Genomic DNA, 113,588 nt, shown 5'->3' with positions numbered 1-113,588 from the left:
ATGCCCGTTGGAGACATCGATGCATGCCGGCATGCCGCCGACATGGAAGATCAGATGACCTTCACGATGGGCGTGAATATTGAAAGGGCGGTTCAACTGATAAACCGTCGCCCGGCCGAAGCGGCCGTGGAAGACGGCGAGCGCACGGCTCATGCCTTCCCCTCCCGAATGTTCTTGTCTTTTCGGCCAGCGTTCAACAACGCCGACGAGATTGCAAGAGTGGAGAGCGACCGCGTCAGCAAGTCGCTCTCCGCCTGCGCAGGCGTGATGCGTCAGTACTTCTTACATTCCGGTACTGTGCGGCCCGGCAACCCGATCTTGGAGAACACGGCCGGATCATAGCCGAGCGTCTGGTTCACGTTCAGGATCACCTTCACGACCTTGCTGAACAGCGCGCCTTTGCCGTCATCGACGACTTCGGTGACGAAGTTGGTGCCGATCGCCTGGCGGTTGGAGTCGAGTTTGATCTTGCCGTTCGGCGCATCGAGCTCGATCTTCGCCAGCGCTTCCTTGAACTTCGCCTGGTTGTTGGAAAGGTCGCCGTTGACCTGACGCAGCGCGAGGATCAGCGCCATGGTTGAGCCATAATAGTTGGTCGCGAGCAGCGACGGGCTTGGAAAGCGCTTGTTGGGCGGGAAGGCGTCCTGATAGGCCTTCACGAACTTCTGCCAGCCCGGATCCTCCCAGGTATCGGCCTGGCCGCTCGCGGCGATGGTGCCGATCAGCGCATTCTTGGCGTTGCCCTTCGACGACAGGATGGTCTGGTCGATCATGATGGAACCGCCCATCAGATGTGCCTTGCCGCCGGCCTGCTGGTACTGGTTGAGGAAGTTTACGGCATCCGCGCCGCCAAGCCCGAGATAGATGGCGTCGACGTCGTCGGGCAGGGCGGCGATGACGGAGGCGAAATCCTTCGTTCCGAGCGGCACCCATTGCCGGTTGGTCACCTGTCCGCCCATGCCGCAGAACTCAAGCACCAGCCCGAACACCTGGGTGTAGATAAAGGAGTAGTCCTCGCCGACGGTTGCGATCTTGCGATACTTCTTTTCCTCATAGGCGTATTTGCCGAGGCCGACCTGCCACTGCGCGCCGTCCATGTTGTAGCGGAAGAAGTTCGGGGCCGGATCGACATAGGTCGTTTCCTGGGCGCCGGAGGCCGCATTGATGAAGGTCAGCTCGGGGTGGGTCTTCGCAAAATTCTTCACCGCGATGCCCTCGTCGCCGGAGAGCGGTGAGAGCAGGATCTGCACCTTGTCTTGCTCGATCAGCTTGCGCACGGCGCGCACGGCGGAGTCCGGCGTTGCGTCGGTCGAGGCGACGATGAATTCGAGTTCCTTGTCGCCGACCTTCTTGCCGAGCACGTTGAGGGCGGTCTGATGGCCGCGCATGCCGTCCTCGCCGAGCACCGTGTACGTGCCTTCGAGCGTTGCGGTCACCCCCACCTTGATCTTTTCCTGCGCGATCGCGGCGCCTGAAAGAAACAGGCTGCTCAGCGCCAGCAGCCCCACACTGCATTTCGACATTGTGCTCCTCCCTGTGTCGTCGATTTGTCGCCACGCCGGACCGGCGCTGCGCCCGCAGCTCGAAGGGCTCGCGGATTTGACGGGGAGGCTAGCCGAAGTCGCATGCGGTGCATGCGCGGACGCCTCGTTCGGCTTGACGGGCAGTCTCATTTTGGATGTTGCGGCGCAAATAGTTTCGCGGTGCAACAGGTCGCGGGTGCAGGTTCATCCCGCGAGGAATCCTCCGTCCACCGCGACCACTGTGCCGGTCGCATATTGTGAAGCCGGCATGCACAGGAAGGCGACGGCTCCGGCGATATCCTCCGGCTGTCCCCAGCGCTTGAACGCGGTCCGGTCGGCAATGCGCTGATAATGGGCACGGTCGGTGCGGCCGGCGGCATTGATCGCCGTTTCGATATAGCCGGGCGCCACCGCATTGACGCGGATGCCTTCGTCGGCCCACTTCAAAGCCAGCGCCTTGGTCAGCATCACGACGCCGCCCTTGCTGGCGCAATAGGCGGGAATCCGCGGCAGCGCCAGCGTCGCATTCATCGAGGCGATGTTGACGATCGAGCCCTTCGTCTCCGCGAGCTGGGGGTGGAACGCCATGCAGGTCCGGAACGTGCCGGTAAGATTGACGTCGAGCACCTTCATGAAGGTCTCGATCTCGAATTCCTTGTCGCGTGCGAGAATGCCGGCGCAGTTGACCAGCGCGTCGACGCGCGTGTGCTGCCGCGCGAAGGACGTGACGGCGGCATCATCGGTGACATCCAGCGTCGCGAGCGTGAGCCTGGTGCGTGGCTTGAGCAGGGTGCGGGCAAGATCGGCCTCGTTCGCGCCCGTTGCAGTCACCGACGCGCCGAGGTCGCAAAACTGGTTGCTGATCGCCGCGCCAATGTCGCCGGCGCCGCCGATCACGACGGCATGAAAGCCGGTTGCGAGGGAGAAATTCGAATTCATCGGGACTGTCTCACTTCAGGGATTTCGGAGGCGGAGCCGTCGATTCGCGGACCACCAGCGAGAAGTCGATCTCGCGATGCATGATGGTCTGCTCGCCGGCGAGGCTGCGCACCAGATATTCTCCGGCGCGCTGCCAGGTTTCTGCGGTCGGGACGTGGATCGTGGTCAGGCTCGGCCGCAAATGGCGACTCCAGTCGAGGTCGTCGAAGCCAACCACCGAAAGATCGCGCGGCACGGAGAACCCGTCGCGCTCCGCCTCGAGCAACACGCCATAGGCGATGACGTCGTTGCCGCACACCACGGCCGTCGGACGGTCTTTGAGGTTGAGGAGATAGCGCGCCGCCTCGCGTGCGTCGTCCAGCGTGTAGGGCACCTCGACATGCCATTGCGGCGGCAGCTCGATCCCGTTTTCGGCCAGCGCACGACGAAAGCCGGCGACGCGGGCACTGGCGCGATCGTTGTTGCGCTGGAGGGCCGAGACGATCCCGATGCGGCGATGGCCGAGTTCGATGACATGCGCGGCGGCGCGATGGGCGGCTGCCTCATTGTCCGTGCCGACGCAGGGGTAGGGCCGGTCGGGCTGGTAGATGCCGACATTGATGAACGGCACCGCGTTGTCGGCCAGCAGCTTGCGCAATCCGTCGTGATGGCAATCGCCGCGCAGCACGAGGCCGTCGACGCCGCGGCTGATCAGGTTGCGCGCCTGTTGCAATTCGACATCGAGATCATATCCGCTCGTGGTGAGAAACAGCATGTACCCGACCGAGGAGAGATACTGCTGGAGCGAGGCGATGCCGCGCGCGAACATCGTGTTGTCGATCGTCGGCACGATCGCGCCGAGGGTGCGCGAGCGCCGCGACGACAGGATGCGCGCCGGCGCATGCGGGATGTAACCGAGCGCGTCGATGGCCTGTTCGATGCGCGCACGCAGGGATGGGCTCACCGCATCGGGATTGTTGAGAGCGCGCGAGACCGACGCCGTCGACACGCCGGCGCGGGCCGCCACGGCGCGGATGCCCTGTTTCACGGACTTGGCGTTGGTCAGTCTCATGAATGTAACGTTACATCCTGCGTGGTGAGCCGTGAAGTCACGAAGATGATGCAAATCTGCCGCAGATTGTGACGCCTGTCCATCGCTTGACACCGTGGATGTGAGGTCTAGATTGTAACCGTTTTCAAGTGGTGCTCAAACGTGTTCAAAAAGGTCCGCCAGCTTAAGGCGGCCAGCCGGGAGGAGAGTTCGATGAAGGCTAGGATGCTCGCGACCCATGTCGCGTTGCCCGTTCTCGCGATTGCGGCGGCCAGTGCGCAGGCGCACGCGGCCGATTTCGACTGGATGAAGTTCAAGGGCAAGACCGTCACCTTTCTCGCCAACAACAATCCGGTCGCGCAGGCGCTGCTGACCTACAAGGCCGATTTCGAGAAGCTGACCGGCATGACCCTGAGGGTCGACGGCTATCAGGAGCAGCAGATGCGCCAGCGCCTGGTCACCGTCATGAATGCGAACAGCGACGAGGTCGATGCGTTCATGACGCTGCCCTCGCGCGAGGGCGAGCAGTTCGCCGCCGCAGGCTGGTACGGCGATCTCACCGCGATGGCCAAGAACGAGGTGGCCAAGGAATACGATCCGGCAGGGCTGAGCCAGGCGCTGCTGAAGGCCGCGACGTTCGGCGGCAAGCTGACCAGCATGCCGATGAACATCGAGGGTCCGATCTTCTATTACCGCACCGACATCTTCAAGAAGTGCGGCCTTGAGGCGCCGAAGACCATCAAGGAGGTCGAAGCAGCCGCCGCGAAGATCAAGACCTGCGACAGTGCGGTGACGCCGTTCGTCTCGCGCGGTCTCAAGCCCGCGGTCGCCTACACCTTCAGCAACATGCTGCACAATATCGGCGGCAGCTACATTGCCGGCGGCAAGTCGAACCTCTGCTCGGCCAAGGGCAAGGAGGCGCTCGACACCTATAGCCGGCTGCTGCGCGATTTCGGACCGCCCGGCGTCGTCAACTACAGCTTCCAGCAGATTTCGGCGCTCTACCGCGGCGGCCGCGCCGCGATGGCGTTCGAATCCTCGAATGAATTGCGCACGGTGATGGAAGGCGGTGCGCGGTTGAAGGACACCGGCCTGTTGCCGTTCCCGGCGGGCGAGGCCGGCCAGGTGCCGACCACGATCGGCTGGGGCATGGCGGTGTCCTCGCACAGCAAGCAGCCGGAGGCGGCCTGGTACTTCGTGCAATGGGCGACGAGCCCCGAGGTGCAGAAGAAGATGGCGCTCCAGGGCATTGCCCCGCCGCGTCCGTCCGTCGCCAAGGATCCCGACTATCGCAAGTGGATCGACGAGGAGCCGGTCCGCAAGGAATGGCAGGCCGCGCTCGACGTGCTCGCCACCAAGGGCTCGTCCGAGGTCGGCTATCCCATCGTTGCGAACCCGGAATCGCGCGAGTTCATCGGTCAGGCGGTGCAGGATCTTATCCTGAAGCAGAAGCCGATCGACCAGGCCTGCGCGGATGCCGACAAGGCGCTGGATGCGCTGATCGCCCAGAAGTAATCGCTTGATGCCGGCAGGCCTGCTGCCTGCCGGCACCTCGTCACTCTCAAGGAAACGCACGCATGTCTGATGCGGCTGCGACACTCACGCAGGACCGGCAAAAGCTGGAAATGTCGGCGCTTTCGGCGCCGGCCGTGATCTTCACGGTCGCGATGATCGCGTTTCCCGTCGTCTATACGGTCTGGCTCGGCTTCCAGAATTTCTCCTCGACCGGCAAGCAGTCCTTCGCGGGCCTCGCCAATTATTCCAAGCTCGTCTCCGACTACGAGTTTTGGCACGGGCTGTGGGTCACGATCGCGCTCTATGTGCTGTCACTGGTGCTGCAGCTCGTCTTCGGCGTGTGGCTCGCACTGGTGTTGTTTCACGCCAAGCGCCTGCCGGGGATCGTGCGCTCGCTGTTCATCTCGCCGTTCATGATGCCGCCGGTGGTGGCGGGCATGATGTGGCTGGTGATCCTCGATCCCTCGCTGGGGGCGGCCAACTACATCCTGCAAGCGTTCGGTCTGCCGCCGTCGGAGTGGTTGGCCTCGCCGTCACTTGTCATTCCGACGGTTGCTCTGATCGACAGCTGGCAGTGGACGCCTTACGTCGCCTTGATCGTGCTGGGTGGATTGCAATCGCTGCCGCCGAGCGTCTACGAGGCCGCGCAGATCGACGGCGCATCCCCGTTCAGGACCTTTCAGCGCATCACGCTGCCGCTGCTGCTGCCCACCATCGTCACCGCGGCGATCCTGCGCAGCGTCGATCTCCTGCGCTTTTTCGACATCATCTACATCACCACCCAGGGCGGTCCGGGGAACGCGTCGAATACGCTCAATATCTACGGCTTCCGGGTCGGCTTCGAATTCTTCAACATCGGCTATGCCAGCGCCTTGATGCTGACGCTGACGGCGATCGTGTTCGGCGCGGTACTCGCCTTCAACCGCCTGCGCGGCGCAGTCGCCTGGTGACGCCATGACGGACGCTGCCAATACCGATCGCTGGATCCGCTGGCTCAACCTGGTGCAGCTCGTGCTGGCCGGGATCATCATCATGGCGCCAACGGTCTGGATGGTGCTGTCTTCATTCAAGCCGTCCTTCGAGGTCACCGCCTATCCGCCGACGCTGATCTTCATGCCGACCTTGGACAACTATGTCGAGCTGACCAAGACCACGCCGTTCCTGAGCTATGCGCTCAACAGCCTTATCGTCACCGTCGGCTCGACCGCGCTTGGGCTGCTGTTCGGAATCCCCGCCGCCTTCGCGGTCTCCTGGACCCGGATTTCGTGGCCGGCGATCCTGACGCTGGCCGCCCGCATGGCGCCCGGCACGCTGTTTCTGCTGCCATGGTATGTCATGTTCCGGCAGGTCGGCATGATCGGCTCCTACACCGCGCTGATCCTCAGCCACGCGGTGATCACGCTGCCGATCGTGATCTGGGTCCTGCTGCCGTCGTTCGACGGCATCCCGCGCAGCGTGTTCGAGGCGGCGCAGGTGGATGGGTGCAGCGTCACGCGTATCCTCTGGCGCATCGCGCTGCCGCTGGTGGCATCCGGCGTCGCCGTCGCGGCGATCCTCGCCTTCGTGTTCTCGTGGAACTATTTCCTGTTTGCGCTGGTGCTCTCCAACGGCGACACCAAGACGCTGATCGCGGCGGCCTTCAACTTCATCGGCGAGGGCTCGACGCAATGGGGCGCGCTGATGGCCGCGGCGACGTTGATCGCGTTGCCGCCGCTGGTGCTGGCAGCTCTCGTGCAGCGCTGGCTGGTGTCCGGACTGACGCTCGGTGCGGTGAAAGGTTAGGTATCTGATGAACTTGTCACCTCGTCCCAATTCGATCATGCAGGCCGCGGTCTTTCACGGCAACGACCGCATCACCATCGAGCGTGTTGCGATGCCCGATGTCGGCACCGGCGAGGTGCTCGTGCGCGTCTCGCGTACCGCGCTGTGCGGCTCGGACTTCAAGCTCTGGCACAAGGGCGCCGAGTTCACCGCGGGCCACGAGATTTTTGGCGTCGTCGAGCAGCCTGGTCATCGCCTGCACGGCCGGCGCTGCGCCGTCTATATCCCCTTGCACTGCGATCACTGCGCGGCCTGCATGCGCGGCGATACCCAGATGTGCCTGGAAGTCTCCAGCCTGATCGGCTGGAACAGGCCGGGCGGCTATGCCGAATATGTGCCGGTGCCGGAAAACTGCCTGCTGCCGGTGCCCGACGATATCGAGGACAGCCTTGCGCCGTTGCTGCTCGACACCATCGGCACGTCCGGCCACGCCGTGCGCTTCGTCGGCCGTGTGGTGCCGCCGGCCGAAGCCGGACCGGTTCTCGTGATGGGGGCAGGGCCCGTCGGCCTCGGCGTCGTGCTGGCGCTCCGCGCACTCGGCTACGACGACGTCTATGTCGCTGATCCCAACGCCGCGCGCCTCAAGATCGCGCAATCCTTCGGCGCGAAGGCGCACGCCGTCGGCGATACCTCCAGGCGCTTTGCCCTCATCATGGAGTGCTCCGGCGCGCATGCGGCGCGCAACCTCGGCATCGAGCTGGTGCTGCCGCGCGGCGCCCTGGTGCTGGTCGGCGAGAACGCCGCGCCCTGGACCATCGAGGAAGGCAAGGTGTTCCGCCGCAAGGATTTCTACATGATCCGGACCTTCTATTTCCCGGTCTCGGATTTCGAGCCGAATGTCGAGCTGCTGCGCAAGTACAAGGACGAATACCGCGTCCTCGTCGATGGCGAGTTCGGCCTGTCGGCTCTGCCCGAGAATTTCGCCCGCTTCGCCAAGGGCGAGCTGATCAAGCCGGTTCTGGCGCTGGACTGAGCGATCATGGCCTCGATCTCGATCCGCAATCTCGTCAAGCGCTACGGCAATTTCACCGTGATCCCCGATCTCAACCTGGAGATCGCGGACCATGAATTCGTCGTCTTCGTCGGCCCGTCGGGCTGCGGCAAGTCGACCTTGCTGCGCATCATCGCCGGGCTCGAGCCGATTTCGTCGGGAGACCTCTACATCGGCGACAAGCGTGTCAACGGCGTGCAGGCCGCGCAGCGCGACATCGCGATGGTGTTCCAGGACTACGCGCTCTATCCGCACATGAAGGTCTACGACAACATGTCGTTTGCGCTGGAGTTGCGTGGCGTGCCGAAGGCGGAGATCGATGCGCGTGTCAAGCGCGCCGCGGCGCTGTTGCACATCGAGCCATATCTCGACCGCAAGCCGAAGGAACTGTCGGGCGGCCAGCGCCAGCGCGTCGCCATGGGCCGCGCCATCGTGCGCAATCCCAAGGCTTTCCTGTTCGACGAGCCGCTGTCCAATCTCGACGCGAAGCTGCGCGGGCAGGTGCGGGCCGAGATCAAGGCACTGTCGCAGGAGTTGAAGACCACCATGGTCTTCGTCACGCACGACCAGATCGAAGCCATGACCATGGCCGACCGGATCGTTGTGCTCCAGAGCGGCACGATCCAGCAATACGACACGCCGGAGACGGTCTACGAGCGGCCCGCCAACCAGTTCGTCGCCGGCTTCATCGGTTCGCCCGCCATGAATTTCTTTCCGGTCGAGTGGCGCCAGGAGCGTGCGCTTCTTTCGCAAGGCGGAACGGCAGTGCCGCTGGACAGCGAGGCCTCAGGCCGCCTGCGTCAGGCCGGCAATGCCGTTCTCGGCATCCGCCCTGAACATTTCACCGTGGCCACGGATGCCGCCGACGGTCTTGCCATCAACGTCAAGCTGGTCGAACCGCTCGGCTCGGATACGCTGATCCATTTCGATCTCGCCGGCGCCTCCGCGATCGCGCGGGTCGATCCATCGCTGCGGCCGAAGGTTGGCGATCGTCTCAGCCTTCGTCCGCTAGCGGGCAAGACGCATTTGTTCGATGCGTCCAACGGACAGGTCCTGCGGTGAGTGCATCCGCGCACATCGGTGATCTCTCGGCGCTGGCGGACGTGGCGTCTAGGGCCAGGTCCGTGCACGTGATCTGCCTGGGTCTGTCGGCGCTCGACCAGGTCTGGCGTGTCGATCGCCTGTTCGCGGGTCAAAGCGAGAAGATCAAGGCCACAGGTTACGGCACGCTTGGCGGCGGCATGGCTGCCAACGCTTCGGTCGCGATAGCAAGGCTCGGCGCGTCCGTCGCGTTCTGGGGGCGGGCAGGGAATGACGCCGCCGGCCATGAGATGAAATCGGCCTTCACGATCGAAGGCGTCGATGTCGAGAATTTTCGGCTGTTTCCCGACGGCCGCTCGTCCGTCTCCGGGATCATCGTCGGCAGTTCCGGTGAGCGGCAGATCGTCAATTTCCGCGGGCTCTTTCCGGAAGCCGCGGATTGGCTTCCGCTCGAAGCCGTCGCGCGCGCATCCTCCGTGCTGGCCGATCCGCGCTGGGTCGAGGGCGCAGCGACGCTGTTCCGCGAAGCCCGCGCGCGCGGCATTCCGACTGTGCTCGACGGCGACATGGCCGACGCCGAGGTGTTCGAGCGGCTGCTGCCGCTGACCGACCACGCGATCTTCTCGGAGCCCGCGCTCACATCTTTTGCCGGCTCGGCCAAGGATGACTCTCTCGCGGCGCTCGCGCGCTTCGGCTGCCGGGTCATCGCCGTCACGCGCGGCGAAGGAGGCGTGAGCTGGTACGAGAACGGCCAGTCGCATCGGCAGCCGGCCTATGCCGTCGAAGTCGTCGACACCACGGGCGCCGGCGACGTCTTTCACGGCGCCTATGCGCTTGCGATCGGCGGCGGCCTCGATGTGCGCGCCGCCATGGCGTTTTCGGCGGCGACAGCCGCTATGAAATGCCGCCACGCCGGCGGCCGCAACGGAATCCCCGATATCAACGAGTGTCTTGCATTCATGAGGACGAAGCCATGAGAACGATCGGAAAGAACCGCGGCCTGGCACGGCTGGCTGACGCGGATGGCCACTTTCGCATGGTCGCGCTGGACCAGCGGCCGCCACTGTTCGACGCCATCGCCAAGGCAAAGGGCATCACGCGGGATCAGGTCGAATATTCCGATGTCACGGCGGCCAAGCGTCTTCTCGTCGAGAACCTCGCGCCGCATTGCAGCTCGATGCTGTTCGACCCGAACTTTGCCGTGCCCGCCGCGATCGATCTCTTGCCGCCGCGCTGCGGCCTGATCATGACTCTCGAGGAGCACCGCGTCGAGGAAACGGCGGGTGGCCGCAAGTCGCGCGCGATTACCAATTGGAGCGTCGAGAAGATCCGCGCCATGGGCGGCGACGCCGTCAAGGTGCTGGCCTGGTACCGGCCGGATGCCGACGCTGCGGTGAACGAGCACCAGAAGCGTTTCGTGCGCGAGATCGGCGAAGACTGCGCCCGTCACGACATTCCCTATGTCCTCGAGCTGCTGGTCTATCCGTTCCTCGGCAGCGCCAATCATACCGCCGACTATGTGGAATCGCCGGGCAAGCTGCCGGGCCTTGTCATCGACAGCGTGCGCGAGTTCGCCAAGCCCGAATATGGCGTCGATCTCCTCAAGCTGGAGAGCCCGCTTGCGGCGGGCAGCCTGCCGGCCCGCGACGGCAGCGCGGAAGCGAAGGCCGCACAGAAGGAGTTCGATGCGATCGGGGATATCTGCCGCGAGCGCAGCATCCCGTGGGTGCTGCTGTCGGGCGGCGCTGCACCGGAAAAGTTCGAGCGAGTCCTCGACTTCGCCTATGCGGCGGGAGCGGGCGGCTTCCTCGCCGGCCGCACCATCTGGCTCGATGCCGTCCTGAAGAACTTTCCGGACCGCGCGGCGGTGTCGGCGAGCCTGCGCAAGGACGGCCTCGGCGTGCTGGAGCGGCTCAACAAGCTGACCACGGCCAAGGGCAGGCCGTGGAAGGCGCGCTTTCCGGTGTTCACTGATATCAAGCAGGAAGGTGACTTCGCGCGCGCCTATTGAGATAGTGGCTCTGCGTGGTTCATCCCGATCGCAGGATCCGCAACATGACTGACAGCTTCACCATCCGCTCGATCGAGGCGTTCTGCTATCGCTATCCGTTGGCGACGCTGGTGGTGACGTCGTTCGGCAAGATGCTCAACCGTCCCGCCGTCTTCGTTCGCGCCGTCGACGAAGACGGCGTCGAGGGATGGGGTGAGGCCTGGTCCAATTTTCCAGCTCCGGGCGCCGAGCATCGCGCCCGGCTCGTCAACGAGGTGCTCGCCCCCGGCCTCGTCGGACGCAAGTTCGACGGTCCTGGCCAGGCCTTCGAGGCGCTGACCAAGGGCACCGAAGTTCTGGCGCTTCAATGCGGTGAACCCGGTCCGTTCGCGCAGGCGATTTCGGGCATCGATCTGGCGCTGTGGGATCTCTCCGCGCGCCGCCGACGCTTGCCGTTGTGGCGGCTCCTCGGCGGTCAGTCACGCAAGATCAAGGTCTATGCCAGCGGCATCAATCCCGGCGGTGCCGTGCAGACGGCGGAGGCCGCGCTCAAGCGCGGCCATCGCGCGCTGAAGCTGAAGGTTGGCTTCGGCGCCGAGACCGACCTCGCCAATTTGGCCGCGCTGCGTGGGATCGTCGGCGCTGGCATGCTTGCCAGCGATGCCAATCAGGGCTGGTCACTCACGCAGGCGATGGAGATGCTGCCGCGGCTTGCCGAGTTCGATCTGCGCTGGCTGGAAGAGCCGATTCGCGCCGATCGGCCGCGCGAGGAATGGCGCAGACTGCGCGCCGCAGGGAAGATGCCGATTGCCGCCGGCGAAAACATTTCGAGCGTCGAAGGCTTCAAGGAGGTGCTGGCCGAAGACGTGCTCGGCGTGGTTCAGCCCGATATTGCGAAATGGGGCGGCCTCAGTGTCTGCGCTCCACTGGCGCGCGACATTCTGAAGGCGGGCAAGACGTTTTGCCCGCACTATCTCGGCGGAGGCCTCGGCTTGCTTGCATCCGCGCATCTTCTCGCCGGCATCGGAGGTGATGGCTGGCTGGAAGTCGACGCCAACGACAATCCATTGCGCGATCTGTTTTGCGGCCCGGTCCTCAACGTGACGGAAGGCATGATTGAATTGGACGAAGGCCCGGGACTCGGAGTGTCGCCTGATCTTTCATCTATCGAGCGTCATCGCACCACTTAGATAAGAGACTCGTATCGTGATGGCCGCGATCATGATCTGGCCTGGTCGAAGATCGGTGCGGATAGGGACGTGAAGTTCGGCAGAAGGGTATAAGGGCATCACGACAGCGGCTGATGCCGTCGCGCGCGTATTTGACCTCGTCATATGTATATGACCAAATAAAACGTCTCGCATTTGGCTGCGGGGCGTAACTTCTCAGCCGTCAGCTCCGTTCGCGTGCGCAATTGGGGGACCGATGCTCTTCGATATGGGTCAGCTTCCGGCGGATATCCGCTACAAGATCCTCACCGCGACCGTTACGCCGCGACCCATCGCGTGGGTGACGACGAGGTCCCGGGATGGGATCGCCAATGCGGCGCCCTTCAGCTTCTTCAACGTTCTCGGGCATGAGCCGCCGACGGTGGTGCTCGGCTTGCTGCGTCATCCGCAGCGAGGTTTGAAGGACACGGCGCAGAATATCGTCGAGATGGGTGAGTTCGCCGTCCACCTGGTGCCGCACCAGATGGCAGAAGCGATGAACGCGACCGCGGTCGATGCTCCCTCCGAGATCGACGAGATTGAGATTGCGGGGCTGGAGACGCTCCCCGCGCAGATGATTTCGCCTCCGCTCATCAAGGGATGCCCGGTTGCGTTCGAATGTCGCTCCCTCTCGGTCCATGAGACCGGGCCCCGGCAAATCGCCGTGATCGGCGAGATCGTCTGCGCTCACGTGGCCGAGCAGTTCGTGATCGACGCGCGCCGAGGCCATATCGATACGGTCAGCCTCGACCTCATTGCCCGCATGCACGGCTCAGGCTGGTATGCGAGGCCTCGTGAGCTCTTCCAGCTGGTGCGGCCGGCGCCGATCGAATAGGGCCGGCCGGCGCGAGGCCTCGGGTTGGGGTCCAGCGCCTGTCGACCCGAGCAGGCGATTGACATCCAAATTATTATATGTCTAAAAATATGCAAATTCATATATTGCAAGACCCGGCCAATGGACGCGCATCCGCTGAGGCTCAAGGTGCAGTCGGTCGCGGCGGAGACGCCGACGATCCGAAGCCTTCTGTTCGGCGTGGAGGGCGGTGCGGTTCCGCGATGGCAGGCGGGTGCGCATATCCGCGTGTCGCTGCCAAGCGGGGGAGACCGGCCTTACTCCTTGATGGCCTTGCCGGGCCTGCCCGAGGGAGTCCTCGCGCTCGGCGTTCTGCGCGAGCGGACGTCGACCGGCGGCTCGGCCTTCATGCATGCGCTCGAGATCGGCGATGTCGTGACGGCTTCGGAGCCCGTCAACAATTTCCCGCTGCATGAGGACGGTGCGCCTGCGCTGCTGTTCGCCGGCGGCATCGGCATCACGCCGATCCTGTCCATGGCGGCCGAGCTCAAGGCGAGGGGCGTTGCCCACCATCTTCACTACGCCGGACGGGCGCCGGGTCTGCTGGCGTTCCTGCCGCAACTGGAGACGGTGTGTGCGAGCATCCTGTCCGTTCATTACGACAACGACGCTTCGTGCCTGGACATCGCCGCCGCGCTGCACGGCGCGCCTGCGAACGCCCATGTCTATGTCTGCGGTCCCGCAGGCATGATCGAAGCGGTGAAGGCAGCGGCTCTCGCCAGCGGCATTGCCGCCAATCGCATCCACGACGAGCGCTTCAAGGCGGAGCCGCCCGGCGCGCCGAACCGTTCGTTCGAGGTGGAGCTCAGATCGACGGGCGAGATCATCACCGTCGCAGCCGATCGCAGCATCATCGAGGCGCTGGAAGCAGCGGGGCACGAGGTTCTCTCCGACTGCCGGCGCGGCGATTGCGGCATCTGCCAGTGCAGCGTGATCGCAGGCGTTCCCGATCACCGCGATGTCATCCTGAGCGACGCCGAGAAGGCGTCCAACAAGGTCATGCAGATCTGTGTGTCGCGCGCAAAATCGGAACGGCTGGTGCTGGATCTCTAGGACGAGGACAGGAACGTCATGGCTGGATACGCTGGAAATGCGCGGTCGATCGCAGCGCTGGTGCGCGAGGCGGAGGTGCATCGCGACGTCTACGTCGATCCTGAGATCTTCGAGCTCGAGATGGCGCATCTGTTTCCCAACAGCTGGGTCTGTGTCGGCCATGCGAGCCAGTTGGCGAAGCCCGGCGATTTCATCACCGCCAATATCGGCCGGCAGCCGGTGATGGCCAGCCGCCATATCGACGGCTCCATTCATGTCTTCTACAACCGTTGTCCGCACAAGGGCGTCAAGATCGCCTCGGAGCCTTGCGGCAATGCCGGAAAGTTCTTTCGTTGTCCCTATCACGCATGGTCGTTCAGGACCGACGGCTCGCTGCTCGCGATCCCCTTGAAGAAGGGCTATGAGAGCACCGGTTTCGGCGACACCCAGGCGAATGAAGGCTTATCAAGAATAAAGAACGTCGCGATCTATCGCGACTTCATCTTCGCGCGGCTGAGCGAGACCGGCGTGTCCTTCGAGGACTATTTCGGCCCAAGCCTTTCGACCATCGACAACATGGTCGACCGCTCGCCACAGGGCAAGCTCGAGGTTCTGGCCGCGCCGATCCGCTATATGCACACCTGCAATTGGAAGATGCTGGTCGAGAACCAGACCGACACCTGTCATCCCATGGTCGCGCACGAGAGCTCGGCGGGTACCGCGGTCAAGGTCTGGAAACGCGAGCAGGGCGATTCCACGGAGACACCGATGGCGGTGCAGCTCTACGGCCCGTTCATGAGCCCGTACGAATTCTACGAGCAGAGCGGCATCAGGATCTGGCCCAACGGCCATGGCCACACCGGCGTTGCCAATTCGATCCATTCCAATTATTCCGACGTCGACGGCTATCTCGAGCAGATGGTCGCGGCCTATGGCGAGACGCGGGCTCACGAGATTCTCGGCGATATCAGGCACAACACCGTCTATTTCCCGAACGTCATGGTCAAAGGCGCCGTCCAGATCCTGCGCAATTTCATCCCGATCGCGGTCGACAGGACGCTCGTCGAGAGCTGGGTTTATCGTCTGGTCGGCGCGCCCGACAAGCTCTACGAGCGTGCCCTGATGTACAACCGCTTCATCAACGCGCCGACCTCGATCGTCGGGCACGACGACCTCGAAATGTACGAGCGGGCGCAGGAAGGCCTGAAGTCCAACGGAAATCAGTGGATCAATCTGCGCCGCCTCTACGAGCCCGACGAACAGCCTGATGTCACCGCCGTCATCAACGGGACGTCCGAGCGGCAGATGCGCAACCAGTTTCACGCCTGGGCCAAATTCATGACCATGGGCATGGACAAGCATGCCGAGGTCGCGGAATGATCGACGAGAAAGCCGTCACGGATTTCATCTATCGCGAGGCCGAGCTGCTCGACACCATGCAGTGGCAGAGCTGGCTCGATCTGTTTCATCCCGAAGGGCGCTATTGGATGCCGCTCGAATGGCAGCAGCAGGATCCAGTACTCCAGCCTTCCCTGATGTACGAGGATCTGCTGCTGCTCAAGGTACGGGTTGAACGCCTTGCCGGGGAACGCACCTTCAGCCAGAAGCCGAAGAGCCGCTGCCACCATCTGCTTCAGGCGCCACGTATCATCGCCTGCGATGCTGCGGCCGGCGTGTTTAGGGCACGCACGTCCTACATCTACACCGAGACGCGCGGCGACCTGCTGGAGCGCTATTCGGGATGGGCATCACACGATCTCGTGCAGGTCGGCGACGGCCTGAAGATCAAGCTCAAGCGCGTCGACCTCGTCAATTTCGACGCGCCGTTCGGCAACATTCAGCTCTTCATGTGAGTGCATCTTGACCGCCGCGACCACAGTCTACGCCCGCTTTCGCGAGACCGCGCTGCGCCGCGGTGAGGCCGGCTTCCTCAACGTGCTGCCGGAGACCGCCGGCATTTACGGCATCGCAGCCGGCGAGCTCTCCTACGGCGCGATGCTCGCGCGGATCGAGGCCCGGCGGCAGGCGTTCACGGACCGCGGCTATGGCGAAGGACACAGGGTCGGGCTTCTGCTCCAGAACCGGCCGGTGTTCATCGAGCTGTGGTTCGCGCTGAACGCGCTTGGCGTCTCCGTGGTGCCGATCAATCCCGATCTGCGCATGAGCGAGCTCGAATACATCATCTCCCATTCCGAGATGAATGCCGCCTTCGTTCTCGCCGAGCGCTGCGCCGAGGTGGCCACGGCGGCGCGCCAGGCGGGCCGGCCGATCCCAGTCGTCACCGACGACAGCGACATTCCCGCGCCTTATGACGGTGCACGGCCGCGGCGTCCGGCCGACGGTTCGACCGAATGCGCGCTGCTCTACACGTCCGGCACGACGGGGCAACCGAAAGGCTGCGTTCTCACCAACGAATATTTCCTGCACAGCGGAAACTGGTATCGCGACGCCGGCGGGCTGATCGACCTGAAGCCAGATGGCGAGCGCATGATCACGCCGCTGCCACTGTTCCACATGAACGCGATGGCGGTCTCGTTGATGGCGATGGTCTCGGTCGGCGGCAGCCTGACCATGCTCGATCGATTTCACCCGCGCAGCTGGTGGGCCTCGGTCAGGGAGAGCCGGGCCACGTGCCTGCACTATCTCGGCGTCATGCCCTCGATGCTGATGAGTGCCGCGCCGTCCGAACAGGACTGGCAGCACAATGTGCGCTTCGGGTTCGGCGCCGGCGTCGACAAGCTGCTCCATGCGCCCTTCGAGGCGCGCTTTGGCTTCCCGCTGATCGAGGCCTGGGCGATGACCGAGACCGGCAGTGGCGGCGTGATCGCCGCCAACCTTGAGCCGCGCAAGGTCGGCACCAGCTGCTTCGGCCGCCCGGCCCCTGAGATCGAGACTCGCATCGTCGATGACCGCGGCGTCGATACGCCAGGGCAAACGCCGGGCGAGCTGCTGGTGCGGCGGGCCGGCGCGGACCCGCGCTATGGCTTCTTCCGGGAATACCTCAAGAACCCCGAGGCCACGGCGGAGGCCTGGGCCGGAGGCTGGCTGCACACCGGCGATGTCGTCTCGCGCGATGCGGATGGCGACCTGCATTTCGTCGACCGCAAGAAAAACGTCATCCGCCGCTCCGGCGAGAACATCGCCGCGGTCGAGGTCGAATCCGTCCTCAATCGTCATCCCGCGATCCGGCAGGCCGCGATTGCGCCAACCCCGGATCAGGTGCGCGGCGACGAGGTCGCGGCCGTCATCATCGCCGAGCAGGCCGGCGCCGACCGCGCGCTTGCCGAGGCCATCGTGCGCTGGAGCCTGGAGCAGATGGCCTATTACAAGGCGCCCGGCTGGATCTGCTTCGTCGAGCGGCTGCCGCTCACCGCAACCGAGAAGATCCAGCGCGGCGGCTTGAAGGATCTCGTCGCCAGGCTGATGCAGGACGGCGCGTTCTTCGATCTCCGCGAGATGAAGCGGCGGCAGGTCTGACCCGAAAAGCCCGTAGGACAGCGATCATGAGCCAGACCCGCACCACACTCATCACCGGCGGAAATTCCGGGATCGGCGAAGCGCTGGCGAGGAGGCTGGTCGACAAGGGGCAGCGCGTCGTCTCGGTGGGGCTGGAGAAGCCGGGCTGGACGCACGATCTGCTCGCGGCCTATTGCGCGGACCTGACGAGCCTTGAGGAGACGCGGGCCATCGCGCAGGAGATCGGCGCCAACCACGCGATCGACTGCCTCGTGCACAATGCCGGCATCATCCTGCCGAACCTCTTGCCCGATGCGAACCCCGAAGACATCCTGGAGCTCGCGCAGCTGCATCTCGGCGCACCGATGCTCCTGACCCAGGCCGCCTTGGAAGGCATGATCTCGCGCCGTTTCGGCCGCATCGTGTTCGTCAGCTCGCGCGCGGCGATGGGCGCCGTGACCCGCTCGGCCTATTCCGCCACCAAGGCCGGCGTGCACGGCATGGCGCGGACATGGGCGCTGGAGCTGGCGTCCAGCGGCATCACGGTCAACGTCGTCGCGCCGGGCCCGATCCTGACCGACAATTTCTGGGGCATCATCCCCAAAGATTCCGAGCGGCAGGAGCGAATGGCGCGTAACGTCCCGGTCGGCCGCCTCGGTGCGCGCGAGGACGTGGCGCACGCGGTCGAATTCTTCCTCGACGAGCGCTCGGATTTCGTGACCGGACAGGTGCTGTATGTCTGCGGCGGCACCAGCCTCGTCGGTCTCGGCCCCTGATGGATCAGATCTGGTTCTGCTTGATGTTTTCGACCATCCTGGCGAGCACCCGCGCGCAGATTTCGATCTCGTCCGGATCGATGCCGGCGGTCAGCCGCTCATAGTTCTTTTCCATGATGGGCCAGATCTTGCGCAGCAGAGCCTCGCCGTCCGGCGTCAACGCCACCACCCGGCGGCGCTGGTCGTCCTCGGCGATCTCGCGCTTGACGAGACCTGAGGACACCATCGACTCGACCATCCTGCTGGCGGTCGACTGCTCGGTCACGGCGAGAACGGCGACCTCGTTGACGGTGAGAGTCTTGTAGATGAACAGGATCGACAGCGTTCGAAACACGACGTTGTTGATACCGTGCTCGCTGAGATCGCGGTTCTGGTCGAGGTTCCAGCGATTTGCCAGCCGATTGAACAGATAAGGGATGTAGGCTTGCAGCTGGTCCCTTGATCGCGGCGGACCGGACTTCCACCTGCTCTTGGATTCTTTCGCCATTATCGCTTGCGACTTTGCTTCTTGCTCTGGGTACGAATTTTTGCCGAAAGAGACCGCAGCACCGACAGCGCGGTATCCAGTTCATCGGCCGAAATGGTCTCGAGCCTTTGGCTGAGATGTCTCTTGTGCATGTCGGCGGCCTTCTGGAACAGGGCTTCGCCCTTCGGCGTGAGGCGGACGATGAAGGACCGGCGATCCTCGCTGGACATTTCCTTGCTGATGAGATCATCGGCCAGGAGACGCTGCACCAAACCCGAGACGTTGCCGCCGGAAACCTTCAGGTTCTGCGACAACTGCCCGAGCGCGAGGCCGTTCCTGTCGCGGTCGAGTTGGGCCAGCACGTCGAACTTCGCCAATGACAAGCCGAACTCCGAGATCAGGAGCGCGTTCAGCGACGCGAAGATGTCACCGTGCAGCGACAGCAGCTGCAGCCAGAGCCGGGTCTCGATCTGCCCGGGGGGGACCATGTTCTCTTTGAGTGCTGCCGGCATTGCGTGACCAGGGGTCCGGGTTCGTCTGACGGAGGTATTCCGAAGGTCGTCGGCCCCGATTAGCGCACCGGGAATCGCAGTCAAGCAGCTCGATTCTGATCCGCGTCAGCTTGGACGGCAATCCGGCGCTAAGGTCAATCTCATGAGGCGAAGCTCTTGATGGTCTGGATCACGCCGTCGAGCTGCTTGCCCGGGCCGTCCTTCAGCGCCGCCTCCCGCAGGCGGCGCGCCCAGTCGGCGGCATCCTCGCGTTGCGCAACCAGCGTGATCGCGGCCAGCGTCCTGTCGAACTTCGACAGGCCGCGGCTGTGGGTATCGGAATAGCCCTTGACCAGCCGGCGGCATTGCAGGATCTCGACGCCGAGCTGGTAATTGGTGCGGACCGCCGCGGTGGCAGCCTTGAGCCATTCATCGCGATGCGCCGTCTCGATGGCGTGACGGCGCGAGCGGCGGCGCAGGCCCCGAAGTCCGCCCACGACATAGAGCGCGAGAAACCAGGGCAGCGAATAGGTCCGCACCCGGCGTCCCTTGTTGACGCGGCGATCGAGCCATCCCATCAGGCGCGGCTTGGTCTCGAGCCAGCGACCAAAGCCCGCGGGGAGCACTCCCATGACCTCTTCCATGCGGGGGTGCATGAATTCGGTGGTCTGCAGCACCTGACCTTGCGTCAGTTCCAGCTCGCCCTCGATCCGCGCGCGGCGCGCCGAGCGTGTCTTGAGGTCGGCAACGCGAATGACATCGTCATAGGTCATGGCATTGGCGAGGTACTTTGCAGCCATCCGTGTGAAGGCAAAGCCTCTGTCCGCGCCACCGGCGCTGCGATCGACGGCGTGCAGCCCACTGAGGATGTCGAGATATTCGGCGCCGTAAGCGATGTCCTGGAAGTCGACCACCTTTTTCAGCCCGGCGTAGGCCAGGTCGCGTGCGGGCTCCGGCAGCTCTTGTTTCAGCCGTTCGAGCAGTTTGGCCAGCCGGGGATCGAAGCGCGCAGGCGAGGGGCTTTGCTTGTTTTTCTCCGGCCGGGGGGCTGCGGCGACATCGGGCGCCCCGATGCGGACACGTTCAAAAGCGGCTTCGAAGGTGCCAACGCTCGCTCCCTTCTCGCCGGCGCGAATTACCGCGAGATAGCTGTCGCGGTCGAACGGCAGCACGCTTGTGGCGGCGAGCGCGCCGAACATCGCAGCGGAAATGACGCTGCCATGTGCGATGGCCAGGGCGTTCATGTCGAAGATGATTTCGGCCTTGGCGGCAACACCGATCGCCCCTCGCACGGCCCCGTCGTCGGCGATGCCGTCGCCCGGCGCGATCTTCTCGCCGATGGCAAAGGACCGGTGATTGGAGGCGATCAAGGTGGTGCGGTCCGGCGTGACCAGGCCGCGCAGGATCGAGCGTCCCGCTTCCATGAATTCGGCGGCCATCACGACGTCGACATCGCCGGGGGTCGGCATCAGCGACAGGATCGGCTTGCGCCCATCGACAGGCGGCATCGCCTCGATGTAATAGATCGTGGCGCCGGTCCGCTGCGCGACGCCGGGCACCGAGGTCGACTGCGCGACCCAGCCATGATTCTCCGCGAGCTGGACGATCCAGTCGGTCAGCACGCCGCCACCCTGGCCGCCCATGGCGAGGATCGCGATCGAGATCGGGCGCTCGGTCGCTTCGCCGGCCGCGGGAAGCGCAAGTCGAACCGTCTCGTCTCTCATGTCAGCGCCTCGAGCGCCGGTCGGCGGCGTTCGCGCCGCCGTTGCAGCCAGCCGATCACCGTCATCGCGATGTTCGACTTGAACCTGTCCCAGCGGGTCGGATTGTGAATGACGTCGGCGCGGTAGAACGAGGGACACAGCACGGCGGCCTCGGCGACTTCGCCGCAATTGCCGCAGCCGACACAGGAATTGTCGATCGCGGCGACCGGATCGTCGCGCAGGGGGTCGTCGAGCTGTTTCACCGAGAGGGATGGGCAGCCCGACAGGCGGATGCAGGCGTGGTCGCCCGTGCAGACGTCTTCATCGACACCGAAGCGCTCTTTGACGATGCGCAGCCCGTCCTTGATCGCCTTGCTCGTCTGCGGCTTCACGCGCCGCTGCTTGTTCAGCATGCATTCGGACGAGGCGACGATGACCTTGGGACCCTCATCCTTCGTCGTCAGCGCCTCCTTCAGCGTGTCGCGCATCCTGCCGACGTCATAGGTGCGGTCAATCTGCCGCACCCATTGGGCACCGATGCCTTTCACGGCCTGCACGATCGAATTGTTGGTCTTGCGCCGCTTGTTGGCTGCGCGGGACGACAGGATGTCCTGGCCGCCGGTTGCCGAGGTGTAAAAATTGTCGACGATGACGAATACACCGTCATGCTTGTTGAAGACGGCGTTGCCGATGCCGCTGGTCAGCCCGTTGTGCCAGAAACCACCGTCGCCCATGACCGCGATCGAGCGCTTATCGGCCTTGACGTTGAATGCGGAGGTCGAGGCCGGACCGAGGCCGAAGCCCATCGTCGTCGCACCGATGTTGAAGGGCGGCAGGATCGAGAACAGATGGCAGCCGATGTCGGCCGAGACGTGGTGCTCGCCGAGTTCTTCTTCCACCAGCTTCATCGCGGCGAAGATCGGCCGTTCCGGGCAGCCGGTGCACAGGCCCGGCGGCCGGGCCGGCACGACCTGCTTGAGCTTCTCGACGGCCGGATGATTGAGCACCGGAACAGCGTCCGGCGCCGGTGGCCTGTTGCCGAGCAATCTCGGCTCCGTCTTCTCGAGGAATTCCCTGACACCGCCGAGCAGGACCTGCGCGGTGTAGTCGCCGCCCATCGGCAGCACGTCCTTGCCGTGGACGCGCGCCTGGATGTCCTTGCGCCGCAGCACGGTATTGATCGCCTGCTCCAGATATTCCGGCTGGCCTTCCTCGACGATCAGGACGGCGTCCTTGTCGAGGCAGAACTCCGCGACTTCCGTGTCGATCACGGGGTAAGTGACGTTCATGACGTAAAGCGGGATCTGCGTATCGCCGTAGGCATCCGAGAGCCCGAGATATTGCAGCGCGCGGATGACATTGTTGTACATGCCGCCCTGCATGATGATGCCGACCTTGCCGCGCTTCGGTCCCATCCATTCGTTTAGCTTGTTGTCGCGGATGAAGCCGATCGCCGCGGGCATGCGCGTCTTGATCTTCTCCTGCTCATGCTCATAGGCCGCCGGCGGCAGCACGATGCGGCCGACGTCGCGCCTGGGATTATTGAGCGCGTCCTTGATGGTGTGCGCCGGCCTGACATTGTCCTTGCAGGCGAAGCTCCCATGCATGTGGCAGGCGCGAACGCGGACCTCCAGCATCACGGGCGTGTTCGAGCATTCCGAGAGCTCAAAACCCTTCTCGATCAGGTTGACGATGCATTCGTGGTCGGGCCGCGGATCGAGCAGCCACATCTGCGATTTCATGGCGAAGGCGTGGGTGCGCTCCTGCATGATGGAGGAGCCTTCGCCGTAATCTTCGCCGACGATGATCATGGTGCCGCCGGTGACGCCGCCGGAGGCGAGATTGGCGAGCGCATCGGAGGCGACATTGGTGCCGACCGTGGACTTCCAGGCGACCGCGCCCCGCAGCGGATACATCACCGATGCGGAGAGCATCGCCGCGGCGGCCGCTTCGTTGGCCGAGCTCTGAAACACGACGCCGAGATCGTCGAGCACGTCCTTGGCGTCGGCCAGCACGTCCATCAGATGCGAGATCGGCGAGCCCTGGTAGCCGCCGACATAGGCCACACCGGATTGCAGCAGCGCCTTGGTGATGGCGAGGATGCCTTCGCCGCGAAAGGTGTCGCCCGCGCCGAGCCGGAGATCTTCGACCTCGCGAGCGAAAGACCGTTCAGCCATTGCGTCCTCCAGAAATATGCATTACCATAATTTTACATATGAAGTAAGTCAACGCTCGGACATGCCGCCATCCCAGTTCGGGCGCGGTCGTGACCAGCGACTGGGTAGGACCGATGCTCAAGCTGCCTCGCGTCAAGGCTGCCGCCATGCAGGCTTCATTTCGGCATCTTAGCGCGAGCGCAATGGCCGACAAGCCGGCGCAAGTCTCGTTGGCCTGCCGTGACGATGTTCCCGGCCATCTCCGTTTGGAACTGGATGGTCGATCCCTGGCCATCAATGGATGGCACGCTTCGATCCAACGAACGCCCTAAGACGCCACGACACAGGACTTGGAGCACAGGACTTGGAGGATGAGATGCGCGACAACGTGATCGGCCGGGCCAATGTCGAGGACACTCCGGAGCTCAAGGCCTACTACAAGGATCTCGAGAAATATGAAGCCGGTGCGTTGTGGACGGTCGCCAACAAGATTGAGCCATGGCAGCCGCAATCGGCGTCCGTTCCCGTGCTCTGGCGTTACGGCGATCTGCGCGAACATGTGCTGCGCTCGGTCGAGCTGGTCTCTCCCGAAAAAGCCGGGCGTCGGGTGATCTATCTCAACAATCCCGGTCGTCGCGACGTATCGGCAGCCGTCGGCTGGCTCTATTCGGGCTTGCAGGTCATGCATCCCGGCGAGGTCGCCTCGGCCCACGCGCACTCGGCTTCGGCCCTGCGCTTCATCATGGAAGGCTCGGGTGCTTACACCGTCGTCGATGGGCACAAGATGACGTTAGGGGCCCGCGATTTCGTGCTCACACCAAACGGCACCTGGCACGAGCATGGGGTCGACGCAGGCGGCTCGGTCTGCATCTGGCAGGACGGGCTCGACATCCCGCTCGTCAACGCGCTCGAAGCCAATTTCTTCGTGGTGCATCCCAACATCCAGCAGGAAGAGTCCGGCTATCCCGTCGACGACATGACCAAGACCTGGGGCAACCCCGGGCTTCGCCCAGTGAACGCGCCGTGGTCGAAGGGCTATTCGCCGATGTTCAAATATGAGTGGGAGCCGACCTACGAAGCCCTGCAGAAATATGCGGCTGCGACCGACGGCTCGCCTTACGACGGCATCCTCATGAACTACGTCAATCCGATCACCGGCGGGCATGTGATGCAGACGATCGGCGCGAGCATGCAAATGCTGCGGCCGGGCGAGAAGACGACATCGCACCGGCATACCGGAAGCTTCATCTACCAGGTCGCCAAGGGCCGCGGCTATTCCGTCATCGCAGGCAAGCGCTTCGAATGGCAGGAGCGCGACACCTTCTGCGTTCCGTCCTGGGCCTGGCACGAGCACGGCAATGCCTCCATGAGCGAGGACGCCTGCCTGTTCTGCTTCAACGACCTGCCTGTGATCGAAGGTCTCGGCCTCTATCGGGAAGAAGCCTATGGCGACAATGCCGGCCATCAGCCGGCAGTCGCCTGACGTCACGTGCTCGCACAGAATTTCAACGGAAAGAGTCGGATCAAGCTTCCATGCGTCTCGTGACCTATACCTTCGGCTCCGGCGGTGCCCGCCTTGGGGCGCTCGTCAACGGGCTGGTCGTCGATGTCGAGCGCCTCGGCGCATCGTCCGGTCTGGCATGGCCGAACGACATGCTGTCGTTCATCGACAACAACGCGACGCTGTTGCCGGCGCTCAGGGGTGGCCTCGAAAGCGCCAATGGGCGCTTGCCGGCCGGCGCTGCCGTTCCCCTCGAGGACGTGAAGCTGCAGGCGCCAATCCCACGGCCGCGCAAGAACATCTTCGGCATCGGGCTGAACTATCGCGCGCATGTCGCGGAGTCCGCCAAGAACCTGGACACCGACAAGGATCTGCCGAAACAGCCGGTCGTCTTCTCCAAGCCGCCGACCTCCGTGATCGGTCCGGGCGCGGCGATCCAGCACAATGCGAAGATGACGCAGCAGCTCGACTGGGAGGTCGAGCTTGCCGTCATCATCGGCAGGACCGCGACCCGCATCACGGCCGAGAAGGCGATGGCCCACGTGTTCGGCTATTCGGTGATGATCGACATTTCCGCGCGCGACAATCGCCGCGCCGGCCAGTGGATCTTTTCCAAGGGCATGGACACTTATGCGCCGTTCGGTCCCTGCATCGTGACGGCGGACGAGATTGCCGATCCACATGACCTGCGGCTGTGGCTGACCAAGAACGGGGTCACGAAGCAGGACTCCAACACCAAGTACATGATCTTCGATGTTCCGGCCCTGATTGCCGACATTTCGTCCGGAATGACGCTGGAGCCGGGCGACATCATCGCGACGGGAACGCCGGAAGGGGTGGGCGCAGGCATGACTCCGCAGGAATGGCTGTGGCCGGGCGACGTGGTGGAGGCCGGGGTCGACGGCGTCGGTATCATCCGGCACCCCGTCGTCGCGATCTGATGACGGCGTTCTCGTTCGACCGCAAGCTGCGGTTCGCGGACTGCGATCCCTCCGGAATCGCCTACTTCCCGTCCTATCTGAACATGCTCAACGGAGTCGTCGAGGATTTCTGGGAGGCGATCGGATTTCCCTGGCCCGGATTGATCACGCTCCGCAAGATCGGCACGCCCACCGTGCATCTGGCTTGCGATTTCTCCCGGCCGTCGATGTTCGGCGACCTCTTGACGTTCAAGCTGCGCATCGGCCGGGTGGGTGGATCATCGCTGCATTTGGCTCATGTCGTCTCGGGCGCGGACGGCCTGCGCTGGCGTGCCCGCCAGATCCTTGCCGCAACCTCGCTCGTGGATCACCACGCCCTTCCGTGGCCCGACGATGTTCGGGCTGCGCTTGTCGCGCATCTGAATGTCGATGAGGAAACTGAAGCAGCGCCATCATGATCTCCTTGTTCATGACATTCGTCGACCCGACGGGCGAACGGCGCGTCGGATCGGACGCACTGGACGCCGCCGCGGCGCTGGTCGGAGCGATCCCGGAGATGACCGAGGGCCTGCTGTTCACGCCGCTGCAGCAATCGGTCGACCATCCCTACAAGGCCGACGGTCCGGGGCCAGCCTTCGCGCTGCAATTGCGGTTTCCGGATCTGTTCGCTTGTGAAGCTGCGCTGGGGCGCGACGGAGCGCTCGCCAGCCTCGCGACTGGCGGCGGACAATCAAGCCTCACCGGATTGGACGTAACCCACCAGGTGATGCTGACACGCTCCTTTCCGGTCGATGTCGCCGCGCATCCCCCCGGCACGGCGAACCCATGCAGCTATCTCGTGCACTATCCCGGGTCGGCGGACGACATCAACGCCTGGCATTTGCACTATCTCGAGCATCACCCCTCGATCATGCGGACCTTCCCGGACGTCCGCCAGATCGAGATCTATACCCGGATCGATTGGGTCGACCGGCTGCCGTCGCGGCGGGTCGAGCACATGCAGCGAAACAAGCTGGTGTTCGACAGCCCGGCGGCGCTCTCGCGCGCGCTAAGCTCCGACGTGATCAATCGCATGCGCGCAGACTTCATCCAGTTTCCGCCGTTCGCAGGCGGCAACAAGCATTTTCCGATGCTGACGCGAACGGTTGCATCTAAATCTTAGAGCCGCGAGCGCACGCAAAGGGGACATCGGCGGACAACGTCAAATAGAGCAGGCAGCTCCGCCCGAGAGGCGGCCGAGATAATCGTCCAAGGCTTCGTCGGCATGAATATCGGCCACGGTGCAACAAGCAGCGGTACGTCCGTCCGCGCGGCCGACGCAAGAACGCGCCACGCTGCGGTAACCTGACGCTTGCTGCGGCTAGAAAGCAAGATGACAACTTGCGGCCATGGTGGCAGAATGGTGGCAGACGTGGTTTGAAGTTAGGCGACCAAGAACAACGAAGAAAAAGCGATCGCCCCGGTCACGTCGTCCAAGGGAGGAGATGGCTCATGAAACGCATGTTTCTGGGGTTAATCGCCGTTGCCCTGATCGCTTCGGCGTTTGTCGTATCCACCACTGCAGTCATGGCGCAGACGAAAGTGTTGAAGATGCAGGCCACATGGCCGGCGTCGCTCACGCTCTATGACAACTTCACCTATTTCGCCGACCGGGTGAACAAGCTGTCGGCTGGCGCGCTGAAGATCGAGGCAATGCCCGCTGGCCAAGTCGTGCCGGCGTTCGAGGTGCTGGACGCAACCCACAAGAGGGTGCTCGACGGAGCGCATGCGTGGGCCGGCTACTGGACCGGCAAGAACAAGGCCGCGATCCTGTTCACCGGCGGTCCCGGCGGCACCTTCGGCATGGACTTCATGGACGTGATGGGTTGGCTCTATCACGGCGGCGGCCTCGACCTATACAATGAGTTCTATCAGAAGGAGCTCAAGCTCAACCTCGTCGTGTTCCCCATCCTGCCTGCAGGGCCGCAGGCGTTCGGCTGGTTCAAGAAGCCGATCCAGACGGTAGAGGACATGAAGGGCATGAAATGCCGCCAGACCGGCATGGCCGGCGAAGTGTGGCAGGCCCTCGGCTTCACGGTGGTCAACATGCCGGGCGGAGAAATCATTCCCTCTGCGCAACGCGGCGTGATCGATTGCGCAGAATGGGTCGGCGGCATCGAGGACCTGCAGCTCGGCTTCCACAACGTCTGGAAGTACCATTATTCGCCTGGCTTGCATGAGAACGTGACGATCGGCGAAATCGTTATCAACGGCGATGTGTGGAAGGAGCTCAGCCCGCAGCATCAGGAGATCATCAAGTCGGCGGCCAACGAGACATTCCTGGTCTGGTGGACCAAGTGGCAGCGCCAGAACGCCGATGCGCTGATCGAGATGCAGCAGAAGCACGGCGTGCAGATCCTGCGCACGCCGACGGAGATCCTGCTGGCCTTCATCAAGAAGTGGGACGAGATCGCGGCGGCCGAGAGCGCCAAGAACCCGTTCTTCAAGAAGGTGCACGACTCGCAGAAGGCTTATGCCAGCGCTGTGGTGCCGTACAAGCGGTCCTATTTCCCGCCGTACTCCTTCATGGCGAACTACTACTTCCCTCTCGAGAAATAGGGCTTCCTCCGAGGGCGGCCGGTCAGGCCGCCCTCCATTGATGCGGCTCATGCGCCCGCTTTGCGTCGCGCCGCAAATGCGCCGCCCGGACAGTCAAGGGAAGGGGCGAGGGATGGCTGAGATAACAGGCAGGCAGCCGCCGGCACTGCTGGCCATAATCAGGATCATCGACGGCTTCACAGACCGGACCGGCACGATCATCTCGTGGCTGTCGGTGCCGCTGGTCCTGGCCGTCGCTTACGAGGTTGGGGCGCGTTACCTGTTCAACGCGCCGACGATCTGGGTCTATGACGCAACCTACATGCTCTACGGCTCGCTGTTCATGCTCGGCGCCGCCTACGCGCTGCACAAGGGCGCTCATATCCGCACCGACTTCTTCTGGGAGAAGTTCTCGATCCGCAGGAAGGGCTGGATCGATACGATCTCCTATGTCGTCTTCTTCTTCCCGAGCCTGATCATGCTGTTCCTGATCAGCTGGAACGAATTCCACTACGCCTGGCTGATCAACGAGACTTCGGACCAGACGCCGTGGCGGCCCGTGCTGTGGCCGTTCAAGTTCATCGTGCCGTTCGCCTGCCTCCTGCTGCTGATCCAGGGCGTGTCCGAACTGATCAAGAGCATCTACATGGCGCGCACCGGCGTCGAGCTCGAGCACAAGGAGAAGGTCGAGATATGACCGCAGAAGCGCTCATCGGCGTCGTCATGCTGCTGGTGCTGCTCGGCGCGATCTTCATCGGTGTGCCGATCTCGTTCACGTTGTTGTTTCTCGCCTTTTCGTTCGGCTACTGGGGCATGGGCGCGACGGTCTTCGAGCTTGGTTACTTCCAGACCATCGGCATGATGAAGGAAGAACTCCTCGCCGCCGTGCCGCTGTTCATCTTCATGGGCTTCATCACCGAGCAGGCGGGACTCATGGAACGCCTTTTTACGGCGTTCCGCATGATGCTTGCGCCGGTGCGCGGCGCACTCTTCCTCGTCGTCATCCTGACCTCGACCGTGTTCGCGATGGCGACAGGCATCGTCGGCGCAGCCGTGACCGTTCTTGGCATCATGGCCTCGCCGATCATGACCAAGGCGGGATATGACGCCAAGCTTTCAGCGGGCACCATCACGGCGGGCGGCACGCTCGGCATTCTCATTCCCCCGTCCGTCATGCTGATCGTGATGGGCCCGGTGCTCGGGGTGTCGGTCGCCGATCTCTATGCTGCAGCCTTCGGGCCGGGCTTCCTGCTGGCCGGCATCTACATCGTCTATCTGATGGGCCGCGCCTTCCTGAATCCCAAACTAGGGCCGCCGGTGCCAAAGGATGAGCGGATCTACTCCGTTGGCTACATTGCGCGCGAGGTGATTGTCGGCACGCTGCCGCTGCTCGGGCTTATTACGGCGACGCTCGGCTCGATCATCGGGGGTCTTGCGACGCCGACGGAGGCCGCTGGCATCGGCAGCGTCGGCGCTCTGGTGCTGGCCATCGCATATGGCAAGTTCTCGTTCGCCGGACTGCAGCGCGCGCTGACCTCGACAATGGCGACGTCGAGCATGGTCCTGCTGCTGGCGGTCACATCGAACATCTTCGGTGCGGTGTTCGCTCGCCTCGGCTCGGCGAACTGGATCACCGAGACGATGCTCGGCCTGCAGTTGCCGCCGAGCTTCATGCTGATTGTCGTGCTCTTTCTCATTTTTCTGCTGGGTTGGCCGTTTGAGTGGCCAGCCATCATCCTGGTGTTCCTGCCCATCTTCTATCCCGTTGTGAAGGGCATGGGCATCGACCTCATATGGTTCGGAGCGTTGGTTGCGGTGGTGCTGCAGACCGCCTTTCTGTCGCCGCCGGTCGCCATGTCGGCGTACTATCTCAAGCAGGTGGTCAAGGGCTGGAGTCTCGCGACGATTTATGCCGGCATGTTCCAGTTCATGATCCTGCAGGTGTTATGCGTTGCGCTTATGATCGCTTTGCCCGGCATTTCGACCTGGTTCCCGCAGACGCTGCACGAGACGTCGCGCAGTCAGGTCATCCCCGAGGAGTACAGGAAAATCCTGGAGCAGCAGAAGCAGGCACCCTCCCTGGAAGACGAGGATTGGTTGACACCAAAAAAGAAGTAGCCGCACGTCTGCGTGCGCTGCGCTACTCAAGGATTACGGATTTATGACGGTGGGGATGTCGATCCATCTCATCCCTCCATCGAATTGAACACTTGGCAGAAGAAAGGGGCCATATCGGTCGGTATCCGAGCGTGGAATACATTTTCTGCCGTGTGTGTACCGTTTCACATCTTGTACGTGAAACGATGCTACCGTTGGCCTGAAAGTCCCGTTTATTTCCGGCCCAACGTCAGCATTTTTTTGGCAATTGTAGTTCTAGGGGCTCGTAAATGAGTAGTCGTGATCGGGTCTGCGACCGCATGGTCATTCTGCACCAACGTGTCTGGTCGCTCAATTCTCAGCTTGCAGAGCTTCGAACCCTTAGCGCTCGGGTGCAAAAGGCGTTGGAAAGAACCAACGGCAAACGTTCAAGAGTCCCACGTGTGGAGGCAGTGCGGCGTCGATCTCGAAGATAACTGCAAGATCGAGAGCCATGAGCCGCAGCTCGGACCATGTGCCGTAACCCGCAGAAGGTGGGCTCTCCGTCAAAGGCCTGCTCTGGGTCAAAAGCATCGTTCTAGCTGCCCGCTAGTCACTTCCGGTCTGCGCCGATCGGCGAACGGTTTTGGAGCCCGGCCATGGGCAGTCTCATGGGGGGTTGATCCTTGGGACGGTCCAATCGCGTACCGCTTCCATGTGTGCTATCTAGTTGGGTAGCAAAATGGTAGCGGGAAAAGCAGATCATGACTGAGGATCAGGTCAATCTCGTCGTTCAGCACCTTTGCGAGCAATTGCACTTGGCGCTCCGATTGAAGGGCAGCGAGGCGCATCCACCAAATGCCAAGGATATTGGATTCGATCCTGCCTTTGTAAGAACTGTACTGCTGACCGGCTTGCGATCGGCAGGTGTCACGATCCATGGCGAGGCAGCCGGGCCGAGCGAAGAGCCGCCGCGGTCCTAAACGCAAGATGCGAGACTAAAGCTCCGCGCCGATGTCTCGGTGGTGTCACGAGCGGCTGTCGAGGTAACAGCGGCCCCGCGTCCCGTTTACCGTCGACAGCCGACATCACAATAGCTTCAGCGTTGTTCGGCTTGGGGTCCAAAGGCGGTCCTAGCTCAAAGGCAAGGAATAAGTCAGCTACGGGCCATAGCCGACACCCGGGATTCTGCCGTTGACCGGCACACGGTGGCCCGACTTCGGAACCTCTGGGGCCAGCGGCTGTTGTAGCGCACGAGGGCCTGATGCATGGACATGGTCACGCGCGCTGACAGTGCGGAAGCCGACCCACCGAGCCGCGCTTCTCCGGTGAACTCACACAACGAGTGGGACCCGCTAGAGGAAGTGATAGTCGGAAGGCTCGAGGGTGCGGTAATCCCCTCCGACCACCCGGTTGTCACCTGCAACATTCCGGGCATGGCTGCGCGGGCCCAGTCGCTGTTCGCAGGCTTCCATTACCCGAAGATCATGATTGAACCCGCGCAGCGCGAACTCGACGATTTTGTCGCTCTGCTACGATCGCTGGGCATCGTAGTAAAGCGGCCGGAAGCGATCGACCACAAGAAGCGCTTCGGCACGCCGGAATGGTCCTCGCAGGGCTTCTGCAATTCCTGCCCGCGCGACAGCATGCTTGTGGTTGGCGGGGAGATCATCGAGACGCCGATGGTTTGGCCATGTCGCTACTTCGAAACGCACTCCTATCGTCCGATCCTGAAGCAATATTTCCGACGTGGCGCGCGCTGGACCGCCGCGCCCAAGCCGCAGCTGACGAACGAGCTGTTCGATCCAGAGTTTCACGTGCCCGAGAAAGGCGAGCCGATTTCATACATACTCACCGAATTTGAGCCGGTTTTTGACGCGGCCGATTTCTTTCGCTGCGGGCGCGACCTGTTCGTTACCCGCAGCAACGTAACCAATGCGTCCGGCATTGAATGGCTGCGTCGGCATCTTGGCGACGGTTATCGCATTCATGAAATCAAGAGCCGCTGTCCCAGTCCGATGCACATCGACACGACCATTTTGCCGCTTGGGCCCGGCAAGATTCTGATCAATCCCGAATACATTGACGCCGACCAACTTCCGGCCATCTTGAAAAAATGGGACATCCTCGTGGCTCCGGAGCCCGAGCCGATAACCGATCCTATGCTCAGGATTACCTCGCTATGTGGGAAATGGCTCAACATGAACGTGCTGATGGTGGACGAGAAGCGCGTTATCGCTGATCCGCATCATACCGCAACGATGCGTGCGTTGGAGAATTGGGGACTCGAGCCCATTCCCTGCAAGTTCTTGCACTATGCCGCATTTGGCGGAGCCTTCCATTGCGCCACCCTCGACATCCGACGGTGCGGCACGTTGCAAGATTATTTTTGAGCGCCGACCCTCAGGTTGACGGTGCAGTCGTGAACTTACGGAATACCCTTCGGCAGCTCCCGTTGCGCAATGACCCGTACGGGTGGGAAGACGACGCAATCCACCACATCGAAAATCACTTCGATACGTCGGTCGAAGGACTTCGCGAAGGCAATGGCGTCCTTGGTCTTTGCATCGGCGATACGTGTGCCGAGTGTACAATGCGGGGTCCAGGCGCATGGCCGATAATGTGGCCGACAATGGGCCGGGTCGATGGCGGCGCTGATTGAAGCGTGCCACCTTCCAATGATCTCGTTTGCTTCGGGCTCGGCCCACAACACAAGTGGTGGGCCTACGAACCATTTAATTCGTCTGAATGCGATAGGCAATTGCACTCCGCCTGCGCTCGCGGACAGCATCGCATTCCACGCTGTCTTCTCTTCGATTTCGGGTGAGTCATAGATCGCGAATGTCAGATGTGGTCGGTACGCCAAGGTACGCATCGACGGCTTGTCCTCAAAGGCAGCAACTTGGTCCCACAGCCGTTCGATTTCGAAAGCGGAAGCGTTATCCGCCCGAAGATTGATTGCGAGTGCCATCGAGCGCCCTGCTAAAGCTGGAAAGTCCATCATCTTGATCGGCGTGTCGAAGATCTGCAACAGATCATTCGCCGGCCTGGGATGTGCCGACGGCAAAGGCCAGCTATAGGCCCAATAACCGACATCAGGCTGGGTGGGCATCCCAAAGGGATCGAACCTTTGCCACGGTACCGGTGGAAATGGCTACGCATTCCTCAAGCTCTACCGACGCACGAATGACCCCATTTGGCTCGATCGCGCGCGCCAGTTCGCTATGACTGCCATCTTCCAGTATCGCGGCGCTCAGATGGTTGCCGGCCGCGGTCGGTATTCGCTTTGGACCGGCGACATCGGTCTTGCAATCTACCTTTGGGATTGCATCACAGGGGATGCTCGGTTCCCGACTATCGATGTGTTCTGAAATGTGGGACGGGGGACGCCATTGGTCAATATCGGCGTTCTGAGCCGGGGCGAGCGGTTGACTTTTCGCCAATCCGACTCGTTGCGATGCGGAGATACATTCGTCAGCGAGGTGACTGCCATGCTTGCGGAAAGTTCATTCTGGTATTGGAGACGCTGAGAAGCCACGCGTCCGATGATAAACCCCTCATCGTGATAAGTACCGCGCCGCATATTCCGATCGCGTTGCCGCGCAGGAAGTAGTCTTGAGGCCGCCCGGTCAGGAGCGGCCTTTTTGCTTATAGGGATGCCGCGCCTTGGGAAGGATGGAACAGACGCGTCCGTAACCGGATTAGTAAAGGCGCCTTTGTCGCCGATCTGTTCGTCGACTTTCGCGATCCGTTACTGGTTCCGTGAGCAAGCTGGAGATCTGGCACATGGGACTCGAGGCCGAGTTGAAATTTCACATTCCACATCGTGGCTTGAAGCAAGTGGAGCATGGACAACTTCCGGGCACGAAGCGGGGATGTCCGGCAGAAGCCGACCTGCTTTCGACGTATTTTGATACGCCAAGACACAAGCTAAAGAAGCATGGTCTCTCTCTTCGCGTTCGCCAGGACAAGGAGACGTACATCCAAACCGTAAAATCGGAAACGGATGGGCAGTTCGGCCGCGGAGAATGGGAAACGTTGCTCGAAAGCGGTACACCCGATCTCACAAAGCTCAATGGTTCTCCGCTTGAGGCGCTTTCCTCAAAAAAGCTGAAACAGAAACTCAAGCCGATCTTCAAGACCTCCGTGCATCGCGTCACTCTGCCTATCGAGAGAAAAGGCAGTGAGATCGAACTCGCGATCGACCGCGGCAAGATCATGGTGGGGCATCGTTCGGAGCCGATCGACGAGGTGGAGATTGAACTCAAGCGCGGCAAGCCGCAGGATCTCTTTCAGACAGCGGATGCGCTGGCGCGAAGGACGGAAGCCGAGCTGTATCTGCGATCAAAGGCCGAACGGGGCTATGACCTCGCTGACGGGCAAGTCAATCCTGTCAGTTTCGCCGCGCCGATCAAGCTGGACAAGCGCATGGACGCAAGCGACGCTTTCCGGATCGTCGCTCGCTCCGCGATCCGGCACTTCGTGGGAAATGCCGATGCCGTGCGGGACCACAATCCCGAAGGCATCCACGAAATGAGAGTTGGATTGCGGCGCTTGCGCGCAGCGATTTCGCTCTTCTCCAAGCTCTTGCCGAAATCGAGCACGGAAAACGTCAAGCGCGAGCTGAAGTGGCTGACGGGCGAGCTTGCTGCGGCCCGCGAGCTCGACGTCTTTCTCAACCAGACAATTCGTCCCGCGGCTCGTGACGTCATTCCACGGCGCGGCATCGCGGCTGTCAAGCAGGAGTTCACGAGGCGACGCGCCGAGGCCTTCGAGCAGGCATCAAGTGCCATCGACTCAAGGCGCTTTCGAACGTTGTTGCTGGACGTGCTGGAATGGGTGGAGATGGCGCATCATGGCTCCAGCGGCCACACTCCGATCCGCAAATTCGCCGCCAAACTTCTTGTTCGCCGCATTCGAAAGATACAGAAGGATGGCAAGCAGCTTGAGGATTTATCGGCTCGCGCGCGGCACAGGCTGCGCATCAGGATCAAGAAGGTCAGATATGCGGCGAGGTTCTTCGAAAGCTTGTTCAATTCCAGGGGGCAGCGCAAGCGGCTTGCGCAACTCGAGAAACATTCGAAGAGGCTCCAGGATGCATTGGGAGCAGTCAATGACTATCTTGCGCACCGAGAGATGGCGCTCGATGCGGCCCTCAATGCACCGCCTCACAACCGACGCGCTCGCGCTTTTGCGTCGGGCGTCCTCGTTGGTCGGGAGGATCAGGCTGCAAGACCGCTCTTGCGGGCAGCCCGAAAAAGGGTGAGCCGGCTGAGGGCGTTGTAGACAGCAGGCGTGCTGCGGCGCCGACGACGGATAGGTTGGTCCAGGGATGAGGTCGCCTCATTGCTCTGGTGGTCGGGGGCGTAACAGCCTAGACTGAATTCGAGTTGGGCCAATCGGAGCCAGCGCATGAGGCCTCGCGGGCTCAACCCGGTTCGAAAGTGGCCGCCCACATGAAGCATTGGATTCATTGGCTGCCAGGGCTGGACACCTTCCGTCAATATAAGGCGGCCCACCTTCCGCACGATATCTTCGCTGGGCTTGTGCTCGCGACGATGCTGGCCCCGGCTGGAATTGCCTACGCGGAGGCATCCGGCTTGCCCGGCGTCTACGGTCTCTACGCAACGATCACGCCGCTGTTGGCCTATGCATTGTTCGGTCCGAGCCGCATTCTCGTCCTGGGACCAGACTCGGCCTTAGCGGCCATCATTCTCGGCGTCGTCGTTCCGTTGTCTGGCGGCGATCCTCTTCGCGCCGTGACCCTGGCCGGGATGATGGCACTCGTTTCGGGAGCCGTATTCATTCTGGCTGGCATCGCGGGCCTGGGTTTTGTGACGGAGCTCCTCTCCAAGCCGATACGCTATGGCTACATGAACGGAATTGCGTTGACCGTGTTGATCAGCCAACTGCCAAAGCTCTTCGGCTTCTCGATCGAGAGCGAAGGGCCCTTGCGGAGCCTATGGGCGATCGGCAGCGCGGTTGTAGAGGGACGGACAAACTGGGTCGCACTTGCCATTGGACTCGGCACGCTGGCGACCATTCTGTTGCTCCAGAAATACAAGCGGCTTCCCAACATTCTGATTGCGGTCGTCGGCGCGACCGCCGCGGTCGGTGTGCTTGACCTTGGAGACCGCTACGCGGTGCAGCTCTTGGGACCTCTTCCAGAAGGTCTGCCGGGGTTCGCCGTTCCCTGGATCGGATACAGCGACCTCGTCCCAGTGCTGATCGGCGGGTGCGCAACCGCGTTGGTGGCGTTTTGCCGATACCAGCGTGCTTTCGCGGACCTATGCCGCAAGATTGGGGACTCACGTCGACCCCAACCAGGAGTTGGTGGGGCTCGGCGCGGCCAACCTCGTAGCCGGCTTTTTCCAAGGTTTTCCGATCAGCAGCAGCGGTTCGCGCACTCCCGTTGCAGAAGCCGCCGGTGCCCGCACCCAACTCACCGGCGTTGTCGGCGCGCTTGCCATCGCCTTCCTTCTGTTGGCCGCGCCGAACCTCCTTCAGCATTTGCCCAACGCTGCCCTAGCCGCCGTCGTTATAGCCGCCGCAATCGGCCTGATTGAGATCACCGACCTCAAACGGATCTATCGCATTCAGCAGTGGGAGTTCTGGCTGTCGATCGTCTGCTTTGGCGGTGTGGCGGTGCTTGGCGTGATCCCGGGGATCGGTCTCGCAATCGCCATCGCCATCGCCGAGTTCTTATGGGACGGTTGGCGCCCGCACTCCGCCGTGCTGGGCCGCGCCCACGGCGTCAAGGGCTACCACGACATCACGAGATATCCGGATGCACGTCGGATTCCCGGGCTGGTTCTGTTTCGGTGGGATGCGCCTCTGTTCTTTGCCAATGCTGAATTCTTCAAGGAGCGCGCTCTGGACGCCGTGGCGAAATCGCCGACGCCCGTACGCTGGTTGGTCGTTGCGGCCGAGCCGGTCACCAGCGTGGACGTCACCGCTGGCGATACCGTCGCCGAGCTCGACGAGATCTTGCACGCCGATGGCATCGAGCTTTGCTTTGCCGAGCTCAAGGACCCCGTAAAGGACAAGCTGAAGAGATTTGGATTGTACGCGCAGCTGGGGGAGAAATACTTCTTTCCGACAATTGGCGCTGCCGTTTCCAGCTATCTGGAGATCAACAGTGACGTCGAGTGGGAGGACTGGGAGGACCGACGGAGCGACGGGCGGTAACACGCTGGATTTGGATAGTACGCCAATCGACTGCCGCTCGTGCCCGTATTTAAGCTCTTGTGTCCTAATGTGAATCCCGCGGAGTCCCAATAAATTCCGCAAGCTACCTTTCGGGCGACAGATCAAGGAATTTGATGCTCGGAACGAGTCCAGAACGCCTTCACATACTTAGCTATCAAAGCACCACGGTGGCTGCTAAGTTCCGGCCCTATGAGGCGCCAAGCCATTATCGTCCCAGCGATCGGATTAGCAATTGTTTTGGCGGCGATCGTGCTGTTGCTTGGCGGGTAAGTCGTCCTCAGTTCTGCCTTAACTCATGTTATGAAGCCGCACCGGGGTTTTACGGGGGAGCTTATGAAAAAGGGCGATGTGACGTGCTCTGAGTGCGGGGCGGGTTTTCGGCGTCTCGAGTTGGCGACCGCGCCTGGCACAAAAGGGGAATATCGTTGCCCTGCTTGCGGCGAGGTTTTAGAGAGGTTTGATGGTAGTGCGCTTGTCGCCTACCGTCTTACAATTCAACCCTCCATTAAGGCGATCCGCGAGTGACGAGAGTGCATTTGCATGACTGTCACACACTACTCTTAGCATGAGATAGCGACGGCCGCCCGTCGCGCTCGCACTCCCCGTCCATTCCAATTCCACGGTGGGCAGGGAGCTTTTTAGGCCGTCTCAGTTGGCGGCATCTCATTTAGATGTCCAGCGGCCCTTACTTGCTGCTCCGAGCTTATACCTTTTGGTTAGGACAGGAACGTTCGCGCAATTGGCGAGTCTTCCCGGTGCCCTTCACCAAGGGCGACCCCGATTGGCCCCAGCTTCAATGCCCCCCAATATCCCCGCGAGCTGGGGCCATTTTTTAGAGGCAGAGGCCTCAGCTCGTCCCATTGCCCGGAGCTGGGGCCTTTTGGTTCGCGCCGTCGGCAATCGCCTCAACATCAACCGGTGGCAGTTCGCCCGTTCGGTCCTTAGATCGGCTGCACGCCATCCGCTCTACCGCCGATAGCCGACATCACAACAAGATCAGCGTGGTTCGGCAGGCCCGCGATGATGACATTGTGCCACTGTTTTGCCCGACGCGTCAATTTCATTTTCGAAAAATCAGAATCTGCTGCGTCAGTCTGCTAAGCCATTGATATCGTGATCACCGGCTACTGTGCATGGGGTTGTTTTTCGACTTTTTGTTGTGCGGCGCCCCAAGAGCTCCGCCGCGCCTGATGCCGGCCGCCGCTAATGTCCGCCGAGATAGGCCGTGATCAGCCGGGGATCGTGGATGAGATCCTTGGCGGGTCCTGACTGCACGATCTCGCCGGTCTCCAGAACGTAGCCGTAGTCGGCCGTCTCCAGTGCGGCGCGGGCGTTCTGCTCGACTAGCAGGATCGACACGCCGAGATCGCGGAGCGATGCGATGGTGCGGAAGATCTCGCGCACGATCAGGGGCGCAAGGCCGAGGCTCGGCTCGTCCAGCATGAGCAGCTTGGGCCTTGCCATCAGCGCGCGTCCGAGTGCGAGCATCTGGCGCTCGCCGCCGGAGAGCGTGCCGGCGGCCTGGCGCTGCCGCTCCTTCAGCCGGGGAAAGCGGTCATAAACCTCGTCGAGCGTCTTCTGGACGCCTGAGCGGTCGCGCAGGCTGTAGGAGCCCAGCAGGAGATTGTCGGCAACCGACATGTCGGAAAACAGCTCGCGCTTCTCCGGTACCAGGCACAATCTGCGTTCGACGCGATCCTCGACCGACATCCTGCCGATATCGCTGCCCTGAAAGACCATGCGGCCTCTCGAGGAGAGCAGTCCGATCGCGGCCATCAGCAGCGTGGTCTTGCCGGCGCCGTTCGGGCCGATGACGGTGACGATTTGTCCTTCCTCGACCGACAGCGAGACGTTGCGGACCGCTTCGACGTTGTCATAGCAGACCGTGACGTCCGACAGGGAAAACATCGAGCTCACGCGATGCCTCCGAGATATGCCTCTTGCACCCTAGCGTCGCTGCGGATTGCAACTGGCGCGCCCTCGCAGAGCTTCGAGCCGAAATCCAGCACGACTATGCGGTCGACCAGCGACATCACGAACTCCATGTCGTGCTCGACGATCAGGATGGTCAGGTGGTCGGCCCGGAGCGAGCGCAGCAGTTCAGCCAGCCTGAGCTTCTCCTGGCGGCGCAGGCCCGCGGCGGGCTCGTCCAGCACCAGGAGGGTCGGGTCTGCGGCAAGCGCGCGCGCGATCTCCAGGATGCGCTGATTTCCGAGTGGCAGATTGCCGGCGAGTTCGAACGGCTTCTCGCCGAGACCGACGCGTTCGAGCTGCATCAGCGCCTCATGACGGGCGCTCGCTTCCTCGCGCCGATTGAGCCGAAAGGCGCCGGCGAGCAGACCCGCGCTGGTGCGGCCATAGGTGCCGAGCATCACGTTCTCCAAAAGGCTCATGCGCGGCCGCAGCTTGACGTGCTGGAACGTGCGCGCGACTCCGGCCTTGGCAATACGCGACTGCTCGTCACGTGTGATCGGGCGTCCGGCAAAGACGATCTCACCCTTGTTGACCTGCAGCGCGCCGGTCAGGCAATTGAACATTGTGCTCTTGCCGGCTCCGTTCGGACCGATCACGGCGAGGATTTCACCCGAGCGTACTTCGAAGCTGACATTGTTGACGGCGACCAGGCCGCCGAACCGGCGCTCGGCGCCGTCCACCTTCAAGAGCAGCTCACCGGGCTTCGGTTGCGAACGGCGGGGCAGGGGCGATGCCGGCCGCGGCCGCTCATGCTGCAGTTTCGGCAGGTAGCGCGCGACGAATGGCACGATGCCCTGTCGGGCCCATTGCAGGAACAGGATGAAGAGAGCCGAGAAGGCGACGATCTCGAGCTGTCCGGAGGCGCCCTTGGCGATCAAGGGCAGATAGTCCTGCACGCTGTTCTTCAGCAGCGTCACGATGGCGGCGCCGACGACGCCGCCGAGAAGGCTGCCGGCACCTCCGACCATCGACATCATCAGGTATTCGATGCCCATGCCGGCATCGAACGGACCCGGGCTGATGAAACGGCTCATATGGGCGTACAGCCATCCCGAGAGCGAGGCCAGGAAGGCCGCGATCACGAAAGTCACGAGCTTGATCCGGAACGCGTTGATGCCGAGGCTTTCGACCAGCGTGTTGCCGCCGCGCAGGGCGCGCATGGCGCGGCCGAGCCGGGAGTCCAGCAGGTTGTAGCCGAGGAAGAGGATGGCGGTCACGATGCCCCAGATCAGGAAATAGATCTGCGCGCTGGAGACGAGGGCGAACGATCCGAAGCTGATCGGCGGGATCGACGAGATGCCGTTGAACCGGCCGAGCCCCTCGACATTGCCGAACAGGAAGCCGATCGCCAGACCCCAGGCCATGGTGCTGAGCGAGAGGAAGTGACCCTGAAGCCGCAGCGTGACGAGACCGAGAATGGTCGCAACGCCGCAGGTCAAGGCCACGCCGAACAGCAGGCCGAGCCAGGGCGAATGGCCATTCAATGCCGAGACCCAGGCGGTGGCATAGGCCGCGACCCCGACGAATGCCGCCTGTCCGAACGACACGATGCCGCCGACGCCGGTGAGGAGCGCGAGCCCGATGGCGACCAGCGAATAGATGCCGATGTAGTTCATTAAGGTGATGCTGAACGGGCCGAGGACGAAGGGAGCCGCAGCGAGGCACAGGACGGCGGCGCCAGCGGCGATCTGAACGTGAAGGCGCGTCATTCCTCGATCTCCTCCTCGGAATGCAGCGATGCGAGGGATCGCCAGATCAGGACCGGGATCAGCAGCGAGAACACGATGACGTCCTTCAGTGCGCTGCTCTCGAAGGATGCGAAGCTTTCGAGGATGCCGACGCCGACGGCGCCGATCGCCGCGCCCGGATAGCTCGTCATGCTACCGATGATGGCGCCGACGAACGCCTTGAGGCCGATCAGGAAGCCGGAATCGTAGAACACCGTGTTGACGGGCGCGATCAGGATGCCGGATACGCCGGCCATGAGAGAGCCGAGCAGATAGGCGATCGTGCCGGCACGTGCCGGTCGTATTCCCATCAGCCGCGATCCGGTCCGGTTCACGGCAGTGGCGCGGAGGGACTTGCCGACCAGCGAGAAGTCGAAGAACAGATAGAGCAGGCCACTGAACACGAGCGCTGCGATGACGATCAGCATGGTCTGGCCCGAGATCAGGACACCGGCGAGCTCCATCGAGAGCGAGGTCAGCGGCTCGGTGCGGACACCTTCGGGGCCGAAGAACAACAGGCCCAGTCCCACCAGCGCAAAATGCAGGGCCACCGACACCGTCAGCAGCAGCAGCACCGTGCCGTCGGCTATCGGGCGGAAGACGATGCGGTCGAGCAGCGGAGAGATCGGCGTGATCAGCATCAGTGCGAGCACGAGCCTGACGGCGAGGGGCGGGTCGAGGCGCATGGCAAGCCAGGCGCTACCGACCACAGCCAAGGGGAGTACGAGATAGAAGAGCAGGGCGCGCGGGGCGAGGCGAAGCTCGCCGGAGCGCGTCAACGAAACGATCTCGATCAAGGTTGCGAGGCAGGCCAGCGCCACGACCAGCGCGCCCGTCCCCGGAAAGCGCTTCGCATCGAGGGCCGCGAGCGTCAGCGCAGTGAACGCCGCGATGTCGCCAAAGGGGACGAAGATGACCCGCGTCACCGTGAATATGAGCACGGTCCCGATCGCCACGAGCGCATAGACCGCGCCGGTGGCGATACCATCGATCGCAAGTATGGCCGCGATATCGCTCGTCATTGAGACGCTATCCCCCTTCCAGTTGTCCGCCCCCTTGATCCTTCTTTACGGCGCGTACTTCCAAGCGCCGCCGGTGAGGCGAACGACGACGAGGGAGCGCTCGTCGACACCAGTCACAGCGCCCGGCTTGAAGTTGTAGACGGCATGCACGCCCGGAAGCTCCTTGGTGCTGAGGATCGCGTCACGTAGGGCAGCGCGGAATTCGGCCGTGCCGGGTTTCTCGGTCTTGAGCGCCCGCTCGGCCGCGTTGGCGAAGATCAGCCAGGCGTCGAAGGAATAGGCCGAGAAACCGTCCGTGGTCGGAATGTTGTGGGTCTTCTGGTAGACGCTGCGGAAATCCAGCGCGATCTTCTTGGCGAAGTGCTCGTCGGGCAGCTGTTCGGCGACGATCACGGGCCCGGCCGAGACTTGAATTCCGTCCGCCGCCTTGCCGCCCACGTTGACGAAGTCCGGATTGACCAGCGCCACCGTGCCGTAGGTGTTGCCCTTGAAGCCACGCTCGGCAAGGCTGAGGAGGGGGAGCGCGCCTTGCGTGCCAGAGCCTCCGATCAGCACGGCGTCGGGCCGCGCAGCCATTACCTTGAGGATCTGCGCGGTGACCGAAGTGTCGGTGCGGGCATAGCGCTCGTTGGTCTGGATCTTGAGGTCGTCGGTCGCCTCGGCAGCCTTGGCGCCGTTGTAGACGAGGTCGCCCCATGCATCCGAGAAGCCGATATAGCCGATATTCTTCTTGCTATCGCGCTTCATGCGATCGGCGATGATCTTGACGAGCAGCGACGCCGGCTGCGGTACCGAGACCACCCACTGCTCCGGCGTATCGGGCAGCTTGACGATCGGCGAGACCGCGATCATCGGCACCTTCAATTCGCTCGCCACTGCCGCCATGGCGATCGTCGATGGCGCGGTTGCGGTGCCGATCAGCAGGTCCACTTTCTCTTCTTCCACCAGCTTGCGCGCGTTGCGCGTCGCCGCCGACGGATCGGAGCCGTCGTCGAGCTGGATCAGGCGAATGGTCTCGCCATTGACCGACTTCCTGTATTCGTAGGCCGCGTTGATGCCGCGCCCGTAGGGGATCCCGATCGAGGAGCCGTTGCCACTCAGCGAGGTGACAAAGCCGATGGTGATGTCGGCCTGCGCGGCCGGTGCGACGACGATTCCAGCCACAAGTGCAAGTAAGCTCACGGTCTTGCGCATTGCCTTCTCCTGCTTCGATGGGAATGTGAGTGACTGGATGCTGCCGGGCCCGAGCCCGAACTTCGAACGAATGGATCGAAAGCGATGCTGCAGCGCCGAATGTCGGCGCGACTGAAAAGACCTTGCCTTGCGGGCAGCACAATCATGCCCGGGCTGGCCGCTGCAGGTTAGCGCTGCCGCGCTCTGCCGTGCGTCGTTCAGGTTCGAAGACTGTCCACACGATCGAGTCTCTCAAGAACGTGCCCTGCAACACTATTGTTACGCCGCCAGCGCCGGGCGGCGAAGTATTACTTAAAGCCTAAAGTATATTCCGCGGAGGCGTCAACAGCATGGGGCGGCTGTCTTCAAAAAAATGCTGTTGCATACAATTCCGGCACCGGCAGCCAAATCTCGCGCTTTCTGTCCGCGCGAAATGGGCGCGCCGGTCGTGGCGCCTCGGGACGCTCACTTCGATGCGCCGCACACATTTGACGCGCCAATTAGTTTATGATTGAAATATTCGCATCGACAGTCCGGCGACCGATCCTCCCATACCCGCTCGAGGAGAAGGACGATGCGCATCTTCTGGCAGAGCTTCGTTGATGCGAGCCTGAACGCGCCGTACATGGCGCTGCTGTCCGAGTATCTCAACAACATCGCCGCGCCGGGCACGACGGTCCATGTCGAGGGCGTCTCGCCGCCGGATCGGGAGTTCGGACGTCTTGCTGAACTGCGCTGCGCCGTGCAGGCGATCGACAATGGCATCGCAGCGGAGGAGCAAGGCTTCGATGCATTTGTCATGGGCCACTTCCAGGATCCCGGTCTGTACGAGCTTCGCGCGACGCTCGATATTCCCGTGATCGGGACCGGTGAGGCGACGCTGCTTGCCGCCTCGCAGCTTGGTCGGCGGCTCGGCCTCGTTACGCTCGATACCGTCTTCGAGGTCTGGCACTACGAGCAGGCCGAGCGTTATGGCCTCGGCGATCGCGTCGTTCACGTGACGGGCCTCGACTACAAGCCCGAGGATTTCGCCGATGCCTTCGCAGGCAATCAGGCCGCGCACGCCCGCATGATCGAGGATTTCGTCGCCTGCGCGCTGCCGCTCGTCGAGCGCGGTGCCGATGTCGTGATTCCCGCCGGCGTGCTGCCGGGCCTGCTGATCGGCCGGGAGCATGGTCTCAAGGTTGGGCACGCCCCGGTGGTCAACTGCGCCGCGGTGGCGCTGAAGAGCGCCGAGATGTGGGTGCAGCTCAGGCGCCTCAATGGTACCGAGCCGAGCCGCGGGCCGAGCTTCAAGCGCGCCAGCGCGCTTGCTCGTGACGATTTCCGCGCGATGCTCGCGCGCAACCGACGTTAGGGCCCGCTGCAGCGTTTGGAGAAGACGACATGATGATGCCTGAGAAGATCCTATACGAAACCGAAGTCACGGCCACCGGAGGCCGCGACGGCAAGGCAGCGAGCTCCGACGGATTGCTATCGGTGTCGCTGTCATTGCCGACAGCGCTGGGCGGTCCCGGAGGCGAGGGCACGAATCCCGAGCAGCTCTTTGCCGCCGGCTATGCCGCGTGCTTTCTTGGCGCGGTCAAGCTCGTGGCGCGGACCAGGAAGGTCGTGCCGGTCGCGGAGCCTTCGGTGACGGCGAAGGTCGCGATGGGGCCCGTGCCGGTTGGTTATGCGCTCGCCGTCGAGCTGAAGGTCAGGCTGCCCGGTGTCGAGACTTCGGTGGCGGAAGCCATCGTTGCGGGCGCGCACGAACGCTGTCCCTACTCGAACGCGACACGCGGCAATATCGATGTGAAGTTGACGGTGGTCTGAGGCGGATGGACAGGACAGGCGGCCGGTGACGAATTCGTTGCGCGTACCCTATGACGGCATCGTGATGGCAGCTCCCGTCACGATACCCTATGTGCGCTACTCCATCGAAAGCGCGCAGTGGTGGATAGGTCGCGCCTTGCGCTCGCTCGTCGTCGAGTCCGGCATCAAGGTCGCCGATATCGATGGTCTGTGCGTCTCCAGTTTCACCATGGGCACGGACAGCGGCATCGGCCTGACCCAGCATTTCGGACTCTGCGTGCGATGGTTGGATACGATTCCGCTCGGTGGCGCCAGCGCCATCGCCGCGCTGCGAAAGGCGGCGCGCGCGGTTCAGGCGCGCGATGCCGACATCGTGGCGTGCATCGCCGGCGACACCAACCACGTCGATTCCTTCCGCTTGACGCTCGAGAATTTCTCCCGCTTCAATCAGGATGCAGTCTATCCTTACGGCGCGGGTGGCGCGAATTCGAGTTTCGCTCTCATTGCGCGCAACTACATGCGGCGTTTCGGAGTCACGCGTGAGGACGTCGGCAGGATTGCGGTCGCCCAACGCGCCAACGCCTTGCGCAATCCGTACGCGCTGATGAAGACGCCATTGTCGATCGAGCAGTATTTGGCGGCGCGCCCCATCTCCGATCCCATTCATCTGTTCGACTGCGTGATGCCTTGCGCCGGCGCCGAGGCCTTCCTCGTGATGCGGGAGGATACGGCCGCCTCGCTGCGGCTGCCGGCGGCAAGGCTGTTGTCGACGATCGAGCGTCACAATGCCTTTGCCGATGATCCGATGCAGGTTCGTGGCGGTTGGGCGATGGATGTCGATGAGCTCTATGCAATGGCTGGCGTCGAGCCCGACGATCTGGACATCGTCCAGACCTACGACGATTATCCCGTCATCTCGATGATGCAGTTCGAGGATCTCGGCTTCTGCGGGAAGGGCGAGGGAGCCGAGTTCGTGCGCCAGCACGATCTCACCATCGACGGGGACTTTCCGCACAACACATCCGGCGGACAACTCTCGGTCGGACAGGCCGGAGCAGCCGGCGCCTATCTCGGTCTCGTCGAAGGGCTGCGGCAGGTTCTGGGAGTTGCGGGCCCGACACAGGTCAGGGATGCAAGCCTCGGCCTGGCCTCGGGCTTCGGTATGATCAACTATGATCGCGGACTTGCCTCCGGCGCCGCGATCTTTGCCGGGTCTTCGCGATGATCGATCCGATCGAACCGCCACGGCGCAAGAATCCGCTGCTGCGGACGCGCCTGCCGACTGCGCCGCCGCGCGCGCGCAGCAGGACGTCGCAGGGCTTCACGCGCGCCGCCGCCGAAGGGCGCTTCATGCTCCAGCGCTGCCAGGGCTGCGGCACCTTCACCTATCCGGCGCGAGAGGCGTGCCCCTCATGCCTGTCGGCTGCGCTCGCTTTCGTCGACGCGCCGGCTCGCGGCTTGCTGCTTGCCGAAACCACTGCGCGCGTGCCGAGCGACGTCTATTTCCGCGAGCAGGCACCCTGGCGCGTCGGCCTCGTCAAGATGGATTGCGGGCCGACCATCGTGGCGCATCTGCATGCCGACTGTATCGAAGGCGCGCCCGTCCGCATGTCGTTCCAGCTCGACAAGAGCGGTCAGGCGGTGGCCTTTGCCCGACCCGAAGGGGAGACCCCCAACATGGCTGACGACAGGCAGTGGCGTGAAATGACCGCCGATCCCAAGTTTCGACGCGTGCTCGTGACCAACGGCCGCAGCGCTATCGGCCGGGAAGCTGCCTTGGCGTTGAAGGGCGCGGGGACGAAGACGGTGTTCGTCGGCATCGCGGAGCCGTGGCGGCCGTTTGCCGGCGAAGAGCTGTTGCGAGGGCAGGACGGCATCGAACTCGTGCCCCTCGACGCCGCTGATGAAAAGTCAGCCGGCGATCTCGCCGCCGACATCGGCGGCAAGGTCGACATTCTCGTGAATACGACGGAGTATGTGAGGCCCGGTGGCCTATTGGACCGCAAGGGCACCAGCATTGCACGCGACGAGATCGACCAGGCCTATCTCGGCTTCATCAATCTCGCGCAGGCCTTCGGGCCCGTCATGCGGATGCGGGGCGCGGACGGCATCAACAACAGCGTCGCCTGGGTCAACATCCTCTCCGTCCATGCGTTGGCGAACTGGCCCGCCTTCGGCGCTTACTCCGCCTCGCAGGCCGCGTGCCTGTCGCTTTCGCATTGTCTTCGCGCCGAACTCCGGCCCGGCGGCGTCAAGTTGATGAACGTCTTCACGGGGCCAGTCGACACCGAGTGGTTTCAGACCGTGCCGCCGCCGAAGGTGGCGCCGCGCGCCGTCGCGCAGGCGGTCGTCGCCGGGCTCAGGGGCGGACTTGAAGAGATGTATGTCGGAGACGTCGCAGAGGAGATCCGGCAGCGCCTTGCGGCCAATCCAAAAGCACTCGAGCGCGAGCTCAACCGCTGAACGGCCAATTCGATCAAGCTGGAGGACGCGACGATGCAAGGCAGGGCTCTTCTTGAACTGGCGGGTGCGATCGCTTCGGACGCGGTGCGCGTCATTGATCTGAGCTTCACGCTCAGCCCCGACTTTCCGGTGATCGTGTTGCCGCCCGAATTCGGCCAGGCGGCACCGGTGCGCATCCAGGAGATTTCACGTTATGATTCGCGCGGTCCGGCCTGGTACTGGAATAATGTGACCTTCGGTGAGCATACCGGCACGCATTTCGACGCGCCGATTCACTGGTTCACCGGCAAGGATCTCGCCAACAATGCGGTCGATACCATGCCGGCCAAGGACATGATCGCGCCCGCCTGCGTCATCGACTGCTCCGCGCAGGCGGCGCAGGATCCGGACTTCGTGCTCACGGTGCCGATCGTCGAGGCCTGGGAGGCCCAGCACGGACGGATCCCTTCCCGGCACTGGGTGCTGCTGCGGACCGACTGGTCGAAGAAGGGGTGGCGCGAATATTCCAACCTCCGGGATGACGGCGCTCACACGCCGGGCCCGAATCCGGCGGTGATGAAATGGCTGGTGGAGGAGCGTGGCATCATCGGATTCGGCACCGAGACGATCGGCACCGATGCAGGACAGGCCGGGCATTTCGAGCCGCCTTATCCCGCGCATCACTTTCTCCACGGCGCGGGCCGCTACGGCCTGCAGTGCCTGTGTAACCTGGATCAGCTCCCCGCCACTGGGGCGATCATCGTGGCCTCTCCGCTGAAGATCAAAAACGGTTCGGGCAGTCCGCTGCGCGTGATCGCGCTGGTCTCCTCGACGTGAAACGCGCATGGCGCCTGCCCGACATCGATACACACGAAACGAAAGACAGGTGCCATGATCTCGATGAAATCACTGCTCGGCTCCGCGCTGCTGCTTTTGGCCGTCCCTCAGGGAGCGCGAGCCGACATCCTCGTCGGCTTCGTCACCGGTCTCAGCGGGCCGGTATCCTCGATCGGCATTCCGAACGCGAAGGGTATCGCCGCGGGAGAGACTTATGTCGGCGAGATCGGCGGCGAGAAGGTGCGTCTCATCCAGCTCGACGACGCCTCCGATGCCACCGCCTCGGCGCGCAACGCCCGCAAGCTCGTCGAGCAGGAGAAGGTCGACATCCTGATGGGGACGTCGGGGGCGCCGCAGACGCTGGCGATGGCCACCGCCGCGATCGAGATGAAAGTGCCGATGATCGCTGTCTCTCCGATCGCATCGGTTCCGGCTGGCGAGGGCGGCCCCTGGGTCGTGCAGACCCCGCAGCCGATGCCGCTCCTGGTCCAGGGCGTCGTTGATCACATGAAGGCGCGCGGCTTGAAGACAGTCGCGTTCATCGGGTTTTCGGATGCGCTCGGCGATCTCCTGTATGACTCGCTGTCGCAGAGCGCCAAGGCAGCCGATATCAAGGTCATTGCCAACGAACGCTACGCCAGATCCGACTCGTCGGTGACCGCGCAGGTGCTGCGCGCGCTTGCGGCCCGCCCCGACGCCATCATGCTCGGCGGCACCGGAACGCCGGGTGCGCTGCCCGCCATCGCCTTGTCCGAGCGCGGATACAAGGGGCCGCTCTACGGCAACAACGGGATGATTAGCGCCGATTTCCTTCGCCTCGCCGGCAAGACCGCCAACGGCATCATCTGCCCCACAGGGCCGGTGATCGCGGCCGAACAGCTTCCGTCGAGCAATCCGATTCAGAAGGTCGCCTTGGCCTACCGGGCGGCTTACGAGAAGGCGAACGGCGAGCAGCCGACCGACGGGTTCTCCTCCTACTCGTTCGATGGCTGGATGGTCTTCGTCGACGCAGCCAAGCGCGCGTTGGCGACCGGTGCCAAGCCGGGCTCGCCGGAATTCCGCAACGCGCTGCGCCAGGCGTTGTTCACCACCAAGGAAGTCGTCGGCACGCAGGCAATCTACAATTTCACGCCGGCGGATCGGCACGGCGTCGATGCACGTTCGCGCGTCCTCGTTCAGATCGAGGACGGGAAGTACAAGCTCCTGCCTTGACGTCGGGCGGGCCTGGTCGAGCCGGATTTGACGGAGCATTGCATGCGGGATGACGCCGCCGGGCGGCAGCAGGAAGGCCCGACCTGGGCGCGTGCGGTCGAGCTGTTTCCACCTTGCGACCGCGTGCTCGCGACCATCCTCGCCCGGCAGGCGGAGCGCTATGGCGATCGCGTTCTGCTGGTTGCGGGGCAGACGCGCTGGACCTATGCGCAAACGGCGGCGATAGCGGCTGCATCGGCGCAGACGTTGATCGAGGCCGGCATCAAACCGGGTGACCGGGTCGCGTTGATGTGCTCGAACCGGCCGGAGTTTCTTCAAGTCTATCTCGGCTGTGCCTGGCTTGGGGCTATCACGGTGCCGATCAACACGGCGCTGCGGGGGCTCCAGCTCGCGCATATCTTCCGCAACTCGCGTCCTGCGCTCCTCGTCGCCGAAGCCGGGTTTCTCGCCGCAATCGAGACCGTTGGCACCGAGGCCGCTCTGCCGCCGGTCGTATGGACAATCGACCAGGTCGCGGAGGCGCCACGGATCGCAGCGGTGCCGTTGCCCGCGCTCGCATCCGCGGCGCCGGCTAGTGCCGTGCGCCCAGGGGACACCGTTGCCATCCTCTACACCTCCGGCACCACGGGGCCGGCCAAGGGCGTGTGCTGCCCGCAAGCGCAGCTGTTCTGGTGGGGCATCTGCTCGGCGCGGGCACTCGGCATTCGCGAGGGCGACGTGCTGTTCACGACCTTGCCGTTGTTCCACACCAACGCGCTCAATGCCTTCTATCAGGCCATGCTGAACGGATGCACTTATGTGCTCGAGCAGAAATTCTCCGCTTCAGGCTTCTGGGCCGCCGCGCGCGCCCACAATGCGAGCGTGGGTTACCTGCTCGGTGCCATGGCATCCATGCTCCTGGCCCAGCCTCGGAGGGAAGACGATACTGCTCATCGCGTTCGCGTCGCTTTGGGTGGGGGCGTGCCGCCGCAGATTCATCGGCCGTTTCTCGAGCGGTTCGGCGTGCCGCTGGTTGACGGCTATGGGTCGACGGAGACGAATTTCGTGTTCGCTGGCGCCATCCCCTCCGACCGTCCGGGGACCATGGGATATCTGGCCGGAGGCTTCGAGGCCCGGATCGTCGACGAAGACGATTCAGAACTGCCTGACGGACAGGCTGGCGAACTCGTCCTGCGCGCCAAGGAGCCGTTTGCGTTCGCCACCGGATATTTCGGCATGCCGGAGAAGACGGTCGAAGCGTGGCGAAATCTCTGGTTTCATTCCGGCGATCGCGTCGTCCGCGATGTGGATGGACATTATCGCTTCGTTGATCGCATGAAGGATTCGATCCGCCGGCGCGGCGAGAACGTGTCCTCCTGGGAGGTCGAGCAGATCATCCTCGCCCATCCGGCGGTCGCGGCATGCGCGATCTACCCGCTGCCGTCCGAACTGGGCGAGGATGAGGTTGCGGCCGCGATCTTGCTGGAGCAGGGGCAGTGGCTGGAGCCCGCCGACATCATCAGGCATTGCGAGGGGCAGATCGCCTATTTCGCAATCCCGCGCTATGTCCGCATCGTGAGCGAGATGCCGCTGACGGAGAACGGCAAGATCAAGAAGGGCGCGCTGCAACAGGCCGGTGTGACGACGGACACTTGGGATCGCGAAGCCGCCGGCATTCGAGTCCGGCGCTGAGCATCACGTCCGCTCGCGATGCTGCAGAGCGTCCCTCACGGCGCTCTTCACGTCGTCGAGCGCGCCGACGAGCCCGTCGAGACGGTCGATCGGGAATTCGGCCAGCAATTCGGCGAGCCAGGTGCCGTGACTCTTCGCCATCCGCCTGAAGGTCTTTCGGCCCTCGACCGTCATGCAGACGATCTGCACGCGCCGGTCCAGATTTGACGGCGTCCGCGTGATATATCCATCCTCGACCAGGCGATCGACGATCGGCGTCAGGTTGCCGGCCGAAACCATCAGGCGCTTGGGCAGTTCCCCCAGCACCAATCCGCTCGGCTCCCGATCGAGTTGAGCGAGAACGTCGAAGCGTGGCATCGTAAAGTCGTATTCTTCGCGAAATCGGCGCCGCAACTCCCCCTCGATCAGGGTCGTGCAGGCCAGCAGCCGGAGCCAGAGCCGCGTCTGAGCCCTGTACTCGGCCTCCGCATCGGCCGCATTCCTGGTGGACGCCGGCGAGGACTCCTTTGCGAGTGCCAAATCGATCTCCTGAGCCTCATGGCGCGTTGAAGGCGAATGCAATTTCATTCGATGCGCAACAGAATAATTCGTGCCAAAACTAAATTCAAGGCAGGGACCGGAAGAGCAGGGCGTCCCCTGATCCGGGGCGAAATTGGTCCGTGTTTCCCGTCAGCGCCGCCAGGCAAGCACCGGAAATCGTCTGTGCGCCGGCGCCTTGACAAGGTCTTCAGGGAGGGAAATAGTTTATGCTTAAAGCAATTCGAGGGCGCCGATTGCATTGCGGATTTGACGCAGGCACGCCACAGAACATGCCGGCCGCCGGCAGGCAACCGACCTTGTGGAGCGACAGATGAGCTCACTGGCAAAGACAATCTCCCGCGACTGGCTGGATTGGCCGTTCTTCGAGCCGCGTCATCGCGCAATTTGCGAGGCGCTCGACCGCTTCGTCACGCAGGGTGGTCTTCAGGCGGCCGACCACAGCGACGTCGATGGCGCCTGCCGCAAGCTCGTTCGCGCGCTCGGCGCGGCGGGACTGCTCGACTGCGCGGTTGCGGCGCCGGACGGTGACGTGGCGAGCATCGATTCCCGCTCGATCTGCCTGTCGCGCGAGACGCTGGCCTATGCCGATGGTCTCGCCGATTTCGCCTTTGCGATGCAAGGCCTCGGATCTGGCGCCATCGCGCTTGCCGGCTCGGCGGAACTGCGAAACGCCGTGCTGCCGAAAGTCCGTTCTGGCGAATGGCTGGCTGCCTTTGCGCTTTCGGAGCAGGCGGCGGGCTCGGATGTGGCGGCCATGACGTGCACGGCGCGCGAGGACGGCGACAGCTACGTTCTGGAAGGCGAGAAGACCTGGATCTCGAATGGCGGGATCGCCGACATCTACACGCTGTTCGCGCGAACCGGGGAGGCGCCTGGCGCGCGCGGCATCTCCGCCTTCGCAGTGTTTCCGGATGATCCCGGCTTCAGCGTGGCCGAGCGCATCGACATCATCGCGCCGCATCCGCTTGCAACGCTGCGTCTGGACAACTGCCGCATTCCGATCAGCCGCCGCATCGGGCCGTCCGGCGGCGGATTCAAGATTGCGATGCAGACCCTCGACATCTTCCGGTCATCGGTTGCCGCAGCGGCACTGGGTTTTGCCAGACGCGCGCTGGAGGAGGCGCGACTGCACGCGCAGACACGGCGCATGTTCGGAACGACGCTGTCGGACCTGCAACTGACCCAGGCCGCACTCGGCGACATGGCCACTGAAACAGATGCCGCGGCGCTACTGACCTATCGTGCCGCGTGGCGCCGCGACGTTCAGAAGCTTCCCACCACGCGTGAAGCGGCAATGGCAAAACTGGCCGCCACCGAAACCGCCCAACGGGTCGTCGACCGCGCGGTGCAGATGTTTGGCGGTCGCGGTGTGCGCAAGGGCGAGATCGTCGAGAGCCTGTATCGCGAGGTCCGCGCGCTTCGCATCTACGAAGGGGCGACCGAGGTTCAGAAGCTGATCGTCGCGCGCGAACTCCTCAAGCCGCGCTAACGGGGGCTCTCAGCGCAGAGCGTGACGGCAGCGGTCACTACGACACATCCAGCGCTCGCTTGCGTTTGGGCGCCGCCGGTCGGTCAGGTCGTCGGGCTGCACGCGTCCTGGAAGGCGCAGCGCCATTGTCCCGCTTGCGCGCGGCACGCGAGGCCCGCGCGCCGGGTGTCTTCTCCCGATGCAAGAGCTTGCGAAGCGTAGAGGGGTCGGCATACCCAACCTTCTCGGCGATGTCATCGAGGCTGAGCCGAGTGGTTTCCAGAAGCTCCATTGCCTTATCGACGCGCAACCTCTGGACAAATCTCACCGGCGAAAGCCCGGTGGCGCGCTCGCATCGGCGCGCAAAGGTGCGCGCACCCAGTCCCGCGGCCTTTGCAAGTTCGGAGATTGAAAAGGTCCGATGCAGTCGCGCCCGCGCCCAGCGCTCCGCGCATGAAATGCGTTCGTCCGCGGCGGTGAGGAAGGATAGCGCCATATAGCGGGATTGCGATTGCCTCCTGTCCAGCAGGAGAAACTGCGCGCAGCTGTCCGCGAGGTCAGGTCCTGCATGACGGGCAATGATCGAAAGCATCAGGTCCAGTTGAGCCATCGCCGCACCGGCCGTTGTTAGGCGCCCGTCGGTCAACACCATCGTATCCGTGTCGAGCGTCACCCTTGGAAACAGCTGCCGAAACAAGGGTGCGAGCCACCAAGTCGTGGTTGCGCGGCGGGCATCCAGCAGCCCGGCGCTCGCAACCAGAAATACGGCCGAGCAGGAGCTGGCGATTTCAGCTCCGGATTGAAAGGCCGCATGTAGAGCCTTCCTTGCCATTTCGGCATCACGTCGCTGCAATCCTTCGCGAACGAGTTGCTCATCCATCCAGGCCAGCCCAGGCACGATCACCACGTCTGCGGGTCTATTGGCGCCTCCCTTCGCGGGCAGCCTTGCGAGCTGCGTTGCCCATCTTGCCCCGGAGCCGGAAATTCTGAAGTCAAAGCAGGGCGGTCGTCCGGCCCTTGCACGAATGCCGTTGGCCACATCGATCAATTCGATGGTGATGGCGACGCTGGCCGCAGAAGCTCCTTCCAGGACCAGAACATCAATAAGCGGCATGGCAAAATAGCCCCGATTAATGTCACTTTTGACACTTGTCGAAATGAATGCCCGGGAAATACCGTTTGCGCAACTTTTTCCGGAGGACAACATGAGCGATGCGCTGCTGAAGCCTGACGATCTATCCGATTTCGAGCAGCGGCTCCTCGCGTTGGAGGGCGCGGCAAAGCCGGTCTACGTTGCGGGCCAAGGACCCGCTGTCATCGTCATGACCGAGATGCCAGGCATTAGCCCGCACGTCGCGCGTTTCGCTCGCTGGGTGCGCGACGCCGGCTTCCGCGTCTACATGCCGTCGCTTTTCGGAAAGGATGGCGATGTTCCCGACGCCGAAACTGCGTCCGGCGTTTTTCGGCGCGCGTGCGTCACCGCTGAATTTCGAGCGCTCGGGGGCGGATCATCGAGCCCTGTATCCAACTGGTTGCGGGCGCTCGCGAGGCTGGCCCACGGCGAGAGTGGCGGGCCGGGCGTCGGTGCTATCGGCATGTGCTTTACCGGCAACTTCGCGCTGAACATGATGCTGGAGCCGGTACTGCTGGCTCCTGTCTTGTCCCAGCCGTCGCTCCCGTTGGACAATCCCGCAGGCATCGAGAGCTCCGCTGACGAACTGGCGCGAGTCCGTTCAAGGCTGGAACGCGAAGATCTGACCGTCCTTGCCTACCGGTTTGCGGGCGATTCATTTTGCCGCGCCGAACGGTTTGCCGCCTACCAGTCCGCGCTCGGCGATCGCTTCATTGGTCGCGTTTTGCCTGACACGGCCGCGAATACCGGGCCCAAGCCACCGTTCTTCGAGCAGTTCGTCAAGACGCCTCATAGCGTCGTCACAGTTCATCTTGTCGATGAGTCGGGTCAGCTCACTCTCGCAGCCCGGGACGAGATTCTCGCATTCTTTCAGAAGCGCCTGAAATCGGTACTCCCCACCATTGGGCATCGATGAACTTGTCCAATGAGAGCGTAGGAATTCAGTCAGCAGGATGCATGAATCTGCGATCACTGATCACGCTTGGGGACCCATTCTTCCGCGATTGAGTCCCAACGGTGGCTGTCGTCGAATTGTTTCCAGAGCGGCTGCCTTGGTTTGCTTTCAGCCTTCCGTCGTGTCGCATTGCGGCCGCTGAGTTGGACGACAAGCATGCCAGCCATCATCACCCATTCGCGAGCCTTATTTCGGGAGTTCCATTTGATTGTCGCGAACATCGGCTGCCTCCTTCAAAGTGAGAAGCCTTCGCCATTCAAGACTCGACCACGGACACAGGGATGTAAAGTACTTCACAGCCGCCAAGATCTTTGACACGAACCCGCGGCCCATAGAGGCGCCGCGAGGTCGGAGTTTCGGCGCTTCGGGCCGAGATCATCCAAACCGCCGAATTGAGACGTAGGGATTGGCAGGCGGGGACGGAAGAAGCTCGCGTCGCCCTTTGCGTCAGAGTCGCATCGGAGCCGCCCGCGATCCAGGACCAATTCGCGGTCCTGAGATTTGTGGTCTCAGAGGCGTACCCCGGTCGTAGCAAACGCTTGCGCGACGGGCTCCTGGACTCGATTCAATATCTCCATCCCCGCAATCGCGATCACCACGGCCGCGACGCAGCCAAGAAGAAAAGCCTTCATCCGCAGCCTCCTTCGATCGAACCGTCAAGCCAATTATACGACACGGCTTGCCGCGAGCAAACTCGTTGATTGCATCAAGGCACAGGCGGCCTACGGGCTCTTGAACATGGGATCGACGGAAAACGCATCACCCATCAAGCCAAGAGACTGAAGTGCGGCACGATTCAGATCGATTTCCAAAATCGCAAGAAGAAGCGCAAGCACGACGGCAATGAGGATCAGGAACGGCGAGGCGTCTCGGGAATCGGAGTATCGCGATCCATCAAGCGCACGCAAAGCGCGCAGTCGCGCCAGCATCTGCAGAAATGGCCGCGTTCGCCCCTGCATGCCGTCATCCTTGACGTGACCAAACAAAGATTAGTGTCCGGACCACCGGCATTCAAGCGGGATGCGCAAGGTTAGCCTGTTGCGACGCGCACTCCGGAACGGAATGCAGTGTCACCCCGTTTAGTACGCGCATCGGAGGATCCGACGTGAAATTGGCGACAGCGATTTTGTGCTTCGCAGCACTTTGCCTCTTCGAGAGTGCCTCCGCCCAACCCGCGCAAACCAACTCATCTGGGGCGCAAACCCGTCCCGAGGAGAAGGGCCAAGCACAGCCGCAAGGTTGGACGGGTCCAATCAATACGGGGTCGGGTGGTGCGCCCGCCGAAAGTCCCCAAGGTCAGAGTCCGCCTGGAATGCAGGCCGCGCCGGAAGGATCGTCCAAGAGCATGAGGGCACCAGCCAAGTAGATCGGTTCGGATATTCATCTCCAGTGGCTCTTCTGGCAATCTTGAGGGCGTGAATGTGACCAGGGCCGGTGAGGGTCAATGAGGTTACCTTTCTGCGCGCGTGGCGCCGCGGCCCTGTGGGCCATTTTCGCGGTATCATCCGTGCACGCCGACATGGTGGGACATGGCGGCCCCGTACGGGCCCTCGCTATTTCCCCCGATGGGAACGGCATCTTGTCCGGAAGCTTCGATACAGCCGCCATTCGCTGGTCTTTGAAGACGGATACGGCAGAGCAAGTGCTGCGGTATCATGCTGACGCCGTCAATGCTGTCGCCTTTCTGAGCGGAGGCCGCTTGGTCACGGCCGGCGCCGATGCACGGATTGCGGTATGGACGGCGGGCCGGCAGCGGCCGGATCGGGTGTTCGAGGGACATGGAGGTCCAATCGTCGCGCTTGCGGTTTCTCCCGATGGTGCGCTTCTCGCATCCGGTTCATGGGATCGGACGGTGCGACTCTGGTCGCTGTCGGACGGCGCGTCGCGCGTGCTCGAAGGTCATTCGCAGAACGTCAACGGTGTCGCTTTCACGCCGGACGGCAGGTCGCTCCTCAGCGTCGGCTACGATCTCACGTTGCGCATCTGGCGTTTGCCGGATGGCCAGCCTGAAGTCGTAACGTTGCCGGCGCCGCTCAACGCGGTGGCTGTGGCGCCGGATGGTGAAATCGTCACGGGCGCGGTCGATGGCACGCTGCGGATGCTAACCACCGACGGCAAGGTCAGCGGCGAAGTTGCGGCCGGTCCCACACCCGTGGTGGCCTTGACGATATCGGGAGACGGCACGTTGATTGCTGCGGCCGCCATCGGCGGCACGGTGGCGATCATCGATCGCAAGTCGCGCAGCCTGCTACGAACGCTGGTCGTGTCCGGCTTGCCGGTATGGTCGGTCGCCTTCCTTCCGGATCGAGAGACACTGATGACGGGTGGCGCGGACGGCAAGATCAGGCGCTGGAATGCGCGCACCGGCGATCCCATTGGTTCGAACCTCTTGGGAACGCCGGCCGATCCGCTCGCCGCCTATGCCGGCGATCCTGGCGCCGATGTATTTCGGGCATGTGTTGCCTGTCACACGCTGTCGGACAAGGAGGTTCAGCGTGCGGGCCCGACGCTTGCGGGATTATACGGCCGCAAGATCGCTTCGCTGCCGGGCTATCGTTTCTCCGAAGCGCTGAAGACGATGGACATCGTCTGGACGCCGGAGACGGTCGCAAAGCTGTTCGAGATCGGGCCGAATGCCTACACCCCCGGCACCAAGATGCCGGAGCAGCGCATCGGCTCGGCCGAGGACCGCCGTGCTTTGACCGACTTCTTGGGCCGCGCAACGTCGCGATAATTGCCGCTTCCGACCCCGCCAAGATATCCGCTTCGTCTAGTCCTTGCCATCGCGCTGGCGGAGATAGTCATCCGTCGTTCGCGGTGGCGTTCGTTCCGGCACGCCCTTGAAGGGATCGAATTGCTGTTCGCTCATGACGATGACGCGGCAGTCAGCGCACATCCGGAGTGCCGCGATCCGCTTGTCACCCGCCGGATACATCCAATGCCGGCCTTCGAGCTTGGCGGCGATGCGGTCGATCGTGCTCTTGACGCCGAAGGCCGTGCCGCAGCGGACGCAGAGTGCGGGCTCCTCTTCCTTGATAATCACGGCGGAGGCACGGGCCGCGCGGAAATCGATCTGCGGCTTGAGGCTGATGACTTTTTCCGGACAGGTGCTCTGGCACAAGCCGCATTGCACGCAGGCGTCCTCGACGAACTTCAGCACTGGCCGCTCGGGATCGTCGCGAAGCGCGCCGGTCGGGCAGGCCGAGACGCAAGAGAGGCATAGGGTACAGCCGCTGGTATCGACGCTGATTGCGCCCACAGGCGCACCCTGCGGCAGGGCGATCACGTCGACCGGTTTCGGCGCCAGGCGATGCAACTCGCTGAGCCCGAACCGCAAAAGGTCGCGCCGCTTGCCGACGGTCTTGAAGGTCGCGGGCGCAGCGACGGCCGCGAGCGTGCCGATAGCAGCCAAATGCTCGCCGAGCGCGTCGGGATCATCCGTTTCGATGGTGGTGACGCGGTGGCCCTCAAAGCCGAGGCCGCCAAGGATCGCTTCAGCCATGGCGATCGTCTGCGACAGTCCGGTCACATCGTGGCGCGGCTTTGCGCGCAGCAGGAACCGTACCGCCGATACGCCATAGGCAAAGGCGCCGACGACCGCCTCCAGCCCGAGCTGCGTGATCTCGTTGACGGCGAAGGGAAGCACGTTCGCCGGCAAGCCGTCGCCATGACGCGCCAGGGCATCGATCAGAGGCGTGCCGTGCGGGCTGTCATGAAAGAGCAACACCGCGTTGGCGCCATCGTTCTCGCGGTAGGTGAGCAGCATGGCACGAATTCTTTGAAGCTGCGTATCGGCGGGCGGCAGTGCATAAGATGCCGCGCCGGTCGGGCAGGCGGCGGCGCATTGGCCGCAGCCCGCGCAGATGTTCGGATCAATTGCGACATGATCGCCGACGGGCGTGATCGCCCCGGTTGGGCAGAGATCGAGGCAGCGATGGCAGCCCGTGCGCTTCGAGCGCGAATGGGCGCAAAGAGCGGGCGTAACGTCGACATATTTCGGCTTGTCGAAGCTGCCGACGAGGTCTCGCGCGGTCAGCACGGCGCGGAGCACGGCGGCGGGATCGTTCGGATCTGCGCGCAGATAGCCGTCGCGTAGCTCGTGGGCAGGAAACAACGGCATCCCGCCGGAAAGGTCGAGCACGATATCGCAGCGCGAGGTGACCCCGCTTCGCGGTGCGTCCAGCACGAAGCGATCACGCGAGGAGGGGCGGGGACGCGCATAATCGTCGATCGCAAGTTCGAAAGCGCCGAAATGTCCCTTTGCGGAGCGGATCGTGCCCTGCACGATCGGGAAGACCGTTGCGGCGGACGGCATCATCTCGTCGAACTGCTTCAGCATCACCGTGACGTCGAGGTGATCGGCAAGCAGGCGGCCGGCTTCGATCGCGGCCTCATCGCGCCCGTAGATCAGGACCACGCCCTCGCTCGACAAGGTGACGAGCGGATAGTCCGGGGCCGGGATGGAGGCGGATGCGAGCAGGGCAGCCATTTTCGCGCCGGCACGCGCGCCGTCGCGAGACCAGCCGGCGGTTTCGCGGATGTTGACGAAGCTGATCGCATCAGGCCGTTCGCCGGCCTCCTCAGTGAATTGCGCGGCCTGCTGCGTGCAGGCGATCGTCAGTGCGCCTCCAGCGGCGGCTGCGCTGCGGAAGTGATCGAGCTCCGCGCCGCAGAGATGGCGAAAGCTTTTGATCTCGCAGCTGGGACATCCACGCTGAATCGCGGCCGAGTCGAGACGCATCGTGTCTTCGCACGAGCAGATCAGGACGGTCTTGGATGGCTGCTCCAGGTTAACCCCTCCGCCAATCCGGTACCGACGACGGACTCGCGCCGGCCCTTCGCTTCCTATAGAACATTATCTATCGGGAAGAAAAGGAAAGCGGAGGACGGCCTGCCGTCGATCCCAGTCAGCCACGTTTCCCTGGTGGAACCGATCCACCTGCCGCCGCCGTTCACATTGGTGCGGCTGCGCGAGAGTGGCGACGCTTTTGCCCACGCATGCCGCATTGCACCGGAGAGCGGCGCCGGAACGCTCGTCTATGTCGGGCGCTTTGATCTGGCGGAGTTCGCCGTGGTGCTGGAGCCAGCCGAGCCCTTCCGTACGGCGCGGCGCGCGTTCTACGCCGGGATGGTCGCGCTCACCGATGCCTTGCGTGCCTACGCACCGCCGAGCAAGCCCATCACGATCGGATGGCCGGATGCCGTCAGGATCGACGGAGGGCTGGTCGGCGGCGGGCGCATGGGTTGGCCTCTCGCGGCCATTGAGGAGGAGCCGCCGCCATGGCTGGTGTTCGGCGCGATGATTCGGACGGTTGCCATGACTGACGAGCCGGGTGTCCACCCGCTCGCCGCGGCGCTCGAGCAGGAAGGCTTTGGCGAGGCTGGCGCGGCGCAGATCACGGAGAGCTTTGCCCGGCACCTGATGCTGGCATTCGATGACTGGCAGGCGGGCGGTTTTGATGGCGTCGCGCGCGAATATCTTTCCCGTATGCCCCGCGAACGGCAGACCGTTCAGCGCATCGACGATCGTGGCGATCTCCTTACGCGCCGGATTGGGGCGGGCGAGATCGAACGTGGCGACCTCGTGCAGGCGCTCGCGACTCCATCCTGGCTCGATCCGGCACTTGGAGGGCCGCGGCTGTGAAGCTCTTGCGTACTATCGCGCTCGATCCCTCCGACACCTTCGTGTTCGATGTGGCAGCGGAGCCGGGTGAATGGGCCGTCTCCGGTGCTTTCCGCTTCTGGGATTGCGATAGTGCGAAGCTCGAGGGCAAGGCGCGCGCGGCGTTTCGCGGCGGGTTCCTCGGCGTGCAATCCTGGGGCTGGTCGACGCTGGTGCAGATCGTTCCGGCGACCGAGGACGATTACCGCAGGCTGATCGATCTCCTTGCCAGGCAGCTCGTCGATCGTTTCGGTGCGCCGGACATGGCGACAGCGATGACGGCCGCGGAAGAGGAGGTGGCGTTCTCGCAGTCGCTGTGCACCCATCCCGTCAGCTCGCTTATTGCAGTGCACCGGGCTTCAAGCGGCGGCGAGGTCCGCGAGTCCTTCCGCCGACTAAAGCTCCGCGAAGGGCAGGGGCATGGCAAGGCGTTCTCGTTCATGGAAGTGGACGACGACGTCCAGCCTGACGGCGAGCTCAGGCTTGCGGATCTGGGCCGGGAGCCGACCGTCAGATGAACGATTTCTGGATCGCCTGCGGCCATCATTTGCTCGATCGCGACGAGGGCGGTGGGCTGTGCGTCACCGACGAATTCCTCAAGGCCTATTTTGCGCGTCCCGAGCTGATGCCGCCGGCCGATGCATGTCCGATCGAACGCCGGCTGCACCGCGAACTGCTCGCTGATCCGCGTCAGGCGGTCGGCGCCGACGAAATTGCCGCAATTTCCGATGCCGACGCCCGAGAGAACTGGCAATTCGTGCTGGCATTCCGCGATCTCCTGTTGCGGCATCCGACGCTCGAAGCCGCCTATCTTGCATCGGTACGATCGGGCGCGAACGACCTGCCGCCACTGTTCGTCAACCAGCTCGTACATGTCATCCTGCGCAACGCGCTCGACGGCTGCGACGATCCGTTCGTGCTGCGCGCGGCCGAGCTGTTCTTCCGGGTCCAGCGGATTCTGCCGCATGAGCAGGCCCTGCTGCTTGGCGACGAGGAGATCGTCGGCGGCCGGAGTCCGACCCCGGTGCTCTCCCTGATGTCGATGCTGGGTGCCACCACCGATGCGGTGCTCGATGTGTTGAGCGAAGAGAATGCCGGGGCCTATTGGCAGCGCAGCGACCAATTCGACATGGCCCTTGACCTCACGGCCGGCGGACGTGGACCAGCTGCGCTGGCGCAGGCGATGACGCGATGGATCTCCCACCTGCTTGGCCTCGACGTCACGATCGAGCCGCTGAGTGCGTTGCAGGAGGCAAAGCTCACCTGGTATGTCGGGCTCGATGCCGACGCCACTGGGGTCGGCGACCGTCTGTGGGACGGCGAGGAACTCGACCAGCGCAGCGCCGACCGGGTGCTCGCACTGTTCCGGCTGACTTTTGCGGATTCAAGCCGCGCGCATGACGATGTCCGGGACGAACCTATCTACCTGATCCTATCAATGACGGCGGATCAGAAGCTCCGGATGAAGCCACAAAATCTGCTGACCGGCCTGCCGGTGAAGCGCCTGGAGATGGTGACATGAGCCCGGCGGCATCGCCACTAGCGTCCATCTCCGTCGGCGTCGTCGTCGAGCGGCGCAAGGCCGACTCGCCCTGGGTTGACTTCGTCTGGCGCGGAATTGCCGTCCTGCCGGACGAGCCGGCGGCACAACCCTGGACCGTGCTCCGCGAGCAGGATGGCACGACCCTGTTCTATGCGGGAAGCGCGACCGTGGATCTCTATCCGTCCGAGACGGCGCGCTATCGTGACAATCTCGCCTCCGGCAGTCCGAGCATCTGGACTGTGCTGTCGCCCTCGGAAGGCGCCTGGCCCTATGCCCTTACTGCGGTTACCGCAGACCCCGCTGAGGGCGAGGGCTTTACCGAAGCCGCCGACAATCTCGTCGAGGCCGTGCCGATGCCGGAGGCGCTGCGCCAAGCAATTGAAAAGTTCGTGGCCGAACACCATGTCGAGCGGGAGTTCGTCAAGCGTCAGCGGCGCCGCGCTGATCCGGAGGCGCTGGCGCGCCGCGACCATGAAGGCGGACAGAAATGAGTGAGGAGGAGTTCCTTGCACGTTGGTCCCGCCGCAAACGCGAAGCGCGAGCGGAGCCGGCGAAGCCTGCCGCGGCGCAGCCCATGCTGCCGCCCGAGGCTAAGGACGATAGCGATTTCGATCTCTCGAGCTTGCCGTCGATCGACGAGATCAATGCTGCGACCGACATCACCGCCTTCCTGAGCAAGGGCATTCCACAGGAGTTGAGCCGTGCGGCTCTTCGCCGCGCCTGGGCGACCGATCCCGCCATTCGCGACTTCATCGGGCTTGCGGAGAATGCATGGGACTTCAACGACCCGACCGCAATGCCGGGTTTTGGGCCGCTGGATTGTTCGTCGGAACAGCTGGCCGCACTCGTCGATCGCATCGTCGGCGGGGTGCGCGAGGTGGTCCAATCGCTCCCCGAGGCGTCGATTGAAACAGCGGATACTTCGGCGGAATTGCGTCAAGCCGACGCGACGGCCGCATCGGATGGTGTCGAGACATCGGAGGCGAGGGAACAGCCGGCAATCTCTGTTGCGGTGCAACCGACAGTCGCGGACAGATCTGCGGATTTCGCTGAGCCCGTCAGGCGCCGTACTCACGGCGGTGCGCTGCCGCGCGAGCAGCACGACTAAAGGCTATAGGCTCAGGCTATGGACGGATGATTGACCATCCCTGGAACCGGGACTACGATCTCCCTAGCGCTTTGTTACCAAAGCAATAATCAAGCAGACGGGACTCGGATGGGAGGTCCACGTGCGTGATGACGGGCTTGATCGCGCAATCGATGCTGCAGGCGGCATTGCTCAGCTTGCGCGCAAAATAGGTATCACCCAACCCTCCGTGTCGAATTGGACCCGCGTGCCAGCACAACGGGTGGTTGCAGTCGAAGCCGCGACCGGCGTTGCACGCAACGATTTGCGGCCCGATCTCTACAGCGAACAAGCCGTATCAGCAGAGCTCGTCGATGCCCTCGATGCTGCGCGCGCGCAGGAATATGTGTTGCTAGCAACGTTGCTGTCCGCGCCGCCGTCGAAACGATTGCTCGAGCAGCTTGCGGCATTGAGTGGCGACGCAACGCCACTCGGCCGCGCGCATGCAGCGCTCGCCGACGTCGCCTCAAGCGCGGTCGCAGCGAAAGTCGAGCGCGAATATTTTGATCTGTTCGTGGGGCTCGGTCGCGGCGAATTGCTGCCTTATGCCTCGTACTATCTCACCGGCTTCCTCAACGAACGGCCGCTGTCGCGCCTGCGAGGAGACTTGACGACGCTCGGCATCGAGCGGCTGACCAACAATTCCGAACCCGAGGATCACGCCGCGATCATTTGCGAGATCATGTCGGGCCTTGCCCGCGGGCACTTCGGTGCCTCGCCAGAGGCACAGCGTGCCTTCTTCGAGAAACACGTATCGCCCTGGATGGGGCGGCTGTTCGCGGACATCGAGAGCGCCGGGAACGCCCATTTCTATCGGGCGGTCGGCGCGCTCGGTCGCACCTTTATCGAGATCGAGATGGAAGCATTCACATTCGCCAACTGACCGGCACGCGCAGGTCCAGGAGAGATGCGATGAGTGAAGACAAGAAGGCCACAGTGGGACGCCGCGACTTCCTGCGCAAGGTCAGCATCGGCACGGTCGGTGTCGGTGCGACACTCGCGACACCGTTGGTCGGGTCGGCGCAGGCCGACAGTGAGACCAACGATGAGAAGCGCAAGGCGCGCTACAAGGAATCCGACCACGTCAAGGCATTTTATCGCGTCAATCGTTATCCGGCCAAGGGAGGCTGACCGTGCTGATCAAGCGAACACACCAGCATTCCCCGCGCCACGGCTCCGTTGTCGAGTCCCTTGCGGGGCAGGCCGGCGGTCTCGACCGCCGCAGCTTCTTGCGCAAATCCGGTCTTGCCGGCGGTGCGCTTGCCGCGCTCGGCGCCCTGCCGGTCGGCAGCGTGCGCAAAGCGGAAGCAGCAATGGCTGGTCCGCTCACCGCAGGTGCGACCATCCGCAAGAACATCTGCACGCATTGCGCCGTCGGCTGCACGGTGACGGCCGAAGTCTTGAACGGCGTTTGGATCGGCCAGGAGCCGAGCTGGGATTCGCCGATCAATCGCGGCTCGCATTGTGCCAAGGGCGCCTCGGTGCGCGAACTCGTACACAGTGAGCGGCGGCTGCGCTATCCGATGAAGCTGGTAAATGGGCAGTGGACCCGCGTCTCCTGGGATTCCGCAATCAACGAGATCGGAGACAAGCTTCAAGCTGTACGTGAGAAGTCGGGCCCCGATTCCGTCTATTGGCTCGGCTCGGCCAAGATGACCAACGAAGGCGCCTACCTGTTCCGCAAGCTCGGTGCGTTCTGGGGGACCAATAACACCGATCATCAGGCTCGCATCTGCCATTCGACCACCGTGACCGGCGTCGCCAATACCTGGGGCTACGGCGCGATGACCAACAGCTACAATGATATCCGCAATGCGAAGACACAGGTCATCTTGGGCGGCAATCCGGCCGAAGCGCACCCGGTCTCGCTGCAACATCTGCTCGAGGGCAAGGAGCTGCAAAAGGCCAACTTTATCGTCATCGATCCGCGCCTGACGCGTACGGCGGCCCACGCGACCGAATATGTGCGGATGCGCCCTGGCACCGACATCCCGGTGCTCTACGGCATGATGTGGCACATTCTCCAGAATGGCTGGGAGGACAAGGAGTTCATCCGGCAGCGCGTTTACGGTTTCGACGACATCAAGAAGGAGGTTGAGAAATGGCCTCCGGAAGAAGTCGAGCGCGTCACAGGCATTCCCGGCGAGCAGCTCAAGCGCGTCGCCAAGATGTTCGCCACCGAGAAGCCGGCAACCCTCATCTGGGCCATGGGCCAGACCCAGAAGACCGTCGGCACCGCCAACGTGCGCGCAAGTTGCATTGCGCTCCTGATGACCGGAAATGTCGGGAAGGCCGGCGCGGGCGCAAACATCTTCCGTGGCCATGACAACGTGCAGGGCGCAACCGATGTCGGGCTCGATATCGTCACGCTGCCGTTCTACTACGGCCTCGCCGAAGGCGCCTGGAAGCATTGGTCGCGGGTTTGGGAGGTCGACTATGACTTCCTGAAGTCCCGCTTCGACTCCAAGCAGATCATGGAAACCCCCGGCATTCCGCTGACCCGCTGGTTCGAGGCAGTGACATTGCCCAAGGATCAGGTCGCGCAGAAAGACAACGTGAAGGCGGTGTTCGTGCAGGGACACGCCTCCAACAGCATCACCCGCATTCCAGAGTCCCTCAAGGGTCTGAAGGCCCTCGAGCTGCTCGTCATTGCCGACCCGCATCCGACGACCTGGGCCTCGCTCTCCGTCGAGGCGGGCCGCAAGGATGGCGTCTACATTCTGCCGGTCGCCACGCAATTCGAATGCAAGGGGTCGCGCGTCGCCTCCAACCGCTCGCTGCAATGGGGCGAGCAGATCGTGAAGCCGATCTTTGAATCGAAGGATGATCTCGAGGTCATCTATCTGATGGCGAAGAAGCTCGGCTTCGGCGACCAAATGTTCAAGAAAATCAAGGTCGAAAACAATCTTCCTGAAGCTGAGGATGTGCTGCGCGAGATGAACCGCGGCAGCTGGTCGACTGGCTATTGCGGGCAATCGCCCGAGCGCCTCAAGGCGCACATGAAGAACCAAGCCAAGTTCGACATGCTGAGCATGCGGGCACCGAAGGACGATCCCGAGGTCGGTGGCGACTATTATGGTCTGCCCTGGCCGTGCTGGGGATCACCTGAGGTCAAGCATCCCGGCACGCCGCTGCTCTACAACACCAATCTGAACGTGATGGACGGCGGCGGTACGTTCCGGCCGCGGTTCGGCATCGAGCGTGAGGAGAAGCTGCCGGACGGCACGACGCGGAAGGTGAGCTTGCTCGCGGACGGCTCGTACTCGTTGGGTTCGGGAATTCAGGACGGCTATCCGGAGTTCACGCTGGCGAGCCTGAAGAAGCTCGGCTGGGACACCGAGCTCACCGAAGCGGAAATGGCCGTGATCAACAAGATCAATCCCGCCAATCCGGACACGGTGTCGTGGGCGCTCGACCTGTCGGGAGGCATCCAGCGTGTGGCGCTGGCGCATGGCTGCGTTCCCTACGGCAACGGCAAGGCGCGCATGAATGCCTTCGGCTTGCCCGATCCTATCCCTGTTCACCGCGAGCCGATCTACACGCCGCGCGTCGACCTCGTCGCCAAATATCCGACGCTGCCCGACGCCAAGCAGTTCCGGATGCCGAATATCGGGTTCTCCGTGCAGAAGGCAGCGGTCGAGAAGGGAATTGCAAAACAGTTCCCGCTCATCCTGTCGTCCGGCCGTCTGGTCGAATATGAGGGCGGCGGCGAGGAGACCCGCACCAACCCGTGGCTTGCCGAATTGCAGCAAGACATGTTCATCGAGATCAATCCTGCCGATGCCGCCGAGCGCGGTGTCAAGGACGGTGGCTGGGTGTGGGTCACGGGTGCAGAGAACAATTCGAGGGCGAAGATGAAAGCGCTCGTCACCGAGCGCGTTGGCAAGGGCGTCGCCTGGATGCCATTCCACTTCGGCGGCTGGTTCGCGGGCAAAGATCTTCGCGGCAATTACCCGAAGGGCACCGACCCGATCGTGCTGGGCGAAAGCGCCAACACGATCACTACGTACGGATACGACCCCGCGACGGGCATGCAGGAGCCCAAGGTCACTCTCTGCCAAATCGCGGCGGCTTAGGAGTAACGACGATGGCACGTATGAAATTTCTCTGCGACGCCGACCGCTGCATCGAGTGCAACGCTTGCGTCACCGCCTGCAAGAACGAGCACGAGGTGCCCTGGGGCATCAACCGGCGTCGCGTTGTGACCATCAATGACGGCAAGCCGGGCGAACGCTCGGTCACGATGGCCTGCATGCATTGCACCGATGCGCCGTGCGCTGCGGTGTGCCCGGTGAACTGCTTCTACACCACCGCTGACGGCGTGGTGCTGCACTCCAAGGATCTCTGCATCGGCTGCGGCTATTGCTTCTACGCCTGTCCGTTCGGCGCGCCGCAATATCCGAAGGTCGGAAATTTCGGCTCCCGCGGCAAGATGGACAAGTGCACCTATTGCGCCGGCGGTCCGGAGGCGGACGGCAGCAAGGAGGAATACGAGAAATACGGCGCGAACCGGCTGGCCGAGGGCAAGCTGCCGCTGTGTGCCGAAATGTGCTCGACAAAATCGCTGCTCGCAGGCGACGGCGAGATCATCGCGCAGATCTACAAGGAGCGTGTGATGAAGCGCGGCTACGGTTCGGGTGCCTGGGGGTGGAAGACGGCCTATCGCGAGACGATTGAATCCTGACGAAGGTCGCGCGAACATTGAGGAGGAGCTCATGGTGTCGTTTGCAAAACTCGTTCGGGCGGCTGTCGGGGCCGGTGCTTTACTCCTCCTCATTGTGGCAGCTCCGGCACCGGTAGGCGCCCAGCAGGTCAATCCGACCGCAAGCTCGGTCAAGGAGCAGCAGCTCTTGCAGGAGCTGAACCGGATCCAGGGCCGCGTCAGCATCCCTGATCAGAGGTCCGGCGTTCTCGAGCAGCCGCAGGGGCGGGAATGGCGCGAGTTCCACAATGTCACCCTGCGCTGGATCGGCGGCATCGCGATCATCGGCATGCTGGCGGTGATCGTGATCTTCTATCTCACTCGCGGCATGGTGCGCCTCGAAAGCGGACGGTCCGGCCGCACCATCGTGCGCTTCAACATCTATGAGCGTTTCGTGCATTGGATGACTGCCACCTGCTTCATCATTCTGGCGATCTCTGGACTGAACATCACCTTTGGGCGACCGCTGCTATTGCCGCTGATCGGCTTCGAGGCCTTCTCCGAATGGTCGCAATGGGCAAAGTACGCCCACAACTATCTGAGCTTCCCGTTCACCATTGGGGTCGTTCTAATCTTTCTGATGTGGATCGGCGGCAATATTCCGAACAAGGTGGACGTCGCGTGGATGAAGCGAGGCGGCGGCATCGTCGGGCATGATCATCCGCCGGCCTACCGCTTCAACGCCGGCCAGAAGGCGATCTACTGGATCGTCGTGATCGGCGGCGGTCTCGTCGCTGCGAGCGGCTATGTCCTCATGTTCCCGTTCTACACGACGGGGATCGAAGGCATGCAGCTGGCCCAGATCGTCCACTCCATCGTGGCTGTGCTGTTCGTCGCGGCGATGATCGCCCACATCTATATCGGCACCATCGGAATGGAAGGTGCGTTCGAGGCCATGGGCTCGGGCGACGTCGACGTCAATTGGGCCCGCGAGCACCACCGTCTCTGGCTCGACGAGCAGACGGCGCGAACGGGGCCGAACGACGGACAGCCTCAACCCGCGACCGCGGCGGCCGAGTAAGGCAGACTGCCTGAAAGCGGAGATGCGTTCTACTGAGCCGGCTCTCTCGCAAACAGGACAGAGCGGTCCTGCATCTCCAGCTCAGGCAGCTTGCTGGCCTGACCGGTCTGCAGTTCCTTGATGGATGGCATGCTGCTCTGACCGATATGCAGCACGTGCGATTTGAGCACGCTGCTGGCGGCACCGGCGAGAAGCAGGGCTGCGATGAGCGAGGGCATGAGACGTTTCATGCGTATCTCCGTCTGCCATTCCACCCGACACGAGGGATACACCTCAACCGTCTTGCACGGTGTGAGCCACTTCACAGCCAGCGGTTCCACAGTCGTCGGCTTGGCCCGCGCAGCGAGGCCCGCGCGGGTAGGAGCCCGCAGAGTGGCTGATACCGCGCGAGGCTTCGCGAGCAAGTTACGGAATTGTTCCGTTTCAGCCGGTCAGCGATTTGCGGTCAGTTGCTGACGGTATCGCTCGGCATCCCAATTCAGCAGCGCGCACTCGTTCTGCCGCGTCAGATAGCGAACCTGCGCGGTCAGAGGTAGGCGGCCGGTCACCAGGGCGAGACAGCTCAGCATCGCCTCGGCGCCGTCGCTCGCGTCCTTGCGAACGATGCAACCGAGACCTGGAACGAGCAGCGCGACCGGCTGCGGCAGCCCGTCCGGCCGCACCAGCGATTCCTGGGCGCGAAGATCCTGGCCTTGGTCCAGAACGGGTAGGGCCGGACCGAGGAAGACCACATGGTCCGGATAGAGCGAACCGTTGGTCGCAATGGCGCGCCTGTAAGAATCGATTGCGATGCTATGAGATCGCGGATCCTTTGGCAGCCGATACTCTGTGCCGCCGCAGATTGAACGAAGCGCGTCTTGATCTGCGCCAATTGCGGAGCGCGGCGCAAGCGCGAGGCGGCTCTCGACCTCGTCGACCAGCGCCTCTGCGCCGGCACAGGTCTTGGCGCCGACCACCAGGCCATGATTGCCGAGGACCAGTACATCTACTCTGTCCTGCGCCAGCGCATGGTCTACGGCCTTGGCCAGTGGCAGTCCCGGATGATGATAATCGAGCCAGCGCCAGGCCAGTCCATCCAGTCTCTCTGCGAACTCCGCGCGCGCATCGGTCCGCACCGCCCAGGCGATGGTGTTGACCGAATGGACGTGCAGCACGACCGGATGCGGCATGAGCGCATGGAGGGAGGTTTCGATCGAGGCGCGCAAGGCCGTGCCGGCGCCAGGCGCGAGGGGCACCCGTTCGTCGCCTTGCGACAGCGCCGCGCGTGCCGCACCGAGCGACACCGGCACGAAGATGTCCTTGTGCTCGGCATCCGCAAGCCAGGTGCCGGAGGCCTTCACCCACAGCAGGTCGTCATGCTTGATCGAGGAGTTGCCGCCGGCACCTTGGACTAGGAGGATGTTGCGGCCGACGCGCGCCGACATGCGGCGAAGCTCATGGAGCAGGGCAGGTTGCTGTTGCATCGCGCGCCTCTCACCAGGCCAGATGGTCCATCGTCCAGTGCGGCATCCGCGCATCCGCGCCGGGCGGTTGTCGTACCAATTCACCCGGCGTCTGATCGCGGTGCACGCCGGACCTAAGCAGCAGTGTCAGCATCCCGGCGCGGCGGGCGCCGGCGACATCGTGGTCGAGGCTGTCACCGATCATCAGCACGCGCGCCGGATTCGGTTGGCCCAACCGTTCGAGCGCTGCCGTAAAGATCGGCGCGTGCGGCTTGCCGACATAGGCCACACGGCCGCCCAGCGTTTCGTAGAAGCCAGCCAATGCGCCGGGGGCGGGGATCAATCCGGCGGCGCCGAACATTGCGAGGTCGGGATTGGCGCACAGCATCGGCAAGCCGCGTGCAGCGGCTTCAGTCAGGCATGCGCGCCAGTGCTCGGGCTCGGCGACGGCGTCGTCGAGACCTGCGAGTAGGATGAAGTCGGCCTTGCCAACGTCTGCGACGAGATTGAGGTCGAGCCCATCGACGATCGCATGATCGCCGCCGCGAGCGACCAGGAGGCAGGTGCGGCCGAATGCGATGAAGGGCTGCTGCGCACGCGCCTTCAGGCCGTGCCAGGTGACCTCACCGGACGTCAGGATGCCGTCATAGGCGTCCGCTGGAAGGCCCAGCGAGGCAAGCCGTGCCGCGTTGCTGCTCGCGCGCTTGCCGGAGTTCGACAGCACAAGCACGCGCTTGCCGGCCTGGCGCAGCCGCACAACGCAGTCGCGCGCCAGGGGAAAGACGGCCTGGCCTTCGTGCAGCGTGCCCCATTGATCGAGCAGCACGTGATCGAAGCGGTCCGCGATCATGGCGAGACCTTCGATGTCGATGATATCGGCCATCATGGCGGGCCGCCTTGCAGTGCCAATAGCGCCGCGCCGTAACTTGCCTCCGTCTCTTCGGCAACGCTCACGGGAACGCCGAGGGCGTGCCGCCTGATCTCGGTCCAAGCCGTGTTTTTCGCCCCGCCGCCGATGCTGATGACGCGTCGCAGCCTTGGCGCTCCGAGCTCGGCCAGGCGCCGATAGGCGAGGGTTTCGATCCCGGCGATGCCTTCGAGTAGCGCCTGGAAGAAGCGATGGTCGTCCGCTGGGCGCGGCGCGACCCTTGCCGGCAACGCTGGATCGGCGATTGGAAAGCGCTCGCCGGGCTTGGGCAGTGGGTAGTAGTCGAGCCCGGTCGGCGTCTCCGGCTGCAATTGCGGTGTCAATCGGTCCATATCGGCGGCGGTGAAATGCGCGAGCAGTGCTCCGCCTCCGGAATTGGAGGCGCCGCCTGCGAGCCAGCGCTCGCCAAGCCGGTGCGAGTAGACGCCCTGATGGGCGGCGAAAATCGGCCGGGTCGCCAGCAGCTTCACGACCAGCGTCGTTCCGAGCGAGGTCACGGCATCGCCGGGTGTATCGGCGCGGGTCGCGATGAAGGCGGCGACACCATCGGTGGTGCCGGCCGCGATGCGCACTGCCGGTGACAGGCCCAGCGTGGCTGCGATTTCGGGATCAATATCCGCAAAGGGGGTTCCCGGTACCAGCACCTTCGGCAGCAGTTCGCGGGATACGCCGAGCTCGTCGAGCCAGGCTGGCCAGGTGCGTGTCACGGGATCGTAGCCGAGCTTCAGGACGTTGTTCTCATCGCTGATGCCGTGACGTCCGGCGAGCCGCCCCGCGATCCAATCGGCCTGATGCACGGCAAAACGCGCCGGGCCCGCTTCCGCACGATCCGACAGATACAGCAGCTTCGCCAACGCGCTGCTCGCGCCGTGCGCACCGCTGTCCGCGGGGGCCACGGCCCCAATGCGGGCGGCCTCCGCTGCCGCGCGCGCATCGTTGTACATCAGCCCCGGCGTGCAGGGCCGACCCGCGGCGTCGATCATCAGCAGCGTGCCTGACGTGCCGTCGACGCTGACGCGCTCGACGGCCTGGAGATCGATCGTGCGGCCGAGCTTGCGGATCGCGACAGCCGTCGCATCCCACCAGAGTTCCGGATCCTGATCGATCGCGTTGCCGGTCTGTCGTGGCGGGGGAAGAGGCGCCGATTCCATTCCGAGCTTGGCGCCGCGCGCATCGACGGCGCAGGCGCGAACGCCGCCGGTTCCGACGTCGATGCCGAGGAACACGCCTGCCATTCGACCTCCACAGCGTGATGGCAACCACTGCTGATAGCGCAACAAGATTGCACCGCAGCACGTTTGGGGGATTGACGTTCCAATCCGCCTCTGCAATTTTTTGCAAGACGTGAAGAAAATTGCAAGCGGGCTTTTCCGGCGTGGCGATACCTTCCGACAGGCTGCCGATGGTTGACGGTGAGGCGTCGCTCGCAACGCGGGCGGCGTGGCTCTATTTCGCCGCCGGGCTGACCCAGTCCGAGGTCGCCGATCGCCTCAACATCCAGAGCACAAAGGCGCACCGGCTGATCGCGCGCGCGAGCCGCGAGGGCATGATCCGCGTCTTCGTCGAGGGGCCCGTGGCCGAATGCGTCGCGCTGGAGAACACATTGGCCGAGCGCTACGGCCTTTCTTTCTGCCGCGTCGCGCCGGATCTCGGCGAGGGCGACCTGCCGCTGAAAGCGCTGGCGCTCGAAGGCGCGAGCTTCCTGCGGCAGGTCCTGGAGCGCGGCGAGGACAAGATCATCGGCGTCGGTCACGGCCGCACGCTCGCCGCGGTCGTCGAGCAGTTGCCGCAGACGCCGGCGCGGGACGTTCAATTCGTCTCTTTGCTCGGCGGATTGACGCGGAAATTCGCCGCAAATCCGTTCGACGTGATTCATCGGCTGGCGGAGCGTACCGGGGCGGAGGCTTATCTTCTGCCGGTGCCGGTGTTCGCCAATTCGGTCGCCGATCGTGCCGTGTTGATGAAGCAATATGGCATCGCGGACGTGTTCGCGCTCGCGCGCAAGGCCTCGCTCCTATTCGTCGGCATCGGACAAATCCATGCCGAAGGCTTCCTGGTCTCGAGCGGCATGATCAGGCCGGACGAGGTCGTCGAATTGAAGCGTGCCGGCGCTTGCGCCGACCTGCTCGGACATTTTTTCAACGCCGATGGCGAAGTGCTCGACATCGACCTGTCGGCGCGCGCGACTTCGATGGAAGCGACAGACCTCAGGAAGCATCGCATCGTCGCCATCGGCGGCGGGCTGGCCAAGGTCACGGCTCTGCGCGCGGTGCTGCGCAGCCGTCTCCTGCACGGCCTCATCATCGACGAGGCGACCGCTCAGGCCCTCGCGACGGAAAAGCCGGAGGCAACATCCGGCAAGACTACCAAGACCAGGAATAAAGGTCGGAAGGGAAAGTAAACGCTCATAACGGGAGGTTGCTCATGTACGATCGCGAGAAGAATCTATTCGATTCCTACGCCGCCAAGCGCATCAGCCGGCGTGATCTGCTGGATGGTGCCGCAAAGCTCGGCATTGCCGGCGTTGCCGCCAACTCCGCCTACGTCGCCGCGATGTCGCGGGCCATGGCGGCGGACTTCAACTGGAAGGCCTATAGCGGCAAGACCGTCAAGCTGCTGTTGAACAAGCATCCCTACGTCGATGCGATGATTGGCGATATCGAAGCCTTCAAGTCGCTTACGGGGATGAACGTCGCCTACGATATCTTCCCGGAGGATGTCTATTTCGACAAGGTCACCGCGGCGCTGTCCTCGAAATCGGACCAGTACGACGCCTTCATGACCGGCGCCTACATGACCTGGACCTACGGTCCGGCCGGCTGGATCGAGGATCTCAACGCCTATATCAAGGACCCCGCAAAGACTAACCCGGCCTTTGCTTGGGACGACGTGCTTCCCGGCCTTCGTTCCTCGACCGCGTGGGACGGCGTTGCCGGCTCCGAGCTCGGCTCGGGCAAGGCCAAGCAATGGTGCATTCCATGGGGTTATGAGCTCAACAACATCACCTATAACCGCAACATCTTCGACAAGGTCGGCGTCAAGCCGCCGAAGAATCTCGACGAGATGCTCGATGTCGCCGCCAAGATCACGAAGGATGCGGGCGGGCCTTATGGCGTCGGCGTCCGCGGCTCACGCTCCTGGGCCACGATCCATCCCGGCTTCCTCTCGGCCTACTCGAATTTCGGCCAGAAGGACTTCGTGATGGAAGGCGGCAAGCTGAAGGCAGCCATGAACACCAAGGCCTCCAAGGAGTTCCACGAGAAATGGGTCAAGATGATCCAGACCTCGGGCCCGAAGAACTGGTCGACCTACACCTGGTACCAGGTCGGCACGGACCTTGGCGCCGGCGCCTCCGGCATGATCTTCGACGCCGATATTCTCGGCTACTTCATGAATGGCGGCGAGAACAAGGAGAGAGGACATCTCGGCTACGCGCCGTTCGCCGCGAACCCAGCCGCCAAGGCGCCGACGCCGAACGTCTGGATCTGGTCGCTCGCGCTCTCCAGCTTCTCCAAGCAGAAGGACGCGGCCTGGCTGTTCATGCAATGGGCAGCCTCGACCGAGCACGATCTGTTCGGAGCCCGCAAGATGGATTTCGTCAATCCGGTGCGCGCGTCGGTGTGGAAGGACAGCGAATTCCGTGACCGCATCGCGAAGTCCTATCCGGGCTATCTCGAGCAGCATGATCTGTCGTCGCCGGGCGCCAAGATCTACTTCACGGCCCAGCCGTTGTTCTTCGACCTGACGACGGAATGGGCCGCCTCGCTCCAGAAGATGGTGGCGAAGGAGGTCAGCGTAGACGAGGGGCTCGACAAGCTAGCCGACAGCATCAATCGTCAGCTCAAGCAGGCAGGCCTTGGCTGACTTTGCCGCCATCGGCGCCTCGCGTGGTGCCCGATTCCTCCGCGCCACGCCAACCCGCCGGTTCGGAACGCCCAACCGATCCGGGCCGGCGGTGTTGAAGCCAATGCGTGATCCGGTATCGTCATGAGCATGGTCCAATTGTCCCAGACGAATGTGCTACCGCGCCGCACCACGAGGCTGCGTGGGCGGATGCTGCCCTATGTGCTGAGCCTGCCGGCTCTGCTCGTCTGCATCGCCATCCTCGTTCCCTTCGTGACGGCGGCAGTTTATTCGCTCCAGCGCTACCGGCTGAACCTGCCATATCTGCGCGGTTTCATCGGGATCGACAATTACATCGATTTTCTCTCCGATCCCGCCTTCTGGAATACGCTTCGCATCTCGCTCATCTATACCGCACTGACAGTGGTGCTCGAACTGCTGCTCGGCCTCGGCATCGCCTTGCTGCTGCGGCGTCCCACACGCTTCCATAACGCGGTGTCGATCGTCCTGCTGTTGCCGCTGATGACGGCGCCCGCGATCGCCGCGCTGATGTGGAAGCTCATGACCAACCCGAGCTTTGGCATCCTATCCTATCTCGTGAGCCTATTCGGCGTGCATGATTTCAAATGGGCATCCGATCCCTCGACTGCATTGTTCACGGTGGTGCTGGTGGATGTCTGGGTCTATACGCCCTTCATCATGATCCTGCTCCTGGCGGGCTTGCGCTCGCTGCCGCGCCAGCCGTTCGAGGCAGCGGCGCTCGATGGTGTCCCGGCGAGCTTCGTCTTCTTCCGCATCACGCTGCCGATGCTTGCGCCCTACATCATCACCGCCTCGCTGTTTCGCCTGCTGGATTCGATCCAGCAGTTCGACATCGTCTATGCGATGACGCAAGGCGGCCCCGGCGATCGGCTGATGGTGTTCCAGGTCCAGGCCTATCTCGAATTCTTTCAATATACCAATGTCGGACGTTCGGCGGCGTTGCTGATGATCCTGTGGCTGATCACCAATATCCTCTCGAATATCTTCATCAAGAACTGGCTGCGGCTGCGGGCGCGCGCCCACGGCCACGCGTGAGGGACGGGAAGACGGCGATGGATCATTCCAGTCTCGCAGGTCGTATCTTCCGCGGCGTCGCGCTCGCGCTTGTGCTCGTCTTCTTCATGTTTCCGATCGTCTGGATCTTCCTGATGTCGTTCCAGACCAATGAGCAGATCCTGCGGATTCCGCCGCGCATCCTCTTCGAGCCGACGCTCGCCAATTACCAGGCGCTGATTTCAGGACAGCTCCGGACCGCCGCCGGGAATCTCGAAATATCGTTCATGCGCAACCTCGTGAACAGTTTCGCGCTGTCGAGCGCGGCCGTGGTCCTTGCCTTGCTGCTCGGCGTGCCTGCGGCCTACGCCTTTGCGCGGTTCAAGTTTCGGCTCGGTGAAACCATCGCATTCACGCTGTTGTCGTTTCGCTTCGCCCCGCCGCTGCTGGTGCTGCTGCCGCTGTCGCTCTACTACCAGCAGCTCGGGCTCAACGACACGTATTTCGGCATCGTCTGGGTTTATCAGCTCATCGCGCTGCCGCTGATCCTGTGGATCGTGCGCGGCTATTTCGAGGACATCAGTCCGGACATCGAGCACGCCTATCGTCTTGCCGGTCATACCTGGCGCGAGGCTTTCACGCGGATCGCGGTGCCGCTCGCCGGGCCCGGCATCGCGGCGGCCGGTCTGCTCTCCTTCATCTTCTGCTGGAACAATTTCGTGTTCGCGCTGATCCTGGCCTCGGCCGACAAGCAGCCGGTCACCGTCGGTGCGCTGGCTTTCGTCACCGCCTCAGGCATTCAGTACGGCCAGATCGCAGCCGCGATCGTGCTCTCCGTCACGCCGACCCTGCTGCTGGCGCTCTACGCGCAACGCTATCTGGTCGAGGGTTTGTCGCTCGGTGCGGTGAAAGGCTGAGGCCATGGCGCGTCTTGAACTCAACGCCGTCGGCAAGTCATTCGGCCCGGTCCGCTGCGCCGAGGATGTTTCCTTGGCCGTCGAACCCGGCGAGATCGTCGCGGTGTTCGGCCCGTCCGGCAGCGGCAAGACCGTGCTCTTGCGCATGATTGCTGGCATGTTCGAACCGGACGAAGGCGACATTCTGGTCGGCGGTCAATCGATCGTCGGGGCGCCGCCCGAGCAGCGCGGGATCGGCATGGCGTTCCAGAACTTCGCCCTGTTTCCTCACATGAGTGCGCAGGCCAATATCGCAAGCGGCTTGCGTGCCAGGGCGAGCGCGGCCGAAGTCGCGAGCCGGGTCAAATCGATCAGCCGGCTTCTGAAGATCGAGCATGTGCTGGGCCACATGCCCCGCGAATTGTCGAACGGGCAGAAGCAACGCACCGCGCTTGCCCGCGCGCTGATCGGCAATCCCGATGTGCTGCTGCTCGATGATCCCTTGCGCAACGTCGATGCCAAGCTTCGCTACGAAATGCGGCTCGAACTGCCGAGCCTGCTCCGGCGGAGCTCGGCCGCCGTTCTCTATGTCACCCAGGACTATCGGGAGGCGATGGCGATCGCCGACCGGATCGCGGTCCTGGTTGACGGGCATCTGGTGCAGGTCGCGCGTCCCGAGGAGATCTATGCCAGGCCGGCATCCGTTGCCGTCGCGCGCCTGTTCGGCGATCCCAGCATCAATCTGGCAGAGGTCGAGCCGGCCGCAGGGCAGGGCGGTCTCAGCGCGGAGGTGGCGGGGACGTTCGTTCGCCTCGATGCCGCCGACCGCGCGGCTGTCGATCATGGTCCGTGCTGGCTTGGCGTGCGTCCGGATGATCTCGTCATCACCCGCCAACCAAGCGAAGACGCCATTCCGGCGCGCATCGTCGCCATCACGCCGATGCACGAAAAAGCCGTGCTGCTGCTGCGCTTCTCCGACGGGACCGAATGGCTGGCCGCCCTGCCACAAGACTCCGCCATGGCAAGTGCGGAGGATGGCGTCTTCGTTCGGTTCGCGCCGGAGGCGGCTCTCTTGTTTGACCGCACGACAGGCCTGCGTTTGGACCTGTCGCCTCGGCGGCAGGCCGCATGATGGGAGCGCTGTGAGGATGGGCGTGTTGGAGATCAGGAAGGTCGACAAGGTCTACCAGAGCCGCGGCAAGCCGCCGGTTCACGCCGTGCGCGCGCTGGATATGGAGGTCGACAAGGGGGAGATCGTCGCGCTGTTGGGTTCGTCGGGCTGCGGCAAGACCTCGACCCTGCGGATGATCGCGGGCTTCGAGAGCGTCACCTCGGGGACGATCACGCTCGGCCAGCGCCGGATCGACGAATTGCCGCCGGCGAGGCGCAAGGTAGCGATGGCCTTTGAAGGCTATTCGCTCTACCCGCCGCTCACCGTTCGCGAAAACATCGCCTTCGCCTTGAAGGCGCAGCAGCTCTCGCATGGCGAGGTCTCCCGCAGGGTCGAGGCGATCGCGCGGCTGGTGGAAATCGAGGACATTCTCAACAGCTATCCGCGCTCGATCTCCGGAGGGCAGCAGCAACGAGTCTCGCTGGCGCGCGCCTTGGTGCGCGATGCCGATCTGTATCTGCTGGACGAGCCGATGGGCCAGCTCGAGCCGCAGCTCCGCGCGGTGCTGCGCGGCCGGATCAAGGGGCTGCTTGCCGAGCGCGGGATGACGGCGATATTCGTCACCCATGACCAGACCGAGGCGAGCGCGCTCGCCGACCGAATCGCAGTCATGGAAGACGGCGTACTTCAGCAGTTCGCAAGCGAACGAGAGTTGAAGGATCATCCCGCGAATCTGTTCGTTGCGAGCTTCATCGGCGAGCCACCGATGAACCTGCTCGAGGCCGAAGTCGCTCGCGCGGACGGCGGCTTCCGTCTCTCGATCGGCCCGGATGTCGTGTTCCAGCTCGACGGGCAGACGCTTGACCCGGCCGCGGGCCGCGCGCTCGAGCAGAGCCCGCGTGTCCGGATCGGCATCAGGCCGCAGAAGATTTCCGTCGGCAACGGGGATGTGCGCGTGCGCGTCGTCTCAAACCAGTGGCTCGGCGACCAGTCGCATGTCGCAGGCGAACGCGAGGGCCGTCTCCTCATCGCGGTGACGCCGAACAAGATCGCCGCGCGACCCGGAGACATTATTCACTTCGCGCTGGAGACGCGGCACCTTCATGTGTTCGGCGCCGACGGCAACTGCATTCGCCACGCGGAGGCAGCTTGATCATGAGCACCGAGCCGGGTCGCGACGTCATCATCGGCATTGATGCCGGCACTTCCTTGATCAAGACGGTGGCGTTCACGCGCGATGGCCGGCAGCTCGGCGAATACGCGCTTCCGAACAGCTACACGACGTCGGCCGGCGGACATGTCGAGCAGGATATGACGCGCACCTGGAACGATACCGTCGCCGCACTGCGCGGTCTGGGAGCGGCGATACCCGATCTTGCCTCACGGCTCGCCGCCATCGCGGTGACAGGGCAGGGCGATGGCACCTGGCTGATCGACGATGATGGGCGGCCCGTCGCGCCGGCCCTGCTCTGGCTCGACTCGCGTGCTGCCAGTCTCGTCGGGGACATCCGCGCCAGCGAGCGCAATGCGGCGCTGTATCGGCGGACCGGCTCGGGGCTGAACGCCTGCCAGCAGGGGCCGCAACTGGCCTGGTTGCAGGCGCATGCGCCCGAGAGCGTGTCGCGCGCCCGCACGGCCTTTCATTGCAAGGACTGGCTCTATTTCCTGCTCACCGGCGAGCGTGCGACCGATCCGTCGGAGGCGACGTTCTCCTGCGGCGATTTCCGCAAGCGCCGCTTTGACGCGGAAACAGCGCGCCTGATCGGAATCGCCGATTGCATGGCCCTGTTTCCGGACGTCGTCGACGGCGTCGTGACCACGCATCCGCTGAATGCCGGCGCAGCGCTCGAGATCGGACTGCCGCAGGGCGTTCCGGTCTCGCTCGGCTATGTCGACGTCATCTGCAATGCGCTAGGGGCCGGGCTCTACGATCCGGCGCCGGATGTCGGCTGCACCATCATCGGCTCGACCGGCATGCATATGCGGCTGGCGCCAAGCGCCGATGCGGTGGTCCTCAACGCCGAGGCGACCGGCTATACCATGCCGTTTCCGGTCTCCGGTCACTATGCCCAGATGCAATCGAACATGGCGGCGACGCTGAACATCGACTGGCTCCTCGACCTCGCGCGCGACCTGCTCGCCGCCGAGGGCATTACGCGTTCGCGCGCCGACCTGATCCGTCGACTCGACGACCACGTGCTCGAGGCGCGGCCCGGCGAGCTCCTATTCCATCCCTTCATTTCCGATGCCGGCGAGCGCGGCCCATTCGTCGCCCATGAAGCCTGTGCGCAATTCCTGGGCTTGCGCACACGCCACGGCTATTGGGATCTGATGCGCGCGGTCATGGAAGGGCTCGCCTTCGCCGCCCGTGATTGCTACGCCGCCATGGGCGCGCTGCCGCGGGACGTGCGCATCACCGGTGGTGCGGCGCGAAGCCGGGCGCTCGGCGCGATCCTTGGCGCTGCGCTGGAATGCAACGTTCGTGTCTGTAGCCGCGGCGAAGCGGGAGCCGCGGGCGCCGCTATGATCGCGGCGGTAGCGACCGGTCTCTATCCGGACATGACCGCCTGTACGGATGTGTGGGTGCGGCCGTATCTCGCCGCGCCGCAAACGCCGGATGCGGCCTTGGCGTCGCACTATGCGCGGCTGTTTCCGGCCTATCTCGAGGCCAGGCTCGCGGCGCGGCCGGTCTGGAAGCAACTCGCGGCCGTGCGTGCGGGAGCCGGTCATGCCTAAGATCATTGCCATCGTCGGTGACCGCTTCATGCTGCCGAGCGTCTTTGCCGAACGCATCACGGCGGCTTGCGGCAACGACATCGACATCCGCGTCCTGGAGCAACCCTGGCCGGACGAGCCGATGGAGCACGGCTATGCCGGCTCCAAGCTCGACGGATTGAAGGAGTTCATGGGCGACCCGGATGAGGTCGCGGAGTTCATCGGCGATGCCGCGCTGCTGGTCACGCATCTCGCGCCGATCTCGCGGTCGATGCTGCAGCGGCTGCCGAAGCTTAAGTTCATTGCGGTGTCGCGCGGCGGCCCGGTCAACATCGACATGCAGGCAGCGCGCGATCACAAGGTGCTCGTGGTCAACACGCCCGGCCGCAATGCCAGTGCGGTGGCCGAGTTCACCATCGGCGCCATTCTCGCCGAAACGCGCCTGATCCGCAGTGGGCATGAATCCTTACGCGGCGGCGAATGGCGCGGTGATCTCTACCGCGCCGATCGCACCGGGCGCGAGCTCGGCGAGATGACCGTCGGCATCGTCGGCTACGGCGCGATTGGCACCCGGGTGGTGAAACTGCTCAAGGCGTTCGGCTGCAGGATCTTGGTGGCGGATCCATACGTCCAGCTCAGCGCGCAGGATCGCAATGACGGCGTCGAGCACGTCGGCTTGAGCGAGCTCTTGGCGCGCGCCGATGTGATCAGCCTGCATGCGCGGGTGACCGCCGAGACCACCGGCTTCATCGATCGCGCGGCGTTGGCGCAGGTCAAGCCGGGCGCCATCTTCATCAATACGGCGCGCGGGCCCTTGGTCGACTACACGGCGCTCTACGAGGCGCTTTCCACTGGGCGCCTCGGCGGGGCCATGCTCGACACCTTTGCCGTGGAGCCGGTGCCGGCCGACTGGCCGCTCCTGCAGCTGCCCAACGTCACGCTGACGCCCCACATTGCGGGGGCCTCGTTGCGCACCGTCACCATTGCTGCCGATCAGGCAGCCGAAGAGGTTCGCCGCTATCTCGCCGGCGAGCCGCCGCTCAATCCGTGCTGAAGACGAAAGGTATCTTGCCATGACCCGTGAGGAGCGACAGTTGCGCGAGGCGATCATCGCCAAGTGCCGATGGATGAACGCTTCAGGGCTCAATCAGGGGACGTCAGGCAACATCTCCGCCCGGTACAAAGATCGGATGCTGATCACGCCATCGGCGACGCCCTATGACGCGATGAAGCCCGAGATGATCGCCTCGATGCCGCTTGAAAGTGACTACGGCTTCTGGGATGGCCCGTTGCAGCCGTCGACCGAATGGCGCTTCCATCTCGACATCATGCGCGGCCGTCCCGACGTCGGCAGCGTCGTCCATACCCATTCCACCTACGCCACGGTGCTTGCGATTGCGCGCAAGCCGATCCCGGCTTGCCATTACATGATGGCAGCGTTCGGGGGCAATGACATCCGCTGCGCCGGCTACGCGCGCTACGGCACGGCGGAATTATCCGAGCTGGCGCTCGGCGCGCTCGAAGGCCGCAACGGCTGCTTGCTGGCCAATCATGGCATGATCGCGGTCGGCGCAAACCTCGACAAGGCGATGTGGCTGGCGGTCGAGCTCGAGACCATCGCGCGTCAATATTATCTGTCGCTTGCATTGGGGTCGCCGCACATTCTCAGCGAAGCCGAGATCGCCGACACGGCGAAGGGCTTTTCAACCTATGGCCTCCAGCAACCCAAATCCAAGGCGTCGAAGGCAAAGCCGGGTAAGGCAGGCGCATCGGCAAGGGCGGCCGCGCGACAACGGATCGAGAAGAAGCGCAGCAGGACGTGATGACGGAGGCTGCGCCGCACGCGGGCAGGGATCGTGGGCTGGTCGACATCGCGATAATCGGCGGTGGCATCAACGGAGCCGGCATCGCGCGCGATGCGGCGGGCCGCGGCCTGAAGGTCCTGCTGTGCGAGAAGGGTGACTTTGCCGAAGGCACCTCGTCGCGCTCGGGCAAGCTCGTTCACGGCGGTTTGCGCTATCTCGAATATTATGAATTTCGCTTGGTGCGCGAAGCCTTGATCGAGCGCGAGGTGCTGCTCGCGTCCGCGCCGCACATCATCTGGCCGATGCGCTTCGTGCTGCCGCACTCGCCGGAGCAGCGGCCGGCCTGGCTGATCCGCACCGGCTTGTTTCTCTACGACCATCTCGGCGGCCGCAAGCGGCTGCCGTCGAGCAGGGGTCTCGATCTCGCGCATGCGCCGGAGGGCGCGCCGCTGCGCTCCGAATTCAGGCGTGGCTTTGAATATTCGGACTGCTGGGTTGATGACGCACGGCTCGTGATCCTCAATCTGGTTGATGCCGCGCGCAACGGCGCCATCATCCTGCCCCGCACCCGCGCCCTAAGTGCGCGCCGGGAAGGTGACGCATGGCAGCTGGAGATGCAGGGGGATGACGGCGGCAGGCACACCGTCCGGGCGCGCGCGCTGGTCAACGCGGCGGGGCCGTGGGTCCAGGACGTTGTGCAAGATGTCGTCGGGCTGAATTCGTCGCACAATGTGCGGCTGGTCAAGGGCAGCCATATCGTGGTGCCGAAATTCTGGAGCGGAGCGCAGGCCTATCTGCTCCAGAACGAGGACCGTCGCGTCATCTTCGTCAATCCTTACGAGAAAGACCTCGCACTGATCGGCACGACGGACATCTCCTATGATGGCCGCGCCGAGGACGTCGAGATCGACGACACCGAGATCGCCTATCTGCTCGGCGTGTTGCGCCGTTACTTTCGTGTCCCCCCGTCGGAGCAGGAGATCGTCCATGCATTTTCCGGTGTTCGGCCGCTCTATGACGACAATGCCGAAAATCCGTCCGCGGTGACGCGCGACTATGTTTTCGAGGTTCACGGCGAGCAGGGCGTGCCGCCGCTGCTCTCGATCTTCGGTGGCAAGATCACGACCTACCGTCGGCTCGCTGAGCATGCGTTGCAGCGACTTGAGGCATGGTTTCCGAAGATGTCGCCGGGCTGGACGGCGGGAAGGCCGCTGCCCGGCGGCGACATCGGTGGTGACTTCGATGCCTTCATCGTCCAGCTGGCAGGCGAATATTCCGACCTTCCGCGCAAGCTGGTCCACCATTATGCGCGCCTGTATGGCACGCGGGCGCGCGAACTGCTTGGTTCGGCCCGCGTCTCGGCCGATCTCGGTCGGCATTTCGGTGGAGACTTCTACGAACGTGAGGCCACGTTTTTACGCGAGAGCGAGTGGGCCAGGGAGCCTCAGGACTTTCTGGATCGGCGTACCAAACATGGCTTGCATCTGACAGCGGCGCAACGGGACGCCTTTGCGAGCTTTATCTAATTCGCCTGTGCCCGCGCCAGGCCGGGCGAAAGCTGCCCGACGCGAGCCGACCCTCTTTCATCATCTCGACACATATGTCATGATAGGAATACAAATGTAAAAGCCGGGCGTCCTGCCCGGCCAGGGAGGGCTGCCTATGGGTAGGAAAGTCGCATTCATTGCGGCCTTGTTCGGCGCGTTGGCATTGGCCGGTCCGGTACAGGCGCGGGTCGAGGTGCAGTGGTGGCACGCCATGAGCGGCGTCCTGTCCGACCGGCTCAATGAGCTTGTCGAGAAGTTCAACACATCGCAGGACAAATACACCGTCGTCGCCGTTGCCAAGGGCAACTATGACGAGGTGACCAACGGGGTGATCGCCGCCTACCGCGCCAAGCGGCCACCGGAAATGGTGCAGATCGCCGAGCGCGGTTACATGACGATGCTGCTCTCGGGGGCCGTAGTACCCGTTCAGGACTTGATGGAGCAGAAGGGTTACAAGATCGACTTCTCGGACTTCATCAAGCCTGTGGCAAGCTTCTGGAGCTACAAGGGTCGGATGTCGGCGATGCCCTTCAACTCGTCGACGCCGATCTTCTGGTACAACAAGGATCACTTCCAGAAGGCCGGTTTCGACAAGCCGGCCGACACCTGGCAGGAGTTGGAGAAGCAGCTCTACACCATCAAGTCCAAGGGCATTAGCGAATGCGGCACGGTGCTGCCCGGCGATTTCTACTGGAGCCTGCTTGAGAACTACAGCGCCATCAACAACCAGCCTTACGGCACGCTCGCAAACGGCTTTGACGGGCTTGGGACCGAGTTCGTCTACAACAAAACCAAGGTGGTCTCGCAAGTCGCGCGCTTGAAGAAGTGGCTCGACGACGGCGTGATGCAGATCGCGGGCCAGGGCTTCAGCCCAGAGCAGTTGTTCACGTCGGGACGGTGCTCGACGTTCGTCAATTCGACCGCATCGCACGGCAATATCGAGCGCAACGCGACCATCAACTGGAGCGCGACCTTCCTGCCGCACGAGAGCGATGTCAATCCGCCCCTCAATAGCACCATCGGCGGCGGCGCCATCTGGGTCCTGAAGGGCCACACGCCGGATCGATACGAGGCCGTCGCGGCCTTTCTGAACTTTGTCGCCCAGCCGGAAACCCAGGTGTGGTGGCATGGCGCAACCGGCTACGTTCCCGCCACGAACCGGGCCTATGCGCTTGCGCGGGAACGTGGCTACTACAAGGATCACCCGACCAGAGAAATTGCCGTGCTACAGCTCTCGCGTGGCACGCCGAATGAGAACTCGCGCGGCTTCCGCTTCGGCAATTTCGTGCAGACGATGCTGGCCCAGCGCCAGGAGGTGGAGGCTGTCTTTTCCGGTCAGAAGCAGCCGCAGCAGGCGATGGATGACGCGGTCAAGCGGGGCAACGAGATCTTGCGCCAATTCGAGAAGCTCAACGCCGGGAAGACTCCGGAAACCGAGCATCCATGACTTTACGACTATCCATTCCTTGGCGTGATGGGCGCGCCCCCGTGCTTCAGAGAAGGCACGGGGGCGGCCAGTCCAAGGTCGGGACGGGTGCGGTGGTTGGCGGATCCCGCGCATCCGTAAAGGCGCGGCGCCGTGAGCAAGAGGCAGGACTGAAGCGAGCCAATTTCGGCGATGGCCCCGGCCTGCCGACGTTGCTGTTGCTGCCGCAATTGCTGATCCTGCTGTTCTTCTTCTTCATCCCGTCGCTGCGGGCGCTGATGCAATCCGTCCTGCTCAGTGATCCCTTTGGAACCAGCGTCCAGTTCGTGTGGTTCGACAATTTCAAGATGCTGTTTGCGAGTAGCGAGTATCGCCAGTCGATCGCGGTGACGTTCTGGTTCACGGTGGCGCAGAACGTACTCACGCTGGGGAGCGCGCTGGTGCTGGCCTTTGCCACCGACAGGATTGTGCGCGGTCGTTCGATCTATCGCACGATCATTCTGTTGCCCTATGCGATTGCGCCCGCGATCGCCGGTATCCTGTGGGCCTTCCTGTTCAATCCGGCGGTTGGCCCGCTCGCGCAGGTGCTGCACGGGTTCGGCATTGCCTGGGATCCCAACCTCAATCCGACCGACGCACTGATCCTGGTGACGCTCGCAGCGTCATGGAAGCACATCTGCTACGACTACATCTTCCTGGTCGTGGGTCTGCTCGCGGTGCCGGTATCGCTGATGGAGGCCGCCGCGGTGGACGGCGCCGGTCCGGTCCGGCGCTTCGTCTCGATCGCGCTGCCGATGCTTGGGCCTACCATCTTCTTTCTCACCGTGATGAACTTCATCTATGGCTTCTTCGAAACCTTCGCCATCATCGATGCCGTCACCAAAGGCGGTCCGGCCGGCGCAACCAACATCCTGGTCTACAAAGTCTTCGTCGATGGCTTCGTCAATCTCGACCTCGGCTCGTCGGCCGCGCAATCGGTTCTTTTGATGAGCTTCGCGCTGATCTGCACGCTGCTGCAGTTCCGCTACTTCGACCGCAAGGTCAATTACGGAGTCTAGCCGTATGGTCGAGCGCTCACCGGTCCTTAGCATGGTCTGCCACGCGATCCTGATCGCCGGTGCGCTGACGGTCTGCATTCCGCTGTATTTCGCGTTCGTAGCGGGCTCGCTTACGGTCGCCGAGGTGCAGAAGGTGCCGCTGCCGTGGCTCCCGGGCAGCCAGTTCTTCGACAATCTGCAGTTGGCGTGGAGCAAGGGCAATTTCAGCCGCACCTTCACCAACTCCATCGTCGTGGCACTCGGCATCACCGCCGGAAAGATCGCGGTATCGCTGCTATCGGCCTTCGCGATCACCTACTTTCGATTCCGCTACCGAATGCTCGCATTCTGGCTCATCTTCGTCTCGCTGATGCTACCAATCGAGGTTCGGATCGTGCCGACTTTCGAAGCCGTGGCCAATGCAGCGCTGCCTCTGCAATGGCTCGTCGACACCCTGCATTTGGCGGATCTGTGGGGTTGGATCAGCGGTCACGACATCGCGATCTCGCTCGAATGGAACATGGTCAACACCTATCCCGGGCTGATCCTGCCGCTGATCGCCTCAGCCACCGCCACTTTCCTGTTTCGCCAGTTCTTCCTGACGGTCCCGGACGAGCTGTGCGAGGCGGCGAGGCTGGACGGTGCGTCGCCGCTGCATTTCTTCTGGAGCATCCTGCTGCCGCTGTCGGTGCCTAACATGGTGGCGCTCGCCATCATCCTGTTCCTGTTCGGCTGGAATCAGTATCTCTGGCCGTTGCTGTTCACGACCGACAAGGACATGGCCACAGCGGTCATTGCATTGAAGGGGCTGATTCCGCGCTCCGACAGCGAGCCGGCCTGGAACATCGCCATGAGCGGCGCGCTCCTCACAATGTTGCCGCCAGCGCTGGTCGTCCTGCTGTTGCAGCGCTGGTTCATCAAGGGTCTTATCGACAGCAGCAAGTAGGGATCGATCATGGTTTTCATCGCCGGGCATCGCGGCGGCCGCAATCTTTGGCCGGAGAACAGCCTGACGGGCTTCCGCAACCTATGCAGGGAGGGGGTCGATGCGGTCGAGTTCGACGTCCATCAAAGCGCGGATGGCGGGCTGGTCGTGATCCATGATCCGCTGCTCGACCGCACCACGTTCGATAGCGGACCCGTTGGCGAGCGCAGTCTGAGGCGCTTGACGGCGACGCGTCTTCGCGACGCCGGCGATGAGTGCATTCCGACCTTGGACGACGTGCTCGACGTGTTCGTCGAAACGACGCTTGAGCTCCACATAGAGATCAAGACGGATGCGCTCGGCAATCCCTATTCGGGTCTGGAGGCGCGGCTGATCGACGACATCAGGCGCCGGGGTCTGGAACGGCGTGCTGTCATCACCTGCTTCGTGCCGGGCGTGATCGAGACCGTGCGCCGGCTATGTCCGGAGGCGCGGGTGCTCGCCTCGCTCGACCGCCGTTCGGCGGAGATGATGGGTGGGATAGCGTCGGCGCTGGCGCAATTTGCCGCCATTCCCGGCTGCATCGTCGCGGTTGAAAAATCGCTTCTGGGGCTCACGCTGCCGCTCGCCCTTCAAGTGCTCGGATCCGAGCGTCTCGGCGCATGGGTAACGAATGAGCCAGAGGAGATCGCCTACTGGCTTGCCCAACCAGTGCGGCAGATCACGACCGACCGGCCTGATCTCGCCGTGAGCATTCGCCGCAAGCTCGCAACCGCGCCCGGGCGTCCATGATTGCCCGCCGCCGCTTTCTCGTGGGATCGCTGGCGAGCGTCGCCTTCGCTGCGCCGGCCGGGTTCGTACGGGGAGTGCCGGTCTCTTTCAGTGCAGATCCGTTCACTCTCGGTGTTGCGTCCGGATGCCCGCGACAGGATGGCGTCATCCTGTGGACCCGCCTTGCGCCACAACCTCTCGAAGGCGGCGGCATGCGGGACGCTCCGGTGGACGTCGAGTGGCAGGTTGCTGAGGACGAAGCCTTCTCGCGCATCGCCTCCCGCGGCGTCGTGCGGGCGGCAGCGGAGTTTGCGCATTCCGTGCATGCCGAGGCGACGGGATTGCGGCCCGATCGCGTCTACTGGTACCGCTTCCGCGCCGGTCCGGCGCTTAGCCCGGTCGGTCGCACCCGAACCGCACCGGCCGAGTCCGGGCGTCCTTTCCGTTTTGCCTTCGCATCCTGCCAGCAATACGAGCAGGGCTATTTTACCGCTTACCGCAACATGGCCGCACGCGATCTCGACCTGATCGTGCATCTCGGCGACTACATCTATGAGAAATCCTGGGGATCGCACCACGTCCGCCAGCACGGCGTCGGAATCCCGACGACGCTCGAGGAATTCCGCAACCGCTACGCGCTCTACAAAAGCGATCTTGACCTGCAAGCGGCGCACGCTGCCTTTCCTTGGCTTTCGGTCTGGGATGACCATGAGGTGACCGACGACTATGCCAATGATCGCTCCTACACCGTGCGCGATCCCGGCCAGTTCCTCAAGATCCGTGCGGCGGCCTATCAGGCCTATTACGAGCACATGCCACTGCCGCCTTCGGCCCGCCCACGGGGCGCGGATGCCACGATCTACGAGCACTATCGCTTCGGCGACATGCTCGACGTGCTGCTGCTCGACGACCGGCAATATCGCTCGGCATCGGCCTGTGTCGGAAGCAGGCGTCCGACTTGGGCGACCGACTGTGCAGGCCGGACGGACGAGGCGCGGACGATGCTGGGCGAGCGACAGGAACAATGGCTTGATGCGCGCCTGCGCGACTGTCGCGGCCGCTGGACGATCGTCGCGCAGCAGACATTGATGGCGCAGGACAAGCGGGAAGGGGACGATGGCGCGCATTTCTGGATGGACGGCTGGGACGGCTATCCCAATGCCCGCCGTCGTCTCCTTGATTCGCTCGTCACGCATCGCCGACGCAATCCGATCGTGATCGGCGGCGACCGTCACGCCTTCTTTACCGCCGATCTGAAGCATGATTTTGCCCGGCCGGATGGTCCGACCATCGCGACCGAGTTCGTCGGCACCTCCATCAGCTCGGACGGGCCGAGCGAGACCGGTGTGCGCAAGGCGCTGGCGGAAAATCAACATCTCGTCTATGCGCGTGGCGACAAGCGCGGCTATGCGACCGTCGACCTCGACACCCGGCATTGCACTGTAGGATTCGAGGCGCTCGACGACGTCAAGGACGTCAAGAGCGCCGTACGCCGGCTGACGACCTTTGTGGTCGAGGACGGCGTGCCGGGGGCGAAGGCCGCATGACGAGCGTCCGCATGGCCCCGCATTTGACGACCACCGAAAGATCGCCTCAAATGCTCCGACGTCTGATTATGCCTTGAGGCCGCTGCGGGGGGCTGCGCCGTGACTGATCAAACCATCCTGCGGGTCGCTTGGCTCTACTACATGGAGAACCTGACCCAGGCCGAGATCGGCGAGCGGCTGGGGCTGACGCGTGCGCGCGTCAACCGCATGTTGTCGGATGCCCGGCAGACCGGCATCGTCAACATCAGCCTCAACTCCGCCTTTGCGAGCTGCACGGAGCTGGAGCACCGGTTGCGTCGCGAGTGCGGCCTCGAGGACGCAGTCGTCATCCCGACCCCGGAGAACCCCGAGCAGGTCGGAAGCCTGATCGGGATGGCGGCGGGAGCGTATTTGTCGAAATTCCTTGAGCAGAAGCGCCCGCGTATCATCGGTATCGGCTGGGGCGCGACCTTGCGCGAGACCATCCGCTACGTCACGCCGGCGGACTATCCCGATCTCTCCATCGTGTCGATGATGGGCGGCCTGTCGCGCGGACTAGAGCTCAACACTTTCGAAATCGCGGGCGAGCTCGCGCACCGGCTGCACGCCCAGTGCAGCTATTTGGCCGCCCCGATTTTTGCCAGCAGCCGGCGCTCGCGTGACACCTTCCTGGCCCAGGAGGTCTATCAGGAGGTGCTGAACAGCGTCGAGCAGATCGATCTTGCGCTGTTGAGCATGGGAGATCTGACCCCGCGGTCGCTGCTGGTGCGGCACGGTCTGCCGCCGGACGTACGCATCGAGCATTTGCGGGCCGCAGGCGCCGTCGGCGACGTGCTCGCGCAATTTCTCGACAAGTCCGGCCGGCCGATCGATCACGGCATCAACAGCCGCGCCATCGCGCTGCCGCTCGAAAAGTTGGCGCGCGTGCCGACCTCGATGTTGATCGCCGGGGGCCTCAACAAGGCGCCGATCATCGCCGCGGTACTACGCGGCCGGATCGGTAAGGTCCTGGTGACGGACGAGAATGCCGCCATCGCCGCGCTGAAGCTGATCGACAAGCAAAAGTAGTTCCGTTTTCGCAACGAGTGTCAAATTCGTGCCCTGGCGCGATCGCGCCGTGCTGTCCCGGAGAGGTGCAAAAGCATTTGTCACGTCATGATTACATATGTAATATAACAACGACAATTGCTCAATGAGAGATGGCGTCGACATGCGCGCTGCGGTGCTCCAGGACATTCGCGATATCCGCGTCCTCGATATTCCCGAACCGAGGCCGGTGGCGGAGGACGATCTCATCGTCCGCGTCAAAGCGGTCGGTGTCTGCGGCAGCGATCTGCATTCCTACCTCGAGGGTGGAACGACGGGCCCGACGCGCGTCAAGCCGTTCGTCCTGGGCCATGAATTCTCGGGTGTCCTCACGCCGGACTCGGCGCGCAAGGCGGGACTGTCGGCCGATGCGCTGGTGGCGGTCGATCCTTCCATTCCATGCGGCCATTGTGAATGGTGTCACCGCGGCCATACCAATCTTTGCCCCAACGTGAAGTTTCTCGGCTACGCGCCACACAATGGCGCCATGGCCGAATTTGTCTGCGTGCCCAGATCCGCCGTGCATTTGGTGCCTGACAGCATCGACCCGGCCGGCGCAGCAATCCTGGAGACACTCGGCGTCGCGATCCATGCCATGGACCTGGCGCGTTCACGACTTCTTGAATCTGTGGCGGTGCTTGGTTGCGGGCCGGTGGGGTTGTTGTTGGTGCAACTCGCGCGGCTCGCCGGTGCCGGAAAGATCATTGCGATCGACCCGGTTGAGCAACGTACTGCGCTGGCGTGCGACCTCGGTGCGGATGTGGCGTGCCGTAGCTACGTCGGGGTCGGGGACGTCACCGAAGGCCGCGGCGTCGATCTGGTGATCGAGGCGACCGATTCCTCGCACGGTTTCGAGCATGCGGCGCGCTGTGCGCGTATCGGCGGCCGGCTCGTTCTCGTCGGCATTCCCGAGAACAACCAGTACATCCTGAGCGGTGCGGAGTCGCGCCGAAAGGGCTTGTCGATCAAGTTTTCGCGTCGCATGCCGGAGGTTTATCCGCGGGCCATCGCGCTTGCGCAGGGAGGGCAGGTCAAGCTCACGCCGTTGGCGACGCACCGCTTCTCGCTCGACCAGACGCCCGCCGCGTTCGAGCAACAGGTCGCGCGACGAGATGGAATCATCAAGGCGATCATTTGCCCATAAATTGAGCGCGATCTTGCCAAGAGTTTGGCAGAGCGGGTGCAGCAGGACTGGTCGTGATGGCGAAATCGTCGAAGCTGGTCGTCGCAAAGAAAGGCCGCGTCCTGATGGTAAGACGCAGGCGCGACGGGCTCTGGATGTTTCCAGGCGGCCGCCGGCGAGCTGGCGAGAGCGACAGGCGCTGCCTTCGTCGTGAGATCAAGGAGGAACTCCCCAAGCTGAAGCTTGGACCGCTGAAACTCTGGAAGGAAGTGAAGGCGAAGAACCGCCGGTCCGGTCGCCGCATGAGTGATGCGATTTTCCTGGCAAAGAAAGTGTCAGGGCGCTTGAAGGTCGGCGACAAGAAGGAGATCGATAGAGCAGTTTGGCGTAAGCCGCATGGCGCCGGATTGACTCCGACCTCGCGCTACATTCGCGATAGGTTGTTTCCAAGGCGAGGACGTCGTTAAATTGTTGGCGACCGTTCTGCGATGGTGCGTGCCCCGGTGAGCCCGAGCCGTTCCCCGATTTCCTCCCTGGTGAAGTTCTCCAAAAAAAGCATCACGGCGCGAAGCTAGGGCTCGCGTTCGACATGTGCTCGGATGGCATTGCTCGTCGTTTCGATCCACCCATGCTCACGAGCCTTCGCAACCATGTCGGCGTAAGCCGCGTCCCACGTCCTGTCGTCGGGGCGTCCGGGCAGTGTCGGGGCAAGATCGATGGGGACAAGCACGTTGCTGTCATCGACGAAGATGATTCCCCTCGTCGTGGCGGCTTGCGCGGCGGCTTGGCCTTTCAGCACCAGCTTGAATTTGCGGAAGTCGGACGGCTCGGTCAGCCGGACCTCGTTGGACGAGCATGCGATGATCATGGTTCTGCCCTTTCGCGCCGTCTCTATCACGAATGCAGCAGGGTGCGCAGCGCGCCCTGGAAATTGACAAGAGGGCCGCCGTCGCCGCCGCGCGTCGCCACGATCCGGCCGATGAAGATGCCATGAGTGCCGACCGCCTGGTGTTGGTAGAGCTCGCATTCGACCGCGCCGATCGCATCCCGCAGCACGGGAACGTCGAGCAGGCCCTGGTCCCAGGGCGCGGTCGCAAAACGCCGGGCGCCCTTGACGCCGTCGCGGCCGGCGAAGCGCAGCGCCAGATCCTGCTGGCCGCTGCCGAGCAGGCTGACAGCAAAGCTGCCATTGGCGAGGATCGCGTCATGGGTCTCGGAGCTCGCATTGATGCCGACCAGCAGGCAGGGCGGATCCATGCAGAGCGAAGTGACCGAGCTAACCGTCAGCCCTCGCCGGTCGGCATCCGTGCCGGTCGCCACGATGGCGACGCCGCCGGCCAGATTGCCCATGGCACGACGAAACTCCGCCGCATCGACCGAGTGGCGACCGGTTCCTTGCGGAAACTTCTGGTGAGCCATGGCCAACACCTCCGGACTTGCCGACGTCAAGCCGACACCGCTTCGCCGGCGACCTTCGCATCCTTGCGGCCGCTGCGCAGTTCCTTCCGGATCGCCGGGATGATCTTGCTGCCCCACAGCTCGATCTGCTTCAGCATGGTGCGCTGGTCGAAGTCGCCGAGTTGGGTCTGCACCGCGATATGCGACGGCTTGAGGATGCTGATTTCCTCCAGCATGCGGTCGATCACCTGATTGACGCTGCCGACCGGCAGGTTCTTGCGCATCGTCTCCAGGCTCATGTCGTTGGGCCCGGCCTGTTCCTTGATCAGATAGCCGTCGTCGCTCTGGGCGCGGCGGAATTTCAGGCTTTCGGAGAGCCGGCGCTGGAAGCGGGCATTGTCGAGATAGGAGGTGACCTCGCTGTCGTTGTCGCTGGCATAGGCGCAGCGCAGGAAGCCGAAGCGGGTGGCGTCGATCGACCGGCCTTCCTGGGCCGCAATGCCTTCGAGCCGCTCGCGCAGTGCCTTGATGGCATCGGTGCCATTGAGGAGAGCGGTCACGAACAGATTGTGGTTGTCGCGGATGGCGCGGCCGAGGGTCTCGGCATGGCCGGACGTTACCCAGATCGGCGGCATCGGGGTCTGCACGGTGCGCACGGCAATCGAGGTCGGCGGAATCTTCAGGTGCTGGCCGGCATAGGAAAAGATCCGCTCCTGCATGCCGGCATGCAGCACGTCGTAGAACTCGGCAAACAGCGAGTGCGAATCCTTGAGGTCGACACCGAAGCGGTCGAACTCGAATTGCTGATAGCCCGAGCCGATGCCGAGATCGAGGCGGCCGTTCGAAACGGTGTCGGCAAAGCCGATCTCGCCGAGCAGCCGCGCCGGATGATACAGCGGCAGCACGCAGACCGCGGTGCCGAGCCGGATGCGCTTGGTGAGGCCGGCGCAGTGCGCGACCATCATCAGCGGCGAGGGGCACAGGCTGTAATTGTTGAAGTGATGCTCGGCGTACCATGCGGTATCGAAGCCGGCCTCTTCAGCCGCCACGGTCTGTTCGACAGCGTTGTGGATGACCAGCTGCGAGCTTTGATGATAGCCGCGCTGCTGAGCCAAGATGAATACGCCGAATTCCATGGATGCATCCTCCGCCAATGACCAGTCGCTTTTGCGACCTGTTCTCATGAGGCTACCGGCTTGAGATTTTTCGAACAATTGGCGTAATCTGAGCATGTCTTTTGCAGAATCTGAAAAGATCGATGAATCGCCTCCAGGCCATGGAATTGTTCGTCGCCGCCGTCCGCGAGGGCAGCTTTTCCGCGGCCGGACGCCGCGCGGGGCTCTCGCCGGCATCCGTGTCGCGCTACATCGGCGAGCTCGAGGCGCAGCTTGGCGTGCAATTGCTCAACCGCAGCACGCGCCATCTCGGATTGACCGATGCCGGCAAGATCTTCTTCCAGCGCACCGAGCAGGTATTGCACGGGATTGAGGACGCGGAGGCCGCAGCGCTCGCGCTGCAGACCGCGCCGCGGGGGACGCTGCGCGTTCACTCTCGGACGCTGTTCGGCATCAAGGTGCTGTCACCATTGATCCCGCAGTTCCAGGGGCAATACCCGGAGCTGAAGGTGGAGCTGCGGCTGTCGGAACGGCGCGTCCAGCTTCGCGAGGAGGAGTTCGACATCGATTTCCAGATCGCCGCGCCCAAGGATCCAGGCCTGATGCAGCGCCGGCTGGTGCGGAGCGAACGCATCCTCGTGGCGTCACCCGACTACGTCGCGCGGAAGCCAAAGTTGCGCGGACCGGATGATCTCGTCGGCCACAATTGCCTGACCTACTGGATGGGGCCCGATGATGTGGTCTGGAAGTTCATGCGCAAGAGCAGGCTGCGCGAGATCGTCGTGCCGTCTTCGTTCAGCAGCAATAATGGCATCATCCTGTGCGACCTCGCGGTGCGCGGGCACGGCATTGCGCTGCTCGACGACTACACGGTCGCGGACGAAGTGAAGAGCGGGAAGCTGGTGCGTCTGTTACCGGGCTTTCGCGTGACCAACTCGACCTTCGACGAAGGCATTTATGCGACATTCCAGCAGAGCAGCTATCTGCCTGAAAAAATCAGGGTGTTCGTCGACTATATGGCCGAGAGCGTGCCTCGACTGATCAAGCGATCCGGCTAGCACCACGCGCCGCCTTCAGCGTGTGCCAAACCTGTGGGCAGGGAGTCCCGTCACACCGAGATTCTCGACGGCGAACAATCCGCCGGCGTCCGGGCTGTCATCGAAAAGATGCGTGCTGCGCGAGATCGAGGTCACATAAAGCACGTCGAGACCGGGGCCGCCGAAGGTCACGCTGGTCGGATGCCGGACGGGCATCTCGATCTTGCGCACCATCGTTCCGTCGGGTGCGAACCGTGCGATGGCGCCGATCCGCACCAGCACGGTCCAGAGATAGCCGTTCGCATCGACGGTCGCGCCGTCGCCGCCCGAGCCATGCGCGTCCATCTCGGCGAACACGCGCTTGTTCCTCAGCGGGCCGTCGCGGTGATAGTCGTAGGCCCAGATCACACGTCGTGCCGTGTCCGCGAGATAGAATATCCGGCCGTCCGGACTGAAGCAGGGGCCGTTGGTCACGGCGAGATCGGTTTCGAGCTGCTCGATCGCGCCCGCCGCATCGATGCGATACAGGCCGCCGAGCGGCTTTTCATCCTCCGCGCGCCCGCCGTGCATTGTACCCGCCAGGAAGCGCCCGAACGGGTCGGCCTTGCCGTCGTTCAGGCGGAGCATCGGATGATCGAGGCCGATCGAGGGGCCCTCGGTCAATTCCCGCGTGCTGAAATTGTAATGCGCAAAGCCGTGGCGCAGCGCCAGCACGGCGCGGTCGTCATGCGCGAGCGCGAGCGATCCGATCGGGGCGGGCACCGAGAATTCATCGATCGCGCCGGTTGCAGGCAACAGCCTGCGGATCAGTCCGGCGAGCGAATCGATCCAGTAAAGCGACCGGGTCCGGTCATCCCAGACCGGGCTCTCGCCAAGCCGGTCCCTGGTCTTGCCGATACGGGTGATGCGCGGGAGCGCGTTCATGGGAGCACCTCGTTGATCCCTTCTGCAGAGCGGACTTGACCGATCGGTCGGCGAAAAACTACGTTGGTTTTCACATGAAGATCAGTGTTCGGCCGATCCAGATGTCCGGCCAGATTTGCGGGTTCGATGGTTGAGTTGTCGACGACAAGGGACGGGGTTGCCAATCAAGCGGAGGCGTCCGATCGCGTCCTGCAGATCCTGAGCGAGGCCGGGCGTCTGTTCGCCACCAAGGGCTATGACGGCACCTCGATGCGCGACATCGCGATGGCCTGCGGCATCTCGAAGTCGCTGCTGTATCATCACTTCTCCAACAAGGATGAAATCTACGCGCGCGTCGCTGTCGGCTCCACGCTGGAATTGTATCTCTTCGTGCGGGACCGGATTCCCGACGGACCGCCGTCGCAGAAGATCCGGGCCTTCATGGTTGCGACCGCGGAATATTTCCGGCGCTATCGCTGGGCATGGATCGCATCGACGACCGCCTTCTGGAACGATCCCGATCGTCACCGGCAAAAGGAACGGATGACGCGCCGCGACCGGTTCGAGCACTTTCTGCGCGGATTGATCCAGGAAGCGATCGACGCCGGCGAGATACGCAAGCTCGATGTTGCCATGACGGGGCGGCTGATCCTGTCGTCGCTGAATTGGATGCATCGCTGGTACAATCCCAATAAATCGGCAACACCCGAGCAGATCGCCGACATCTTTTTTGACATGGTGTTCAACGGCCTTCGGACCGACGGTCCTGCGAAGCCGCCAACCATCGAGCCGCCGAAGCCGCCCCGGCGAAAGGCGCGCTAGAGGCGCCTGCCTTCAATCGAGCGCGATGTGCTGCGCCGTGATGACCGGTCCCCACAGGGCGGCATCCTTGCTGAGCTGGGAGTCGAGCAATTGAGGCGGCCCGAGATCGGCCTGCAGGCCGTCGATCGCGAGCTGCCTGGCGATCTCCGGCTTTTGCATCGCCGCGTTGGCGGCGGCGTTCAGCCGGTCGATCGCCTCGTGCGGTGTGCCAGCGGGCGCGTGCAGCGCAGTCCAGAACGATGCCGAAAGCTCGGGATAGCCTGACTCGGCAAAGGTCGGGATATCAGGCAGGTTTGGCATGCGCTGGTCGGAGGAAACGGCGAGCAAGCGGAGCTTGCCGGCCTTGACGTGCTCGATCACGGCAGCTGGCGTCGCAAAGTTGAGGTCGCACTCGCCCGACAGCAGTTCCATCACCGAGGCCGGATTGTTGCGATAGGCGACGTCGGTGACTGCAAAGCCCATCGATTTCCCCATCATGATCCCAAACAGGTGCGTCACGCTGCCCGGTCCCAGTGTGGCATAGAACATCGGCTTGTCGCGACCCTTGGCGTAACCGACAAAACTCTTCATATCGGTGACCGGCATCTTCGCGTTCACGGTCAGCGACAGCGGGCCATTGCAGAGCATGGCGACGGATGCGAAATCCGCAAGCTTGTACGGCAAGTTCTTGCGCAGCAGCACGTTGAGCGAGATCGGACCAGTGCCGCCGGCGAGGAGCACCGAACCATCCTTGGCCGCACGCGCCACATATTGCGATCCGACGATGCCGTTCGCTCCTGGCTTGTTGTCGACCAGCACGGGCTGATCGAGCGCCTCCGACATGCCCTTGGCGATCGCGCGCATCAGGCTGTCGATCGAGCCGCCGCTCGCATAGGGCACGATGATGAAGACGGTTTGCGACGATCGCGCGCTGACGATCGCAGGTGCAGCAAACGGCGCAACGATAGCGCCGGCCATGAGCGTTGCGGCCTGACGTCGGCTGATGGGTGCCACGGCGGTTCCTCCTGCATGATTTGATCGAAATCTACGTCCCGACCGATCGGTCAGTCAACAGGTCAAACGTCGCGGCTATTGCAAGATCGCACGCTCGGTGTTATCAGCGCATCTACTGACCGATCGGTCAGGCGGCTTGAAGCTGCCGTCCGAGGTCGCGGAAACAAGATCAAGCAAGCGCCAGGAGGAAGCCATGTCCGATGACATCGTGACGCTCGAAGTATCCGACCACATCGCAATCGTGACGCTGAACCGTCCTCCGGTGAACGCGCTCAACCGCGCGATGCGCGATCGCATCGTCGCGGTGTTCGATCAGATTTCGGAGCGCAGCGATGTTCGCGTGGCGATCCTCACCGGCAACGGCAAGGTGTTTTGCAGCGGCGCCGATCTCAAGGACCGTCCAGACCCGGCGAAGGTCGGCGCATTCCATGATCACAACCGCATCACCCGCGAGACCGGCAACTGCATTCGCGAGTGCTCCAAGCCGGTGATCGCAGCGATCAACGGCGTCGCGCTCGGCGCCGGCCTCGGTCTGATGGCATCGTGCGACATCTTCTACGCGTCCGAAGAGGCTGTATTCGGCATGCCCGAGATCAATGTCGGCCTCGCCGGCGGTGCGGCGATGCTCAACACTTTGTTCGGCCGTTCGCTGATGCGCCGGATGTTCTTCACCGGCGTCCGGATTTCCGCGGCCGAGCTGTATCGCCTTGGCATCATCGAGGCCTGTACCAGCAAGGAAGATCTCATTCCCGAAGCAATGAAGATCGCGCGTGAGATCGCAGCCAAGAGCCCGATTGCGATGGAGTACGCCAAGAATGCGGCCAACATGGTCGAGTTGATGCCGCCGCGCGATGCCTATCGCTTCGAGCAGAACATCACGATGGCGCTGTCGAAGACCGAGGATGCCAAGGAAGCGCGCATGGCATTCCTTGAGAAGCGCGCGCCGGTGTTCAAGGGGCGCTGACGATGCGGCCGGGAGAGGGTCTCGACGCGCTGATGGCGCCGCGCTCGATCGCGATCATCGGCGCATCGCAGGATGCGACCAAGATCGGCGGCCGACCGGTGGACCTGTTGCGCCGCTACGGCTACGCGGGCAAGATCTATCCGGTCAACCCAAAAGCCGCGATGGTGCAGGGGCTGCAGGCCTATGCGTCGGTAGGCGCGCTGCCCGAGGCGCCCGATCTCGCCGTCATCGCCGTCGATGCCGAGCGGGCGCCCGAAGCGATCGAGCAGTGCGCCGATCGCGGTGTCCGCAGCGTCGTCGTGTTCTCTTCCGGCTTTGCCGAGCTTGGCGAAGAGGGGCGCGCGATGCAGGATCGGCTTCGCACGGCTGCGCGCCGCACCGGCATGCGGCTGCTCGGCCCGAATTGCCTCGGCGCGGTCAGCATTCCCGAAAAGGCCATCGCGACATTCTCGATCGTGCTCGAGCACAGCATGCCGGCCGCCGGCTCGCTCGGCATCGTCTCGCAGAGCGGCAATCTCGGCAGCTACACCATGCGCATGGCGAGCGATCGCGGCGCCGGCATCAGCCGTTTCATGACCACCGGCAATGAGTGCGACATCGATATCGCCGACGGTATTGCCTGGCTGGCCCGCGATCCCGCGACCAAAGTCATTCTTTGCTGCTTCGAGGCCTGCCGTGATGCCGGCCGGCTCATCGCCGCACTGACCGAGGCGCGCGATGCCGGCAAGCCGGTCATTGCGCTGAAAGTCGGCACCTCGGAGGCCGGGCAGGCCGCGGCGGCTTCCCATACTGGTGCCATGGCGGGATCGGATGCGGTGTTTGATGCGCTGTTGGAGCGCTATGGCGCCGTACGGGTGCGGAGCATCGAGGAGCTGATTGATCTCGGTCATGCCGCCTCCATCCTGTTGCCGGATCGGTTGCCAAAGGGGCGACGTCTTGCGGTCGTGACGGCATCGGGCGGTTTTGGCGTGTTGCTTGCGGATGCCGCGCAGGCGGTCGGCCTATCGTTGCCGGAACTGAGCCAGGCGACCCAGCGCGCGATCCTCGATCTCGTGCCATTTGCGTCCGCGCGCAATCCGGTCGATGCCACCGCGCAGATGTCCAGCCGGCCCGATATGCTGCAGAAGATTCTGTCGGCGGTCGTGGCCGACGACCGCACCGATGCGATCGTGCTGCCGCTGCCGTTCTCGCTGCACATGCCGCGTCTGCGCTCGGTTTACATGGAGACGCTGCGTACCATCCGCGCGCAGTATCCCGATCGTCCCGTCATTCTGTGCGTTGAGGGCCCGCCGGATGCGCTCGCCGAACTGCATGCCATGGGTTATCCCACCATTGCGAGCTTTGACGGCTGTTGCGCCATCATCGCGGCGCTGGCGCGATTGCAGGCGCTGGCGACTGCGCCAAAGGCTGTGAGCCAGCCTGCCATTGCGAAGGCTGCACCGCTTGCGGCTGATGCGTTCCGCCATGAGCTCGGCGCCAAGCGCGCGCTGGCGGAGGCCGGCATCCCCGTGCTGGCCGAGGAACTGGTATCGGACGCCGCGGCCGCGGCGCGTGCAGCGCGCGAGATCGGTTTCCCGGTCGTCTTGAAAATCGCCTCGCCCGATCTACCGCACAAGACGGAGGTGGGCGGCGTTGTCGTGGGTCTTCGCTCCGAGGAAGAGGTGCGGCAGGCCCATGCCCGGATGCTGGCGCGTGTTGCGGAGAAGGCGCCACGCGCGGTGATCGACGGCACGATCGTTGCTCCCATGGCGCATGGCCTGTCCGAGTTGATCCTCGGCAGCCGGATCGATCCCGTGTTCGGGCCGGTCGTGATGGTCGGCCTGGGGGGCATCTTTGCCGAGATCGTGCAGGATACCGCCGTGCAGATGGCGCCGGTGAGCGAGACGCAAGCAATGGCGATGCTGAGGTCGCTGAAGGCGTTCGCTGTTCTCGACGGCGCACGCGGGCGGCGTCGCACCGACCTCGAGGCCGCAGCGCAAACGATCGCGGCGCTCTCGCGTTTTGCCGTCGCGCATGCCGATACCGTGTCGGAAATCGACATCAATCCGCTGCTGCTGAAGGCGGACGGCGAGGGCGCCGTCGCGCTCGATGCGCTGCTGATTCCACACGCGGGCAAGGCAACGCAACACCACTAAACACAACAAAAAGAACCGCGAAGTCGGCTCAATGATTGCTGGGAGGATTTTGTGATGAAGTTCAATACCCGTCTCCTCGAAATCGCCGTGATGCTGGGAGCTTTGCTGATGTTGGCGACGCCGCTGCGCGCCCAAGGCGTGTCCGGCGATGTGATCAAGATCGGCATCATGAACGACCAGAATGGTCCGTATGCCGACAATTGCGGCCCCGGTGCGGTGGCCGCGGCAAGGCTCGCGGTCAGCGACTTCGGCGGTGCGGTCAACGGCAAGAAGATCGAGCTCGTTGTCGCCGACGACCAGAACAAGCCGGACATCGGCGTTGCGGTGGCACTGCGCTGGCTCGACAATGAAGGCGTCGATGCCATCGTCGGCTGCTCGGCCTCGTCGATCGCGCTCGGCGTGCAGGACATCATGAAGGCGCGTAAGAAGCCCTACATGCTGGCGGGGACAGCGGGTTCGTTCTTCACCAACGACAAGTGCTCGCCGATGACCACGCAATGGATGGTCGACACCTATGCGCAGCCGAAGGCCACGGTGAAGGCGCTGCTGTCGCAGGGCGTCGACACCTGGTTCTTCCTGACCGTCGACTACGCCTTCGGCAAGGGATGGCAGGCCGACGCCACCAACTTCATCAAGGCCGGCGGCGGCAAGGTCGTGGGATCGGTGCTGCATCCGCTGAACTCGTCGGACTTTTCCTCGTTCCTGCTGACGGCGCAAGCGAGTGGCGCCAAGGCGATCGCGCTCGCCAATTCTGGTTCTGACTTCGGCAATGCCATCAAGCAGGCCCAGGAGTTCGGCCTGTCGCAGAAGCAGCTGCTGGTGCCGCTTGGACTTATGATCAGCCAGACCCACGGCATCGGTCTGCGCGACCTGCAGAACGTGCGTCTGACCACGCCGTTCTACTGGGACATGACGCCGGAGACGCGGGCCTTCGCCAAGCGTTTCACCGAGGCGTCCGGCGGGCAAATTCTGAACGAGGCCAAGTCCGCCACCTACAGCGCCATCACGCATTACCTGAAGGCCGTCGCGGCGACCGGAACGGATGATGGCGAAGCGGTGATGAAGCAGATGAAGAACACGCCGATCAACGACTTCGAAATGAAGGATATCAGCATTCGCGCCGACGGGCAGGTGATGCGTCCGCTCTATGTGGCCCGCATCAAGACGCCGCCCGAGTCCAAATACGCCTTCGACTATTACGAGATCACGGGGACGATTGCCCCCGAGGACGCATGGCGTCCGGCCTCGGAGAGCGCGTGCGATCTGCTCAAGTCGCAGTGATCGGAAAGAAAGGGCGTCCGGCCAGATGCATGGCTGGCGCCCGACGGTACAGCCAAAGCGAGAGATCCACGATGACAGTCATTGAAACAGAGCCGCCGGTAACCGCCACGGCCGGAGAATTATCCGGCGAGGCCTATCGCGTGGCGATGCGTCGCTGGCTGCGCGCCAATCTTTCGGCGAGCTTTCGCAGTGACAGCGCGGCGTTCTCGGCGCCCGGCCTGCAAGAGCAGATCGCCTGGGAAGCGGCGATGTATCGCGCCGGCCTGGCCGGCATCACTTGGCCAAAAGCGTATGGCGGGCACGGCCGCACCTTGCGCGAGCACCTGATCGCCAACCAGGAAATCGGCGCGCTCGCGATGCCGGAGAGCGTCAATTCGATCGGCAAGGAGCTTGCCGGTCCGATCATCCTCGCGGTCGGCACCGAGGAGCAGAAGCACCGCTTCCTGCCAGCAATCCTGGAGATGCGCGACATCTGGTGCCAGGGCTTTTCCGAGCCGGAAGCAGGTTCCGATCTGGCGGGCCTGCGGACGCGCGCCATGCGCGATGGTAATATCTGGCGGATCAGCGGGCAGAAGATCTGGACCAGCGGCGCCTATCGCGCCCAGCGCTGCCTGGTGCTGGCGCGGACCGGCCCGCTGGAAGACCGGCATCGCGGCCTCGCCATGTTCGCGGTACGGCTCGATGCCAAGGGCGTGCGCGTGCGGCCGATCAGATCGATCGACGGACGCGAGAGCTTTTGCGAGGTCTTCTTCGACGACGTGGAGGTCTTGCAATCCGATGCGCTCGGCGCGCCCGATGAAGGCTGGAACGCGGCGATCCGCGTGCTCGAGATCGAGCGCGCAACCAACCGCATGTACCGGGCCTGGCGCTTCGAGAACGAGCTGCGTCATCTGATTGCGGCCTGCAAGAGTGATCCGGCGCTGGCGCAGCTGGTTGCAAACCGATGTTACGAGGCCAAGATCGGCGAGGTCGTCGTGGATATCGAGGTGCTGAAGGCGCATGTCGAGACTGCGGTAGAGGCACTCGTCAAGGGTGACAGGATCGGCGCACGCGGCAGTTTGGCAAAACTGCACTGGAGCGAGGCGCACCAGCGTTTTGCCGCGCTCGCGCTCGAGCTGTTGGCGCAGGCCTCGTTGCCGCAGCTTCCGGCCGTGCAAGTCGCGCGCCGCCGTTTCGAGGCGATCTATCTGCAGGCTCGCGCCGAGACCATCTACGCCGGCACCACGGAAATTCAGCTCGGCATCATTGCCGACAGGATCCTGCAGCTCTCGAAAGGCAAGTGATGACGACATTGACCGGCGATGGATTGCAGCCGAGCGAGTTCGCGGTCACCGCGGCGCGAGCCGTGGCGGATTGCGCGGCGTTGGGGCCGCGCGAGCAGGCGAAACACCTCGCCGACGACGGATTGCTCGGGGTGCTTGCCTCGCAGGACGTCGGCGGGCTCGACCTGCCGCTGGCCTTTGCGGTTCCGGTAGTGACCGCCGCCGGCTCGGGCCTGCTCGGCTTTCCGCTGATGGAAGCACTGCTGCTGTCGCGTGCCCTGCAGGACGCGCTGCCGCGCGTGGCGGAGGCGATCGTGTCCGGCGGCATGCTGGCGACGATCGCGTGGCAAGGCTGCGTGAGCGCCGAGCGCGAAGGTGAATCGGTCGTGCTCAATGGCTGGGTTGCGCGCGCGGCCTGCGCCCGCGACGCCGACTGCATCCTGGTACGGATTGGCACGGCCGCGGCGGCGCTGGTTCCGACTGGCAGCGAAGGAGTCGTTGTCGAGGACGCGGCTGGGCTGGATTTGACCGTGCCCGAACACTCCGTTCGCTTGCAGGGCGTCACCATACCGGCCGCAAGTGTATTGCCTGACAGCATGTGGGCTCTCTTGAGCTCGGACGCCAACGTGCTACGTGCCGCCGCCATTCTCGGCTCGGCCGAGACGTGCCTCGCACTCGCACAAGAGCACGTCTCGACGCGCCGGCAGTTCGGCCGAGCGCTGTCCTACAATCAGGCGCTGCGGCATTCGCTGGCGCGGCAGAAGCTGGCGCTCGAAGGCATCAGGCATGCGATCACCCGTAGCGTCGAAGACGAGTCCGGTCCGCTCGAACGCGACGCCGTGTTTCTCGCTGCAGCCGCCTATGGCTGTGCAATCAGCGAAGGTGCGCTGCAGGTTCACGGCGGTATGGGATTCACGTGGGATGTGCCGGTGCACCGGCATCTGCGTCGCGTCCGCGCCTTGCAGGCGCAAGGCGATGCCAGCGGAAGCCTGGCCGCGCTCGGCCGCCGTACCATCGCCGCAATTGCTCCGGCGGCGTCCGATCTCGCCGTGTCGGGATAAGAAAGGAAGACCGCAATGACTGATGCCAAGGACAAGCCCCTCGCTGGCCGTGCTGCGCTGATCAGCGGGGCCGGAAACGGAATCGGACGCGCGACCGCTCTTCTGCTGGCCTCTCGCGGCGCGATCGTCGGCGTCAACGATCTCAAGCCCGAGTTCGTCGCCGGGACCGTCGGTGCGATCAAGGCGGCCGGCGGAGAGGCCGTCGCGATCACGCAGGATGTCGCCAGCCGCGACGGAATGCGCACGGCGGTGCTCGGCTTTGCCGAAGGGCAGGGCCGACTTGATATCCTCGTCAACAATGCGGCTTGGGTCCGCTATCAGTCGGTGGCCGACATCGCGCCCGAGACCGTCGACCGCATGCTCAATATCGGCTTCAAGGCGATCATCTGGGGCATTCAGGCCGCGGCCGAAGTGATGGATGCCGAACGCGGCGGCGCCATCGTCAATGTCGCGTCGGTGGCCGGATTGATCTCGGCCAAGAACAGCATCGTGTATAGCGGCATCAAGGCCGGCGTGATGGGCATTACGCGCGCCGCGGCAGCCGAGCTCGGCGAACGCAAGATCCGGGTGAACGCGGTGGCACCGTCTGCCATTCCGACTGAAGGGACGATGCGTAACCGCAACGCCGAACTCGACGCGCGCCGGATCGCGCGCACGCCGCTCGGACGGCTCGGCACAGTGGACGATATTGCCAAGGCAATCGCTTTCCTCGTCGGCGACGACAGCGGCTTCATATCGGCGCAGGTGCTGACGGTCGACGGCGGGATTGTCTTCACCAACATCGCCTAAGGGCCACCGAGGCCGCTGCAGGATACGCCATATGATTCTCACCGCAGAAGAGCAGGCGCTGAAGCAGCAATTCATTCGCGCCCGCGGTTACTGGCGGCCGTGGACGGAGGGGCTGCTGCGGCTCGATCCGGCGTTTCTTGCGAGCTATGCCCGCTATGGCGGCTATCCCGCGGAAACCGGTCCACTGTCGCGGAAGATGTGCGAATTGATCTATGTGGCGCTGGATGGATCGGCGGCGCATCTGTTTCGCTCAGGGCTCGCGCTGCACATGCAGCTGGCCCTCGAGCAGGGCGCGACCACGCAGGAGATCGTCGACGTGCTGCGGCTGGCCACGGCGCAAGGGCTCGACGGCTGTAATCTCGGCATCGGCATTCTCGCCGAAGAACTGGCGCTGGCGGGGCTGGATTCGGACCAGGCGCGGCTGTCGCACGAGCAGATGGCGCTTCGCGACGCCTATGTCGCGCAATTCGCCGATTGGCCGGACTTCTGCGATCTCTGGCTGCGCGCCGATCCCGGCTATTTCGCGGTGATGCTCGACCTGCTGACGGCGGGCGACAAGTCCAGCGGTCTCGATCAGCGCTCGCGCAGCCTGATCTCGCTGGCCTTGAACGGATGTTTTACAGCGCTCAATCCACACGGCCTTCGCCTGCAGATCAGGCGCGCGTTGCGGCTTGGGATCGACAAGCGCGAAATCCTCCAGGTGCTGCAGATGACGGCACATCTGGGCGTGCATGCTTGCGCGATCGGGGTGCCGATCCTGATGGAAGCGATCGGTCCGGCGGCAGGCAAGTCGTCTTCCGTAGACGTAGCGGGATAGCAGGAAGGTTAACGACGATGGCGAGGCCAACCATCAGAGATCAGCGCGCCTTCGCATCGGGCGCATTGTTCCTTTCGTTTGCGATCTTCTTCTTCGTGATGGCACTGAATTATCCGGCCGGCACCGCGGCGCGGATGGGGCCGGGGTATTTTCCGCGGCTGCTGGCGATCGTGCTTGCGGCCATCGGGCTCGCCGTGATGCTGGGCGCCGTGCTGAGGACGGCAGAGCGGCAGAGGTTGCGGGGTTGGGACGTAAAGGGCCTTGCCTGGGTCACGGGCTCGGTGGTTCTGTTTGCGCTTCTGCTGTTTCCGGTCGGTCTGGTCGGTGCGCTGTTGGTCCTGATCGTGGTGTCGAGCAGGGCTAGTCCCGAGTTTGCCTGGAAGGGCGCGTTGGCCAATGCAGCCGTCCTGATCGCGCTGTGTCTCCTCGTATTCGTCTATGGCCTCGGGCTGCAGCTGCCGGTGTGGCCGGCGCTGCTCAATTGACGGGCCGTGACGATGGACCTGTTTCATAACCTGGCGATCGGATTCTCCACCGCGGCCCAGCCGGCCAATCTGCTCTACGCCTTCTTCGGCTGCCTGTTGGGGACGCTGATCGGCGTCCTCCCGGGCCTGGGCCCGCTCGCCACCATCGCGATGCTGCTCCCGATCACCTACGCGCTGCAGCCGGATTCAGCACTGATCATGCTCGCCGGCATCTATTACGGCGCGCAATATGGCGGCTCGACCACCGCCATCGTGGTCAATCTGCCCGGCGAATCCTCCTCCGTCGTCACCACGATCGACGGCCATCAGATGGCCAAGCAGGGCCGGGCGGGTGTCGCGCTCTCGACAGCCGCGATCGGCTCGTTCTTCGCCGGCTGCGTGGCGACGCTGGCGCTGGCGGCGCTGGCCGGGCCGCTGACGGCGGCAGCGTTGCTGTTCGGGCCGAAAGAGTTTTTCGCGCTGATGCTCCTCGGCCTCATCCTCGCCTCGGTGCTATCCAGTGGGCCTTTCATTGAAGGCATCGGCATGGTCGTACTCGGCATGTTGTTGAGCCTCGTCGGCACCGATCTCAGCACGGGCACGCAGCGCTTCGCGTTCGGCATCCCGCAGCTGTTCGATGGCCTCGATTTCGTGCCGTTGGCGATGGGCATCTTTGGCTTTGCCGAGATCGTGAAGAATCTCGAGCAAGACGGCAAGCTGTCGCTGGTGACACAAAAGATCGCCAATCTGTTTCCGACGCGTGAGGATTTCCGCCGCATGATCCCGGCGATGCTGCGCGGCACCACGCTCGGCACGCTGCTCGGCGTGCTGCCGGGCGGCGGTGCGGTGCTGTCGTCGTTTGCCTCCTACACCCTGGAGAAGAAGCTGTCGAAGCACCCCGAACAGTTCGGCAGGGGTGCGATCGAAGGCGTTGCCGGCCCGGAATCGGCCAACAACGCAGGCGCCCAGACCTCTTTCATTCCGCTGCTGACACTTGGCGTGCCCTCCAATGTGGTTATGGCGCTGATGGTCGGTGCGATGAACATCCACAACATCCAGCCCGGTCCGGATGTCATGACCAAGAACCCGACCCTATTCTGGGGCCTGATCGCCTCGATGTGGGTCGGCAATCTCATGCTGCTCGTCCTCAATCTGCCGCTCGTCGGATTGTGGGTGAAACTTCTCACCATCCCCTATCGCTATCTGTTCCCGGCGATCATGGTGTTTTGCTCGATCGGCGTCTATTCGATCAACAGCGGGACCTTCGAGGTGTATGAAGCGGCGGTGTTCTGCGTCTTCGGCTATGTCCTGATCAAGCTGCAACTGCCGGCCGCGCCGCTGCTGCTCGGCCTGGTGCTTGGGCCAGCGATCGAAGAGAACTTCCGCCGCGCCATGGTGCTGTCGCGCGGCGATGTCAGCGTGTTCGTGACCTCGCCATTGTCGGCGACTCTGCTGGCTGCAGCCGCGATCGCGATCATCATGATCATGTTGCCGACGATCCGGTCGCGGCGGGAGGAGGCGCTGCAGGAGTAGGTGCCGCCCGCCTGGCGTCAAACGTCTGTGTCGCTGTCGCCGGCTTTGACCGATCTGGCGGCCTGCCGCAGAATATTCAGGTAGCGACTGGCGTTTTGCTTGATCCGCTCAGCGACGCCGCCAAGCCCGAGAGCGACGGGTTGATTCTGAATTGTGATTGGGAGCAGGACGCAGATCGTCGCCCCGCCCAGCATCGGGACGTTCTCCGCCGAGCAATGTCCCTTGCCCCGGATCTCCCGAATCCGCCGGATCATGTCCTGAGGCTTGACCCTGTCTGCTGCGTTCGGCGTCGCGATGTTGGCGCGGCGCACGATCGTGTCGAGCTTCTCGTCCGACATCGTCGACATCAACAGCCAGCCGAGCGCGGATTGCGTCAGCGGCCGCAGCGTTCCCTCGTCGACGTGGAATCGCAGCGGGTGGGTCGACTGGATGATCTTGACGTATTGAAGATACACGTCGTTGGTCGTGCCGATTGAAACGGCTTCGCCCGTTGCGGCGTGCACGTCGCGCATGGCCTCCAGCACGCGGCTGTTGCCGAACAGGGATTTGGGAATCCAGTCGCCCAGCGATGTCACCTTCGGGGTTGGGAAATAGAGTTTCGTCCTGCGGTCGAAATTCAGGTAGCCGAGACCTACCAGGGTCTTGAGCAGGACTGTTGTGCTGGATGCCGGATAGCCCAGCGCCTCGCCGATTTCGGACATCGCACGCGGCTGCCGCTCCCGCATGAAGAATTCGAGAATTTCGATGGCGCGCAGCGCGGATTTCACGGTCGATCCGGCCGCGGAAATCGAAGCGGAGGTCGTCAGCTGCGATGGCAATCGTCCCTCCCTCGGCCGCAGCAAATTCACGGATGTGAAATTCAGCTTCACATATGAACATTTGTTGGTGGCCTCCCACTGCACATGAGATGGTCGCTGCCGTCAAGGGAGGGCCGGTCCGCCGACGGCGGATTGAGCCGGAGCTTCGAGGCTCGGAAATGACCGTAACGCACGAGAAGATCGCGGAGCTGCTCGACAGGGAAGCGATCCGTGATTGCATCTTCCGCTATTGCCGCGGGGTTGATCGCGGCGATGAAGCCGCGCTCTGCAGCGCCTACTGGCCGGATGCCACCGACCAGCATGGACCGTATTCGGGGCCGGTCGAAGGCTTCTTTGAATGGGCCAAGGATATCTTCAAGACCGATGCGCGCAATGTTCATACCGTCGGCAATATCCTGATCGAATTCACCGCGCCCGAAGAAGCTGTCGTCGAAACCTACTTCCTCGCCTTGCAGCGCGGGCCTGCAACAGACGGCGGCGTTCGACAGTTTCTGATCGCCGGCCGGTACTGCGATGTCTTCACAAAGCGCGATAGCGAATGGCGAGTTGCGCGCCGTGTCGTCGCCTACGACTGGGTGGACGAGCAGGTCGCTGCGACCGAGTCCGAGGCGGTCCGCTTCGGTCCGCGGTTGCCGTTGGGCGCGCGATATCCCGACGATCCCATCTACGATCTGCTCCGCCGGAGCTAGTGGACACTGACTTGCACGAGCCAGCCTTTGAGGGAATGCCGATATGAGCCATGCAGATGTGAGGGGGCGGCGCCTGGACGTGGTCGTCGTTGGCGCGGGATTCGGCGGTCTCTACGCCGTCTATAAGTTCCGCGAGATGGGTCTGAACATCGCGGCCTACGAAGCGGGCGGCGATGTCGGGGGCGTGTGGTACTGGAACCGTTATCCCGGGGCGCGCGTCGACCTGCCGAGCATCGACTACAGCTATTCGTTCTCGCCCGAGATCGAGCAGGAATGGACCTGGTCGGAAGAATTCGCCTCGCAGCCGGAGCTCTTGGCCTACTTCAACTTCGTCGCCGATCGCCTCGACCTGCGCAAGCACTACCAGTTCAACACGCGCATCGTGAGCGCCGTCTGGGACGAGACGCGAAAACTCTGGTCGGTGACGACGGATCGCGGCGAGATGATCGAAGCGACTTATTGCGTGATGGCGACCGGCCCGCTCTCGGTGCCCCGGGATCCCGAGATCCCCGGCGTCGCGCGCTACGCGGGCGAGTTGCTGCGGGCCGGCCGATGGCCGCATCATCCCGTCAGCTATGAAGGCAAGCGCGTCGGCGTGATCGGCACCGGATCGACCGGCATTCAGATCGTGCAGGAGGTGGGCCGGCAGGCCCGCGAGCTCTACGTGTTCCAGCGCACGCCGAGCTTCACGATGCCGATGCGCAACCAGAAGCTCGATCCCGACTACGTGGCCGAGGTCAAGCGTAACTATACCGGCATTCGCGACGCGGCCCGCAACAGCCCGAATGGCGGCGTGCGCCCGTGGACGACGCGGGCCTTCTTCAGCGTGACGCCGTCGCGCCGCCGCGAATTGCTCGAAGACGCCTGGAAGGCCGGAGGGCTGGCCATGCTCGGCACTTTCACGGATCTTCTGAGCAACGAGGAAGCCAACGAGCACGTGGCGGAGTTCGTGCGCGGCAAGATCAACGGCGTCGTCGCGGATCCCGTCACCGCGGAGAGACTGAAGCCGCGCGGCTATCCGATCTTCGCCCGTCGTCCGTGCCTGGATACAGGCTACTACGAGACCTTCAACCAGCCGAATGTCCATCTGATCGATTGCGTCTCCGATCCGATCGTGGAGATCACGGCGCAAGGCGTGCGGACGCAATCGAGTGAAACCGCACTCGACATGCTGATCTTCGCGACCGGCTATGACGGGCTGACGGGAGCGTTGACTGCCTTCGACGTCGTCGGCCGCGACGGCCGGACAGTCAATGAGAAATGGAAGGCAGGGGCACGGTCGTATCTCGGTCTCATGATGGAAGGGTTTCCGAACCTCTTCATGACCACCGGACCCAACGGCCCCGCCGCGCTCGCCAACATCGTCAGGATCAGCGAGAACGACGTCGACTGGATCGCGCACACGATCACGCATATGGCGGACCAGGGTCTCGACACCATCGAACCGACCAGGCAGGCGGAAGACGAATGGATGGCGCTGGTATTCAAGCTTGCCCAGCGTTCGCTGCTGACCAAGGCGAAGACCTGGTACGTCGGCACCAATGTCAAGGACAAGGCGCAAGGGCTGTCGCTGTTCACGGGCGGCTTTCCAAAATACCGGGAGTATTGCGCCGCCGCGATCGAGGCCGGGTACCGCGACTTCGTGTTCGAACGCGGACGAACGACGGTCGCGGCCTGACAGCCGCAACCGAGGAGACCGCGTGCACGCTGCTCACCGCTCCTGTTCAGCAAACTCGTGCTTGCTGTCGTGGCCGCCGATGAAGACCAGGAGGCCGGCGATCAGCGGCAGGACGGCGAGCACGAGCAGGCCGGTCGAGGTCTGGCCGGTGGCTTCCTTGACCCAGCCGATCAGATAGGGCCCGCCGAAGCCGGCGAGATTGCCGATCGAGTTGATCAGGGCGATGGCACCGGCCGCCGCCGTGCCGGACAGCCGGGCGGTCGGCAGGGTCCAAAACACGCCGAAGCAGCAGAACACGCCGATCGCGGCGACCGTCAGCACCACCATCGTCAGGGTGGGATCGGTGAGATAGGAGGAGATGCCGAGCGCGACCGCGGTGAGCAGCAGCGGCGCGCCGACATGCATCACGCGCTCGCGGCTCGCATCCGAATGCCGCGCCCACAGGATCATGGCGACGGTGCCGAACAGATAGGGGATCGCGGTGACGAAGCCGGTCTGCGCGTTGGTGAGGCCGAACGCCTTGACGATCTGCGGCAGCCAGAACTGCATGCCATAGAGCGCGCCGACGAAGCCGAAATAGATCAGGCTGAGCGCGATCACCTTCGGCGACGACAGCGCCTGGCCGAGCGAGGGATGCTTCACCGCCTGCTTGATTGCGATCTCGGAATCGAGCTTGGCCTTGAGCCAGGCCTTCTGCTCGGCCGAGAGCCAATTCGCCTGCTCCGGTCTGTCGGTGAGATAGAACCAGGTGACGAGGCCGAGCAGCACCGAAGGGATGCCCTCGATGATGAACAGCCACTGCCAGCCCTTTAGCCCCATGATGCCGTCGAGCCCGAGCAAGAGGCCCGAGATCGGCGCGCCGATCACGGTCGAGACCGGCACGGCGATGGCGAAGGCCGCCAGGAAGCGGGCGCGGTATTCGGCCGGGTACCAATAGGTCAGATACAGGATGATGCCCGGGAAGAAGCCGGCCTCGGCGACGCCGAGCAGGAAGCGCAAAACGTAGAAGCTGGTGACACCGCTGACCAGCGCCATCAGCGCCGAGATGATGCCCCAGGTCACCATGATGCGGGCGATCCAGCGGCTGGCGCCGAATTTTTCCAGCGCGAGGTTGCTCGGCACCTCGAAGATGAAGTAGCCGATGAAGAAGATGCCGGCGCCCCAGGAGAAGATCAGCGGCGTGAACTTCAGCTCCGCGTTCATGGTCAGCGCGGCGAAGCCGAGATTGACGCGGTCGAGATAGGAGAAGAAGTAGGCCAGCACCAGGAACGGAATCAGGCGCCAGGAGATGGCGCGGATGGTCGAGGTCTCGATGGTGCTCTTGCTGGCGTTCCTGGC

The 113,588-nt window shown here is 63.5% G+C and carries 106 protein-coding genes and 2 pseudogenes (1 of these 108 running past the window's edge); 78 read left to right on the top strand and 30 right to left on the bottom strand.

All coding sequences use genetic code 11. The features are described from left to right. The 4 genes and pseudogenes from BLV07_RS17045 to BLV07_RS17030 all read right to left on the bottom strand — a co-directional run. Nucleotides 1-153: pseudogene (locus tag BLV07_RS17045) on the bottom strand (helix-turn-helix domain-containing protein); it reaches 674 nt to the left of the window's first position. Nucleotides 154-272: 119 nt separating this feature from the next. After that, nucleotides 273-1,523, bottom strand: coding sequence for an ABC transporter substrate-binding protein (locus tag BLV07_RS17040; protein ID WP_091887602.1), 1,251 nt, complete (start codon nt 1,521-1,523; stop codon nt 273-275). A gap of 204 nt (nt 1,524-1,727) precedes the next feature. Beyond that, nucleotides 1,728-2,462, bottom strand: a complete 735-nt coding sequence (locus BLV07_RS17035; RefSeq protein WP_091887600.1) for an SDR family NAD(P)-dependent oxidoreductase — start codon at nt 2,460-2,462, stop codon at nt 1,728-1,730. 10 nt (nt 2,463-2,472) lie between these two features. After that, a complete protein-coding gene (locus BLV07_RS17030; protein ID WP_176945585.1) occupies nt 2,473-3,513 on the bottom strand; it encodes a LacI family DNA-binding transcriptional regulator in 1,041 nt (346 codons plus the stop codon). 192 nt (nt 3,514-3,705) lie between these two features. On the opposite strand from BLV07_RS17030, the gene BLV07_RS17025 reads away from it, so the two are divergent. The 14 genes from BLV07_RS17025 (at nt 3,706) to BLV07_RS16960 (ending at nt 18,175) form a co-directional block, all read left to right on the top strand. Beyond that, nucleotides 3,706-5,007, top strand: a complete 1,302-nt coding sequence (locus BLV07_RS17025; RefSeq protein WP_091887802.1) for an ABC transporter substrate-binding protein — start codon at nt 3,706-3,708, stop codon at nt 5,005-5,007. A 62-nt stretch (nt 5,008-5,069) separates the two neighbouring features. Continuing rightward, nucleotides 5,070-5,957, top strand: a complete 888-nt coding sequence (locus BLV07_RS17020) for a carbohydrate ABC transporter permease (protein ID WP_091887595.1) — start codon at nt 5,070-5,072, stop codon at nt 5,955-5,957. 4 nt (nt 5,958-5,961) lie between these two features. Beyond that, nucleotides 5,962-6,789: a carbohydrate ABC transporter permease gene (locus tag BLV07_RS17015; protein ID WP_091887592.1), complete on the top strand. Its 828-nt coding sequence runs from the start codon at nt 5,962-5,964 to the stop codon at nt 6,787-6,789. Nucleotides 6,790-6,796: 7 nt separating this feature from the next. Next, nucleotides 6,797-7,801, top strand: coding sequence for a zinc-dependent alcohol dehydrogenase family protein (locus BLV07_RS17010; protein ID WP_091887589.1), 1,005 nt, complete (start codon nt 6,797-6,799; stop codon nt 7,799-7,801). 6 nt (nt 7,802-7,807) lie between these two features. After that, nucleotides 7,808-8,881 (top strand): ABC transporter ATP-binding protein, encoded by a 1,074-nt coding sequence (locus tag BLV07_RS17005; RefSeq protein ID WP_091887587.1) that lies wholly within the window; start codon nt 7,808-7,810, stop codon nt 8,879-8,881. Beyond that, the gene (locus BLV07_RS17000; protein WP_091887585.1) at nt 8,878-9,837 is read left to right on the top strand and encodes a sugar kinase; all 960 of its coding nucleotides are present in this window, start codon (nt 8,878-8,880) and stop codon (nt 9,835-9,837) included. The genes BLV07_RS17005 and BLV07_RS17000 overlap by 4 nt, the downstream gene beginning before the upstream one ends. Continuing rightward, the gene (locus tag BLV07_RS16995; protein WP_091887583.1) at nt 9,834-10,871 is read left to right on the top strand and encodes a tagatose 1,6-diphosphate aldolase; all 1,038 of its coding nucleotides are present in this window, start codon (nt 9,834-9,836) and stop codon (nt 10,869-10,871) included. Before BLV07_RS17000 ends, BLV07_RS16995 begins: the two co-directional genes overlap by 4 nt. A gap of 44 nt (nt 10,872-10,915) precedes the next feature. Beyond that, nucleotides 10,916-12,040: a mandelate racemase/muconate lactonizing enzyme family protein gene (locus BLV07_RS16990; RefSeq protein ID WP_091887581.1), complete on the top strand. Its 1,125-nt coding sequence runs from the start codon at nt 10,916-10,918 to the stop codon at nt 12,038-12,040. A 235-nt stretch (nt 12,041-12,275) separates the two neighbouring features. After that, nucleotides 12,276-12,893, top strand: a complete 618-nt coding sequence (locus BLV07_RS16985; protein ID WP_091887579.1) for a flavin reductase family protein — start codon at nt 12,276-12,278, stop codon at nt 12,891-12,893. 120 nt (nt 12,894-13,013) lie between these two features. Beyond that, entirely contained in the window at nt 13,014-13,964 is a 951-nt protein-coding gene (locus BLV07_RS16980; protein WP_091887577.1) for a PDR/VanB family oxidoreductase, read from the top strand. A gap of 18 nt (nt 13,965-13,982) precedes the next feature. Continuing rightward, nucleotides 13,983-15,323 (top strand): aromatic ring-hydroxylating dioxygenase subunit alpha, encoded by a 1,341-nt coding sequence (locus BLV07_RS16975; protein WP_091887575.1) that lies wholly within the window; start codon nt 13,983-13,985, stop codon nt 15,321-15,323. Continuing rightward, nucleotides 15,320-15,796: an aromatic-ring-hydroxylating dioxygenase subunit beta gene (locus BLV07_RS16970; protein ID WP_091887573.1), complete on the top strand. Its 477-nt coding sequence runs from the start codon at nt 15,320-15,322 to the stop codon at nt 15,794-15,796. Before BLV07_RS16975 ends, BLV07_RS16970 begins: the two co-directional genes overlap by 4 nt. Before the next feature lie 7 nt (nt 15,797-15,803). Beyond that, nucleotides 15,804-17,420, top strand: coding sequence for an ATP-dependent acyl-CoA ligase (locus tag BLV07_RS16965; RefSeq protein WP_176945584.1), 1,617 nt, complete (start codon nt 15,804-15,806; stop codon nt 17,418-17,420). A gap of 26 nt (nt 17,421-17,446) precedes the next feature. Continuing rightward, nucleotides 17,447-18,175, top strand: coding sequence for an SDR family NAD(P)-dependent oxidoreductase (locus BLV07_RS16960; protein ID WP_091887571.1), 729 nt, complete (start codon nt 17,447-17,449; stop codon nt 18,173-18,175). Nucleotides 18,176-18,179: 4 nt separating this feature from the next. Here the strand turns inward: BLV07_RS16960 and BLV07_RS16955 are convergent, their stop codons facing one another. From BLV07_RS16955 to BLV07_RS16940, 4 genes are all read right to left on the bottom strand, one after another. Continuing rightward, a complete protein-coding gene (locus tag BLV07_RS16955) occupies nt 18,180-18,662 on the bottom strand; it encodes a MarR family winged helix-turn-helix transcriptional regulator (protein ID WP_091887570.1) in 483 nt (160 codons plus the stop codon). Next, nucleotides 18,662-19,129, bottom strand: a complete 468-nt coding sequence (locus tag BLV07_RS16950) for a MarR family winged helix-turn-helix transcriptional regulator (protein ID WP_244551132.1) — start codon at nt 19,127-19,129, stop codon at nt 18,662-18,664. Before BLV07_RS16950 ends, BLV07_RS16955 begins: the two co-directional genes overlap by 1 nt. A gap of 164 nt (nt 19,130-19,293) precedes the next feature. Then, nucleotides 19,294-20,856 carry an indolepyruvate oxidoreductase subunit beta family protein gene (locus tag BLV07_RS16945; RefSeq protein ID WP_091887565.1) on the bottom strand — a complete coding sequence of 521 codons (1,563 nt, stop codon included), beginning with the start codon at nt 20,854-20,856 and terminating at the stop codon, nt 19,294-19,296. Next, nucleotides 20,853-23,012, bottom strand: coding sequence for a thiamine pyrophosphate-dependent enzyme (locus tag BLV07_RS16940; RefSeq protein ID WP_091887562.1), 2,160 nt, complete (start codon nt 23,010-23,012; stop codon nt 20,853-20,855). The genes BLV07_RS16945 and BLV07_RS16940 overlap by 4 nt, the downstream gene beginning before the upstream one ends. A gap of 355 nt (nt 23,013-23,367) precedes the next feature. Here BLV07_RS16940 and BLV07_RS16935 point away from each other — a divergent pair, with 355 nt between their 5' ends. From BLV07_RS16935 to BLV07_RS16895, 9 genes are all read left to right on the top strand, one after another. Further along, entirely contained in the window at nt 23,368-24,474 is a 1,107-nt protein-coding gene (locus BLV07_RS16935) for a cupin domain-containing protein (RefSeq protein ID WP_091887560.1), read from the top strand. A gap of 50 nt (nt 24,475-24,524) precedes the next feature. Next, complete coding sequence (locus BLV07_RS16930; RefSeq protein ID WP_091887558.1) at nt 24,525-25,433, top strand: fumarylacetoacetate hydrolase family protein; 909 nt, start codon at nt 24,525-24,527, stop codon at nt 25,431-25,433. Then, complete coding sequence (locus BLV07_RS16925; RefSeq protein ID WP_091887556.1) at nt 25,433-25,870, top strand: acyl-CoA thioesterase; 438 nt, start codon at nt 25,433-25,435, stop codon at nt 25,868-25,870. The genes BLV07_RS16930 and BLV07_RS16925 overlap by 1 nt, the downstream gene beginning before the upstream one ends. After that, the gene (locus tag BLV07_RS16920) at nt 25,867-26,574 is read left to right on the top strand and encodes a hypothetical protein (RefSeq protein ID WP_091887554.1); all 708 of its coding nucleotides are present in this window, start codon (nt 25,867-25,869) and stop codon (nt 26,572-26,574) included. The genes BLV07_RS16925 and BLV07_RS16920 overlap by 4 nt, the downstream gene beginning before the upstream one ends. A gap of 329 nt (nt 26,575-26,903) precedes the next feature. Continuing rightward, nucleotides 26,904-28,010: a TRAP transporter substrate-binding protein gene (locus BLV07_RS16915; protein WP_091887552.1), complete on the top strand. Its 1,107-nt coding sequence runs from the start codon at nt 26,904-26,906 to the stop codon at nt 28,008-28,010. 112 nt (nt 28,011-28,122) lie between these two features. Further along, nucleotides 28,123-28,686 carry a TRAP transporter small permease subunit gene (locus BLV07_RS16910; protein WP_091887550.1) on the top strand — a complete coding sequence of 188 codons (564 nt, stop codon included), beginning with the start codon at nt 28,123-28,125 and terminating at the stop codon, nt 28,684-28,686. Then, nucleotides 28,683-30,107, top strand: coding sequence for a TRAP transporter large permease (locus BLV07_RS16905; RefSeq protein ID WP_091887548.1), 1,425 nt, complete (start codon nt 28,683-28,685; stop codon nt 30,105-30,107). The genes BLV07_RS16910 and BLV07_RS16905 overlap by 4 nt, the downstream gene beginning before the upstream one ends. Before the next feature lie 722 nt (nt 30,108-30,829). Beyond that, nucleotides 30,830-31,048, top strand: coding sequence for a hypothetical protein (locus BLV07_RS46285; RefSeq protein WP_143035438.1), 219 nt, complete (start codon nt 30,830-30,832; stop codon nt 31,046-31,048). Between the two features lie 285 nt (nt 31,049-31,333). Next, nucleotides 31,334-32,458: an amidinotransferase gene (locus BLV07_RS16895; RefSeq protein ID WP_210187802.1), complete on the top strand. Its 1,125-nt coding sequence runs from the start codon at nt 31,334-31,336 to the stop codon at nt 32,456-32,458. 35 nt (nt 32,459-32,493) lie between these two features. Here BLV07_RS16895 and BLV07_RS16890 read toward each other — a convergent pair whose 3' ends face one another. After that, on the bottom strand, nt 32,494-33,177 hold the full coding sequence (locus BLV07_RS16890) for a 2'-5' RNA ligase family protein (RefSeq protein WP_244551131.1): 684 nt from the start codon (nt 33,175-33,177) through the stop codon (nt 32,494-32,496). Between BLV07_RS16890 and BLV07_RS16885 the strand changes: the two genes are divergently transcribed. The 3 genes and pseudogenes from BLV07_RS16885 (at nt 33,170) to BLV07_RS49745 (ending at nt 37,253) form a co-directional block, all read left to right on the top strand. Further along, nucleotides 33,170-33,436: a lanthionine synthetase LanC family protein gene (locus BLV07_RS16885; RefSeq protein WP_244551130.1), complete on the top strand. Its 267-nt coding sequence runs from the start codon at nt 33,170-33,172 to the stop codon at nt 33,434-33,436. The two genes, BLV07_RS16890 and BLV07_RS16885, sit on opposite strands and share 8 nt — an antisense overlap. A 415-nt stretch (nt 33,437-33,851) precedes the next feature. Next, a complete protein-coding gene (locus tag BLV07_RS16880) occupies nt 33,852-35,351 on the top strand; it encodes a CYTH and CHAD domain-containing protein (RefSeq protein WP_091887794.1) in 1,500 nt (499 codons plus the stop codon). Between the two features lie 170 nt (nt 35,352-35,521). After that, nucleotides 35,522-37,253, top strand: a pseudogene (locus BLV07_RS49745) (SulP family inorganic anion transporter). Nucleotides 37,254-38,477: 1,224 nt separating this feature from the next. Here the strand turns inward: BLV07_RS49745 and BLV07_RS16865 are convergent. Genes BLV07_RS16865 through BLV07_RS16850 form a run of 4 tightly spaced genes read right to left on the bottom strand, consistent with a single transcriptional unit; the run spans nt 38,478 to nt 43,191 of the window. Then, nucleotides 38,478-39,191: an ABC transporter ATP-binding protein gene (locus tag BLV07_RS16865; RefSeq protein WP_091887544.1), complete on the bottom strand. Its 714-nt coding sequence runs from the start codon at nt 39,189-39,191 to the stop codon at nt 38,478-38,480. Continuing rightward, nucleotides 39,188-40,957, bottom strand: a complete 1,770-nt coding sequence (locus BLV07_RS16860; protein WP_091887542.1) for a branched-chain amino acid ABC transporter ATP-binding protein/permease — start codon at nt 40,955-40,957, stop codon at nt 39,188-39,190. The genes BLV07_RS16865 and BLV07_RS16860 overlap by 4 nt, the downstream gene beginning before the upstream one ends. Continuing rightward, nucleotides 40,954-41,997, bottom strand: coding sequence for a branched-chain amino acid ABC transporter permease (locus BLV07_RS16855; RefSeq protein ID WP_091887541.1), 1,044 nt, complete (start codon nt 41,995-41,997; stop codon nt 40,954-40,956). The genes BLV07_RS16860 and BLV07_RS16855 overlap by 4 nt, the downstream gene beginning before the upstream one ends. 45 nt (nt 41,998-42,042) lie before the next feature. Continuing rightward, the gene (locus BLV07_RS16850) at nt 42,043-43,191 is read right to left on the bottom strand and encodes an ABC transporter substrate-binding protein (protein ID WP_091887539.1); all 1,149 of its coding nucleotides are present in this window, start codon (nt 43,189-43,191) and stop codon (nt 42,043-42,045) included. 553 nt (nt 43,192-43,744) lie between these two features. Between BLV07_RS16850 and BLV07_RS16845 the strand changes: the two genes are divergently transcribed. From BLV07_RS16845 to BLV07_RS16815, 7 genes are read left to right on the top strand one after another with little or no spacing between them, the layout of a single operon-like run. Next, nucleotides 43,745-44,527 (top strand): aspartate/glutamate racemase family protein, encoded by a 783-nt coding sequence (locus tag BLV07_RS16845; protein WP_091887537.1) that lies wholly within the window; start codon nt 43,745-43,747, stop codon nt 44,525-44,527. A gap of 29 nt (nt 44,528-44,556) precedes the next feature. Next, nucleotides 44,557-44,985, top strand: coding sequence for an organic hydroperoxide resistance protein (locus BLV07_RS16840; protein ID WP_091887535.1), 429 nt, complete (start codon nt 44,557-44,559; stop codon nt 44,983-44,985). A gap of 25 nt (nt 44,986-45,010) precedes the next feature. After that, entirely contained in the window at nt 45,011-46,189 is a 1,179-nt protein-coding gene (locus BLV07_RS16835) for a thiolase family protein (protein ID WP_091887533.1), read from the top strand. Further along, a complete protein-coding gene (locus tag BLV07_RS16830) occupies nt 46,186-47,427 on the top strand; it encodes an SDR family NAD(P)-dependent oxidoreductase (protein WP_091887531.1) in 1,242 nt (413 codons plus the stop codon). Before BLV07_RS16835 ends, BLV07_RS16830 begins: the two co-directional genes overlap by 4 nt. Nucleotides 47,428-47,460: 33 nt before the next feature. Then, nucleotides 47,461-48,243, top strand: a complete 783-nt coding sequence (locus BLV07_RS16825; RefSeq protein WP_091887529.1) for a cyclase family protein — start codon at nt 47,461-47,463, stop codon at nt 48,241-48,243. 54 nt (nt 48,244-48,297) lie between these two features. Then, entirely contained in the window at nt 48,298-49,455 is a 1,158-nt protein-coding gene (locus tag BLV07_RS16820) for an ABC transporter substrate-binding protein (protein ID WP_091887527.1), read from the top strand. A 42-nt stretch (nt 49,456-49,497) separates the two neighbouring features. Further along, nucleotides 49,498-51,126 carry an ATP-dependent acyl-CoA ligase gene (locus BLV07_RS16815; protein ID WP_091887525.1) on the top strand — a complete coding sequence of 543 codons (1,629 nt, stop codon included), beginning with the start codon at nt 49,498-49,500 and terminating at the stop codon, nt 51,124-51,126. A gap of 3 nt (nt 51,127-51,129) precedes the next feature. Here the strand turns inward: BLV07_RS16815 and BLV07_RS16810 are convergent, their stop codons facing one another. Then, nucleotides 51,130-51,645 carry a MarR family winged helix-turn-helix transcriptional regulator gene (locus tag BLV07_RS16810; RefSeq protein ID WP_091887790.1) on the bottom strand — a complete coding sequence of 172 codons (516 nt, stop codon included), beginning with the start codon at nt 51,643-51,645 and terminating at the stop codon, nt 51,130-51,132. Nucleotides 51,646-51,976: 331 nt separating this feature from the next. Here BLV07_RS16810 and BLV07_RS16805 point away from each other — a divergent pair, with 331 nt between their 5' ends. Further along, nucleotides 51,977-53,155 carry an acyl-CoA dehydrogenase family protein gene (locus BLV07_RS16805; protein WP_091887523.1) on the top strand — a complete coding sequence of 393 codons (1,179 nt, stop codon included), beginning with the start codon at nt 51,977-51,979 and terminating at the stop codon, nt 53,153-53,155. A gap of 37 nt (nt 53,156-53,192) precedes the next feature. Here the strand turns inward: BLV07_RS16805 and BLV07_RS16800 are convergent, their stop codons facing one another. Next, on the bottom strand, nt 53,193-54,248 hold the full coding sequence (locus tag BLV07_RS16800; RefSeq protein ID WP_210187801.1) for a GlxA family transcriptional regulator: 1,056 nt from the start codon (nt 54,246-54,248) through the stop codon (nt 53,193-53,195). 91 nt (nt 54,249-54,339) lie between these two features. On the opposite strand from BLV07_RS16800, the gene BLV07_RS16795 reads away from it, so the two are divergent. Continuing rightward, complete coding sequence (locus tag BLV07_RS16795; RefSeq protein WP_091887519.1) at nt 54,340-55,182, top strand: dienelactone hydrolase family protein; 843 nt, start codon at nt 54,340-54,342, stop codon at nt 55,180-55,182. 53 nt (nt 55,183-55,235) lie between these two features. Here the strand turns inward: BLV07_RS16795 and BLV07_RS46280 are convergent, their stop codons facing one another. The 3 genes from BLV07_RS46280 to BLV07_RS16790 form a co-directional block, all read right to left on the bottom strand. Then, on the bottom strand, nt 55,236-55,442 hold the full coding sequence (locus tag BLV07_RS46280; RefSeq protein ID WP_143035437.1) for a hypothetical protein: 207 nt from the start codon (nt 55,440-55,442) through the stop codon (nt 55,236-55,238). 288 nt (nt 55,443-55,730) lie between these two features. Beyond that, nucleotides 55,731-55,853, bottom strand: a complete 123-nt coding sequence (locus BLV07_RS49740; RefSeq protein ID WP_283806521.1) for a hypothetical protein — start codon at nt 55,851-55,853, stop codon at nt 55,731-55,733. 90 nt (nt 55,854-55,943) lie between these two features. Beyond that, the gene (locus tag BLV07_RS16790; protein ID WP_091887788.1) at nt 55,944-56,150 is read right to left on the bottom strand and encodes a hypothetical protein; all 207 of its coding nucleotides are present in this window, start codon (nt 56,148-56,150) and stop codon (nt 55,944-55,946) included. A 515-nt stretch (nt 56,151-56,665) separates the two neighbouring features. Between BLV07_RS16790 and BLV07_RS16785 the strand changes: the two genes are divergently transcribed. Next, the gene (locus tag BLV07_RS16785) at nt 56,666-57,955 is read left to right on the top strand and encodes a c-type cytochrome (RefSeq protein ID WP_176945583.1); all 1,290 of its coding nucleotides are present in this window, start codon (nt 56,666-56,668) and stop codon (nt 57,953-57,955) included. Between the two features lie 36 nt (nt 57,956-57,991). Here BLV07_RS16785 and BLV07_RS16780 read toward each other — a convergent pair whose 3' ends face one another. Continuing rightward, nucleotides 57,992-59,962 carry a 4Fe-4S binding protein gene (locus BLV07_RS16780; protein WP_091887515.1) on the bottom strand — a complete coding sequence of 657 codons (1,971 nt, stop codon included), beginning with the start codon at nt 59,960-59,962 and terminating at the stop codon, nt 57,992-57,994. 183 nt (nt 59,963-60,145) lie between these two features. Between BLV07_RS16780 and BLV07_RS16775 the strand changes: the two genes are divergently transcribed. The 10 genes from BLV07_RS16775 to BLV07_RS16730 all read left to right on the top strand — a co-directional run bounded on the left by BLV07_RS16775 (nt 60,146) and on the right by BLV07_RS16730 (nt 69,275). After that, nucleotides 60,146-60,865, top strand: coding sequence for a biotin/lipoate--protein ligase family protein (locus tag BLV07_RS16775; protein ID WP_244551129.1), 720 nt, complete (start codon nt 60,146-60,148; stop codon nt 60,863-60,865). After that, complete coding sequence (locus BLV07_RS16770; RefSeq protein ID WP_091887511.1) at nt 60,862-61,401, top strand: DUF6505 family protein; 540 nt, start codon at nt 60,862-60,864, stop codon at nt 61,399-61,401. The genes BLV07_RS16775 and BLV07_RS16770 overlap by 4 nt, the downstream gene beginning before the upstream one ends. Then, nucleotides 61,398-62,405, top strand: a complete 1,008-nt coding sequence (locus BLV07_RS16765; protein WP_091887509.1) for a DUF6352 family protein — start codon at nt 61,398-61,400, stop codon at nt 62,403-62,405. The genes BLV07_RS16770 and BLV07_RS16765 overlap by 4 nt, the downstream gene beginning before the upstream one ends. Then, nucleotides 62,402-62,917, top strand: coding sequence for a DUF3305 domain-containing protein (locus tag BLV07_RS16760; protein WP_091887507.1), 516 nt, complete (start codon nt 62,402-62,404; stop codon nt 62,915-62,917). The genes BLV07_RS16765 and BLV07_RS16760 overlap by 4 nt, the downstream gene beginning before the upstream one ends. After that, the gene (locus BLV07_RS16755; RefSeq protein WP_091887505.1) at nt 62,914-63,534 is read left to right on the top strand and encodes a DUF3306 domain-containing protein; all 621 of its coding nucleotides are present in this window, start codon (nt 62,914-62,916) and stop codon (nt 63,532-63,534) included. The genes BLV07_RS16760 and BLV07_RS16755 overlap by 4 nt, the downstream gene beginning before the upstream one ends. 121 nt (nt 63,535-63,655) lie before the next feature. Then, the gene (locus BLV07_RS16750; RefSeq protein WP_091887504.1) at nt 63,656-64,435 is read left to right on the top strand and encodes a molecular chaperone TorD family protein; all 780 of its coding nucleotides are present in this window, start codon (nt 63,656-63,658) and stop codon (nt 64,433-64,435) included. A 29-nt stretch (nt 64,436-64,464) separates the two neighbouring features. Beyond that, nucleotides 64,465-64,683, top strand: a complete 219-nt coding sequence (locus BLV07_RS16745; protein WP_091887502.1) for a twin-arginine translocation signal domain-containing protein — start codon at nt 64,465-64,467, stop codon at nt 64,681-64,683. 2 nt (nt 64,684-64,685) lie between these two features. Then, nucleotides 64,686-67,628, top strand: coding sequence for a formate dehydrogenase subunit alpha (locus tag BLV07_RS47580; RefSeq protein ID WP_091887499.1), 2,943 nt, complete (start codon nt 64,686-64,688; stop codon nt 67,626-67,628). An 11-nt stretch (nt 67,629-67,639) separates the two neighbouring features. Continuing rightward, complete coding sequence (fdh3B, locus tag BLV07_RS16735; protein WP_091887497.1) at nt 67,640-68,236, top strand: formate dehydrogenase FDH3 subunit beta; 597 nt, start codon at nt 67,640-67,642, stop codon at nt 68,234-68,236. A gap of 31 nt (nt 68,237-68,267) precedes the next feature. Next, nucleotides 68,268-69,275, top strand: a complete 1,008-nt coding sequence (locus tag BLV07_RS16730; protein ID WP_091887495.1) for a formate dehydrogenase subunit gamma — start codon at nt 68,268-68,270, stop codon at nt 69,273-69,275. Between the two features lie 29 nt (nt 69,276-69,304). Here the strand turns inward: BLV07_RS16730 and BLV07_RS16725 are convergent, their stop codons facing one another. From BLV07_RS16725 to BLV07_RS16710, 4 genes are all read right to left on the bottom strand, one after another. Then, the gene (locus tag BLV07_RS16725; protein WP_244551128.1) at nt 69,305-69,505 is read right to left on the bottom strand and encodes a hypothetical protein; all 201 of its coding nucleotides are present in this window, start codon (nt 69,503-69,505) and stop codon (nt 69,305-69,307) included. A gap of 201 nt (nt 69,506-69,706) precedes the next feature. Next, on the bottom strand, nt 69,707-70,738 hold the full coding sequence (locus BLV07_RS16720; protein ID WP_091887493.1) for a class II aldolase/adducin family protein: 1,032 nt from the start codon (nt 70,736-70,738) through the stop codon (nt 69,707-69,709). A 10-nt stretch (nt 70,739-70,748) separates the two neighbouring features. Continuing rightward, on the bottom strand, nt 70,749-71,603 hold the full coding sequence (locus BLV07_RS16715) for a TIGR01459 family HAD-type hydrolase (RefSeq protein ID WP_091887492.1): 855 nt from the start codon (nt 71,601-71,603) through the stop codon (nt 70,749-70,751). After that, nucleotides 71,600-72,880 (bottom strand): FGGY-family carbohydrate kinase, encoded by a 1,281-nt coding sequence (locus BLV07_RS16710; RefSeq protein WP_091887490.1) that lies wholly within the window; start codon nt 72,878-72,880, stop codon nt 71,600-71,602. The genes BLV07_RS16715 and BLV07_RS16710 overlap by 4 nt, the downstream gene beginning before the upstream one ends. 167 nt (nt 72,881-73,047) lie before the next feature. On the opposite strand from BLV07_RS16710, the gene BLV07_RS16705 reads away from it, so the two are divergent. The 18 genes from BLV07_RS16705 (at nt 73,048) to BLV07_RS16620 (ending at nt 92,958) form a co-directional block, all read left to right on the top strand. After that, a complete protein-coding gene (locus BLV07_RS16705) occupies nt 73,048-74,046 on the top strand; it encodes a sugar-binding transcriptional regulator (protein WP_091887784.1) in 999 nt (332 codons plus the stop codon). A gap of 23 nt (nt 74,047-74,069) precedes the next feature. Next, nucleotides 74,070-75,509 (top strand): extracellular solute-binding protein, encoded by a 1,440-nt coding sequence (locus tag BLV07_RS16700; RefSeq protein ID WP_091887488.1) that lies wholly within the window; start codon nt 74,070-74,072, stop codon nt 75,507-75,509. A gap of 129 nt (nt 75,510-75,638) precedes the next feature. Then, on the top strand, nt 75,639-76,565 hold the full coding sequence (locus BLV07_RS16695) for a carbohydrate ABC transporter permease (protein ID WP_176945595.1): 927 nt from the start codon (nt 75,639-75,641) through the stop codon (nt 76,563-76,565). A gap of 17 nt (nt 76,566-76,582) precedes the next feature. Beyond that, entirely contained in the window at nt 76,583-77,440 is an 858-nt protein-coding gene (locus BLV07_RS16690; RefSeq protein ID WP_091887484.1) for a carbohydrate ABC transporter permease, read from the top strand. 4 nt (nt 77,441-77,444) lie between these two features. Further along, on the top strand, nt 77,445-78,551 hold the full coding sequence (locus tag BLV07_RS16685; protein ID WP_091887482.1) for an ABC transporter ATP-binding protein: 1,107 nt from the start codon (nt 77,445-77,447) through the stop codon (nt 78,549-78,551). A 16-nt stretch (nt 78,552-78,567) separates the two neighbouring features. Next, on the top strand, nt 78,568-79,683 hold the full coding sequence (locus BLV07_RS16680) for an ABC transporter ATP-binding protein (protein WP_176945581.1): 1,116 nt from the start codon (nt 78,568-78,570) through the stop codon (nt 79,681-79,683). Between the two features lie 2 nt (nt 79,684-79,685). Next, nucleotides 79,686-81,266, top strand: a complete 1,581-nt coding sequence (locus BLV07_RS16675; RefSeq protein WP_091887480.1) for an FGGY-family carbohydrate kinase — start codon at nt 79,686-79,688, stop codon at nt 81,264-81,266. Beyond that, nucleotides 81,259-82,299 carry a 2-hydroxyacid dehydrogenase gene (locus BLV07_RS16670; protein WP_091887478.1) on the top strand — a complete coding sequence of 347 codons (1,041 nt, stop codon included), beginning with the start codon at nt 81,259-81,261 and terminating at the stop codon, nt 82,297-82,299. Before BLV07_RS16675 ends, BLV07_RS16670 begins: the two co-directional genes overlap by 8 nt. 19 nt (nt 82,300-82,318) lie before the next feature. Next, nucleotides 82,319-83,068: a class II aldolase/adducin family protein gene (locus BLV07_RS16665; protein ID WP_091887476.1), complete on the top strand. Its 750-nt coding sequence runs from the start codon at nt 82,319-82,321 to the stop codon at nt 83,066-83,068. Further along, complete coding sequence (locus BLV07_RS16660) at nt 83,068-84,576, top strand: glycerol-3-phosphate dehydrogenase (RefSeq protein WP_091887474.1); 1,509 nt, start codon at nt 83,068-83,070, stop codon at nt 84,574-84,576. Before BLV07_RS16665 ends, BLV07_RS16660 begins: the two co-directional genes overlap by 1 nt. A 136-nt stretch (nt 84,577-84,712) precedes the next feature. Further along, nucleotides 84,713-86,044 (top strand): extracellular solute-binding protein, encoded by a 1,332-nt coding sequence (locus BLV07_RS16655; RefSeq protein WP_091887472.1) that lies wholly within the window; start codon nt 84,713-84,715, stop codon nt 86,042-86,044. Nucleotides 86,045-86,136: 92 nt separating this feature from the next. Further along, the gene (locus tag BLV07_RS16650; protein ID WP_244551127.1) at nt 86,137-87,081 is read left to right on the top strand and encodes an ABC transporter permease subunit; all 945 of its coding nucleotides are present in this window, start codon (nt 86,137-86,139) and stop codon (nt 87,079-87,081) included. Nucleotides 87,082-87,085: 4 nt separating this feature from the next. Continuing rightward, complete coding sequence (locus BLV07_RS16645; protein WP_091887468.1) at nt 87,086-88,006, top strand: ABC transporter permease subunit; 921 nt, start codon at nt 87,086-87,088, stop codon at nt 88,004-88,006. Between the two features lie 9 nt (nt 88,007-88,015). Continuing rightward, on the top strand, nt 88,016-88,777 hold the full coding sequence (locus BLV07_RS16640) for a glycerophosphodiester phosphodiesterase family protein (protein WP_091887466.1): 762 nt from the start codon (nt 88,016-88,018) through the stop codon (nt 88,775-88,777). After that, on the top strand, nt 88,774-90,303 hold the full coding sequence (locus BLV07_RS16635; protein ID WP_091887464.1) for an alkaline phosphatase D family protein: 1,530 nt from the start codon (nt 88,774-88,776) through the stop codon (nt 90,301-90,303). Before BLV07_RS16640 ends, BLV07_RS16635 begins: the two co-directional genes overlap by 4 nt. A 99-nt stretch (nt 90,304-90,402) precedes the next feature. Next, nucleotides 90,403-91,350 carry a sugar-binding transcriptional regulator gene (locus BLV07_RS16630; RefSeq protein ID WP_210187800.1) on the top strand — a complete coding sequence of 316 codons (948 nt, stop codon included), beginning with the start codon at nt 90,403-90,405 and terminating at the stop codon, nt 91,348-91,350. A gap of 208 nt (nt 91,351-91,558) precedes the next feature. Then, the gene (locus tag BLV07_RS16625; RefSeq protein ID WP_210187799.1) at nt 91,559-92,512 is read left to right on the top strand and encodes a zinc-dependent alcohol dehydrogenase; all 954 of its coding nucleotides are present in this window, start codon (nt 91,559-91,561) and stop codon (nt 92,510-92,512) included. Between the two features lie 56 nt (nt 92,513-92,568). After that, nucleotides 92,569-92,958, top strand: a complete 390-nt coding sequence (locus BLV07_RS16620; RefSeq protein WP_091887460.1) for an NUDIX hydrolase — start codon at nt 92,569-92,571, stop codon at nt 92,956-92,958. Between the two features lie 104 nt (nt 92,959-93,062). Here the strand turns inward: BLV07_RS16620 and BLV07_RS16615 are convergent, their stop codons facing one another. Genes BLV07_RS16615 through BLV07_RS16605 form a run of 3 tightly spaced genes read right to left on the bottom strand, consistent with a single transcriptional unit; the run spans nt 93,063 to nt 95,025 of the window. Further along, complete coding sequence (locus tag BLV07_RS16615) at nt 93,063-93,359, bottom strand: hypothetical protein (protein WP_091887458.1); 297 nt, start codon at nt 93,357-93,359, stop codon at nt 93,063-93,065. Nucleotides 93,360-93,385: 26 nt separating this feature from the next. Next, nucleotides 93,386-93,910, bottom strand: a complete 525-nt coding sequence (locus BLV07_RS16610; protein ID WP_091887456.1) for a flavin reductase family protein — start codon at nt 93,908-93,910, stop codon at nt 93,386-93,388. 26 nt (nt 93,911-93,936) lie between these two features. Continuing rightward, on the bottom strand, nt 93,937-95,025 hold the full coding sequence (locus tag BLV07_RS16605; RefSeq protein ID WP_091887454.1) for an LLM class flavin-dependent oxidoreductase: 1,089 nt from the start codon (nt 95,023-95,025) through the stop codon (nt 93,937-93,939). A 122-nt stretch (nt 95,026-95,147) separates the two neighbouring features. On the opposite strand from BLV07_RS16605, the gene BLV07_RS16600 reads away from it, so the two are divergent. After that, on the top strand, nt 95,148-96,062 hold the full coding sequence (locus tag BLV07_RS16600) for a LysR family transcriptional regulator (protein WP_091887452.1): 915 nt from the start codon (nt 95,148-95,150) through the stop codon (nt 96,060-96,062). A 15-nt stretch (nt 96,063-96,077) separates the two neighbouring features. Here BLV07_RS16600 and BLV07_RS16595 read toward each other — a convergent pair whose 3' ends face one another. Continuing rightward, nucleotides 96,078-96,965, bottom strand: a complete 888-nt coding sequence (locus BLV07_RS16595; protein ID WP_091887450.1) for an SMP-30/gluconolactonase/LRE family protein — start codon at nt 96,963-96,965, stop codon at nt 96,078-96,080. A gap of 126 nt (nt 96,966-97,091) precedes the next feature. Between BLV07_RS16595 and BLV07_RS16590 the strand changes: the two genes are divergently transcribed. Continuing rightward, complete coding sequence (locus tag BLV07_RS16590) at nt 97,092-97,766, top strand: TetR/AcrR family transcriptional regulator (RefSeq protein WP_091887448.1); 675 nt, start codon at nt 97,092-97,094, stop codon at nt 97,764-97,766. Between the two features lie 12 nt (nt 97,767-97,778). Here the strand turns inward: BLV07_RS16590 and BLV07_RS16585 are convergent, their stop codons facing one another. Continuing rightward, complete coding sequence (locus BLV07_RS16585) at nt 97,779-98,759, bottom strand: Bug family tripartite tricarboxylate transporter substrate binding protein (RefSeq protein WP_176945580.1); 981 nt, start codon at nt 98,757-98,759, stop codon at nt 97,779-97,781. Between the two features lie 193 nt (nt 98,760-98,952). Between BLV07_RS16585 and BLV07_RS16580 the strand changes: the two genes are divergently transcribed. From BLV07_RS16580 to BLV07_RS16540, 9 genes are all read left to right on the top strand, one after another. Beyond that, nucleotides 98,953-99,723 (top strand): enoyl-CoA hydratase/isomerase family protein, encoded by a 771-nt coding sequence (locus BLV07_RS16580; RefSeq protein ID WP_091887778.1) that lies wholly within the window; start codon nt 98,953-98,955, stop codon nt 99,721-99,723. A gap of 2 nt (nt 99,724-99,725) precedes the next feature. Beyond that, nucleotides 99,726-101,858: an acetate--CoA ligase family protein gene (locus tag BLV07_RS16575; RefSeq protein WP_091887443.1), complete on the top strand. Its 2,133-nt coding sequence runs from the start codon at nt 99,726-99,728 to the stop codon at nt 101,856-101,858. 54 nt (nt 101,859-101,912) lie between these two features. Continuing rightward, complete coding sequence (locus BLV07_RS16570) at nt 101,913-103,139, top strand: ABC transporter substrate-binding protein (protein WP_091887441.1); 1,227 nt, start codon at nt 101,913-101,915, stop codon at nt 103,137-103,139. A 71-nt stretch (nt 103,140-103,210) separates the two neighbouring features. Next, a complete protein-coding gene (locus BLV07_RS16565) occupies nt 103,211-104,422 on the top strand; it encodes an acyl-CoA dehydrogenase family protein (RefSeq protein ID WP_091887439.1) in 1,212 nt (403 codons plus the stop codon). Continuing rightward, the gene (locus BLV07_RS16560) at nt 104,422-105,462 is read left to right on the top strand and encodes an acyl-CoA dehydrogenase family protein (RefSeq protein ID WP_091887437.1); all 1,041 of its coding nucleotides are present in this window, start codon (nt 104,422-104,424) and stop codon (nt 105,460-105,462) included. Before BLV07_RS16565 ends, BLV07_RS16560 begins: the two co-directional genes overlap by 1 nt. A 15-nt stretch (nt 105,463-105,477) precedes the next feature. Then, a complete protein-coding gene (locus tag BLV07_RS16555) occupies nt 105,478-106,251 on the top strand; it encodes an SDR family NAD(P)-dependent oxidoreductase (RefSeq protein ID WP_091887435.1) in 774 nt (257 codons plus the stop codon). 31 nt (nt 106,252-106,282) lie between these two features. Further along, nucleotides 106,283-107,068, top strand: coding sequence for a carboxymuconolactone decarboxylase family protein (locus BLV07_RS16550; protein ID WP_091887433.1), 786 nt, complete (start codon nt 106,283-106,285; stop codon nt 107,066-107,068). Nucleotides 107,069-107,085: 17 nt separating this feature from the next. Continuing rightward, nucleotides 107,086-107,553: a tripartite tricarboxylate transporter TctB family protein gene (locus BLV07_RS16545; protein WP_091887431.1), complete on the top strand. Its 468-nt coding sequence runs from the start codon at nt 107,086-107,088 to the stop codon at nt 107,551-107,553. A 12-nt stretch (nt 107,554-107,565) separates the two neighbouring features. Continuing rightward, nucleotides 107,566-109,065, top strand: coding sequence for a tripartite tricarboxylate transporter permease (locus tag BLV07_RS16540; RefSeq protein ID WP_091887428.1), 1,500 nt, complete (start codon nt 107,566-107,568; stop codon nt 109,063-109,065). A 17-nt stretch (nt 109,066-109,082) separates the two neighbouring features. On the opposite strand, the gene BLV07_RS16535 is transcribed toward BLV07_RS16540, so the two are convergent. Further along, nucleotides 109,083-109,790: an IclR family transcriptional regulator gene (locus BLV07_RS16535; RefSeq protein WP_091887776.1), complete on the bottom strand. Its 708-nt coding sequence runs from the start codon at nt 109,788-109,790 to the stop codon at nt 109,083-109,085. A gap of 19 nt (nt 109,791-109,809) precedes the next feature. Here BLV07_RS16535 and BLV07_RS47575 point away from each other — a divergent pair, with 19 nt between their 5' ends. From BLV07_RS47575 to BLV07_RS16525, 3 genes are all read left to right on the top strand, one after another. Continuing rightward, the gene (locus BLV07_RS47575) at nt 109,810-109,971 is read left to right on the top strand and encodes a hypothetical protein (RefSeq protein WP_176945579.1); all 162 of its coding nucleotides are present in this window, start codon (nt 109,810-109,812) and stop codon (nt 109,969-109,971) included. Between the two features lie 70 nt (nt 109,972-110,041). After that, nucleotides 110,042-110,572, top strand: a complete 531-nt coding sequence (locus BLV07_RS16530) for a nuclear transport factor 2 family protein (protein WP_091887774.1) — start codon at nt 110,042-110,044, stop codon at nt 110,570-110,572. Between the two features lie 43 nt (nt 110,573-110,615). Further along, complete coding sequence (locus BLV07_RS16525) at nt 110,616-112,250, top strand: flavin-containing monooxygenase (protein ID WP_091887426.1); 1,635 nt, start codon at nt 110,616-110,618, stop codon at nt 112,248-112,250. A 33-nt stretch (nt 112,251-112,283) separates the two neighbouring features. Here BLV07_RS16525 and BLV07_RS16520 read toward each other — a convergent pair. Then, nucleotides 112,284-113,588 (bottom strand): MFS transporter (locus BLV07_RS16520; RefSeq protein WP_143035435.1); only part of this gene is annotated, 1,305 nt, incomplete at its 5' end.

The organism is Bradyrhizobium sp. Rc2d (genome assembly GCF_900099855.1).
Taxonomy (GTDB): Bacteria; Pseudomonadota; Alphaproteobacteria; order Rhizobiales; family Xanthobacteraceae; genus Bradyrhizobium.
The sequence above is the reverse complement of the archived record's forward strand: the minus strand, read 5'-3'. Positions and strand labels throughout refer to the sequence as shown.

Excerpts from the sequence above, each read along its gene's own strand:
- BLV07_RS17040 (WP_091887602.1), bottom strand. The coding sequence starts at position 1,523 with ATGTCGAAATGCAGTGTGGGGCTGCTGGCGCTGAGCAGCCTGTTTCTT.
- BLV07_RS17035 (WP_091887600.1), bottom strand. The coding sequence starts at position 2,462 with ATGAATTCGAATTTCTCCCTCGCAACCGGCTTTCATGCCGTCGTGATC.
- BLV07_RS17030 (WP_176945585.1), bottom strand. The coding sequence starts at position 3,513 with ATGAGACTGACCAACGCCAAGTCCGTGAAACAGGGCATCCGCGCCGTG.
- BLV07_RS17025 (WP_091887802.1), top strand. The coding sequence starts at position 3,706 with ATGAAGGCTAGGATGCTCGCGACCCATGTCGCGTTGCCCGTTCTCGCG.
- BLV07_RS17020 (WP_091887595.1), top strand. The coding sequence starts at position 5,070 with ATGTCTGATGCGGCTGCGACACTCACGCAGGACCGGCAAAAGCTGGAA.
- BLV07_RS17015 (WP_091887592.1), top strand. The coding sequence starts at position 5,962 with ATGACGGACGCTGCCAATACCGATCGCTGGATCCGCTGGCTCAACCTG.
- BLV07_RS17010 (WP_091887589.1), top strand. The coding sequence starts at position 6,797 with ATGAACTTGTCACCTCGTCCCAATTCGATCATGCAGGCCGCGGTCTTT.
- BLV07_RS17005 (WP_091887587.1), top strand. The coding sequence starts at position 7,808 with ATGGCCTCGATCTCGATCCGCAATCTCGTCAAGCGCTACGGCAATTTC.
- BLV07_RS16995 (WP_091887583.1), top strand. The coding sequence starts at position 9,834 with ATGAGAACGATCGGAAAGAACCGCGGCCTGGCACGGCTGGCTGACGCG.
- BLV07_RS16990 (WP_091887581.1), top strand. The coding sequence starts at position 10,916 with ATGACTGACAGCTTCACCATCCGCTCGATCGAGGCGTTCTGCTATCGC.
- BLV07_RS16985 (WP_091887579.1), top strand. The coding sequence starts at position 12,276 with ATGCTCTTCGATATGGGTCAGCTTCCGGCGGATATCCGCTACAAGATC.
- BLV07_RS16980 (WP_091887577.1), top strand. The coding sequence starts at position 13,014 with ATGGACGCGCATCCGCTGAGGCTCAAGGTGCAGTCGGTCGCGGCGGAG.
- BLV07_RS16975 (WP_091887575.1), top strand. The coding sequence starts at position 13,983 with ATGGCTGGATACGCTGGAAATGCGCGGTCGATCGCAGCGCTGGTGCGC.
- BLV07_RS16970 (WP_091887573.1), top strand. The coding sequence starts at position 15,320 with ATGATCGACGAGAAAGCCGTCACGGATTTCATCTATCGCGAGGCCGAG.
- BLV07_RS16960 (WP_091887571.1), top strand. The coding sequence starts at position 17,447 with ATGAGCCAGACCCGCACCACACTCATCACCGGCGGAAATTCCGGGATC.
- BLV07_RS16955 (WP_091887570.1), bottom strand. The coding sequence starts at position 18,662 with ATGGCGAAAGAATCCAAGAGCAGGTGGAAGTCCGGTCCGCCGCGATCA.
- BLV07_RS16950 (WP_244551132.1), bottom strand. The coding sequence starts at position 19,129 with ATGGTCCCCCCCGGGCAGATCGAGACCCGGCTCTGGCTGCAGCTGCTG.
- BLV07_RS16945 (WP_091887565.1), bottom strand. The coding sequence starts at position 20,856 with ATGAGAGACGAGACGGTTCGACTTGCGCTTCCCGCGGCCGGCGAAGCG.
- BLV07_RS16940 (WP_091887562.1), bottom strand. The coding sequence starts at position 23,012 with ATGGCTGAACGGTCTTTCGCTCGCGAGGTCGAAGATCTCCGGCTCGGC.
- BLV07_RS16935 (WP_091887560.1), top strand. The coding sequence starts at position 23,368 with ATGCGCGACAACGTGATCGGCCGGGCCAATGTCGAGGACACTCCGGAG.
- BLV07_RS16930 (WP_091887558.1), top strand. The coding sequence starts at position 24,525 with ATGCGTCTCGTGACCTATACCTTCGGCTCCGGCGGTGCCCGCCTTGGG.
- BLV07_RS16925 (WP_091887556.1), top strand. The coding sequence starts at position 25,433 with ATGACGGCGTTCTCGTTCGACCGCAAGCTGCGGTTCGCGGACTGCGAT.
- BLV07_RS16920 (WP_091887554.1), top strand. The coding sequence starts at position 25,867 with ATGATCTCCTTGTTCATGACATTCGTCGACCCGACGGGCGAACGGCGC.
- BLV07_RS16915 (WP_091887552.1), top strand. The coding sequence starts at position 26,904 with ATGAAACGCATGTTTCTGGGGTTAATCGCCGTTGCCCTGATCGCTTCG.
- BLV07_RS16910 (WP_091887550.1), top strand. The coding sequence starts at position 28,123 with ATGGCTGAGATAACAGGCAGGCAGCCGCCGGCACTGCTGGCCATAATC.
- BLV07_RS16905 (WP_091887548.1), top strand. The coding sequence starts at position 28,683 with ATGACCGCAGAAGCGCTCATCGGCGTCGTCATGCTGCTGGTGCTGCTC.
- BLV07_RS46285 (WP_143035438.1), top strand. The coding sequence starts at position 30,830 with ATGACTGAGGATCAGGTCAATCTCGTCGTTCAGCACCTTTGCGAGCAA.
- BLV07_RS16895 (WP_210187802.1), top strand. The coding sequence starts at position 31,334 with ATGGACATGGTCACGCGCGCTGACAGTGCGGAAGCCGACCCACCGAGC.
- BLV07_RS16890 (WP_244551131.1), bottom strand. The coding sequence starts at position 33,177 with ATGCCCACCCAGCCTGATGTCGGTTATTGGGCCTATAGCTGGCCTTTG.
- BLV07_RS16880 (WP_091887794.1), top strand. The coding sequence starts at position 33,852 with ATGGGACTCGAGGCCGAGTTGAAATTTCACATTCCACATCGTGGCTTG.
- BLV07_RS16860 (WP_091887542.1), bottom strand. The coding sequence starts at position 40,957 with ATGACGCGCCTTCACGTTCAGATCGCCGCTGGCGCCGCCGTCCTGTGC.
- BLV07_RS16855 (WP_091887541.1), bottom strand. The coding sequence starts at position 41,997 with ATGACGAGCGATATCGCGGCCATACTTGCGATCGATGGTATCGCCACC.
- BLV07_RS16850 (WP_091887539.1), bottom strand. The coding sequence starts at position 43,191 with ATGCGCAAGACCGTGAGCTTACTTGCACTTGTGGCTGGAATCGTCGTC.
- BLV07_RS16845 (WP_091887537.1), top strand. The coding sequence starts at position 43,745 with ATGCGCATCTTCTGGCAGAGCTTCGTTGATGCGAGCCTGAACGCGCCG.
- BLV07_RS16840 (WP_091887535.1), top strand. The coding sequence starts at position 44,557 with ATGATGATGCCTGAGAAGATCCTATACGAAACCGAAGTCACGGCCACC.
- BLV07_RS16830 (WP_091887531.1), top strand. The coding sequence starts at position 46,186 with ATGATCGATCCGATCGAACCGCCACGGCGCAAGAATCCGCTGCTGCGG.
- BLV07_RS16825 (WP_091887529.1), top strand. The coding sequence starts at position 47,461 with ATGCAAGGCAGGGCTCTTCTTGAACTGGCGGGTGCGATCGCTTCGGAC.
- BLV07_RS16820 (WP_091887527.1), top strand. The coding sequence starts at position 48,298 with ATGATCTCGATGAAATCACTGCTCGGCTCCGCGCTGCTGCTTTTGGCC.
- BLV07_RS16815 (WP_091887525.1), top strand. The coding sequence starts at position 49,498 with ATGCGGGATGACGCCGCCGGGCGGCAGCAGGAAGGCCCGACCTGGGCG.
- BLV07_RS16805 (WP_091887523.1), top strand. The coding sequence starts at position 51,977 with ATGAGCTCACTGGCAAAGACAATCTCCCGCGACTGGCTGGATTGGCCG.
- BLV07_RS16800 (WP_210187801.1), bottom strand. The coding sequence starts at position 54,248 with ATGCCGCTTATTGATGTTCTGGTCCTGGAAGGAGCTTCTGCGGCCAGC.
- BLV07_RS16795 (WP_091887519.1), top strand. The coding sequence starts at position 54,340 with ATGAGCGATGCGCTGCTGAAGCCTGACGATCTATCCGATTTCGAGCAG.
- BLV07_RS46280 (WP_143035437.1), bottom strand. The coding sequence starts at position 55,442 with ATGTTCGCGACAATCAAATGGAACTCCCGAAATAAGGCTCGCGAATGG.
- BLV07_RS49740 (WP_283806521.1), bottom strand. The coding sequence starts at position 55,853 with ATGAAGGCTTTTCTTCTTGGCTGCGTCGCGGCCGTGGTGATCGCGATT.
- BLV07_RS16790 (WP_091887788.1), bottom strand. The coding sequence starts at position 56,150 with ATGCTGGCGCGACTGCGCGCTTTGCGTGCGCTTGATGGATCGCGATAC.
- BLV07_RS16785 (WP_176945583.1), top strand. The coding sequence starts at position 56,666 with ATGAGGTTACCTTTCTGCGCGCGTGGCGCCGCGGCCCTGTGGGCCATT.
- BLV07_RS16780 (WP_091887515.1), bottom strand. The coding sequence starts at position 59,962 with ATGCGTCTCGACTCGGCCGCGATTCAGCGTGGATGTCCCAGCTGCGAG.
- BLV07_RS16765 (WP_091887509.1), top strand. The coding sequence starts at position 61,398 with ATGAACGATTTCTGGATCGCCTGCGGCCATCATTTGCTCGATCGCGAC.
- BLV07_RS16760 (WP_091887507.1), top strand. The coding sequence starts at position 62,402 with ATGAGCCCGGCGGCATCGCCACTAGCGTCCATCTCCGTCGGCGTCGTC.
- BLV07_RS16755 (WP_091887505.1), top strand. The coding sequence starts at position 62,914 with ATGAGTGAGGAGGAGTTCCTTGCACGTTGGTCCCGCCGCAAACGCGAA.
- BLV07_RS16745 (WP_091887502.1), top strand. The coding sequence starts at position 64,465 with ATGAGTGAAGACAAGAAGGCCACAGTGGGACGCCGCGACTTCCTGCGC.
- fdh3B (WP_091887497.1), top strand. The coding sequence starts at position 67,640 with ATGGCACGTATGAAATTTCTCTGCGACGCCGACCGCTGCATCGAGTGC.
- BLV07_RS16730 (WP_091887495.1), top strand. The coding sequence starts at position 68,268 with ATGGTGTCGTTTGCAAAACTCGTTCGGGCGGCTGTCGGGGCCGGTGCT.
- BLV07_RS16725 (WP_244551128.1), bottom strand. The coding sequence starts at position 69,505 with ATGAAACGTCTCATGCCCTCGCTCATCGCAGCCCTGCTTCTCGCCGGT.
- BLV07_RS16720 (WP_091887493.1), bottom strand. The coding sequence starts at position 70,738 with ATGCAACAGCAACCTGCCCTGCTCCATGAGCTTCGCCGCATGTCGGCG.
- BLV07_RS16715 (WP_091887492.1), bottom strand. The coding sequence starts at position 71,603 with ATGATGGCCGATATCATCGACATCGAAGGTCTCGCCATGATCGCGGAC.
- BLV07_RS16710 (WP_091887490.1), bottom strand. The coding sequence starts at position 72,880 with ATGGCAGGCGTGTTCCTCGGCATCGACGTCGGAACCGGCGGCGTTCGC.
- BLV07_RS16705 (WP_091887784.1), top strand. The coding sequence starts at position 73,048 with ATGGTTGACGGTGAGGCGTCGCTCGCAACGCGGGCGGCGTGGCTCTAT.
- BLV07_RS16700 (WP_091887488.1), top strand. The coding sequence starts at position 74,070 with ATGTACGATCGCGAGAAGAATCTATTCGATTCCTACGCCGCCAAGCGC.
- BLV07_RS16695 (WP_176945595.1), top strand. The coding sequence starts at position 75,639 with ATGGTCCAATTGTCCCAGACGAATGTGCTACCGCGCCGCACCACGAGG.
- BLV07_RS16690 (WP_091887484.1), top strand. The coding sequence starts at position 76,583 with ATGGATCATTCCAGTCTCGCAGGTCGTATCTTCCGCGGCGTCGCGCTC.
- BLV07_RS16685 (WP_091887482.1), top strand. The coding sequence starts at position 77,445 with ATGGCGCGTCTTGAACTCAACGCCGTCGGCAAGTCATTCGGCCCGGTC.
- BLV07_RS16680 (WP_176945581.1), top strand. The coding sequence starts at position 78,568 with ATGGGCGTGTTGGAGATCAGGAAGGTCGACAAGGTCTACCAGAGCCGC.
- BLV07_RS16675 (WP_091887480.1), top strand. The coding sequence starts at position 79,686 with ATGAGCACCGAGCCGGGTCGCGACGTCATCATCGGCATTGATGCCGGC.
- BLV07_RS16670 (WP_091887478.1), top strand. The coding sequence starts at position 81,259 with ATGCCTAAGATCATTGCCATCGTCGGTGACCGCTTCATGCTGCCGAGC.
- BLV07_RS16665 (WP_091887476.1), top strand. The coding sequence starts at position 82,319 with ATGACCCGTGAGGAGCGACAGTTGCGCGAGGCGATCATCGCCAAGTGC.
- BLV07_RS16660 (WP_091887474.1), top strand. The coding sequence starts at position 83,068 with ATGACGGAGGCTGCGCCGCACGCGGGCAGGGATCGTGGGCTGGTCGAC.
- BLV07_RS16655 (WP_091887472.1), top strand. The coding sequence starts at position 84,713 with ATGGGTAGGAAAGTCGCATTCATTGCGGCCTTGTTCGGCGCGTTGGCA.
- BLV07_RS16645 (WP_091887468.1), top strand. The coding sequence starts at position 87,086 with ATGGTCGAGCGCTCACCGGTCCTTAGCATGGTCTGCCACGCGATCCTG.
- BLV07_RS16640 (WP_091887466.1), top strand. The coding sequence starts at position 88,016 with ATGGTTTTCATCGCCGGGCATCGCGGCGGCCGCAATCTTTGGCCGGAG.
- BLV07_RS16635 (WP_091887464.1), top strand. The coding sequence starts at position 88,774 with ATGATTGCCCGCCGCCGCTTTCTCGTGGGATCGCTGGCGAGCGTCGCC.
- BLV07_RS16620 (WP_091887460.1), top strand. The coding sequence starts at position 92,569 with ATGGCGAAATCGTCGAAGCTGGTCGTCGCAAAGAAAGGCCGCGTCCTG.
- BLV07_RS16615 (WP_091887458.1), bottom strand. The coding sequence starts at position 93,359 with ATGATCATCGCATGCTCGTCCAACGAGGTCCGGCTGACCGAGCCGTCC.
- BLV07_RS16610 (WP_091887456.1), bottom strand. The coding sequence starts at position 93,910 with ATGGCTCACCAGAAGTTTCCGCAAGGAACCGGTCGCCACTCGGTCGAT.
- BLV07_RS16605 (WP_091887454.1), bottom strand. The coding sequence starts at position 95,025 with ATGGAATTCGGCGTATTCATCTTGGCTCAGCAGCGCGGCTATCATCAA.
- BLV07_RS16600 (WP_091887452.1), top strand. The coding sequence starts at position 95,148 with ATGAATCGCCTCCAGGCCATGGAATTGTTCGTCGCCGCCGTCCGCGAG.
- BLV07_RS16595 (WP_091887450.1), bottom strand. The coding sequence starts at position 96,965 with ATGAACGCGCTCCCGCGCATCACCCGTATCGGCAAGACCAGGGACCGG.
- BLV07_RS16590 (WP_091887448.1), top strand. The coding sequence starts at position 97,092 with ATGGTTGAGTTGTCGACGACAAGGGACGGGGTTGCCAATCAAGCGGAG.
- BLV07_RS16580 (WP_091887778.1), top strand. The coding sequence starts at position 98,953 with ATGTCCGATGACATCGTGACGCTCGAAGTATCCGACCACATCGCAATC.
- BLV07_RS16575 (WP_091887443.1), top strand. The coding sequence starts at position 99,726 with ATGCGGCCGGGAGAGGGTCTCGACGCGCTGATGGCGCCGCGCTCGATC.
- BLV07_RS16570 (WP_091887441.1), top strand. The coding sequence starts at position 101,913 with ATGAAGTTCAATACCCGTCTCCTCGAAATCGCCGTGATGCTGGGAGCT.
- BLV07_RS16565 (WP_091887439.1), top strand. The coding sequence starts at position 103,211 with ATGACAGTCATTGAAACAGAGCCGCCGGTAACCGCCACGGCCGGAGAA.
- BLV07_RS16560 (WP_091887437.1), top strand. The coding sequence starts at position 104,422 with ATGACGACATTGACCGGCGATGGATTGCAGCCGAGCGAGTTCGCGGTC.
- BLV07_RS16555 (WP_091887435.1), top strand. The coding sequence starts at position 105,478 with ATGACTGATGCCAAGGACAAGCCCCTCGCTGGCCGTGCTGCGCTGATC.
- BLV07_RS16550 (WP_091887433.1), top strand. The coding sequence starts at position 106,283 with ATGATTCTCACCGCAGAAGAGCAGGCGCTGAAGCAGCAATTCATTCGC.
- BLV07_RS16545 (WP_091887431.1), top strand. The coding sequence starts at position 107,086 with ATGGCGAGGCCAACCATCAGAGATCAGCGCGCCTTCGCATCGGGCGCA.
- BLV07_RS16540 (WP_091887428.1), top strand. The coding sequence starts at position 107,566 with ATGGACCTGTTTCATAACCTGGCGATCGGATTCTCCACCGCGGCCCAG.
- BLV07_RS16535 (WP_091887776.1), bottom strand. The coding sequence starts at position 109,790 with ATGCGGGAGCGGCAGCCGCGTGCGATGTCCGAAATCGGCGAGGCGCTG.
- BLV07_RS47575 (WP_176945579.1), top strand. The coding sequence starts at position 109,810 with ATGGCGCGCAGCGCGGATTTCACGGTCGATCCGGCCGCGGAAATCGAA.
- BLV07_RS16530 (WP_091887774.1), top strand. The coding sequence starts at position 110,042 with ATGACCGTAACGCACGAGAAGATCGCGGAGCTGCTCGACAGGGAAGCG.
- BLV07_RS16525 (WP_091887426.1), top strand. The coding sequence starts at position 110,616 with ATGAGCCATGCAGATGTGAGGGGGCGGCGCCTGGACGTGGTCGTCGTT.